General features: G+C 72.1%; 110 protein-coding genes, 2 tRNA genes, 3 rRNA genes and 1 pseudogene (1 of these 116 only partly in view). 58 read left to right on the forward strand and 58 right to left on the reverse strand.

Features of this window, described 5'->3' with window-relative positions; all coding sequences use genetic code 11:
• Both folP and QMG39_RS12005 read left to right on the forward strand, forming a co-directional pair.
• On the forward strand, positions 1-314 hold the final stretch of the coding sequence (gene folP, locus QMG39_RS12000) for a dihydropteroate synthase (protein WP_281887271.1). The gene continues 517 nt to the left of window position 1, outside the view; only the last 314 of its 831 coding nucleotides appear in the window; the start codon falls outside the window, past its left edge; its stop codon occupies positions 312-314.
• Positions 311-1,009: a pyrimidine reductase family protein gene (locus QMG39_RS12005; protein WP_281885284.1), complete on the forward strand. Its 699-nt coding sequence runs from the start codon at positions 311-313 to the stop codon at positions 1,007-1,009. Before folP ends, QMG39_RS12005 begins: the two co-directional genes overlap by 4 nt.
• Before the next feature lie 13 nt (positions 1,010-1,022).
• Here QMG39_RS12005 and QMG39_RS12010 read toward each other — a convergent pair whose 3' ends face one another.
• The 3 genes from QMG39_RS12010 to QMG39_RS12020 form a co-directional block, all read right to left on the reverse strand.
• Complete coding sequence (locus QMG39_RS12010; protein WP_281885286.1) at positions 1,023-2,663, reverse strand: DNA repair helicase XPB; 1,641 nt, start codon at positions 2,661-2,663, stop codon at positions 1,023-1,025.
• Positions 2,664-2,739: 76 nt separating this feature from the next.
• Entirely contained in the window at positions 2,740-4,572 is a 1,833-nt protein-coding gene (locus tag QMG39_RS12015) for a helicase-associated domain-containing protein (RefSeq protein WP_281885288.1), read from the reverse strand.
• Positions 4,573-4,612: 40 nt separating this feature from the next.
• Positions 4,613-4,888 (reverse strand): hypothetical protein, encoded by a 276-nt coding sequence (locus tag QMG39_RS12020; protein WP_281885290.1) that lies wholly within the window; start codon positions 4,886-4,888, stop codon positions 4,613-4,615.
• 104 nt (positions 4,889-4,992) lie between these two features.
• Here QMG39_RS12020 and QMG39_RS12025 point away from each other — a divergent pair, with 104 nt between their 5' ends.
• Complete coding sequence (locus tag QMG39_RS12025) at positions 4,993-5,373, forward strand: cold-shock protein (RefSeq protein WP_281885292.1); 381 nt, start codon at positions 4,993-4,995, stop codon at positions 5,371-5,373.
• Between the two features lie 4 nt (positions 5,374-5,377).
• Positions 5,378-6,502, forward strand: coding sequence for a DUF3027 domain-containing protein (locus QMG39_RS12030; RefSeq protein ID WP_281885294.1), 1,125 nt, complete (start codon positions 5,378-5,380; stop codon positions 6,500-6,502).
• Positions 6,503-6,521: 19 nt separating this feature from the next.
• Here the strand turns inward: QMG39_RS12030 and QMG39_RS12035 are convergent, their stop codons facing one another.
• On the reverse strand, positions 6,522-6,764 hold the full coding sequence (locus QMG39_RS12035) for a DUF2530 domain-containing protein (protein WP_281885296.1): 243 nt from the start codon (positions 6,762-6,764) through the stop codon (positions 6,522-6,524).
• A gap of 8 nt (positions 6,765-6,772) precedes the next feature.
• Entirely contained in the window at positions 6,773-7,888 is a 1,116-nt protein-coding gene (gene serC / locus QMG39_RS12040; RefSeq protein ID WP_281885298.1) for a phosphoserine transaminase, read from the reverse strand.
• A 75-nt stretch (positions 7,889-7,963) separates the two neighbouring features.
• On the opposite strand from serC, the gene QMG39_RS12045 reads away from it, so the two are divergent.
• From QMG39_RS12045 to QMG39_RS12060, 4 genes are all read left to right on the forward strand, one after another.
• Positions 7,964-8,656, forward strand: coding sequence for an iron-dependent transcriptional repressor DtxR (locus tag QMG39_RS12045; protein ID WP_281885300.1), 693 nt, complete (start codon positions 7,964-7,966; stop codon positions 8,654-8,656).
• 280 nt (positions 8,657-8,936) lie between these two features.
• The gene (locus QMG39_RS12050; protein WP_281885301.1) at positions 8,937-9,785 is read left to right on the forward strand and encodes a C40 family peptidase; all 849 of its coding nucleotides are present in this window, start codon (positions 8,937-8,939) and stop codon (positions 9,783-9,785) included.
• Positions 9,786-10,145: 360 nt separating this feature from the next.
• On the forward strand, positions 10,146-10,640 hold the full coding sequence (locus QMG39_RS12055) for an HNH endonuclease (protein ID WP_281885303.1): 495 nt from the start codon (positions 10,146-10,148) through the stop codon (positions 10,638-10,640).
• A 184-nt stretch (positions 10,641-10,824) separates the two neighbouring features.
• Positions 10,825-11,901, forward strand: a complete 1,077-nt coding sequence (locus QMG39_RS12060) for a CHAP domain-containing protein (protein ID WP_281885305.1) — start codon at positions 10,825-10,827, stop codon at positions 11,899-11,901.
• A 49-nt stretch (positions 11,902-11,950) separates the two neighbouring features.
• On the opposite strand, the gene QMG39_RS12065 is transcribed toward QMG39_RS12060, so the two are convergent.
• A complete protein-coding gene (locus QMG39_RS12065; protein ID WP_281885307.1) occupies positions 11,951-12,994 on the reverse strand; it encodes a lactonase family protein in 1,044 nt (347 codons plus the stop codon).
• A 39-nt stretch (positions 12,995-13,033) separates the two neighbouring features.
• The gene (locus tag QMG39_RS12070; protein WP_281885309.1) at positions 13,034-13,567 is read right to left on the reverse strand and encodes a hypothetical protein; all 534 of its coding nucleotides are present in this window, start codon (positions 13,565-13,567) and stop codon (positions 13,034-13,036) included.
• A gap of 136 nt (positions 13,568-13,703) precedes the next feature.
• On the opposite strand from QMG39_RS12070, the gene QMG39_RS12075 reads away from it, so the two are divergent.
• Positions 13,704-13,775: transfer RNA gene (locus QMG39_RS12075), tRNA-Arg, on the forward strand.
• 272 nt (positions 13,776-14,047) lie between these two features.
• Here the strand turns inward: QMG39_RS12075 and QMG39_RS17145 are convergent.
• The 3 genes and pseudogenes from QMG39_RS17145 to QMG39_RS12085 all read right to left on the reverse strand — a co-directional run.
• Positions 14,048-14,476: pseudogene (locus QMG39_RS17145) on the reverse strand (DUF2071 domain-containing protein); the annotation flags it as partial.
• Entirely contained in the window at positions 14,473-15,150 is a 678-nt protein-coding gene (locus tag QMG39_RS12080; protein ID WP_281885311.1) for a TetR/AcrR family transcriptional regulator, read from the reverse strand. The pseudogene QMG39_RS17145 and the gene QMG39_RS12080, both read right to left, overlap by 4 nt.
• Positions 15,140-16,168: an epimerase gene (locus QMG39_RS12085; protein ID WP_281885313.1), complete on the reverse strand. Its 1,029-nt coding sequence runs from the start codon at positions 16,166-16,168 to the stop codon at positions 15,140-15,142. The genes QMG39_RS12080 and QMG39_RS12085 overlap by 11 nt, the downstream gene beginning before the upstream one ends.
• 26 nt (positions 16,169-16,194) lie before the next feature.
• Between QMG39_RS12085 and QMG39_RS12090 the strand changes: the two genes are divergently transcribed.
• Positions 16,195-16,878, forward strand: a complete 684-nt coding sequence (locus tag QMG39_RS12090) for a DUF4166 domain-containing protein (protein WP_281885314.1) — start codon at positions 16,195-16,197, stop codon at positions 16,876-16,878.
• Positions 16,879-16,887: 9 nt separating this feature from the next.
• Positions 16,888-17,154, forward strand: a complete 267-nt coding sequence (locus QMG39_RS12095; RefSeq protein WP_281885316.1) for a DUF4190 domain-containing protein — start codon at positions 16,888-16,890, stop codon at positions 17,152-17,154.
• Between the two features lie 25 nt (positions 17,155-17,179).
• Here the strand turns inward: QMG39_RS12095 and QMG39_RS12100 are convergent, their stop codons facing one another.
• Positions 17,180-17,563 carry a DUF4190 domain-containing protein gene (locus tag QMG39_RS12100; RefSeq protein WP_281885318.1) on the reverse strand — a complete coding sequence of 128 codons (384 nt, stop codon included), beginning with the start codon at positions 17,561-17,563 and terminating at the stop codon, positions 17,180-17,182.
• 181 nt (positions 17,564-17,744) lie between these two features.
• On the opposite strand from QMG39_RS12100, the gene QMG39_RS12105 reads away from it, so the two are divergent.
• The 4 genes from QMG39_RS12105 to QMG39_RS12120 all read left to right on the forward strand — a co-directional run bounded on the left by QMG39_RS12105 (position 17,745) and on the right by QMG39_RS12120 (position 21,114).
• Entirely contained in the window at positions 17,745-18,905 is a 1,161-nt protein-coding gene (locus QMG39_RS12105) for a hypothetical protein (RefSeq protein ID WP_281885320.1), read from the forward strand.
• Positions 18,906-18,907: 2 nt separating this feature from the next.
• Positions 18,908-19,867: a hypothetical protein gene (locus QMG39_RS12110; RefSeq protein ID WP_281885322.1), complete on the forward strand. Its 960-nt coding sequence runs from the start codon at positions 18,908-18,910 to the stop codon at positions 19,865-19,867.
• A gap of 120 nt (positions 19,868-19,987) precedes the next feature.
• Positions 19,988-20,428 carry a hypothetical protein gene (locus tag QMG39_RS12115; RefSeq protein WP_281885324.1) on the forward strand — a complete coding sequence of 147 codons (441 nt, stop codon included), beginning with the start codon at positions 19,988-19,990 and terminating at the stop codon, positions 20,426-20,428.
• Positions 20,429-20,505: 77 nt separating this feature from the next.
• Positions 20,506-21,114 carry a cation efflux transmembrane domain-containing protein gene (locus QMG39_RS12120; protein WP_281885326.1) on the forward strand — a complete coding sequence of 203 codons (609 nt, stop codon included), beginning with the start codon at positions 20,506-20,508 and terminating at the stop codon, positions 21,112-21,114.
• A 15-nt stretch (positions 21,115-21,129) separates the two neighbouring features.
• Here the strand turns inward: QMG39_RS12120 and QMG39_RS12125 are convergent, their stop codons facing one another.
• The 3 genes from QMG39_RS12125 to QMG39_RS12135 form a co-directional block, all read right to left on the reverse strand.
• Complete coding sequence (locus QMG39_RS12125) at positions 21,130-21,396, reverse strand: hypothetical protein (RefSeq protein ID WP_281885328.1); 267 nt, start codon at positions 21,394-21,396, stop codon at positions 21,130-21,132.
• Between the two features lie 88 nt (positions 21,397-21,484).
• A complete protein-coding gene (locus QMG39_RS12130) occupies positions 21,485-21,745 on the reverse strand; it encodes a hypothetical protein (protein ID WP_281885330.1) in 261 nt (86 codons plus the stop codon).
• A gap of 64 nt (positions 21,746-21,809) precedes the next feature.
• A complete protein-coding gene (locus tag QMG39_RS12135; protein ID WP_281885332.1) occupies positions 21,810-22,313 on the reverse strand; it encodes an Lrp/AsnC family transcriptional regulator in 504 nt (167 codons plus the stop codon).
• A 129-nt stretch (positions 22,314-22,442) separates the two neighbouring features.
• On the opposite strand from QMG39_RS12135, the gene ald reads away from it, so the two are divergent.
• On the forward strand, positions 22,443-23,540 hold the full coding sequence (gene ald / locus QMG39_RS12140; protein WP_281885334.1) for an alanine dehydrogenase: 1,098 nt from the start codon (positions 22,443-22,445) through the stop codon (positions 23,538-23,540).
• 37 nt (positions 23,541-23,577) lie between these two features.
• Here the strand turns inward: ald and QMG39_RS12145 are convergent, their stop codons facing one another.
• Together QMG39_RS12145 and QMG39_RS12150 are read right to left on the reverse strand one after the other, a co-directional pair.
• Complete coding sequence (locus QMG39_RS12145; RefSeq protein ID WP_281885336.1) at positions 23,578-23,886, reverse strand: metal-sensitive transcriptional regulator; 309 nt, start codon at positions 23,884-23,886, stop codon at positions 23,578-23,580.
• Positions 23,887-23,921: 35 nt separating this feature from the next.
• Positions 23,922-24,230, reverse strand: a complete 309-nt coding sequence (locus tag QMG39_RS12150; RefSeq protein ID WP_281885338.1) for a rhodanese-like domain-containing protein — start codon at positions 24,228-24,230, stop codon at positions 23,922-23,924.
• Positions 24,231-24,365: 135 nt separating this feature from the next.
• Between QMG39_RS12150 and QMG39_RS12155 the strand changes: the two genes are divergently transcribed.
• Complete coding sequence (locus tag QMG39_RS12155) at positions 24,366-28,157, forward strand: AAA family ATPase (protein ID WP_281885340.1); 3,792 nt, start codon at positions 24,366-24,368, stop codon at positions 28,155-28,157.
• Complete coding sequence (locus tag QMG39_RS12160) at positions 28,154-28,405, forward strand: hypothetical protein (protein WP_281885342.1); 252 nt, start codon at positions 28,154-28,156, stop codon at positions 28,403-28,405. The genes QMG39_RS12155 and QMG39_RS12160 overlap by 4 nt, the downstream gene beginning before the upstream one ends.
• 21 nt (positions 28,406-28,426) lie before the next feature.
• Here the strand turns inward: QMG39_RS12160 and mscL are convergent, their stop codons facing one another.
• From mscL to QMG39_RS12175, 3 genes are read right to left on the reverse strand one after another with little or no spacing between them, the layout of a single operon-like run.
• Entirely contained in the window at positions 28,427-28,870 is a 444-nt protein-coding gene (mscL, locus tag QMG39_RS12165) for a large conductance mechanosensitive channel protein MscL (protein WP_281885344.1), read from the reverse strand.
• 44 nt (positions 28,871-28,914) lie between these two features.
• Positions 28,915-29,247 carry an FmdB family zinc ribbon protein gene (locus QMG39_RS12170; protein ID WP_281885346.1) on the reverse strand — a complete coding sequence of 111 codons (333 nt, stop codon included), beginning with the start codon at positions 29,245-29,247 and terminating at the stop codon, positions 28,915-28,917.
• Between the two features lie 31 nt (positions 29,248-29,278).
• The gene (locus tag QMG39_RS12175; RefSeq protein ID WP_281885348.1) at positions 29,279-29,857 is read right to left on the reverse strand and encodes a 5-formyltetrahydrofolate cyclo-ligase; all 579 of its coding nucleotides are present in this window, start codon (positions 29,855-29,857) and stop codon (positions 29,279-29,281) included.
• 74 nt (positions 29,858-29,931) lie between these two features.
• On the opposite strand from QMG39_RS12175, the gene galU reads away from it, so the two are divergent.
• From galU to QMG39_RS12195, 4 genes are all read left to right on the forward strand, one after another.
• Positions 29,932-30,831: a UTP--glucose-1-phosphate uridylyltransferase GalU gene (galU, locus tag QMG39_RS12180; RefSeq protein ID WP_281885350.1), complete on the forward strand. Its 900-nt coding sequence runs from the start codon at positions 29,932-29,934 to the stop codon at positions 30,829-30,831.
• A 6-nt stretch (positions 30,832-30,837) separates the two neighbouring features.
• Entirely contained in the window at positions 30,838-31,497 is a 660-nt protein-coding gene (locus QMG39_RS12185; protein ID WP_281885352.1) for a GNAT family N-acetyltransferase, read from the forward strand.
• A 119-nt stretch (positions 31,498-31,616) separates the two neighbouring features.
• Positions 31,617-32,663 carry a hypothetical protein gene (locus tag QMG39_RS12190; protein WP_281885354.1) on the forward strand — a complete coding sequence of 349 codons (1,047 nt, stop codon included), beginning with the start codon at positions 31,617-31,619 and terminating at the stop codon, positions 32,661-32,663.
• An 81-nt stretch (positions 32,664-32,744) separates the two neighbouring features.
• Positions 32,745-32,817, forward strand: a tRNA-Ala gene (locus QMG39_RS12195).
• Between the two features lie 77 nt (positions 32,818-32,894).
• On the opposite strand, the gene QMG39_RS12200 is transcribed toward QMG39_RS12195, so the two are convergent.
• A complete protein-coding gene (locus tag QMG39_RS12200) occupies positions 32,895-33,275 on the reverse strand; it encodes a hypothetical protein (protein WP_281885356.1) in 381 nt (126 codons plus the stop codon).
• Between the two features lie 108 nt (positions 33,276-33,383).
• Here QMG39_RS12200 and QMG39_RS12205 point away from each other — a divergent pair, with 108 nt between their 5' ends.
• Together QMG39_RS12205 and QMG39_RS12210 are read left to right on the forward strand one after the other, a co-directional pair.
• A complete protein-coding gene (locus QMG39_RS12205; RefSeq protein ID WP_281885358.1) occupies positions 33,384-34,010 on the forward strand; it encodes a TetR/AcrR family transcriptional regulator in 627 nt (208 codons plus the stop codon).
• A 40-nt stretch (positions 34,011-34,050) separates the two neighbouring features.
• Positions 34,051-35,682: an MFS transporter gene (locus tag QMG39_RS12210; RefSeq protein WP_281885360.1), complete on the forward strand. Its 1,632-nt coding sequence runs from the start codon at positions 34,051-34,053 to the stop codon at positions 35,680-35,682.
• Between the two features lie 73 nt (positions 35,683-35,755).
• Here QMG39_RS12210 and QMG39_RS12215 read toward each other — a convergent pair whose 3' ends face one another.
• From QMG39_RS12215 to QMG39_RS12230, 4 genes are all read right to left on the reverse strand, one after another.
• Positions 35,756-37,342 (reverse strand): hypothetical protein, encoded by a 1,587-nt coding sequence (locus QMG39_RS12215; RefSeq protein ID WP_281885361.1) that lies wholly within the window; start codon positions 37,340-37,342, stop codon positions 35,756-35,758.
• A 35-nt stretch (positions 37,343-37,377) separates the two neighbouring features.
• Positions 37,378-37,593 (reverse strand): hypothetical protein, encoded by a 216-nt coding sequence (locus QMG39_RS12220; RefSeq protein ID WP_281885363.1) that lies wholly within the window; start codon positions 37,591-37,593, stop codon positions 37,378-37,380.
• Between the two features lie 149 nt (positions 37,594-37,742).
• Entirely contained in the window at positions 37,743-38,099 is a 357-nt protein-coding gene (locus QMG39_RS12225; RefSeq protein WP_281885365.1) for a TraR/DksA family transcriptional regulator, read from the reverse strand.
• A gap of 13 nt (positions 38,100-38,112) precedes the next feature.
• Positions 38,113-38,445 (reverse strand): histone-like nucleoid-structuring protein Lsr2, encoded by a 333-nt coding sequence (locus tag QMG39_RS12230; RefSeq protein WP_281885367.1) that lies wholly within the window; start codon positions 38,443-38,445, stop codon positions 38,113-38,115.
• Positions 38,446-38,605: 160 nt separating this feature from the next.
• Between QMG39_RS12230 and QMG39_RS12235 the strand changes: the two genes are divergently transcribed.
• Together QMG39_RS12235 and QMG39_RS12240 are read left to right on the forward strand one after the other, a co-directional pair.
• Positions 38,606-40,513 (forward strand): glycoside hydrolase family 15 protein, encoded by a 1,908-nt coding sequence (locus tag QMG39_RS12235; RefSeq protein ID WP_281885369.1) that lies wholly within the window; start codon positions 38,606-38,608, stop codon positions 40,511-40,513.
• A gap of 91 nt (positions 40,514-40,604) precedes the next feature.
• Positions 40,605-40,799, forward strand: a complete 195-nt coding sequence (locus QMG39_RS12240; protein WP_281885371.1) for a hypothetical protein — start codon at positions 40,605-40,607, stop codon at positions 40,797-40,799.
• 19 nt (positions 40,800-40,818) lie between these two features.
• Here the strand turns inward: QMG39_RS12240 and QMG39_RS12245 are convergent, their stop codons facing one another.
• Genes QMG39_RS12245 through QMG39_RS12255 form a run of 3 tightly spaced genes read right to left on the reverse strand, consistent with a single transcriptional unit; the run spans position 40,819 to position 44,198 of the window.
• Positions 40,819-42,237, reverse strand: a complete 1,419-nt coding sequence (locus QMG39_RS12245) for an MFS transporter (RefSeq protein WP_281885373.1) — start codon at positions 42,235-42,237, stop codon at positions 40,819-40,821.
• Between the two features lie 57 nt (positions 42,238-42,294).
• Complete coding sequence (locus QMG39_RS12250; RefSeq protein WP_281887274.1) at positions 42,295-43,359, reverse strand: NAD-dependent epimerase/dehydratase family protein; 1,065 nt, start codon at positions 43,357-43,359, stop codon at positions 42,295-42,297.
• Positions 43,356-44,198, reverse strand: coding sequence for an MTAP family purine nucleoside phosphorylase (locus QMG39_RS12255; protein WP_281885375.1), 843 nt, complete (start codon positions 44,196-44,198; stop codon positions 43,356-43,358). Before QMG39_RS12255 ends, QMG39_RS12250 begins: the two co-directional genes overlap by 4 nt.
• Positions 44,199-44,353: 155 nt before the next feature.
• Here QMG39_RS12255 and QMG39_RS12260 point away from each other — a divergent pair, with 155 nt between their 5' ends.
• The 3 genes from QMG39_RS12260 to QMG39_RS12270 are packed head-to-tail and all read left to right on the forward strand — an operon-like array spanning position 44,354 to position 46,003.
• Positions 44,354-44,965, forward strand: a complete 612-nt coding sequence (locus QMG39_RS12260) for a hypothetical protein (protein WP_281885377.1) — start codon at positions 44,354-44,356, stop codon at positions 44,963-44,965.
• A complete protein-coding gene (locus QMG39_RS12265) occupies positions 44,958-45,566 on the forward strand; it encodes a molybdopterin-dependent oxidoreductase (protein ID WP_281885379.1) in 609 nt (202 codons plus the stop codon). The genes QMG39_RS12260 and QMG39_RS12265 overlap by 8 nt, the downstream gene beginning before the upstream one ends.
• A complete protein-coding gene (locus tag QMG39_RS12270) occupies positions 45,563-46,003 on the forward strand; it encodes a hypothetical protein (RefSeq protein ID WP_281885381.1) in 441 nt (146 codons plus the stop codon). Before QMG39_RS12265 ends, QMG39_RS12270 begins: the two co-directional genes overlap by 4 nt.
• A 167-nt stretch (positions 46,004-46,170) precedes the next feature.
• Here QMG39_RS12270 and QMG39_RS12275 read toward each other — a convergent pair whose 3' ends face one another.
• The 3 genes from QMG39_RS12275 to QMG39_RS12285 are packed head-to-tail and all read right to left on the reverse strand — an operon-like array spanning position 46,171 to position 48,151.
• Positions 46,171-46,863 carry a class I SAM-dependent methyltransferase gene (locus QMG39_RS12275; RefSeq protein ID WP_281885383.1) on the reverse strand — a complete coding sequence of 231 codons (693 nt, stop codon included), beginning with the start codon at positions 46,861-46,863 and terminating at the stop codon, positions 46,171-46,173.
• On the reverse strand, positions 46,860-47,489 hold the full coding sequence (locus tag QMG39_RS12280) for a TIGR04282 family arsenosugar biosynthesis glycosyltransferase (RefSeq protein WP_281885384.1): 630 nt from the start codon (positions 47,487-47,489) through the stop codon (positions 46,860-46,862). The genes QMG39_RS12275 and QMG39_RS12280 overlap by 4 nt, the downstream gene beginning before the upstream one ends.
• Complete coding sequence (locus QMG39_RS12285; RefSeq protein ID WP_281885387.1) at positions 47,486-48,151, reverse strand: glycosyltransferase family 2 protein; 666 nt, start codon at positions 48,149-48,151, stop codon at positions 47,486-47,488. Before QMG39_RS12285 ends, QMG39_RS12280 begins: the two co-directional genes overlap by 4 nt.
• Positions 48,152-48,275: 124 nt before the next feature.
• On the opposite strand from QMG39_RS12285, the gene QMG39_RS12290 reads away from it, so the two are divergent.
• The 4 genes from QMG39_RS12290 (at position 48,276) to QMG39_RS12305 (ending at position 52,236) form a co-directional block, all read left to right on the forward strand.
• On the forward strand, positions 48,276-49,001 hold the full coding sequence (locus tag QMG39_RS12290; protein ID WP_281885389.1) for a response regulator transcription factor: 726 nt from the start codon (positions 48,276-48,278) through the stop codon (positions 48,999-49,001).
• Positions 48,998-50,149 carry a sensor histidine kinase gene (locus QMG39_RS12295; protein WP_281885391.1) on the forward strand — a complete coding sequence of 384 codons (1,152 nt, stop codon included), beginning with the start codon at positions 48,998-49,000 and terminating at the stop codon, positions 50,147-50,149. Before QMG39_RS12290 ends, QMG39_RS12295 begins: the two co-directional genes overlap by 4 nt.
• Before the next feature lie 133 nt (positions 50,150-50,282).
• Positions 50,283-50,591 carry an iron-sulfur cluster assembly accessory protein gene (locus QMG39_RS12300; protein WP_281885393.1) on the forward strand — a complete coding sequence of 103 codons (309 nt, stop codon included), beginning with the start codon at positions 50,283-50,285 and terminating at the stop codon, positions 50,589-50,591.
• 112 nt (positions 50,592-50,703) lie between these two features.
• Positions 50,704-52,236, forward strand: a complete 1,533-nt coding sequence (locus QMG39_RS12305; protein WP_281885395.1) for an MFS transporter — start codon at positions 50,704-50,706, stop codon at positions 52,234-52,236.
• A gap of 46 nt (positions 52,237-52,282) precedes the next feature.
• Here the strand turns inward: QMG39_RS12305 and QMG39_RS12310 are convergent, their stop codons facing one another.
• The 5 genes from QMG39_RS12310 to QMG39_RS12330 form a co-directional block, all read right to left on the reverse strand.
• On the reverse strand, positions 52,283-53,722 hold the full coding sequence (locus QMG39_RS12310) for an MFS transporter (protein ID WP_281885397.1): 1,440 nt from the start codon (positions 53,720-53,722) through the stop codon (positions 52,283-52,285).
• An 80-nt stretch (positions 53,723-53,802) separates the two neighbouring features.
• Positions 53,803-55,146: a M20/M25/M40 family metallo-hydrolase gene (locus QMG39_RS12315; RefSeq protein WP_281885399.1), complete on the reverse strand. Its 1,344-nt coding sequence runs from the start codon at positions 55,144-55,146 to the stop codon at positions 53,803-53,805.
• A 9-nt stretch (positions 55,147-55,155) separates the two neighbouring features.
• Complete coding sequence (locus QMG39_RS12320; RefSeq protein ID WP_281885400.1) at positions 55,156-55,836, reverse strand: NADPH-dependent F420 reductase; 681 nt, start codon at positions 55,834-55,836, stop codon at positions 55,156-55,158.
• Positions 55,837-55,874: 38 nt separating this feature from the next.
• Complete coding sequence (gene surE, locus QMG39_RS12325; protein WP_281885402.1) at positions 55,875-56,639, reverse strand: 5'/3'-nucleotidase SurE; 765 nt, start codon at positions 56,637-56,639, stop codon at positions 55,875-55,877.
• Positions 56,636-57,634 (reverse strand): PfkB family carbohydrate kinase, encoded by a 999-nt coding sequence (locus tag QMG39_RS12330; protein WP_281885404.1) that lies wholly within the window; start codon positions 57,632-57,634, stop codon positions 56,636-56,638. The genes surE and QMG39_RS12330 overlap by 4 nt, the downstream gene beginning before the upstream one ends.
• 118 nt (positions 57,635-57,752) lie before the next feature.
• Here QMG39_RS12330 and QMG39_RS12335 point away from each other — a divergent pair, with 118 nt between their 5' ends.
• Positions 57,753-58,808 (forward strand): LLM class flavin-dependent oxidoreductase, encoded by a 1,056-nt coding sequence (locus tag QMG39_RS12335; RefSeq protein ID WP_281885406.1) that lies wholly within the window; start codon positions 57,753-57,755, stop codon positions 58,806-58,808.
• A gap of 9 nt (positions 58,809-58,817) precedes the next feature.
• Here QMG39_RS12335 and QMG39_RS12340 read toward each other — a convergent pair whose 3' ends face one another.
• The 6 genes from QMG39_RS12340 to QMG39_RS12365 form a co-directional block, all read right to left on the reverse strand.
• Positions 58,818-59,999, reverse strand: coding sequence for a cation:proton antiporter (locus QMG39_RS12340; protein WP_281885408.1), 1,182 nt, complete (start codon positions 59,997-59,999; stop codon positions 58,818-58,820).
• Between the two features lie 16 nt (positions 60,000-60,015).
• Positions 60,016-60,510: a cation:proton antiporter regulatory subunit gene (locus QMG39_RS12345; protein WP_281885409.1), complete on the reverse strand. Its 495-nt coding sequence runs from the start codon at positions 60,508-60,510 to the stop codon at positions 60,016-60,018.
• A gap of 56 nt (positions 60,511-60,566) precedes the next feature.
• Positions 60,567-60,743 carry a hypothetical protein gene (locus QMG39_RS12350; RefSeq protein ID WP_281885411.1) on the reverse strand — a complete coding sequence of 59 codons (177 nt, stop codon included), beginning with the start codon at positions 60,741-60,743 and terminating at the stop codon, positions 60,567-60,569.
• A 68-nt stretch (positions 60,744-60,811) separates the two neighbouring features.
• Positions 60,812-61,972: an acyl-CoA dehydrogenase family protein gene (locus QMG39_RS12355; RefSeq protein WP_281885413.1), complete on the reverse strand. Its 1,161-nt coding sequence runs from the start codon at positions 61,970-61,972 to the stop codon at positions 60,812-60,814.
• A 9-nt stretch (positions 61,973-61,981) separates the two neighbouring features.
• Positions 61,982-62,941 carry a DUF4349 domain-containing protein gene (locus QMG39_RS12360; protein WP_281885415.1) on the reverse strand — a complete coding sequence of 320 codons (960 nt, stop codon included), beginning with the start codon at positions 62,939-62,941 and terminating at the stop codon, positions 61,982-61,984.
• 144 nt (positions 62,942-63,085) lie between these two features.
• Positions 63,086-64,294 carry an MFS transporter gene (locus QMG39_RS12365; protein WP_281885417.1) on the reverse strand — a complete coding sequence of 403 codons (1,209 nt, stop codon included), beginning with the start codon at positions 64,292-64,294 and terminating at the stop codon, positions 63,086-63,088.
• Between the two features lie 82 nt (positions 64,295-64,376).
• Here QMG39_RS12365 and QMG39_RS12370 point away from each other — a divergent pair, with 82 nt between their 5' ends.
• Both QMG39_RS12370 and QMG39_RS12375 read left to right on the forward strand, forming a co-directional pair.
• Positions 64,377-64,769, forward strand: coding sequence for an ArsR/SmtB family transcription factor (locus tag QMG39_RS12370; protein ID WP_281885419.1), 393 nt, complete (start codon positions 64,377-64,379; stop codon positions 64,767-64,769).
• A complete protein-coding gene (locus QMG39_RS12375; protein ID WP_281885421.1) occupies positions 64,766-65,269 on the forward strand; it encodes an SRPBCC family protein in 504 nt (167 codons plus the stop codon). Before QMG39_RS12370 ends, QMG39_RS12375 begins: the two co-directional genes overlap by 4 nt.
• Positions 65,270-65,318: 49 nt before the next feature.
• Here QMG39_RS12375 and QMG39_RS12380 read toward each other — a convergent pair whose 3' ends face one another.
• Together QMG39_RS12380 and hrpA are read right to left on the reverse strand one after the other, a co-directional pair.
• Positions 65,319-66,557, reverse strand: a complete 1,239-nt coding sequence (locus QMG39_RS12380; protein ID WP_281885423.1) for an amidohydrolase — start codon at positions 66,555-66,557, stop codon at positions 65,319-65,321.
• Positions 66,558-66,574: 17 nt separating this feature from the next.
• Positions 66,575-70,510 (reverse strand): ATP-dependent RNA helicase HrpA, encoded by a 3,936-nt coding sequence (gene hrpA / locus QMG39_RS12385; RefSeq protein ID WP_281885425.1) that lies wholly within the window; start codon positions 70,508-70,510, stop codon positions 66,575-66,577.
• Between the two features lie 129 nt (positions 70,511-70,639).
• Here hrpA and QMG39_RS12390 point away from each other — a divergent pair, with 129 nt between their 5' ends.
• From QMG39_RS12390 to QMG39_RS12420, 7 genes are all read left to right on the forward strand, one after another.
• Positions 70,640-71,131, forward strand: a complete 492-nt coding sequence (locus QMG39_RS12390) for a DUF4188 domain-containing protein (RefSeq protein ID WP_281887276.1) — start codon at positions 70,640-70,642, stop codon at positions 71,129-71,131.
• A 25-nt stretch (positions 71,132-71,156) separates the two neighbouring features.
• The gene (locus QMG39_RS12395) at positions 71,157-71,993 is read left to right on the forward strand and encodes an aldo/keto reductase (protein ID WP_281885427.1); all 837 of its coding nucleotides are present in this window, start codon (positions 71,157-71,159) and stop codon (positions 71,991-71,993) included.
• Positions 71,994-72,541: 548 nt separating this feature from the next.
• A 16S ribosomal RNA gene (locus QMG39_RS12400) occupies positions 72,542-74,067 on the forward strand.
• A gap of 447 nt (positions 74,068-74,514) precedes the next feature.
• Positions 74,515-77,619 (forward strand): 23S ribosomal RNA (locus tag QMG39_RS12405).
• A 171-nt stretch (positions 77,620-77,790) separates the two neighbouring features.
• Positions 77,791-77,907 (forward strand): 5S ribosomal RNA (gene rrf / locus QMG39_RS12410).
• Together the 16S, 23S and 5S rRNA genes form the textbook arrangement of a ribosomal RNA operon.
• Positions 77,908-77,982: 75 nt before the next feature.
• Positions 77,983-79,356, forward strand: a complete 1,374-nt coding sequence (locus QMG39_RS12415; protein WP_281885428.1) for a glucose-6-phosphate dehydrogenase — start codon at positions 77,983-77,985, stop codon at positions 79,354-79,356.
• Positions 79,357-79,358: 2 nt separating this feature from the next.
• On the forward strand, positions 79,359-81,227 hold the full coding sequence (locus QMG39_RS12420; RefSeq protein WP_281885430.1) for a thioredoxin domain-containing protein: 1,869 nt from the start codon (positions 79,359-79,361) through the stop codon (positions 81,225-81,227).
• A 19-nt stretch (positions 81,228-81,246) separates the two neighbouring features.
• On the opposite strand, the gene QMG39_RS12425 is transcribed toward QMG39_RS12420, so the two are convergent.
• Positions 81,247-81,582, reverse strand: a complete 336-nt coding sequence (locus QMG39_RS12425) for a hypothetical protein (protein ID WP_281885432.1) — start codon at positions 81,580-81,582, stop codon at positions 81,247-81,249.
• A 151-nt stretch (positions 81,583-81,733) separates the two neighbouring features.
• On the opposite strand from QMG39_RS12425, the gene QMG39_RS12430 reads away from it, so the two are divergent.
• Both QMG39_RS12430 and QMG39_RS12435 read left to right on the forward strand, forming a co-directional pair.
• Positions 81,734-83,302, forward strand: a complete 1,569-nt coding sequence (locus QMG39_RS12430) for a DUF7059 domain-containing protein (protein ID WP_373878328.1) — start codon at positions 81,734-81,736, stop codon at positions 83,300-83,302.
• A complete protein-coding gene (locus tag QMG39_RS12435) occupies positions 83,299-84,726 on the forward strand; it encodes a flavin monoamine oxidase family protein (protein WP_281885434.1) in 1,428 nt (475 codons plus the stop codon). The genes QMG39_RS12430 and QMG39_RS12435 overlap by 4 nt, the downstream gene beginning before the upstream one ends.
• 35 nt (positions 84,727-84,761) lie before the next feature.
• Here QMG39_RS12435 and QMG39_RS12440 read toward each other — a convergent pair whose 3' ends face one another.
• Together QMG39_RS12440 and QMG39_RS12445 are read right to left on the reverse strand one after the other, a co-directional pair.
• Positions 84,762-85,505 carry a Pr6Pr family membrane protein gene (locus QMG39_RS12440; protein WP_281885436.1) on the reverse strand — a complete coding sequence of 248 codons (744 nt, stop codon included), beginning with the start codon at positions 85,503-85,505 and terminating at the stop codon, positions 84,762-84,764.
• A 59-nt stretch (positions 85,506-85,564) separates the two neighbouring features.
• Entirely contained in the window at positions 85,565-85,990 is a 426-nt protein-coding gene (locus QMG39_RS12445) for a DUF1761 domain-containing protein (RefSeq protein WP_281885438.1), read from the reverse strand.
• A 109-nt stretch (positions 85,991-86,099) separates the two neighbouring features.
• Between QMG39_RS12445 and QMG39_RS12450 the strand changes: the two genes are divergently transcribed.
• Complete coding sequence (locus QMG39_RS12450) at positions 86,100-87,041, forward strand: J domain-containing protein (protein ID WP_281885439.1); 942 nt, start codon at positions 86,100-86,102, stop codon at positions 87,039-87,041.
• 25 nt (positions 87,042-87,066) lie between these two features.
• Complete coding sequence (locus QMG39_RS12455; RefSeq protein ID WP_281885441.1) at positions 87,067-88,347, forward strand: M18 family aminopeptidase; 1,281 nt, start codon at positions 87,067-87,069, stop codon at positions 88,345-88,347.
• Between the two features lie 28 nt (positions 88,348-88,375).
• On the opposite strand, the gene QMG39_RS12460 is transcribed toward QMG39_RS12455, so the two are convergent.
• Positions 88,376-88,645, reverse strand: coding sequence for an acylphosphatase (locus QMG39_RS12460; protein ID WP_281885443.1), 270 nt, complete (start codon positions 88,643-88,645; stop codon positions 88,376-88,378).
• 92 nt (positions 88,646-88,737) lie between these two features.
• Here QMG39_RS12460 and QMG39_RS12465 point away from each other — a divergent pair, with 92 nt between their 5' ends.
• Positions 88,738-89,256, forward strand: coding sequence for a rhodanese-like domain-containing protein (locus tag QMG39_RS12465; protein ID WP_281885445.1), 519 nt, complete (start codon positions 88,738-88,740; stop codon positions 89,254-89,256).
• A 40-nt stretch (positions 89,257-89,296) separates the two neighbouring features.
• On the opposite strand, the gene QMG39_RS12470 is transcribed toward QMG39_RS12465, so the two are convergent.
• From QMG39_RS12470 to QMG39_RS12495, 6 genes are all read right to left on the reverse strand, one after another.
• Positions 89,297-90,163 (reverse strand): sulfurtransferase, encoded by an 867-nt coding sequence (locus QMG39_RS12470; protein ID WP_281885447.1) that lies wholly within the window; start codon positions 90,161-90,163, stop codon positions 89,297-89,299.
• Positions 90,164-90,228: 65 nt separating this feature from the next.
• Entirely contained in the window at positions 90,229-91,317 is a 1,089-nt protein-coding gene (locus QMG39_RS12475; protein ID WP_281885449.1) for a branched-chain amino acid ABC transporter permease, read from the reverse strand.
• Positions 91,314-92,198, reverse strand: coding sequence for a branched-chain amino acid ABC transporter permease (locus QMG39_RS12480; protein ID WP_281885451.1), 885 nt, complete (start codon positions 92,196-92,198; stop codon positions 91,314-91,316). The genes QMG39_RS12475 and QMG39_RS12480 overlap by 4 nt, the downstream gene beginning before the upstream one ends.
• Positions 92,199-92,201: 3 nt before the next feature.
• Complete coding sequence (locus QMG39_RS12485; RefSeq protein ID WP_281885453.1) at positions 92,202-92,909, reverse strand: ABC transporter ATP-binding protein; 708 nt, start codon at positions 92,907-92,909, stop codon at positions 92,202-92,204.
• Positions 92,906-93,718: an ABC transporter ATP-binding protein gene (locus tag QMG39_RS12490; protein WP_281885455.1), complete on the reverse strand. Its 813-nt coding sequence runs from the start codon at positions 93,716-93,718 to the stop codon at positions 92,906-92,908. The genes QMG39_RS12485 and QMG39_RS12490 overlap by 4 nt, the downstream gene beginning before the upstream one ends.
• Positions 93,719-93,775: 57 nt before the next feature.
• The gene (locus QMG39_RS12495; protein ID WP_281885457.1) at positions 93,776-95,050 is read right to left on the reverse strand and encodes an ABC transporter substrate-binding protein; all 1,275 of its coding nucleotides are present in this window, start codon (positions 95,048-95,050) and stop codon (positions 93,776-93,778) included.
• 256 nt (positions 95,051-95,306) lie between these two features.
• Between QMG39_RS12495 and QMG39_RS12500 the strand changes: the two genes are divergently transcribed.
• The gene (locus tag QMG39_RS12500) at positions 95,307-96,308 is read left to right on the forward strand and encodes a calcium/sodium antiporter (protein ID WP_281885459.1); all 1,002 of its coding nucleotides are present in this window, start codon (positions 95,307-95,309) and stop codon (positions 96,306-96,308) included.
• Between the two features lie 54 nt (positions 96,309-96,362).
• Here the strand turns inward: QMG39_RS12500 and QMG39_RS12505 are convergent, their stop codons facing one another.
• The 3 genes from QMG39_RS12505 to QMG39_RS12515 form a co-directional block, all read right to left on the reverse strand.
• Positions 96,363-96,989, reverse strand: a complete 627-nt coding sequence (locus QMG39_RS12505; RefSeq protein WP_373878329.1) for a CoA-binding protein — start codon at positions 96,987-96,989, stop codon at positions 96,363-96,365.
• The gene (locus tag QMG39_RS12510) at positions 96,989-98,281 is read right to left on the reverse strand and encodes an O-acetylhomoserine aminocarboxypropyltransferase/cysteine synthase family protein (protein WP_281885461.1); all 1,293 of its coding nucleotides are present in this window, start codon (positions 98,279-98,281) and stop codon (positions 96,989-96,991) included. The genes QMG39_RS12505 and QMG39_RS12510 overlap by 1 nt, the downstream gene beginning before the upstream one ends.
• Before the next feature lie 210 nt (positions 98,282-98,491).
• Positions 98,492-99,043 (reverse strand): cysteine hydrolase family protein, encoded by a 552-nt coding sequence (locus QMG39_RS12515; protein ID WP_281885463.1) that lies wholly within the window; start codon positions 99,041-99,043, stop codon positions 98,492-98,494.
• A 183-nt stretch (positions 99,044-99,226) separates the two neighbouring features.
• On the opposite strand from QMG39_RS12515, the gene QMG39_RS12520 reads away from it, so the two are divergent.
• Positions 99,227-99,568, forward strand: a complete 342-nt coding sequence (locus QMG39_RS12520) for a hypothetical protein (RefSeq protein ID WP_281885465.1) — start codon at positions 99,227-99,229, stop codon at positions 99,566-99,568.
• On the opposite strand, the gene QMG39_RS12525 is transcribed toward QMG39_RS12520, so the two are convergent.
• Positions 99,565-101,298: a dolichyl-phosphate-mannose--protein mannosyltransferase gene (locus tag QMG39_RS12525; RefSeq protein WP_281885468.1), complete on the reverse strand. Its 1,734-nt coding sequence runs from the start codon at positions 101,296-101,298 to the stop codon at positions 99,565-99,567. The two genes, QMG39_RS12520 and QMG39_RS12525, sit on opposite strands and share 4 nt — an antisense overlap.
• A gap of 120 nt (positions 101,299-101,418) precedes the next feature.
• On the opposite strand from QMG39_RS12525, the gene rsmI reads away from it, so the two are divergent.
• The 7 genes from rsmI (at position 101,419) to QMG39_RS12560 (ending at position 108,361) form a co-directional block, all read left to right on the forward strand.
• Positions 101,419-102,243, forward strand: a complete 825-nt coding sequence (rsmI, locus tag QMG39_RS12530) for a 16S rRNA (cytidine(1402)-2'-O)-methyltransferase (RefSeq protein WP_281885470.1) — start codon at positions 101,419-101,421, stop codon at positions 102,241-102,243.
• 99 nt (positions 102,244-102,342) lie between these two features.
• Positions 102,343-103,440, forward strand: coding sequence for an NADP-dependent oxidoreductase (locus tag QMG39_RS12535; RefSeq protein ID WP_281885472.1), 1,098 nt, complete (start codon positions 102,343-102,345; stop codon positions 103,438-103,440).
• A gap of 42 nt (positions 103,441-103,482) precedes the next feature.
• Entirely contained in the window at positions 103,483-105,042 is a 1,560-nt protein-coding gene (gene metG / locus QMG39_RS12540; RefSeq protein ID WP_281885474.1) for a methionine--tRNA ligase, read from the forward strand.
• The gene (locus tag QMG39_RS12545) at positions 105,039-105,971 is read left to right on the forward strand and encodes a TatD family hydrolase (RefSeq protein ID WP_281885476.1); all 933 of its coding nucleotides are present in this window, start codon (positions 105,039-105,041) and stop codon (positions 105,969-105,971) included. The genes metG and QMG39_RS12545 overlap by 4 nt, the downstream gene beginning before the upstream one ends.
• Positions 105,972-105,993: 22 nt before the next feature.
• Entirely contained in the window at positions 105,994-106,881 is an 888-nt protein-coding gene (rsmA, locus tag QMG39_RS12550; protein WP_281885478.1) for a 16S rRNA (adenine(1518)-N(6)/adenine(1519)-N(6))-dimethyltransferase RsmA, read from the forward strand.
• Positions 106,882-106,891: 10 nt separating this feature from the next.
• Positions 106,892-107,425, forward strand: a complete 534-nt coding sequence (locus QMG39_RS12555; RefSeq protein ID WP_281885480.1) for a hypothetical protein — start codon at positions 106,892-106,894, stop codon at positions 107,423-107,425.
• Between the two features lie 9 nt (positions 107,426-107,434).
• On the forward strand, positions 107,435-108,361 hold the full coding sequence (locus tag QMG39_RS12560) for a 4-(cytidine 5'-diphospho)-2-C-methyl-D-erythritol kinase (protein ID WP_281885482.1): 927 nt from the start codon (positions 107,435-107,437) through the stop codon (positions 108,359-108,361).
• 117 nt (positions 108,362-108,478) lie between these two features.
• On the opposite strand, the gene QMG39_RS12565 is transcribed toward QMG39_RS12560, so the two are convergent.
• On the reverse strand, positions 108,479-109,402 hold the full coding sequence (locus QMG39_RS12565; protein ID WP_281885484.1) for an endonuclease domain-containing protein: 924 nt from the start codon (positions 109,400-109,402) through the stop codon (positions 108,479-108,481).
• 168 nt (positions 109,403-109,570) lie between these two features.
• On the opposite strand from QMG39_RS12565, the gene QMG39_RS12570 reads away from it, so the two are divergent.
• Positions 109,571-111,397, forward strand: coding sequence for an ABC-F family ATP-binding cassette domain-containing protein (locus tag QMG39_RS12570; RefSeq protein ID WP_281885486.1), 1,827 nt, complete (start codon positions 109,571-109,573; stop codon positions 111,395-111,397).

Consider the following 111,397-nt stretch of genomic DNA (forward strand, 5'->3'; position numbering starts at 1 on the left):
CCACCGCGCACTCGCTCGAGCTGACGCGGCGGCTCGGGGAGATCGTCGCCCTGGGGCATCCGACGCTCGTCGCCCTGTCGAACAAGGACTTCATCGGCGAGACCCTCGCACGCGAGCGCGGCGAGCGCGTCGCCGGGTCGCTCGCGGCGGCGGTCTGGAGCGTGACGCAGGGCGCCCGGCTCGTGCGCGTGCACAACGTGCGCGAGACGGTCGACGCGATGCGCATGACCGAGGCGATCCTCGGCTGGCGGGAGCCGACGGGCCCGCTCGTGCACAACATGCCCGCGCAGGCCGGTGGGGAGGAGGCGGAATGATCGACCGCGAGGCGATGCGCGCGGCCTACGCCTACCCCGACGACGGCGCCCTGCGACTGAACATGATCACGAGCCTCGACGGCGCGGCCGCGATCGACGGCCGCTCGGGCGGGCTCGGCGGGGAGGACGACCAGCAGCTCATGGGCGTGCTGCGCTCGCTCGCCGACGTGGTGCTCGTGGCGGGCGGGACGCTCCGCCACGAGGGCTACGGCGCGCTGCGGCTCGGGCCCGAGAACGCGGCGTGGCGACGGTCGGTCGGGAAGCCGTCGCACCCGCGACTCGCGATCGTGTCGTCGAGCCTCGACTTCGCGGCATCCGACCCGGTCTTCGCGGACGCCCCGGAGCGGCCCATCGTCGTCACCCACGCGGCGGCGCCCGAGGACCGCCACGCCGCGCTCGCCGAGGTCGCCGACGTGCTGGTGGCGGGCGACGACGCGGTCGACCTGCCGGCCGCGGTCGAGGCGATCCGCCACCTCGGCCACGGCAACGTGCTCTGCGAGGGCGGGCCCAGCCTGTGCGGCGCCCTGCTCGACGCCGGTCTGGTCGACGAGCTCTGCCTCACGCTCGGCCCGGTGCTCGTGGGCGGCGAGGAGTCGCGCATCGTCACCGACGCCTCGGAGCGGGCCAGGCGGATGCGGCTGGTGCACGCCCTGCCGTCGGGCGACCTGGTGTTCCTGCGCTATCGCTCCGCGTAGCCGCGGCCGCCGCCTACGCGGCCAGCGCGTGCGCGTCGAGGATCGTGTAGCTGTAGCCCTGCTCGGCGAGGAAGCGCTGGCGGTTCTGCGCGAAGTCCTGGTCGACCGTGTCGCGCGAGACCAGCGTGTAGAAGTTCGCCGACAGGCCCGACTCCTTCGGGCGCAGCAGCCGGCCGAGGCGCTGCGCCTCCTCCTGGCGCGAGCCGAACGAACCCGACACCTGGATCGCCACGGTCGCCTCGGGCAGGTCGACCGAGAAGTTCGCGACCTTCGAGACCACGAGCACCGGCGTGGTGCCCTCGCGGAACTCCTGGAACAGCCGCTCGCGCTCGTCGACCGGCGTCGAGCCGGTCAGCTGCGGGGCGCCCAGGGCGTCGGCGAGCTCCTCGATCTGGTCGAGGTACTGGCCGATCACGAGGATGCGCTCGCCGGCGTGCTTCGCGACGAGCTCGCGCACGACCCGGAGCTTCGCGGGCGCGGTGGCCGCGAGCCGGTAGCGCTCGTCGTCGGCGGACGCGGCGTAGGCGAGCCGCTCCGACTGCGGGAGGTCGATGCGCACCTCGTAGCAGGCGGCGGGGGAGATGAAGCCCTGCGCCTCGATCTCCTTCCACGGCGCGTCGAAGCGCTTGGGGCCGATCAGCGAGAAGACGTCGCCCTCGCGGCCGTCCTCGCGCACGAGCGTGGCGGTGAGGCCGAGGCGGCGGCGCGCCTGCAGTTCTGCGGTGAGCTTGAACACCGGCGCGGGCAGCAGGTGCACCTCGTCGTAGACCACGAGGCCCCAGTCGAGCGCGTCGAGCAGCGCGAGGTGCGCGTACTCGCCCTTCCGCTTCGCGGTGAGGATCTGGTAGGTCGCGATCGTGACCGGCTTGACCTCCTTCACCTGCCCGGAGTACTCGCCGATCTCCTCGGGCGTGAGCGACGTGCGGCGCAGCAGCTCGTCGCGCCACTGGCGGGCGCTCACGGTGTTGGTGACGAGGATGAGCGTGGTCGTCTTCGCGGTCGCCATGGCCCCGGCGCCCACGAGCGTCTTGCCCGCGCCGCAGGGGAGCACCACGACGCCCGAGCCGCCGTCGAAGAAGTTGTCGACGGCCTTCTTCTGGTAGTCGCGCAGGTGCCAGCCGTCCTCGGCGAGGTCGATCTCGTGCGGCGTGCCGGGGGTGTAGCCCGCGAGGTCCTCCGCGGGCCAGCCGAGCTTCACGAGCTCCTGCTTGAGCTGTCCGCGCGCCCACGCGGCGACCAGGAACCCGGTGTCGTCGATGCGCTCGACGAGGAGGGGCGCGATGCGCTTCGCGCCGGTCACCTCGGTGAGCACGGCCAGGTCGTCGCTGCGCAGCCGCAGGTCGCCGTCGTCGGTGCGGTCGATCACGAGGCGCCCGTAGCGGCCCACGGTCTCGCGGATGTCGACCGCGACCGTCGTCGGCACGGGGAACTTCGAGTAGCGCTCGAGCGTGCCGAGCATGTCGTCCGCGTCGTGCCCGGCGGCGCGCGCGTTCCAGAGCCCCAGCCGCGTGATGCGGTACGTGTGGATGTGCTCGGGCGCGCGCTCGAGCTCGGCGAAGACCGCGAGATCGTGGCGTGCGTCCTCCGCGAGCGGGTTCGCGACTTCGAGCAGGACCGTGCGATCGCTCTGGACGATGAGGGGGCCGTCGGACATAGCGGTCCAGTCTACCCGCAGCAGGGGGAGCGGGGGCGGATGCCCCGGGGTGCAGACCGTCGGCGCGCCGGCGCGCTCAGTCCGCCGGCGCGTCGGCCACGCCCGCGATCGCCGAGATCGGCAGCGTGCGCTCGATGTCGGTGGCCCGATCGCGAGCCCGCATCCGCCCGTTCGCCACGCTCGTGGGCTCCAGCACGAAGTCGACGACGTCACCGCCGGGCATCCGCACGCTCACGGTGACGGCCGACCGGTCGCGCGCGGCCGTCTCGAGACGGCGGGAGAGCCACGCCTGCTCGGTGCTGTGGTCGTCGGCGCCGTCGAACACGCGCGCGACGAGCTCGCCGACGAGGTCGCGCGGCTGCGCCTGGTCGGCGACCCGCGCGACCCGGTGCCGTCGGAGCACGACGATCTCGCCCGTCTCGTCCTCGGCCGCGACCGGGTACCGCGCGTCGCTCAGCGCCCAGAACACGACGTCGGCCGAGAACCTGCTCGTCAGGCGGTTCGGGCCCGTGCGCACCAGCCCCAGGGACTGCAGCGACTGGTCGACGGCGATGGTGCCGAGCAGCGCGTCGTCGTCGCTGCGCACGTAGCTGCGCGCGGGCATCTCGCTCGGGCCGAGCGACCCCACGCGCACGCGGCCGTAGCGCGACGCGGTCTCGGTGACGAGGTACTCCAGCGGCTGCGGCACGCCGGTCAGGGAGATGCCGCGGAGGAACTCGAGCAGCGATGCCGAGGTCTCGCCGGCGGCCAGGGCGCGGTTGACGGATGCGGCGGAGACCCGGTAGCTCGACGCGAGCTCGCGCGCCTCGACGTCGGCGAGCACCCGCAGGCGCGCGTCGAGGGGAGGGGCCAGCGGGCCGGGCGCGACGATCGACAGGTCGTGCTGCACGTAGACCTGCGACACGTGCCCGGGCAGCAGCGCGCTGGTCGCGGCGACCGCGGCGTCGAGATCGCCCTCGACGACCGAGCGGCCGGCCGGCACGGGCACGCCCGACACGGTGAGGCCGAGCGCGTCGGCCTCGCTGGAGACCACCCTGGCGCGCTCGTCGAGCCACTCGCCGCCGGCGGGGTAGAACCAGCGCGCCTCCTCGATGAGGGGGGCGGGCCCGCCGATCAGCGACCGGCCCGCGATGAGGGCGAGCAGCTCATCGGGCAGGCGGTCGCGCCACGCGGTCGCGAGCTGCCGCCAGCGCTCGGGGGTCTCGGCCTCGAGCCAGGACTCGCCGCGCGGGGTCTCGAGCCAGTGGCCGCCGTCGCGCGTGATGAGCTGGCTGCGCGACGCGAGGTCCATGAGCGCCGGCAGGTCGTCGAGCTCGATGCCGGCCGCCGCGGCGAGGCGCTTCGCGTCGGGCAGCGCGATGCCGCCGCGCACGAGCTCGCGCGCGGGCTCCAGGCTCACGGCGGCGACGATCTCGGCGAGTGCGGCGATCGTGCGGAACGCGCGCTCTGCCGCGAGCCGGGCGACCAGCCCGGTGTCGACGTCGCCCTCCCGCACCAGTCCGGGCGGCGGGGGCGCCGCGAGGGCCGCCGCGGCGGGGAGGCCGGCCCGCATGCGGGCGCGCAGCCGTTCGGCGACCTCGGGCTGCACGAGCATCCCGTCGTCGTCGCGCAGCACGAGCAGGCGCTCGTCGAGCGCGTCGAGGCGGAGGTCCGCGTCCTCGGCGTCCGGGGCGTCCGGCGCCAGGGAGGGCCAGCCGTCGAGCACGCGCGCGAGGCTCGTCAGGCCGTCGGCGGGCGCCAGCTCCACGGCGACCGCGAGGAACGCGAGCAGCCGCCGGTCGAGCCGGGCGATCGCCCGGTCGAGCGAGTCGTCGGTGAGGAGCGCCTCGGCGAGGTCGAAGACGTCGTCGATGCCCGTGGGGTCGATGCGCCGGGAGCGGATCGCGGCCGCGACCGACTCGCGCTCCATCGCGCGCAGTCGTGTGGCCAGTGGGAGCATCTGTACGGGATCAGGCCGAACCCCGGCGGGACTCACGCGCCCGTCGAACGCCGTTGACGATGAGCAGCGCGACCAGCAGCAGGAAGCCGATCGGCAGGCCGATCAGCGGCAGCACGATGATGAACGGCCAGATGCCCTGGCTGAAGCCATCGTTGTCTCCCACCCCCGACAGCGTCGCGATCATGACCGCGAAGAAGGCCAGGATGGAGAAGCCGACGGTCCCGGCGACCATGTAGGCCAGGACGCGCTCGGCGCGATGGTCGCTCGGTGGGGTGCTCGTCGTCACATGGACAAGGATAGGGCAGGGGCGCGGGCCGCTCGCACTAGACTGGGAGGTCGGGGCGGCGGCGTTGCCGTGCGCCTGCAACACGTGAGTGAGTGAGGGTCAGCATGCCAACCGGCAAGGTCAAGTTCTTCGACGAGGACAAGGGCTTCGGGTTCATCTCCGGCGACGACGGCCAGCAGGTGCACCTGCCCGCGTCGGCACTGCCGGCGGGCGCGACCGTGCGCTCCGGCTCCCGCGTCGAATACGGCGTGGCCGAGGGCAAGCGCGGCGCGCAGGCGCTGTCGGTGCGCGTGCTCGACGCAGGCCCGAGCATGACGAAGATCCAGCGTCGACCCGCCGATGAGATGGCGATCATCGTGGAAGACCTGGTGAAGTGGCTCGACATCACCGGCGGCAAGCTCCGCAAGGGCCGGTACCCCGACCGCGCCGAGGGGCGCAAGATCGCTGCCGTGCTGCGCAAGGTCGCAGACGATCTCGATGCCTGACCCGATGCCTGACGAGATGGAGCAGCCGGAGGTCGAGGCGACCGGTGCCGCGGCCGAGTCGGAGGCGACCGAGGCCGAAGCGGCGGATGCCCCTGAAGCGGCGGATGCCCCTGAAGCGGCGGATGCCCCTGAAGCGGCGGATGCCCCTGAATCCGAGCCCGAGGCGGAGGCGGCGGACGCTGCCGAGCCCGAGCCCGAGCCCGAGCCCGAGCCCGAGCCCGAGCCCGAGCCGGAGCCCGTGGTCGCCGACGAGGTGCTCCTCGCTGCCGTGGACCTCGCGCGGAGCGCGCTCCTCGAGGTGGCCCCCGCCGAGACCGTGGGATCGCACACCGGTCACGTGCTCGACGGCGCGCGCGTGCACTCCCTGCTCTTCGACGCACGCGTGACCGGGTACCCCGGCTGGAAGTGGAGCGTGACCGTCGCCCGCGCCGATGCCGAGAGCGAGCCGCAGGTGCTCGAGAGCCAGCTCGTGCCCGGCACGGGCGCACTGCTCGCGCCCGAGTGGGTGCCGTGGGCCGACCGCCTCGCCGAGTACCGGGCCGCGCAGGCACGGGCGGAGGCCGAGGCGGCGGAGCAGGCCGAGGCGGAGCGCCGCGAGCGCGCATCCGACGAGGATGCGACGGACGACGCGGAGGAGCGGGTCGCCGACGCGAACGGCGATGGCGCGCTCGACACCGATGATCTCGACGATCCGGAGGATCTCGACGACCACGCCGAGGACGGCGACGACGTCTTCGACGGCGTCGACATCGACGGCCTCGCCGATCAGGACTCGGACGACGAGGACGACGAGGACTCGGACGACGAGGATGACGACGACGACTCGGACGACGAGGACGACGACGAGGACTCGGACGACGACGACGAGGACGACGACGACGACGAGGACGACGACGACGACTTCGACGACGAGGACGACGACGCCTACGACGAGGACGACGAGTTCGACGACTCGGACGACGACTCCGACGAGGACGACTCGGACGACGACTCCGACGAGGACGACTCCGACGAGGACGACTCCGACGAGGACGACCTCGATGAGGACGACGAGGTCTCCGAGGACGACGACTCCGACGCGGACGGGTTCGACGAGACCGACGACGCGGCCGGCTCCGAGGAGGAGTGAGCGACGGCGTCGGCCGGGCTCAGCGAGCTCGGCGGCGCCGGAGCTGCACGACCACGAGTGCGATGACGCCCAGGGCCACGCCGACGATCGCGGCCTGCAGCAGCCAGCCGAGACCGGCCTCGTCGAGCGGCTCGCGCCAGACGACGACGGCCGCGAGCGCGACGAGCCAGCAGGCGGTTCCCGCGAGCACGGCCTTGCGCGCGTCGGTCCGAACCGGCTCCGGATCGGGTCGGCGCTCGTCCTCGCTCAGCCAGAAGCGCATCGCCAGGCTCAGCCGAGGTGCTCGAGCACGTGGTCGAGGCAGGCGGTCAGGGCGCGCACGTCGTCCGGCTCGATCGCGGTGAAGGTCGCCACCCGGAGCTGATTGCGGCCGAGCTTGCGGTACGGCTCGGTGTCGACCACGCCGTTCTCGCGCAGGGTGCGGGCGATGGCCGCGGCATCCGTCGACTCGTCGAAGTCGATCGTCACGACCACCTGCGAGCGGTGCGCCGGGTCGGCGACGAACGGCTGCGCGACCGGCGTCGCCGCCGCCCAGTCGTAGAGGATGCCGCTCGACTCGCGCGTGCGCGCGTCGGCCCAGGCGAGCCCGCCGTTGCCGTTGATCCAGTCGAGCTGGCTCTCCATGAGCAGCAGGGTCGAGATCGCGGGGGTGTTCAGCGTCTGCTCGAGCCGGGAGTTCGACAGCGCGTTGGCGAGGCTGAGGAACTCGGGGATGTATCGGCCCGACGCGGCGATCCGCTCGATGCGCTCGATCGCGGCCGGGGAGACGAGCGCGAACCACAGGCCGCCGTCCGAGGCGAGGTTCTTCTGCGGTGCGAAGTAGTAGACGTCGCACTCCAGGGGGTCGAAGGCGACGCCGGCGGCGGCGCTCGTGGCGTCGATCACGGTGAGCGCGCCCTCGTCGCCGTGCACCCGGGCGACCGGGGCCATGACCCCGGTGGAGGTCTCGTTGTGCGGCCAGGCGTAGACATCGACGCCCGCGACCGCCTCGGCCTCGCTGCGCGAGCCCCCGGCCGCGGTGCGCACGTCGGGCGCCTCCAGCCACGGCGCGGCGGCCGCCTTGGCGAACTTGCCGCCGAACTCGCCGAAGGAGAGGTGCTGGCTGCGGCGCTCGATGAGCCCGAACGCGGCCGCATCCCAGAACGCGGTGGAGCCGCCGTTGCCGACGAGCACCTCGTAGCCGTCGGGAGCCTGGAACAGCTCGGCGAGGTGCGAGCGCACCCGCCCGACGAGCTGCTTGACGGGCGCCTGGCGGTGGCTCGTGCCGATCACGCCCGCTCCCGCCCGCATCAGGTGGTCGAGCTGCTCGGGCCGCACCTTCGACGGGCCGCAGCCGAAGCGTCCGTCGGCGGGCAGCAGCGACTCTGGGATCACGAGGTTCGGCATGCCCCGAGTCTAGCCAGCGGCCCGCCGCCGGTAGGCTGTGTGACGGCACGCTGGGCGGCGGGAGCAGGAGGACCGGTGACCGATCTGATCGACACGACGGAGATGTACCTCCGTACCATCCTCGACCTCGAGGAGGAGGGGATCGTGCCGCTGCGCGCGCGCATCTCCGAGCGGCTCGGGCACTCCGGGCCGACCGTGTCGCAGACGGTGGCGCGCATGGAGCGCGACGGCCTCGTGGTGGTCTCCGGCGACCGTCACCTCGAGCTCACCACCGACGGCCGCGAGAAGGCCGTGCACGTCATGCGCAAGCACCGCCTCGCCGAGCGCCTGCTCGCCGACGTGATCGGCCTGGACTGGGAGTACGTCCACGACGAGGCATGCCGGTGGGAGCATGTCATGAGCGAGCACGTCGAGCGCCGGCTGATCGAGATCCTCGGGCATCCGACCGAATCGCCCTACGGCAACCCCATTCCGGGCCTCTCGGAGCTCGGTGTCGCGCCGGCGGCGCCGTTCATGGAGGGCGTCGTGAACGTGGTGCGCGCGCTCGAGGCCGGTGCGGAGTCGGTCTCCGGCCGCATCCGCCGGATGGCCGAGCCGGTGCAGTTCGACCCGGTGCTGCTCGGCCAGCTGAAGCGCGCCGGCGTCGTGCCAGGGGCATCCGCACGCTTCTCGATGAGCGACGGCTACGTCGCGGTCGACGTCGACGGCATGGACGAGGGTCTGGAGCTTCCGGTCGAGGTCGCGGGGCACATTTTCATCGCGACCTGACCCGAGCGGTCTCCGACCGCGGAATCATGCGGATCCGGGCAGGATTTGCCCCCCGGACTGGGGACACGTTTTCGTTACCTAATCGTGAGAAATTCCGGCGCGGGATATGACATACGCGCGCGAATGACGTAGCGTCACCTCTCAGTCGCCGCCACGAAGCCAGACGGCGCACACGAGTCAAGACGTCCCCCTGTCTGTCTCTTGTCTCGTGAAACGTACGCGCAAGCGCACTCGGACGGGGTGGTTGCCACAAGCACCGCGGGGGCGCCGGAGGTACGACTTGGCTCGGAAGACTCGCAGCGGTTCCACGAAGAACCCCACGACAACGTCCAACCAGATCGCCCGCTCGGGCAACGAGATCGCCACCCCTGACGCACCCTTCGCCTCGACGAAGGGGTTCCGCCGCGGCGTCGCCGCGAACGTCATCGTGATGTCGGTCGCCGCAGGCATCGTCGGCACGCTCGCGCTGCCCGCCTACGCGTTCGCACCCGGCTCGCAGGACCCGCAGTTCGGTTCCAGCGAGGCCGCGCTGATCACCAAGGCCGAGGCGCAGAGCGTCGAGGTCGACGAGGACGCCGTGGCCGCGGAGATCACCACCGACAGCTACGAGGCCGTCACCAAGGAGGAGATCGACCGGCAGCGCCGCGAGAAGGAGGCACGCGAGGCCGCAGAGGCCGCGCGCCGTGCCGCCGAGGCCGCCGCGGAGCGCGCCGCCGCGAACGCCGCGATGACCTCCTACGGCCAGACCGCCGCCGCATCCACGGCGACGTACGCCGCGCCGTCGACCAGCTACAGCCCCGCTGCCGTGTTCGCGACCGCGTCGCAGTACATCGGCGTGCCGTACGTCTACGGCGGCGCGACGCCCGCGGGCTTCGACTGCTCGGGCTTCGTGATGTACGTCTTCGCCCAGTACGGCATCTCCCTGCCGCACTCGTCGGCCGGCCAGGCCGCGGCGGGCACGCCGATCCCGCTGTCGCAGGCGCAGCCGGGCGATCTCGTGATCATGTCGGGCCACGACGGCTTCTACGCGGGCAACGGCAACATCCTGCACGCGCCGTACCCCGGCACGTCGGTGCGGATCCAGCCGATCTGGACCACGAGCTACTCGATCGTCCGCATCAACGGCTGAGCCGTGCGGGCGCGCGCCCGCATTGTGAACACCTCGTGACGAGACGCCGAATCGGCGCGCCTCGGGGCCCCCGCCTCGCGCGCGTGGGTTAGCCTGAAGCCCTGACGAATCGAGTGAGACGTCGGGAGGTGCCAATGATCGACGTACGCAGCATCCATTCCGCGGATGACCGCGTGCAATTCGACCTGCGGCACAGCAGTACGCAGCACAGCGTGGGCTCGCTGAGCCATGCGCGCGAGAACCAGGGCATCGTCATGCAGACGGTGCCCTTTTTCTTTGCCTGCGAACGACTCCCGCACCCGGTGCGTCGGAACCGTTCACGCGGCTGGGAGCCATCCAGCCCCGATCGAAAGGCACGACATGCGCACCCTGGTGCTCAACGCCGGCTATGAGCCGCTGGCGGTCGTCTCGTTCAAGCGGGCGCTCATGCTCGTCATGAACGAGAAGGCCACCGTCATCCGCAGCGACGAGGAGCACCCGGTCCTCGCGACGAGCGGGTCGTGGGACCGCCCGTCGGTCATCATCCTGACCAGGTACGTGCGGACCCCGTACTCCCGCCCGATCCCGGTGAGCCGGCGCGGGGTGCTGCGCCGCGACGAGCACCGCTGCGCGTACTGCGACCGGTCGGCGACGACCATCGACCACGTGCTGCCGCGTTCGCGCGGCGGCCGCGACACCTGGGAGAACCTGGTCGCGTGCTGCCTGCGCTGCAACAACGTCAAGGGCGACCACACCCCGGCGGAGATGGGCTGGGAGCTGCGCTTCACCCCCCGTATGCCGAACGGCCGGAGCTGGCTCGTGCGCGGGTTCGAGCGGCCGCTGCCGCAGTGGGACGAGTACCTCGAGGCGGCCTGATCCCTCCACGCCTCGATTCTCCACAGGGGTGGGGCGCGCCCGTGGCGCAATCGTGACATTCGGGGGGACGGTGCCGTACAGTGGGAATCCGTCGCGTCACCCCCAGACCGCGCGATGACAACCTGAGTTCCCCCGCTCCGCGTGCACACCCGCGTGGTCGAGGGTGCGCATCGGAGGACTGAGCGTGGGCGAACCCGAATCGAGTGGCGAGGACTTCTGGCCCTTCGCGTCGATCGAGCCCGAGCCGCACGTCCCCGACCACAACGCGGGCTTCGCCACGCGCCGCGAGGCGCGCACCGCCGAGCGTCGCGGGCCGCGTCGCGGTCGCGGGAGCCGCGCGTCGGCGAGCACCCCGGAGGTCACCACGACGCCGGCGAGTGCCGCGCAGGCCGATCCCACCGTGCCGAGCGCCCCGTTGCCCCCCGCACCGTCCGTCGCGGAGGAGCTGCCGCCCTACGCCGGCCCGTCGCGCACCGCACCGCGGAAGCCGGTGACGGCACCGCCCGCCCGCCCCGCATCGTCGACGAAGCCCGCACGGCGCTCCCGCGGCGCCGGTCGCACCGTCGCGACCATGCTCGTCGTGCCCGCCCTCGTCGGCACGCTCGCGCTGCCGGCCTACGCCCTCGTCCCGGGCGACTCCGGGTTCGCGACCTCCGACAGGTTCAACCAGTCGCAGGCCGAGGCGCAGGACGTGATCGTCTCCGACCTCGCCGCCGCGGCATCGGTCTCCCGCGACGGGTACGCCGCGGTGACCGCCGGTGAGCTCGAGCAGGTGCGCCTCGCCGAGCAGCGGGCCGCCTGGGAGGCGCAGGCCGCCGCCGCGCGTGCCGCCGGCGGCTACTCGGTCGTCGCCGAGCAGGCCGAGGGCGACGACTACCCGTGGTGGAACCAGACGCCCAACGACTACGGCGGCGGGCTCTCGCCGCTCGGCTACTACTACCGCGAGTGCGTCGACTTCGTGGCCTGGCGCATGAACCGCGACGCCGGCTCGACCGCGGCGCCGTGGCGCTGGGTCTGGGCGAACCTCGCCTCGGGCAGCGCGTACCGCTGGGAGAGCGAGTGGCGCAACCACGGCTGGGTCGTGAGCAGCGAGCCCGTCACGGGCGCCGTCGCGTGGTTCCCGTACAACCACGTCGCGTACGTGCAGTCGGTCGGCGACGGCACGGTCGTGCTCGAGGAGTACAACTGGAACAGCGACCACTCGTACCACACGCGCACCATCGCCTGGGGTGACGCGATCTACCTCTACCCGCCGAAGTAGCGGCGGAGGCACCGCCGCCGGCGGGCGTGACCGTCGGATGCCCCGGGCGTCAGTCCATGCGCAGCAGGCACGCGGGCGCAGGCGTGGCGACCGGCACGCCGACCGGCGAGAGGCGCCCGGTCTCGTGATCGACCGCGAGCACGGTGAGCGAGTCCGACGCCATGTTCGCGATGACGAGGAACCGCCCGTCGGTCGTGAACTCGATGTCGCGCGGGTGGTCGCCCGCGACGGGGAACTCGTCGAGCAGCTCGAGCGTGCCCGCCTCGTCGTCGGCGAGGATCGTGCTCACCGTGTTCGGCGTGCGGTTCGCCACCGCGAGCAGCCCGGTCGGCGACCGGCGCAGCGCCGACGACGCGGACGCGCTGCCGGCCATCGTCGACACGATCGCGGTGATCTCGCCGCGCTCGGGCGCCTCCAGGTCGACCATGCCGAGCGTGCCGTCGAGCTCGTTCGCGATGACCGCGTGGCGACCCAGCACGACGAGGTGGCGCGGGCCGGAGCCCGGACGCAGGTGCACGTCGGCGTGCGTGTCCTCGCCCGCGGCCAGCGCAGCGAGGTCGTGCACGCGCAGGCGGTCGGCGCCGAGGTCGGCGACGACGAGCTGCGACCGGGCGGCGTCGACCACGGCCTGGTGCGCATGCGGGGACTCCTGCCGCGAGGCATCCGGCCCGCTGCCCTCGTACGCGACGCGGAGATGCTGCGGTCCGACGCCGTCGGGGCCGAGCGGATGCACCGACAGGCTGCCGCTCGTGTAGTCGGCCGAGAACGCCCAGCGCCCGTCGGGGCTGATCGAGACGTGGCATGAGTCGGCGCCGCCGGTCGGCTGCTGCGCGCCGAGCGGCTCTGGCCCCTCGTCGTCGAGTCGCCAGGCGGAGACCGCGCCGGCGTCGAGGTGGTGGGCGACGACGAGCGTGTCGCCGTGGCGGGCGAGGTACATCGGGTCGGCGCCGACGTCGACCGGGTCGCCCAGCCACACCGCGCCGGTCTCGTCGACCTCGACGGGGCGGATGCCTGCGGCGGGCGTGCCGAGGAAGCCGGTGGTCGACGCCCCGAGGACGAACGCGGTGGTCGAGGGCGCGGGCGACGAGCTCATCCCCCGATCCTCCCATCACCGCGGGAGGCGTGCGTGCGCTCAGTCGCCGAGGCCCACCCGGTCGGGCACCGCGGTCACGACGCCCGGCAGCCAGGTCGACGGGTCGGGCCACGGCCGCCCGGTCGGCAGGTGCCGGAGCAGGCCGGCCAGGGAGGCATCCGCTTCGCTGCCCCAGGGGATGACGCGCATGGGCGACGCCGAGGCGATGACGCCGAGCCACCAGTGGCGCACCGTCGGCGCGAGGGCGTACGGGTCGAGCACGACGTAGTAGTCCGGGATCGCGATGGCGCTGGCCTCGAGTGCGTCGACCGTGCGCTCGATCTCGAGCTCGAGCACGCCGAGGGTCGCGAGGTCGTCGTAGAACTCCGCCCACGCGCTCGCGACGTGCTGCAGCGGATCGTGGTCGTGGAGGACGTACGGCGTGGACGACGAGGCGGTCCACGCGGTGACCTCCTCGTCGCTGCGGCCCGCGAGGCTGGCGCTGCGCACGTTGGCGAACCCGTCGAGCTCGCCGAGCGCCGCGCCCGCATCATCGCCGACCAGGACGACGGTGGTTGCGGTGGGGTGCTCCATTTTCGGAGTCTACGTCTGCCTCGCGGGGGTTCGTGTCACGATCGTGTGAACGTTCGAGGCGTGTCGTCGGATGCCCCTGGCTGGGCCGTGTGCGTGTCCTGCTGCCCGTGCGGCCGCGGGTAGACTCGTCCAGCCAGCCTCTGTAGCTCAATGGAAGAGCAGTTGCGTCCTAAGCAAACGGTTGGGGGTTCGAGTCCCTCCAGGGGCACCGTGGCGGGGTGCCGTCCACCGCACCGGCACGTCGCGCATCACCAGGACGTCGTCCAGCACCGCGGCGCCGCGTGGGAGCGCGTCGAAGACGCTCGACGACACGTGGATCGCACGGCCGGCGGTGACCGACCAGTCGCGGGTGCCCAGTCGTACGCCCTCGAGTGCCCCGCCCGTGCGGTCGGGCGACCAGCCCACGTCGTCCTTTCGGAAGAACGCGGACGCGTCGTCGAGCGTGGGGAACAGGGTGCTGCTCCACTCGTCGGTGAGCTCGATGTCCGCGCCGACGCTCGCGTCGGCGGCGGTCATGCGCACCGAGCACTGCGCTCCGCGGTCGGACACGTCGAATCGTGCAGGGCGGTGGACGCCGGGGAAGAGCCGGCCGCCCACCGCGACGGGCAGCCGCGACGCGGAGTGGCGCTCCGGGATGTACACGCCGGTGCGGATGCCGCCATCGCCGTCCCACTCGACGGCGATGCGGTGGGCGGCGTTCTCGGATCGGAGTCCGACGCGGGCGGTGAGCCCGGCCGGGCGGAGGGCGCCCAGCCGGATGAGGCACACCCCGGCGACGGCTGAGCCGTCGACGAGCTGCGGGCGCAGCGGGCGCGGCAGCAGCGCTCGCGCGACGTCGGGATCCAGCCGGTAGTTGATCAGGAGCCTGCGCTCGATGGTGCCGTCCAGGGGGACCGTCCACGGGATCATGCGCGCACCTCGCCCACGAGCGCGAGCAGGTCGCGAAGCGCGCCCCGCGCGAGCGGCAGGCGCGCGAGCGGGAGCACCGCCCCCAGCAGCTTCAGGCCGCGGTCGAGCAGCGCGCGCGTCCGGCGCCGATCCTCCGACGAGTCGTACACCCAGAACAGCGCGAGGAGGAGGTGTGCGAGGACGAGTGCGCGGGGGAGCACCGATCGGATGTCTTCGGGCAGCCCGGATGCCTCGGCGCCGGCCACTGCCTCGGCGAACACGCCCTCGACGACGCCGAGGGCATCGGCAGACTCGGTCGACAACGGGTTGATCGGCGATCGGGGCGACACCGCCGCGGAGAGGAACTCGCCGGCGTGCGCGTGGTACGGCTCGAGCTGGTCGAGCCCGGTCGAATAGACGATGCGCAACCGATCGATCAGGCGCGGCTCGGTCGCCAGGAGCGGTTCGGCGGCGTCGCGATGCGCCTCCTGCACGTCGAGGTACAGCTCCTGCACCAGGTGGTTCTTGGAGGGGAAGTGGTAGTTCGTCGCGCCCACCGAGAGCCCGAGTTCGTCCGCGATCCTCCGGATCGTCGTGGCGTCGTAGCCGTGCTCGCGGAACGACGCGAGCGCGGCGTCGCGGATGCGCTGCCGGGTGCGCTCGCCCTTGGTGGCGGGCTCGCTGTCAGGGGACACGGTGCGGGCTCCGTTCGGTCGAGGTCGTCATCGACCCGGCGCGGGCATGGACGTCTCGGAGCGCCGCCTCCAGGTCGGGATGGGCGAAGGAGAAGCCGGCGTCCGCGAGCGTCTCCGGGAGGACCCAGCGGCTCTTCAGGACCAGCTCCGACTCCGTGCGCAGTGCCCACGTCCCGAGCTCGAGCATCCATCGGGTCGTCGGCAGGCCGATCGGTCGTCCGGTGATCCGACGCAGCGTGCGCATGAGCGTGCGGTTGTCCGACGGGTTCGGCGAGGCGACGTTGATCGGGCCGGCGAGCCGCTCGTCGTCCCGGATGAACCGGATGGCGGCGACGACGTCGTCGAGGTGCACCCAGCTGAACCGCTGGCGACCGCGCGTGCGGTACCACGGTGCGCGCTCGCTGCCCGTGGGGCGTTCGCCGATGCCGCGGTAGCGGCGATGCGGCGGGCACCAGCCGTCGTGCTGCGTGCCGCCGAGCCCGGAGCGTGCGAGCGCGAACAGCATGCGGGTCGCGGGCCCGTCGCCGATCACGATCGCCATGCGCAGCGCCACGCGTCGCGTCGCGGGCAGCGTTCCCGCGAAGAGCTCGCGCTCCCAGGAGGTCGCGACGTCGACCGAGAATCCCGAGCCGAGCTCGCCGCCGGTCTCGGTGTTCGGGTGATCGGTCGAGTGGCGGTAGATCGTCGCCGTGGACGCGTTCAGCCACGTGTGCGGAGGACGATCCGCCCGCGCGATCGCGTCCCGCAGCGCCCGCGTGGTGCGCACGCGCGAGGCGAGGATCTCGTCGCGATTCCGGTCGGTGTAGCGGCAGTCCACGGACTTGCCCGCGAGGTTCACGACGACGTCGGCGCCGTCGACCGCGCGGCGGAGGACGTCCGGATCGTCCCAGCGGATGGGCGAGCTCCGGCCGACCGCCCGCACCTCGTAGCCGTCCTCGACGAACGAGGCGGCGACGGCGCGCCCGATGAATCCGGATCCGCCGGCGATCACCGCGACCGGCTGCTGACTCGCGCTCATGCGGCGACCCTACTACATTTCTGAACATGTTCAGTTCTGATCGGCGCCCACCCGTCCGACCTGACGAGCGCTCCGTCTACGAGCGGGTGCTCGGAGAGGACTTCGCGCGACTGCATCCGCAGCTTCGCCGCTACTTCGGTGCGATCCCGCGCGGGTTCGAAGGGGTGGGGTCCGGCAGCTTCCGCGAGGCGGGGCTGCGCGTTCGCGTCCTCCGGCCGATGTTCGCGGTGCTGGGGCGCCGTCGCATCGCGTTCGCCGAGCGCGGCACCGAGGTTCCCTTCCGCGTGCGGAACCGGTCCGGACCCGACGGGATGCGCGTCGCCGCCCGGACCTTCCACTTCTCCGGCGCGACGCGCGAGATGAGCGACGTGATCCGCGTCGAGCGGGGTCGGCTCGTGGACCGCATCGGCACGGATGGGGAGATCGAAGTCGAGCTCGCGCTGCGGGTGACGAACGGTCGACTGCTGATGAGGTCGCGGCGGCTCGCGCTCCGGGTCCTCGGGCTCCGGCTTCCGCTCCCGCCATTCGTGACGGTCACGCTCGAGGAGTCAGCGGGCGAGCGCGGTGTCCAGCAGGTGGTGCTGCGCATCGTCGCCCCGCTCGTCGGCGAGATCTACGGATACGCCGGCACCTTCACGTATGCGCATCGACCGGTGGCGACCGAAGTTCCTGTGCACAGCCGCGCCGGGGATTCCGGCGAGCGTCGCTAGCATCGCGGCATGTCGACGACCGATGCTGCGCCCAAGACGAACACCCTCGCCCTGGTCGCGTTCATCACGGCGTTCGTGATCCCGGTCGCGGGCCTCGCGATCGGCATCGCGGCGAGGAAGCAGCTCGATGCGCCGGGGAACACCGAGACCGGCTGGGGTTTCGCGGGGTGGGCGACGCTCATCGGTGCGCTGGGGACGCTGTTCCAGGGCGTGTTCGTCATCATCTGGCTGACGGTGTTCGCTCGCATCCTGGGGAGCGCGCCCGGCCTCGGGTAGTCGCGACCCGGCGGGGCCGAAGCACCTAGCGATTCCAGTACACGTTGGCCGATGTGGGGGTGCACTCGTAGGTGCGCGAACCGACCTCGTGGACGCCGGTGCCGAGCTCGGCACACGTGCGGAACAGGTCGATGAAGATCGGGGAGACTGCGATGACGACTCCGATCGTCGCCAGGACGCCGAGCCCCGCGATCACCGTGCCCGCGATCGCGAATCCGTTCCGGAACCCGGCGCGCTTGGACCGCACCAGCGCGATGATGCTGACGACGAGGCCCGGGATGTTGAGGAAGGCGACGAATGAGAGGATGAAGCCGACCACGCCGAGCACCTGGAACGGGTCCTTGGCCGGGGTCTCGGTCGCGCGGGGCTCCGGGGTGACGATTGCTGCTTCGACCTGCTCGTTCGACATGCCTGCACGGTACCCAGCGCGTCGCCGCCCGACTGCGCTCTCCACAGGCGCCCCTCGGCATGCAGTTCGGCGACGGGCCGCTCTGACGCGCTCGGTCTGTGGATACGGCACGCCTCGCGGCATCCGCTGCCTAGGCTGACCGGGCGGCCGTCGACCCCTGGCGCCGCGGGACGGAGCGAGGATGCCGGACGAGTCGACCACCGAGCCGATGAGCCTGGGCGGGTTCCTCCGCTTCTACCTGCGCGGCGGGTACGTGATCCCGGTGCTGATCTCGCCGTTCGCCGGTCTCTTCTACGAGGCCGAGCCTGTCGGGATCGCGCTCATCGCCGCGGGCTTCCTCGTCGTCACGCTCGGGCTCGCGTTCGCGTCGTACCGCCGGCACCATGCCGCGCGGCACTACGAGGCGCCGACCGTGCAGGCGGCGGGCGAGCTGCCGGCGTCGGCGCTGACGCCGCCCGACCGGCTCGAGCGCCGGCGAGGACTCGCGATCGTCTGGTGGGCGCTGGTGCTCGGCAGCGGCGCCGCGATCGTCTGGGGCTACGCCCTGCTCATCGGGGCGGGCGGATTCTCCGTCTCATCGACGCTGCTGCCGTACGAGCTCCTCGCAGTCGTCGTCGCCGTCGGCTGGTTCATGGTCGCGGCGCAGTTCGTGTGGATGCGACCGGTGCTCGCGCGGAACGCGCGGCTCGCCGCGAGGCATCCGGACGCCCTCGTGCTCACCGCGTACCAGGGCTACTCCGACGGCATCTCGTCGGGCGGGGTGCTCGACCAGGTCACCGACGCCGGCCGGGCGTGGTGGCGGGTCGGCCTGCCCATGATCTTCACGCTGGTCGTCGACGCCGACGGCATCGGGTTCTGGCGCGGCGGCCTGCGGCCCAGACGGCAGTACCACGTGCCGTGGCGTCTCGTCGCCCGCAGTGCACCGTCGTTCGTCACGACCGGCGACTCCCGGTCGACCGGACCGCGCCCGGGCGTCGAATTGACCTTCCGCGAGTACGACGGCGAGCTGTTCCTCGGGCTGCACGTCGTCGAGTTCCGCCCGGCCCGCGCAAACCTCTGGGTGGGCAACCCGTACGGTTCGCGCGACGTCGTCGAGGCGGTCGCCGCCGCGATCGACGCCCGGCACCCCGAGGGCGACCGCCGGTTCCGCGGGTACACGATCGACGAACTGCGAGAGGTGATCGCGGAGCTGGAGTCCGACGGCGAGGACGAGATCGTCGCCGAGACGCTCGCCGAGGCGCGCGAGTGGATCGCGGCGCGCGGGGGCACGGCACCGCCCGGTGGGGACTGGCTGCTGGAGCGTCTCGCCGCGGACGACTCGACCGCGCGCTCGCTCCCGTGAGGATGGTCCGGTTCCTGCGGTTCTGGGTGCGGCAACTCTTCTGGGTGCCGGTGCTGGTGGCGTCGCTGCTGGCGCCGGTCCTGGTGTTCGCATACGGCGTCGAGCCGGTGCAGGTCGTGCTGCTGGCGGTGGGGTTCCTCGTCGTCACGCTCGTGCTCGCGGCGGTGCCGTACCGCCGGAACCGCGCAGCCGGGCGATACTCGGGGCCTACCGCACAGGTCGCGGGCGAGCTGCCGGCGTCGGCGGTCACGCCTCCGGACCGGCTCGAGCGACGGCGGGGACTCGGCATCGTCTGGTGGACCCTGCTGCTCGGCAGCGGGGCGGCGATCGCGTGGTGGATCGTGGCGCTCGCCGGTGCCGGCGGATTCGTGACCGACGACGTGCTGCCGTACGACGTGGTCGCGCTCGTCGCCGCGCTCGCCTGGGCCGCGATCGCGGTGCTGTTCGCGTGGCTGCGACCGGTGGCCGTGCGGAACGCGCGGCTCGCCGCGAGGCATCCGGATGCCCTGGTGCTCACCGCGTACCAGGGGTACACGAACACGCTCGCGACGGGTACGACCCTCGCGGAGGTGACCGGTGACCGGCCTTCGAACTGGTGGTCGAGCCTGCCGATGGTCTTCACGCTGGTGGTCGACGCCGAGGGCATCGGATTCTGGCGCGGCATCCTGCGACCGCGACGGCAGTACCAGGTGCCGTGGGAGCTCGTCGCGCGCATCGACCCCGCGTACGTGAACGCCGGCGACCCCGCGGCAGGCCCGAAGCTCGGCGTGGAGCTCACCCTGCGCGAGCGCATCGACGAGGAGTTCGACGCCCTGCGCTACCTGGGGTTCCGGCCCGCGCGCGCGAACCTCTGGGTCGGCAGTCCGTACCGCTCGCGCGAGGTCGTCGAGTCGGTGGCCGCCGCGATCCAGGCGAGGCATCCCGAGGGGCCGGCCGCGGGCGGCGTGGGGGAGCGAGGCTGACCCGGCGGCGCGATCGAGACCGGGCAGGATTCGAGAAGTCCGTCGAGCGGCGCGCGCGTAGCCTGAATCCGTCACGCCGGGCAGCGCCCGGGCACGCACGAACGGAAGGGACGACGGCGCATGGCCGAGGAACAGGGCGGGTTCTCCGCCGACGAGAAGGCGGCGATGAAGCAGCGCGCCGAGGAGCTCCGCTCGACGAAGGGGCTGAAGGGCGCCGCGAAGCTCGCCCGGGAGCTCGAGGCGTGCATGGACGCGATCGACGCGCTGACCGGCATCGACAGCGCAGTGGCGACGACCTTCCACCGGATCGTCTCCGAGGAGGCGCCGGACCTCAACCCGAAGACGTTCTACGGCTTCCCCGCGTGGGCCGACGCCGACGGCAAGGTCGTGATGTTCGTGCAGCCCAAGTCGAAGTTCGACACGCGCTACCCGACCGTGAACTTCGACGAGCACGCCAAGCTCGACGACGGCGCCATGTGGCCGACGTCGTTCGCGGTCGTCGAGGTGAACGACGACGTGGAGCGGGCGCTGCGCGAGCTGGTGGCGCGGGCGGTCGGCTGAGGCCTGATCGCGCACGGCCCGGTTCGCGCACCCACAGGTTGCCGAGCGCGTCGGGGTCGAACCGCGATACTGGCGGGATGACCCCGACCGACGCGCCCGACCGGGGCCTGCGACGCGCGGTGCTCATCGTCGCGATCCTGAACGGGGCCTACTTCGGCGTCGAGTTCGCGGTCGCCGTCGCGATCGGCTCGGTCTCGCTGCTCGCCGACAGCGTCGACTTCCTCGAGGACGCGAGCGTCAACCTGCTCATCTTCTTCGCCGTGGCGTGGGCGGCGCGCACCCGCTCGCTCGTCGGCCGTGGTCTCGCCGTGCTCATCCTCGTGCCGGCCATCGCGACGATCTGGATCGCGGTCGCGAAGATCCTCGACCCCCAGCCGCCCGAGGTCGGCGCGCTCAGCCTGGCCGCCGCCGGCGCGCTCGCGATCAACCTGCTGAGCGCGGTGCTGCTGGTGCGGCACCGTCACCACGCGGGCTCGCTGCCGAAGGCGGCCTGGCTGTCGGCCCGCAACGACGCGCTCGCGAACGTGGCGATCATCGCGGCGGCCCTCGTCACCCTCGTCTGGTCGTCGGGTTGGCCCGACATCGTCGTGGGCATCGGCATCGGTCTGCTGAACGCGGATGCGGCGCGCGCGGTGTGGCTCGCGGCGCGCGCCGAGCGGCCCGATGCCGAGGGTGCGGAGGCCTGACTCACGGGCATCCGCTCAGGTGTGCCAGGGGAGCGGCGCGAAACCGCCGGGGCCGTGGGCATCGAGGAACGCCCGGTGCACGGCCTCGCACGAGCGGCGCAGTGTCGTGAAGGAGCCGACGGATGCCTCGCCGAACCAGGCGCGGTACCCGACCTCGTCACCGCGGCGCACGATCGTGACCCGGCCGTACTCGCGGCCGAGCGAGTCGATCAGCACCCAGTGGCCGGCTGCCGGCTCGGATGCTGCGAGGATGGGATGCCATCGCGAAGGGGCCTCGGGCACGCATGCTCCTCGTCGTCTCGACCGTCTCGGAGCGCGCCGGCCCGCGCGAGTCGATTCTACGTCGGCACCCCCGACGCCGCCCCGGGCGTCAGCTCCAGCCGATCGCGTGCGACCAGCCCGCGATGTAGGCCTGATCGTGCTCACGCAGCCGCACGCCCCGCAGCGCGCGCGGGTCGCCGTCGACCTCGCACAGCTCGAGAATGCGGCGCACGAGTCCCTCGCGCAGCGGCGCATCGAGGTCCTCGAGCACCTCGCGCCGGAGCTCGCTCTCGAGCATTGGCCACCAGAGGCCCACCGGTGGCAGTGCCGCGGCGTCGTGCGAGCGGTGGCTGCCCAGTGTGTCTGTCATCGGTTCGACGCTACGTGGTGCCCACCCCCGGGGATAGGGACTTGACTTCGTGTGACGCCCGCGATCACAGGGGGGTGCGCAGCCCCGCCGACAGCGCGCTGTGGTGTTCGAACACCAGGTGGGTCTCGGTCAGCGCGACCGCGGGGTTCGCCGACAGGTTGTTGAGCACGAACTCCCGCACGTGCTCGCTGTCGCGCACCCGCACGTGGATGAGGAAGTCCTCCGCGCCGCCCAGGAAGAACAGCTGGGCGACCTCGGGCTGGCGCCGCAGTTCGTCGGAGATCTGCCCCATGAGGTGCCGGGCGCCCGCGCGGATGCGCACGCTCACGAGCGCCTGCAGCGTGTAGCCGAGCGCCCTCGGGTCGATCTCGGCGGTGTAGCGCACGATGACGCCGCGGTCGCGGAGCGCCTTCACGCGGGCCAGGCAGGTCGACGGCGAGACGCCGACCGCGCGCGCGAGGTCGACGTTCGAGACGCGCGCGTTGTCGTGCAGGTGGGCGATGATCTCGCGGTCGACGTCGTCGAGCACGACCGCCTGGTCGCTGCGGATCTGCGGTGCGTCCGGCACTCGGGCCTCCGATTTCGCACGGATGCCCGGTGCATCCGTTCTCTACCGAATGATATGCGGATATGGTTCCCATTTGACGAACATCAGGGGATGATGAACCCACATTCCCCCATGAGATTCGGAGTAGGCATGCACGTCGGCGTCCCGGCTGAGGTCAAGAACAACGAGTTCCGCGTCGCGGTCACGCCCGCGGGCGCGCACGCGCTCGGCGAGCGCGGCCACCGCGTCAGCGTGCAGGCCGGCGCCGGCGTGGGCGCCGGCTACAGCGACGACGAGTACCGCACGGCCGGGGCCGAGATCGTCGAGACCGCCGAGGAGGCGTGGGCCGCCGAGCTCGTGCTGAAGGTCAAGGAGCCGGTCGCCTCGGAGTACGGGTTCCTCCGCCCCGACCTCGTGCTGTTCACCTACCTGCACCTCGCCGCCGACCGTCCGCTGACCGAGGCGCTCATCGCCGCCGGTACGACCGCGATCGCGTACGAGACCGTGCAGCTGCCCGACCGCAGCCTGCCGCTGCTGACCCCGATGAGCGAGGTCGCCGGCCGGCTCGCTCCGCAGGAGGGCGCCGCCCACCTGCACGCGTCGAAGGGCGGCCGCGGCGTGCTGCTCGCGGGGGTGCCCGGCACGGCCAAGGCAAAGGTCGTCGTCGTCGGCGGCGGCGTCGCCGGCGAGCAGGCGGCGATGACCGCGCTCGGCCTCGGCGCCGACGTGACGGTGCTCGACGTGTCGCTCCCGCGCCTGCGCGACCTCGACGCCCGCTACCACGGCCAGATCCGCACGCTCGCCTCCTCGCCGTACGAGGTGGCGCGCCAGGTGCGCGACGCCGACCTCGTGATCGGCGCGGTGCTGGTGCCCGGCGCGGCCGCGCCGAAGGTCGTCACCGACGACATGGTGAAGACGATGAAGCCGGGCGCGGTGCTCGTCGACATCGCGATCGACCAGGGCGGATGCTTCGAGGGGTCGCGCCCCACGACCCACGCCGAGCCGACCTACCGGGTGCACGACGCGGTGTTCTACTGCGTCGCGAACATGCCGGGCGCGGTGCCCGCCACCTCGACGCCGGCGCTCACGAACGCGACGCTGCCGTACGCGCTGGCGATCGCCGAGCACGGCGCGGAGGTCGCGATGGCGCACGACGCGGCGCTCGCGAAGGGGCTCAGCACGACCGCGGGTCGCCTCGTCAACGAGTCGGTCGCGCGGTCGCACGGCATCGACCTCGCGACGGCCTGAATGCATCGACCCGAGCGTTGCGACCCGGGAGTGGGCGTCAGGCGAGGGAGAGGAAGAGCTTCTCGACCTCGTCGGGCGTGAGGCGGTGCGGCTCGGCGGCCTCGCCCGAGGCATCCGCGTCGTCGATGAGCACGCAGTCGCGCATGGCCTGCGAGATGATCGCGAAGCCCGCCTTGTCGAGCGCGCTCGAGACCGCCGCGAGCTGGGTGACGACCGTGCGGCAGTCGCCGCCCGACTCCACCGCGTCGATGACCGCGTTGAGCTGCCCGCGGGCGCGCTTCAGCCGGTTCGCGATGCGCCGCTGCGCGTCGGACCCCGGGGTCGTCGCGGAGTACTGCGTGGTCATGCTCGCTCCTGCCGTCGCACTGTTGCCGGACATGGTCACTTCGCCGATCCGAGCTCGACCGGCAGGCCGTCACGGTACCACTCGGTGATGCCGCCGGCGACGTTGATCACGTCGTAGCCCTGCTGCTCGAGGTACTCGGTCACGCGCGATGAGCGTCCGCCCGACGCGCACATGATGTAGACGGTGCCCTCACGGGGGACCTCGCCGATGCGCTGGGCGAGCACGCTCATGGGGATGTTCGTCGCGCCGCGCACGCTGGCGGCCTCGACCTCCTCGACCTCGCGGACGTCGATGATCGTGGCACCGTCGATCGTGGCGAGGGCGGTGGGGGTGATGGATCGCATGTGGGATTCCTTCCGCGTGAGGAGGGCGGCTGTATACCCCTAGGGTATCCGAATACGGCATGGGTATTCAAATCCATGATACGGAGTGCGGCGATGCTCCCGGGAATCCGTCCCGGGCGAACGTATGGTGTCGGTGTGCGCCGCCTCGACATGCATCACGACGACGAGGGACTCGTCGGCGCGTCGGGCGACGGCGCGTCCGCCTTCGCGCCCCCTGCGGCGGTGCCCGACGCGGACGAGGGCCACACGGGCGACAGGGGCGGGGCGGATGCCGCCGGCACGACGGCCGACCCCGAGTGGCGCAACTGGCGCGAGGAGCTCGGGCGGGCCGGCGGGCGCTCGCCGCTGTTGCGCTTCGTCGACACGCCGCGCACCCGCATCGAGCTCTCCACGACGCACCCGGGAGGCCTGCCCCAGTTCATCACCGGCAAGTCGACGCTGCTCTCGAGCCTCATCCGCGACGAGCTCGCGCTGCGCAACGCCCGGCTGGCCGCGGCCGAGATCACCCAGAAGGGCATCGAGCTGCGGAGCGTCCGCGGCATCGAGGGCGTGCACCTCGCGATCGGGCTCGCGAAGTGGCGCTTCGACGGCACCGAGCACCTCGCGCCCGTGCTGCTGCGGCCGCTGGCCATCCGCCGCTACGGCCGCGACTTCGAGCTGAAGCTCAAGGGGCAGCCGTTCCTGAACCCGGCGCTCGCCCGCGCCCTGCGCGACCAGTTCCAGATCTCGCTCGACGCCGAGTCGTTCGTTTCCCTCGCGATCAGCAACGGCGCGTTCAAGCCCCAGCCCGTGATCGACCGGCTGCGCGGGCTCACCTCCCACCTCCCATGGTTCAGCGTGTCGCCCCGACTGGTCGTGTCGACGTTCGCCGAGGTCGGCCCGGCGATGGTGGCGGATGCCGCGGAGCTCGACCACCCCGTGATCGACGCCGTGGCGGGCAACGCCTCGGCACGGGCATCCGTCGAGGCCGCCTACGAGCCCGTCGTCTCGGTCGGCCAGGACCACCGCTCGCCCGCGACCGACACCCTCGTGCACGACGCGGACCCCGAGCAGGAGCACGTGATCGCCCAGATCGAGGCGGGCTCGTCGATCGTCGTCGAGACGCTGCCGGGCACCGGCGGGTCGCAGACCATCGTGAACGCCATCGGCGCGCTCGTGCAGCGACACCGGCGCGTGCTCGTAGTCGGTGCGCGACGCGCCAGCCTCGACGGCATCGCGCACCGGCTCGGCGAGGTCGGGCTCGGCGGCGCGGCCGTCACGACGACCACGCTGCGCCGCGACCTGGTGAAGTCGATCTCGCGCAACGAGAAGGCCGTGAAGCCGCGCGTGGCCGACGTCGACGACGCGCTCGTGCGCCTGCGCAAGGTGCTGCTCGACTACCGTGGCGCGCTCACCCGGCGCGACCCCGGCTTCCGGGTCTCGGTGCTCGAGGCGCTCGGCGAGCTCGCGCGGCTCTCGCTGCTGCCCGACCCGCCGTCGACGACCGCGCGCCTGGATCGCGCCTCGCTCGAGCGCCTCGCCGGCGACCGCGGCCAGGTCGCGGCCGACCTCGTGCGCGCTGCCGAGCTCGGCGAGTTCAGGTACGGCCCGGGCGACTCGCCCTGGTACGGGGCGTCGTTCACGTCGTCGGAGGAGGCCGCGTCGGCCCACGAGCTGGCCAAGCGGCTGCAGTCGAGCGACCTGCCGCGACTGCTCGAGCGCGCGAGTGCGGTGATCTCGACCACGAGCCTCAGGCCGTTCGAGTCGGTCGCCGAGCTCGGGGTGTTCCTCCGGCTCCTGCTCGACATCCGCGAGACGCTCGACCGCTTCCAGCCCTCGGTGTACGACCGCCCGCTCGGCGAGCTCATCGCGGCCACCTCGGCCCGGCGCGACTCGCGCGGCATGTCGGGGGCGAACCGTCGTCGGCTGCGTCGTCACGCGATGGAGTTCGTCCGGCCCGGCGTGCACGTCGGCGACCTGAACGGCGCGCTCCGCCGCATCCAGCAGCAGCGCACGCTCTGGAACCGCTACTCGACCGCCGGCTCGATCCCCGGGGTGCCCGTCGGCGTCGCCGACCTGCACGTGCTCTTCCAGCACGTCTCCTCCGACCTCGCGACCCTCGACACGCCCCTCGGCACGGTCGGCACGGACCGCGAGCTGGCGCAGCGGCCGATCCGCGAGCTCGTCGCGACCATGTCGGGGCTCGCCGCGGAGTCCGAGGTGCTCGCGAACCTGCAGGAGCGCACCGCGCTGCTCGGAACGCTGCGCGAGCTGGAGCTCGACCCGCTGCTGGTCGACCTCTCGCGGCGGCACGTGCCGCAGGAGCGGGTCGCTGCCGAGCTCGAGCTGGCCTGGTGGCAGTCGGTGCTCGAATCGCTGCTCGCCGGCGACGCCGCGCTGCTCGGCGCCAACACGGCGGTGCTCGACCGCCTCGAGGCGGACTTCCGGCTGGTCGACGACGCCCACGCGGGCAGCGCCGGGGCGCAGCTCGCGTGGCAGCTCGCAGAGTCGTGGAAGGTCGGCATCGTCGACTGGCCCGAGGAGGCGGAACAGCTCCGCGCGCTGCTGCGCGCCGACCGGGCGACCGCGAGCCGGCTGCACGAGGCCGCGCCGCACCTGTTCCGGGCGCTCGCGCCCGTCTGGCTCGCCTCGCCGTACGACGTGGGCGCCATCGACGACCGCATCGCGTTCGACACCGTGATCCTCGTCGACGCGGCCGCGACGACCTTCGCCGAGAACCTCGGCGCGATCCGCCGCGCCAAGCAGGTCGTCGCGTTCGGCGACCCCGTCACGCAGACGCCGACGCCGTTCGAGACCGGCATCCCCGACCCCGACGTCGAGGACGGCGGGCAGCCCGCGGCGCAGGGCGACCCCGACGCGCGGCAGGCCGAGTCCGCGCTCGCCCGCCTGGGCGAGCTGCTGCCGACGCTCACCCTCACGCGCAGCTACCGCGCCGGCGGCGAGGACCTCGCGGAGCTCGTCAACCACCGCTACTACGACGGGCGCATCGACTCGCTGCCGTGGGCCGGCAGCTTCCTCGGCCACGGCAGCCTGAACCTGCACTTCCTCGACGGCTCGGGCCTGCCCGACCCGCGCACGGGCACCGTCGAGAGCGTCGACATGGAGGTCGCGAAGGTCGTCGAGCTCGTCATGGAGCACGCCGTCAAGCGGCCGCGCGAGTCGCTCATGGTCATCACCGCGAGCACCCGGCACGCCGCGCGTGTGCACCAGGCGGTGCTCGCCGCGTTCGCCAAGCGCACCGACCTCTCCGACTTCATCCTCACCGACCGCGCCGAGCCGTTCACGGTGCTCACGCTCGAGCAGGCGGTGGCGCAGAGTCGCGACCGCGTCATCTTCTCGGTGGGCTACGCACGCACGCCGCACGGGCGGCTGCTGTCGAACTTCGGCCCGCTCGGCGAGCCGGGCGGCGATCGACTGCTGGCGGTCGGGATGACCCGTGCACGGCGATCGATCGACATCGTCGCGTGCTTCCGGCCCGACGAGATCGACGACGAGCGCCAGGGGCACGGGGTGCTCGCGCTCGCCGAGGTGCTGGAGCAGGCCGAGGAGCGCATCGCCGCACCGCCCGTGGCCGAGTCGACCGACCCGATGCTCATCGACCTCGCCGAGCGGCTGCGGAAGCTCGACATCCGGGTCGAGCTCGGGCACCGGGGCAAGCTCGCACTGGCCGCCTCGCGTGCGGGACGCGCCGTCGTCGTCGAGACCGACCCCGCGCTCGTGGACTCGAGCCTGCGCGAGTCGCTGCGGCTGCGGCCCGCCGTGCTGCGCCAGCTCGGCTGGCACGTGCTGCGCGTCCACAGCTTCGAGCTGTTCGGCAACCCCGACGCGGTCGCGCGGCGCGTCGCGACGCTGCTCGGCGCCGTGCCGAAGGAGCCGGTCGTGCCCGCCGACACCCAGCCGATCGACGTGGGCGACCTGCCGTCGTGAGCCCGGGCGAGTCCGACGAGGGCGGGCCCGAGCGAGCGGATGCCGCCGACGGCGAGGCGTCGCGGAAGCGGCCGCGTCAGCGGGTCGAACGCGCGACCGGTGCCCGGCGCGCGCGTCTCACGCCCGCACCCGGCAGCGACCCGGCGCCGGAGGCGCCCGAGCGCGACGCCGAGCCGACGAGGAAGCCGAAGCCCGGGGCATCCGCCGACGACGACCGCATCACCAGGGAGCGGCCGCCGCACTGGTGACCGGGCCGCGCCGCGAGCGGCCTACGACCCGGCGTGCTTCCCGCCGGTCTGGGCCGAACCCGCCTGCTCGGCGAGCAGGTCGCGGATCTGCCCGAGCAGTTCGACCTCGGTCGGGGTCGGCGGGTCGCCCGCGGCCGGCGGCTGCCCGGAGCGGATGCGCTCCTCCGCGCGCTGCTTCACGTGGTTCATCGGCATCACGAACACGAAGTAGACGACCGCGGCGACGACGAGGAAGTTGATGATCGCGCCGAGGATGAGGCCGAACGAGAGCACCGAACCGCCGAAGAGCTCCACCTGCATGGCCTCGTTCAGCGAGTCCGCCTCGAAGAACATGCTGATCACGGGGTTGATGAGCCCGGTGACGACGGCGTTGACGACCGCGGTGAACGCAGCGCCGATGACGACGGCGACCGCCAGGTCGATGACGTTCCCCCGCGTGATGAAATCGCGGAAACCCTTGAGCATGCACCCTCCCCGTACGAGAACGGGCCGCGCGCTCGCGCGGTCCGTCAGGACACGCTAGCCGACGAGGATGTCGAACTCGTTGCGGCGGGCTTCGACGCCGCCGAGGAGGTGTCGGACTTCGCTGCGGACGAGCCCGAGCCGGAGGACGAGTCCGACTTCGCGGCATCCGCCTTCGACCCGCCGACCGACGACGAGCCGCCCGACCGCGAGTCGGTGCGGTAGAAGCCCGAGCCGTTGAACGTGACGCCGATCGAGCCGAACACCTTCCGCAGGCGGCCGCCGCACGCGGGGCACTCGGTGAGCGAGGCGTCCGAGAAGGACTGCTGGATGTCGAAGGCGTTGTCGCACTCGGTGCAACGGTAGGCGTAGGTGGGCACGGGCGTTCTCTCGTTCGGGGGAGTCTCGCCGTCAGAAGGAGACGATGCGCGTGGGCGTCACGACGCCGTCGACCGGCTGGTCGTGCCGCTCGCGCGGCACGTCGTCGACGAACTCGGTGTCGTAGACGACGGCGTAGACCGGAGGACATTGTCCCATCGATCCGAGGGTCTTGTCGAAATAGCCCCGGCCCCAGCCGAGCCGGGTGCCCGTCGGGTCGACCGCGGCGGCCGGCACGATGATGAGGTCGACGTCGTTGATCGCGATCGGGCCGAGCAGCTCGCCCATCGCCTCGGGGATGCCGTGGAGCCCGGTGACCTCGGAGCGGTCCTCGCCGACGGTCCAGTCGAGCAGGCCGTCCTCACGGCTGATCGGGAAGAGCACGCGGATGCCGGCGTCCTCCGCCCACCGCACGAAGGGGCGCGTGTCGGGCTCGTCGGGCATCGACAGGTAGCACGCGATCGACCCGGCGCCGTGGCGCTCGACCAGCTCGGTCAGGCGCGCGGTGAACCCGTCGGACGCGGCGGTGCGCTCGGTGGCGGTGAGGGTGCGGCGCCGCTCGCGCAACTCGGCACGGAGGGTGCGCTTCCGATGCTCGGGGTCGGCCGACATGGCCCCATCCTACGGGCGCGCCGGAACCGGCATCCGCCGCTTGTGCAGGCCGCGGAACGGATACGCTGGTCGGCATGTCCCAGCGCATCACGAAGGCCGTCATCCCTGCCGCTGGCCTCGGCACCCGGTTCCTGCCCGCGACGAAGGCGATGCCGAAGGAGATGCTGCCCGTCGTCGACAAGCCCGCCATCCAGTACGTGGTCGAGGAGGCGGTCGAGGCCGGACTCGACGACGTGCTCATGATCATCGGCCGCAACAAGAACGCCCTCGCCAACCACTTCGACCGCGTCACCGAGCTCGAGCACACCCTGCAGACCAAGGGCGACGAGTCCAAGCTGTCGCGCGTGATGGAGTCGAGCGCACTCGCCGACGTGCACTTCGTGCGCCAGGGCGACCCGAAGGGCCTCGGCCACGCGGTGCTGCGTGCGCAGAAGCACGTGGGCCGCGAGCCGTTCGCCGTGCTGCTCGGCGACGACCTCATCGACGAGCGCGACCCGCTGCTCAGCCGCATGCTCGAGGAGCACGACAAGCGCGACGCGACGATCATCGCGCTGCTCGAGGTCGACCCCGACTCGATCCACATGTACGGCGCGGCCGAGGTCGAGGAGACCGACGATCCCGACGTGGTGAAGGTGACCGGGCTGGTCGAGAAGCCCGCCCGCGAGGTCGCCCCGTCGAACCTCGCCATCATCGGGCGCTACGTGCTGAAGCCCGAGATCTTCGACGTGCTCGAGCACACCGAGCCGGGCAAGGGCGGCGAGATCCAGCTCACCGACGCGCTGCTCGAGCTCGCCGACGACGCCGAGACGACCGGCGGCGTGTACGGGGTCGTGTTCCGCGGCCGCCGCTACGACACGGGCGACAAGCTCGACTACATCAAGGCCGTCATCCAGCTCGCGGCGGACCGCGACGACCTCGGCCCCGACCTCCGCCCGTGGCTGCGCGAGTACGCCGCGGGCCTCGCCGAGGGGTAGCGCCGGATGGCCGGTCCCGCGCTTCCCACGCTGCGTGACGGCGCGGTGACCCTGCGCCCCATCCGCGTGCGCGATGCGCGGGCCCTCGAGCGTGAGCTGCTCGACAACCGCGCCTGGCTGCGGCGCTGGGAGGCGACGCACCCGGCCGGGTCGAGCACCCTCGACACCCGGGCGAGCATCCGCAACCTCCTGGCCCACGCCCGCGCGGGGTCCGCGATCCCGTTCCTCATCGAGGAGTCGGGCGAGCTCGTCGGGCAGCTGAACGTCTCGTCGATCACGTACGGCTCCGTGTCGTCGGCGACCATCGGCTACTGGGTGGTGCAGCGCGCGGCCGGGCGGGGCATCACGCCCACGGCGGTCGCGCTCGCGACCGACCACTGCTTCTTCGAGCTCGGCCTGCACCGCATGGAGATCTGCATCCGGCCGGAGAACGCCGCCTCGCTGCGCGTCGTCGAGAAGCTCGGCTTCCGCTACGAGGGGCTGCGCCGGCGCTACATCCACATCGACGGCGACTGGCGCGACCACTTCTGCTTCGCGCTCGTGGTCGAGGAGGTGCGCGGCGGCGTGCTGCGCCGGTGGCGCGAGGGGCGGGTGCCGGCGGAGGCCGCCCGCATCAGCCCCGACGACCGGGCCGCGGCCGCGTACCCGCTGCAGCCCGGCCGCTGACGCCGGGGCCCTGGGGAGCGGCGTCGGGCGAGCGCGGATACCCGATCGTCGGGTGTCGATCGGGCTGACACGCCGGGGGGCTGTGGACGGCCGGTTCCGCGCGGCCGTACCGTTGGCGCATGGACGTGCTCGGCGGGGGGATCCTTCTGGCCGTCGCCGCCGTGCTCTGGATCGCGTACCTGCTCCCGAGCTGGGTGCGGCGAGGCCAGTACCTCGCGACCGAGCGCAACACCGTCCGCCTGCAGCAGACCCTCCGCATCCTCGCCGAGACGTCGGAGACGCCGGAGCCGGTGACGGTCGAGGCGAACGCCCGCGCGATCGCCGAGCAGGAGCGACTGCTGCGGCGGCAGGAACGTGCCGCCGAGCACGAGGCCGACGCGCGACGCGCGCTCGCCGAGGCCGAGGAGAAGGCCGCGCGGCTGCGCGCCGCCGAGGCGAGGCGCGTCGCCGCGGCCACGGTGCGCGAGGCGAGCGGGGCCGCGAGGCGCCGGCTGCGTCGCCGGCGCGCCATGTGCTCGCTGGGGCTGCTGCTCTCGCTCGTCACGGTCGTGGTGGGCCTCGTCGGGCTCGCGTTCGGCATGAGCGAATTCGTCGCGCTCGCGGGCGGCGCGGGCATGGTCGCGTCGCTCGGCGGGATCGTGGCGCTCGCGCGTCGCGGGGTCGCCCCTGCGGCGACGGTGCAGCCCGCGGCATCCGATGCGCCCGCGCACCCGCAGGCGGCGTTCGAGCCGATCGAGTTCGCGCAGGAGGCGGTGGAGGGCGGATGGACCCCTCAGCCGCTGCCGAAGCCGCTCGTGCTCTCGCGCGGCACCATCGCCGCGACCGCGATGGCGTCGATCGAGGCGGCCGAGCAGCTCCGTCGCGCCGCGAGCGAGGCCGAGCTCGAGCAGCGGGCGGCCGCGATGCGCCCCGATGTGACCTCGATCGCCGCGCGCGTGACGGGCGGCTACGGCTCGCGCATCGCGGGCCGCGAGGCCGCGGCACCGGCGCGGAGCGACGGCCACGCGGCACCCGTGCGTCCGCCGCAGCCGCACGGCGGGGCATCCGCCGTGGAGGAGGCCGCGGCCCCGCCGAGCCGCTACGCGTCGATGGGCGTGGTGGGCGATACCGAGCCCGGGCTCACCGACCTCGACGCCGTGCTGCGCCGCCGTCGCGTGGCGGGCTGATCCGCCCTCCGAGCGCTCGCGCCGGAACGTCGGCGCTCGATTCGGAGTGCGCCCGCGCGGGTGATATGGTGAATGTCGCTCGGGCCCATGGCGCAGTTGGTAGCGCGTCTCGTTCGCAATGAGAAGGTCGGGGGTTCGAATCCCCCTGGGTCCACCGAAGCAGTGCGAAACCCCCGGCAGGTGCCGGGGGTTTCGTCGTTTCCGGGCTCCTGCGCGGGCTCGGATGCGGCGTCACAGGCCGACGAATGCGAGGAACTCCGCGCAGTTCGTCCACGGCACGACCTGGCCGGGTGCGGGCTCGAACGGAGCGGTCGGCACGAGCACGTTGCCGGTGCGCTCGCCGAACCACCCGGCGCTGAAGCCGGGCGCGTGTCGCGGGTCGTCGTGCGCGGCGGTGCCGACCGGCTGGCCGCCGGCGATCTCGACGCACTTGCCGACCGAGACGATCGTCGGCGGCGTGCCCGGAGCACCCGGCACGGAGACGACGTCGAGCAGGAGGAGATGGCCGTGGTCGGCCTTCTCGGGCGGATCGGCGTACGCCGGCGCCGCCGTGAACCCCGTGAGTGCGAGCGCGGCGACTGCGCCGAGCCCGATCAGATTCCTGGTGTGCATGGGAGACCCCCTCGTCCCGGGAGCGGATGACCGCTCCGCTGTGAGTGATACTACAATCAAATGAGCCACACTTCAAGAAGATGAGGGACGACTAGGATCGGGCTGTCGATGCCCGCCGAAGGGAGCCCGCCGTACATGTCACTCCGGGAGCGCAAGCAGCAGGCAGCCCGCGAGCACGTCGCGGACGCGGCGTCGCCGCTCTTCCTCCGCGACGGGTACGTCGCGACCACCACGCGCGCGGTCGCGAAGGCCGCCGGGGTCGCCGAGGGCACGGTCTTCAACCTGTTCGGGTCCAAGGCCGAACTGCTGCTCGCGTCGCTCCAGCGGTCGGTGCCCGACCTGGTCGACTCCGCCGTGTGGACCGAGCAGGCGCGCGCGATGCCGGACGCCGCAGCGGTGATCGAGCACTTCTCCGTGACCGGCAAGCAGGTCTCCGACGCCGCCCTCCCGCTCGTGCGGGTGTTCCTGGAGGCGGCCAACGTCGACGAGTCGGTCGCCGAGGCGTGGCGGCGGCAGGAGCGCTTCCGGCTCGACGGCCAGAAATGGGTGCTCGAGGTGCTCGCCGAGCGTGGGTGGCTCCGCTCCGACCGCGGATTCGACGAGCTGGCGCTCGACCTCTGGCTGCTGGCCGCGCCGGAGCTGCATCTCAAGTGGCTCGACGCGGGCATGGGTGAGGACGAGTTCCAGCGCTGGCGGCGCGGGCTGCTCGCGACCCTGCTCCTCGACCCGGCGTGACTCCTGCGCGACGCCGCCCCGCGCCGCTAGGGTCGGAGCTGTGAAGCACGGGTTCGTGATCGCAATCCTCGCGGTGGCGCAGTTCGTGATGGTGCTCGACAGCACCGTCATGAACGTGTCGATCTCGCAGGTCGCCGCCGACCTCGGCACGTCGATCACGGGCATGCAGGCCGCGATCACGTTCTACACGCTGACCATGGCGGCGTTCATGCTCACCGGCGGCAAGCTCGGCGACAAGTGGGGGCGCTCGCGCGCGTTCCGCATCGGCGCGGTGGTCTACGGCGCCGGGTCGCTCGTGACCGCGCTGAGCCCCAACCTCACGGTGCTCCTGCTCGGCTGGTCGGTCGTCGAGGGCCTCGGCGCGGTGCTCGTGATCCCGGCGATCGCCTCGCTCGCCGCGATCAACTACGAGGGTCGCGCGCGTGTGGTGGCGTTCTCGATCCTCGGCGCAGTCACCGGCCTCGCGGCGGCGGCCGGCCCCCTGATCGGCGGGCTCGTGACGACCTACGCGTCGTGGCGGTACGTGTTCGTCGGCGAGACGATCGTGATGATCGGAATCCTGCTCGTCTCCGGGCGCATCCGGGACGTCGCCGCCGACCGGGGCCTGCGCATCGACCTGCCCAGCGTGCTGCTCTCCGCGGGCGGCATGGCCATGCTCGTCCTCGGCGTGCTGCAGTCGAAGACCTGGGGCTGGTTCGTCCCGATCGCGCCGCCAGAGGTCGGCGGCGTCGAGATCGCACCGCTCGGCATCTCCCCGGTCACCTACCTCATCCTCGCGGGCATCGCGGTGCTCTGGTGGTTCCTGCTCCGCCAGCGCACGCTGGCCGACAGCGGGCGGATGCCCCTGCTGCAGGTCCGCCTCTTCCGCATCCCCGCGCTGCGCAGCGGGCTCTCCGGGTTCCTCGTGCAGTACTTCGCGGTCGCCGCCATGTTCTTCGTCATCCCGGTCTACCTGCAGACGATGCAGGGGTACGACGCACTCGGCACCGGTCTGCGCATCCTGCCGCTCTCGCTGGGGCTCGTCGTGTTCTCCGCGGTCGGCTCGTGGCTCACGGCCCGCCGCTCCGCCCGCCGCATCGCGCAACTCGGGCAGGTCACGATGGCCGTGGGCCTGCTGTTCGTCCTCGTGGCGATCCAGCCGGAGCTCGTCGGGTGGCCGTTCGCGATCGGGATGTTCATCTCGGGTGCCGGGTTCGGCCTGCTCGCCTCGCAGCTCGGCAACGTCAACATGTCCGCAGTCGAGCAGCGCGACACGTCGGAGGTCGGCGGGCTGCAGGGCACGTTCCAGAACCTGGGCTCCTCGTTCGGCACGGCGATCGTCGGGTCGGTCTTCATCACGCTGCTCGGCACCGGCCTCGTCTCGGCGGTCGACGGGAACGCGGACCTCCCGCGCGAGGCACGCGACCAGGTGATCGAGCGGGTCGAGTCGGGGGTGCCGATCGTCTCGGAGGAGCAGGCCGTGCAGCTCGTGCTCGACGGCGGTGGCTCGCAGGAGATGGCGGTCTCGATCGCGTCGGACTACGCCGACTCGCAGCTCGAGGCGCTCCGGCAGGCGATCTTCATCGTCTTCGCGCTGCTGGTGCTGTCGCTGTTCCTCTCGCGCAACCTGCCGGCCGAGGTGTCGGCGCGGCGAGAACCCGAGGCCGAACCCGAGGTCGCCGGCGACGACTGACGGCCGGGGCTGCCCAGCGCCGGTCCTTTGCGCCGGTCGCACCGCGGCCGCGGCCGCGAGGCGGTGAGGCGTGCTAGGTCGGCTTCGACACCACTGGCGGGCCCACGCTCACGTGGAAGTCTGCGAGGTACATGCCGCCCCAGCGGTCGGGCTCGTTCATGTGCACATGAACGCGGAGTTTCCTGCGGCCGTCGGTCGGGTCGGTGAAGATGTCGTGGTCATCCGATACCACGCCGTATCGCTCGTAGGTCGCGGCGGTGGGGCGTGATGCGTCAAGGCCGCCGACACCGGTGCTGCCGTTGGTGAGTCCCGGGAATGTGCGTCCGACGGAGACCTGCGCTGACGCGGAGAGTCGACCGAAGCCGCCTTGGCGGCCGAATCGCGGCCGACCCGGCTTCTCTGCGGGTGTCGCGTCGCTGGGCAAGTCGAGCAGCCAGGTCGTGACGCGGTCCTGCTTCAGGTAGTCGGCGCCGTTGATGCGGTGGAACGACGAGTTGGTGAAGACGGCGACCCGCCAGGTGAGCACCTTCGTCGGCCAGCTGGGATGTTCCGGCCCGCCCGGGAGCGGCTCGCCGTTGGCGTCGAGGGGAAATGCGATCGAGTCGAGCGGATGGATCTCGGGGTGGAACCCGTGATTGACATCGTTGACGAACGGTCCCTGCAGGCGCACGTGTGCGTTCGTCCTCGTCAGTTGCGACTCATGGGTGAGGTCTTGCCCCGTCCCCTGGTTTCCACCCGCCTGTTCGCTGTACTCCCACGCAGGGTGCTGCAGCAGTAGCCCTCGGCGGATGTCCGCCGAATGGAAGAACTCATCGAAGGTCTCGTTCGTCCAGCCGTCCAAGACCATGAGTTCGAAGTACAGCCGATCGAACTTCCGGTCGGTGGCCTTGTCGTACGTATGCAACTGCGTGTGACGTGCCAGTACGTGTCGCGTGAAGGGATCTGGTGCGATGTACAGATGCCAGTCGAGCTCATCGTCGATCCGCCCGTGGAAGAGCGTCGTGATCCGCGCGACGCCGGAAACCTCGATCTGAGCGGTTTCGCGTGCGCTGCCGCGGAGACCGTTCGGGATCGGCAGCGGGACGTACTCGGCGAACACGCTGCGCATTGCGCGGCGAAGTGCGACAGCATCGTCCAGGTCCTCGCCCGTTGGGAAGACGCCGATCGCCTTCTCGTTCCGGTCCTCCGGAACGTCGTCGGAAGGCACGCTGCCGAGCCAAAGGTTCGAGTACCAGCGAAGGTTGATGCCCTTCGGGCGTGTGCTGTTGACGAGGTGGTCCCCGTGCTGCGTGTTGAGCAATCCGACCGACTCGCCGAAGCGAACCGTCTTGTGCTGTCTCCCGCCGGTCAACTCCCACTGGTGGTCCGGCTCGTCCGACCAGTCGAGACCGATCCCGGTCTGCCGCCGCTGGTACCGGAGGAAACCACCCCCGTCGATCGCGATGGCCACCGGTGTGGCGTAGGTGACTGCGGCGCCCGGAACCCGGGTTCGTATCGTGGCGTTCGGTGCCGCACCCGTGCTCCACACGAGGTTGATGCCGTGACTTTGTTCGCCGAAGCGAATGCTCTTGTCGGCGCGGGAGTTGTGGATGCGGACGCGCGCGCCGTCACGGAGCTCGCCGCTGCCCCCGCGGAGCACCCACTGCACCGGGGTCGACATGTCGGTCCCGCTCCGGCCCGCGCCTCAGCGAGCCGTCACGCCGTCCGTCGGCGGAGCGCGATCGCATCTCGGGTGCCGAGCGCCGCCGCCGCGGCGGCGAGGACTCCCGCGACCGCGACGATCGCCCACTCGAGCGCACCGCTCCCGCCGTCCGGATCGATGCGGAACACCGCCTCGATCCACTGCGGCGTGACCCAAGTGGCGATCGCCAGCGCCAGGAAGACTCCCGACAGGACGTAGAACACGGACATCCGAATCACATCTGCTCCCAGCTTCGGTGGTGCGTGAGCGATGGCGTGGTGCGTCTGACCGGAAGCGTAGTGGCCGAACCGTGTGGTTGTGAAGGCCTCGGGATCGCGCCGAGGGGCCGTCCCCGGGGAATCCCGCCACCGATGACGCGTCAGTTGCGCTCCGCGCGCGCCGCGTCCTCGACGCAGCGCGCGGCCTCGGGTCGCACGCGCAGGCGGCCGACGGGGATGCGCCGGCCGCAGTCGACGCACGTGCCGTAGGTGCCGGCGTCGAGGCGCGCGAACGCCGCGTCGATCTCGTCGAGCTCACGTCGCTCGGCCTCGCGGAGCCCGGCGAGCTGCGACCACTCCTCCGAGATCGTCACGCCCTCGGGGTCGTGCTCGTCGTCGGTCGTCGCGTCGCCGCGCGCCGTGGCCAGCTCGCGCTCGGTGGCCTCGTGGGCGCCGCCGGCCGCGACGAACTCCGCCCGGCGCGCCGTCAGCAGCGCGCGGAACTCCTCCGTCTGCACGAGGGCGCCGCGCTCAGCTCTCGGCGCCGTAGGCGTCGATCACGCTCTTGGGCAGGCGGCCGCGGGACGGTACGTCGATGCCCTTCGCACGGGCCCACTCGCGGATCGCGGCGGTGTCCGTGCCGCTGCCGCTCGAGCGGCGCCGTCGCGGAGGCCCGGCCAGGCTCGCCTTGCGGGCGGCGCTGACGTACTTCTCGAAGTCGGAGCGGAGCGCGGAGGCGTTCTTCGGCGAGAGGTCGATCTCGTACGAGGTGCCGTCGAGTGCGAAGCGCACGGTCTCGGCGTCGCCGTCGAGCACGGAACCGTCGAGATCGTCGACGAATTGTTCAATGACGCGTTTTGCCATATTCGCAGTGTATTCCCGCGAATAGCGATTCGCAGGGAATTGCGCGAGCAAATCCATTTCCGATATTCTCTCGCTCCTCATCGATTTCGCCCGTCCGGGAGGGCAGCGCCCTTGACGGTCGCTGCGCGGGGTGCGAGCCTGCTGCCCGGGGGAGCCGTCCGTGCGCCCCGGGACGGGGACCACGGTGGCGGGCGACTACCCGGACATCAGCGACCACGGCATCATCGGCGACCTGCAGACCGCCGCGCTCATCGACCGCGACGGCACGATCGACTGGTTCTGCTGCCCGCGGTTCGACTCGCCGACCGTGTTCGGGTCGCTCGTCGACGCCGAGCGGGGCGGATTCTGCCGGATCAGCCCGGACGCCGACGACTTCGTCACCAAGCAGCTGTACCTGCCCGACACCGCGATGCTCGTCACGCGATTCCTCACCGAGGCGGGCGTGGGCGAGGTGATCGACTTCATGCCCGTCACCGGTGGTGAGGCGACCGACGTGCACCAGCTCGTGCGCATGGTGCGGGTCGTGCGCGGCACCATGACGTTCGTCGGCGAGATCCAGCCACGCTTCGACTTCGGGCGTGCGCCCCACACGGTCGACATCGTGAACGGGGCGGCGATCACCTTCAGCTCCGACGTCGGCAGGCTCACGCTGCACCGGATCGGCGACCCCGTGCTCCACGACGGGCAGCGGGCAGGGCACATCACGCCGTCGGGCGACGGCGTGCGCATCACGATCACGCTGGACGCCGGCGAGACCACGGGGGTCGTGCTGACCTCGGGCGATGTCGAGCCCCGCCAGATGCCCCAGGAGGAGCTCGAGGAGCTCTACCACCGGACCCGCCGGTACTGGCGCGAGTGGACCGACGCGTCGACCTACACCGGGCGCTGGCGCGAGTACGTCTCGCGCTCGGCGATCACGCTGAAGCTCATGACGTACGCGCCGACGGGCGCGCTCGTCGCGGCCCCGACCGCGGCGCTTCCCGAGCAGGTGGGCGGCGAGCGGAACTGGGACTACCGCTACACCTGGATCCGCGACGCGTCGTTCTCGGTCTACGCGCTGCTCTGCCTCGGCCACGTGGAGGAGGCGGAGGCGTTCGTGAAGTGGCTCATGGACCGCATCCACGAGAGCGTGGGCGACGACTCGGGGCCGCTGAAGATCATGTACCGCATCGACGGGTCGTCCGACCTCGTCGAGGAGACGATCGGCGACCTCGAGGGGTACCGGGGGTCACGACCGGTGCGCATCGGCAACGGCGCCGCCGACCAGCTGCAGCTCGACATCTACGGCGAGGCGATGTCGGCGATCCACCTCGCCGACACGCACGGCCTCGAGCTCCCGCACCGCGGGTGGGACCAGGTGCGCGACATGCTCGACTGGGTCTGCGATCACTGGGGCGAGCCGGAGGAGGGCATCTGGGAGACCCGTGGCGGGAAGCAGCACTTCACCTACGGGCGGTTCATGTGCTGGGTGGCGCTCGACCGGGGCATCCGCCTCGCCCAGCGTCGTGGGCGCCCCGCATCGATCGAGCGCTGGACCGCCGAGCGCGACCGCATCTACGAGGAGATCATGTCGACCGGGTGGAATCCCGAACGGGGCGCCTTCGTGCAGCACCTCGACACCGATGTGCTCGATGCCTCGCTGCTGCTGATGCCGCTGATGGGGTTCGTCGCGCCGCGCGACCCGATGTGGCTGTCGACGATGGCGGCGATGGAGGAGACGCTCGTCTCCGACAGCCTCGTCTACCGCTACGACCCGAGCGCGTCGCCCGACGGCCTGCGCGGCTCCGAGGGCACCTTCACGCTCTGCTCGTTCTGGTACGTCGACGCGCTCGCGCGGTCGGGGCACACCGGCCGGGCGCGGTACACGTTCGAGAAGATGCTGACCTACGCCAACCACCTCGGCCTGTTCTCCGAGGAGATCGGCCTGACCGGCGAGCAGCTCGGCAACTTCCCGCAGGCGTTCAGCCACCTCGCGCTCATCAACGCGGCCGTGAACCTCGACTACCAGCTCGACCACGGGTCGGGCGACGTCGAGCCCGTGCTCTGGCGGGGGCGCCGCGACGCCTGAGGTCGCGCAGGCGGCATTGCGCACCGGAATCCCGCGGCAATACGCTGGCGGCGACGGGTCGACACCCTGACCGGCCCCTCGGGAGGACGCCATGAGCGATCGCAGCCGGAACTACGGATCGGCCGGGCAGTGGGGGTTCTTCTTCCTGCTCGCCTACATCGGTGCGGCGATCTACTTCATCGACCGCTCCGACGGCAGCTTCTGGGCGGTCATCCTCGGGCTGCTGCAGGCCATCGTGTGGCCCGTGTACGCCGTGTACTACGGGCTCATCGCGCTGGTCGGCTGAGCCGCGGGGCTCAGCGGGGTCAGCGGGCAGGCGCGGTCGCCGAGAACCCCTGCCGCCGCAGCGTGCTCGCGATCGTCGCGACCGCGGTGAGCGCGAGCAGCACCGCGAGCCCGAGCAGCAGCGCGGTGAGCGACCAGGCCTTCGGCGTGCCCGACAGCGCCTCGATCACCGCGCCCGCGATGACCGTGCCGACGCCGCCGAGCGCGATCATCGACGTGAGCGCGAGCGCGCTGCCCTCGCCGGCGAGCTTCGCGGGCAGGATGTCGGCCGCGCCGATCTGCGAGACCGAGAAGCCCATGCCGCAGCTCAGCCCGCAGAACGCCAGCGCGATCGTGTAGACGACGAGGTTCTGCGCGAGCGCGATGCCCGTGACCGCGGCCGTCGCGAGCACGCACGCGGCGCTCAGCACCCAGCCGGCGCCGAACCGGTCGGTGAGGAACCCCGCGGTCGGCCCGCACGCGGCCACGCCGACGGCCGCCAGCATGAACACGAAGCCCGACTCCGCCGGTGAGAGCCCGCGCACGTCCTGCAGCTGCAGGGTCGCGGCGAACACGAAGATGATGAAGGCGATGTTCAGCGCGGTGCCCGCCAGCAGCACGAACACGAAGCCGCGTTCGCGGAACAGTCGCAGGTTGATGAGCGGATGCTCCCTGCGGGCCACGTGCCGGAAGAACCACACGAGCAGCACCGCGCCGATCGCCGCCGGTGCCCAGGTGAGCACCGATTCGATGCCGAGATTCGTGGTGTTGTCGATGCCGACGCACGCGAGCGCCAGACCGGCGGTGACGAGCACCACGCCGAGCCAGTCCATGCTCCGCACGCTCGTGTGGCCCTCGGCGGTCGACTCGGGCAGTCGGGCGGCGGCGATCGCCGAGACGATCGCGACCGGCACGTTGATGAGGAAGACCCAGCGCCATCCGGCGACCGACGCCAGCCCGCCGCCGATGACGGGGCCGAGCGCCGTGCCCGAGCCGGAGAGCCCGAGCATGATGCCCATGATCCGCGCGCGCTGCTCGGGGCGCGCGGTGGCGGCGATGAGCGCGAACGCGTTCGGCATGATGAGCGCCGACCCGATGCCCTGCAGCACGCGGAACGCGATGAGCACGGGGGCGGCGGATGCCAGTGCGCAGACCAGGCTCGTGCCGCCGAACACGATCATGCCGATGATGAGCACCCTGCGGCGCCCGATCGTGTCGCCGAGCTTGCCGGCCGGCACGAAGCACGAGCCGAGGCTCAGCAGGTAGCCGCTCAGCATCCACTGCAGGTCGGTGACTGGGACTCCGAGGTCCTTCGCGATGGTCGGCAGCGCGAGGTTCAGCGCGAAGAAGTCGAGCTGCACCGCGAACAGCGCGAGCCCCACCGGTACGTAGCGCATCGTGGCGCGCCAGAGGCCCTCGGGCTGGTCGGTGCGTGCGTTCGGTCCGTCTGGCTTCGGCATGACTGCCGCCCCTCGTCGACGATCGCCCTCGACGGGGCGCCGGACATGAGGATCACTCTAGTCGCGGGGTGCAGCGGCGCGCAGGGGAGCGGTCGCGAACTCGCGGACGGCGTCGTCGAACGGCTCGGTCGCGCGCCAGCCGAGCTCCTCGGCGATGCGCGCCGACGATGCGGTGATGTGGCGCACGTCGCCCAGCCGGTACTCGCCGGTCACGACCGGTGCGGGGCCGCCGAACGCGTCGGCCAGCGCGGTCGCGAACTCGAGCACCGTGCGCGGGGTGCCGCTGCCGACGTTGTACGCGCGCGCCGCGCCCGAGGGCAGCGCCGCCAGTCCGTCGAGCGCCGCGAGGTTCGCCCGTGCGACGTCGCGCACGTGCACGAAGTCGCGGCGCTGCCCGCCGTCCTCGAACACCCGGGGCGCCTCGCCGCGCTCGAGCGCGCTGCGGAAGATCGACGCGACGCCCGCGTAGGGCGTGTCACGCGGCATCCGCGGCCCGAACACATTGTGGTACCGCAGCATCGCCGCGTGGCCGCCGGTCGCCCGGGTCCACGACGACGCCAGGTGCTCCTGCGCGAGCTTCGTGTCGGCGTAGACGTTGCGCGGGTCGAGCGTCTCCTCTTCGCCGACCAGCACCGGCTCGAGCGGCCGGCCGTCGGCGCCGAGCGGGTCGAACACGCCCCGCTCGAGGTCGCCGACCGCGCGCGGCGGCGGCAGCACGATGCGGTCGCCGTCGCGGTAGCGCCCCTCGCCGTAGACGACCATCGACGACGCGAGCACGAGCCGGTCGACGCCCGCGGCCGTCATCGCCGCGAGCAGCACGGCGGTGCCGGTCACGTTGGTCTCGGCGTAGTCGGGCGCATCGGCGAAGTCCACGCCGAGCCCGACCTTCGCGGCCTGGTGGCACACCGCCGACACCCCGTCGAGGGCGGCGCGCACCTCCGAGGCATCCGTCACCGACCCACGCACCAGCTCGACCCCGTCGGGCAGCGCCGGCCGGGCGCCGCCGTGCACCTCGGGCCGCAGCGCGTCGAGCACCCGCACGCGCTCGCCGCGGGCGACCGCCGCCTCGACCACGTGCGAGCCGATGAAGCCGGCGCCCCCGGTGACGAGCAGCACGGTCAGGCCACCACGGGCGCCTGCGCCAGCACCGCGGCGACCGCGGCCGGGTCGACGAACTGCCGGGCGGTGTAGTCGTCGGGCACCGCGCCGACCATCGCGGTGATCGCGGCGCGGATGCGCGGCTCTGCGGCCGCCATGCGGTCGAGCACCAGCTGCGGGTCGACCGCGTCGGCCTCGCCCGCGGCGTCGCCGGCGTCGGTGTCGGTCACGAACGACAGGTTCACGAGGCCCACGCCGAGCTCGGCGGCGAGCACGACCTCGGGGTACTGGGTCATGTTCACCAGGTGCGCGCCCCACGAGCGGAACAGCCGCGACTCTGCGCGGGTCGAGAACCGCGGGCCCTGGATCACGACGGTGGTCGCCTCGGTCATGAGGTCCTCGCCGAGGGCGGCGACGGCGGATGCCGCGTGCCGGCGCAGCTCGGGGTCGAACGGGTCGGCCGCCGCGAGGTGCTGCACCGACGGGCCGTCGAAGAACGTGTCGTGGCGGCCCCAGGTGCGGTCGATGAACTGGTCGGGCAGCGCGAAGCGGCCCGGGCGCGCCTCGGGCACGAGCCCGCCGACCGCGGCCGACGTGACGATCGCGCGCACGCCGAGGCTCGCGAGCGCCCAGACGTTCGCGCGGAAGTTGAGGCGATGCGGCGGAATGACGTGCCCGGCGCCGTGCCGGCTGAGGAACGCGACCCGGCGGCCGGCGAGCTCGCCGATCGTGAGCGGACCCGACGGCGGGCCGTACGGGGTCGCGATGTCGACGACCTGCGCCTCGTCGTGGTCGAGCAGGGCGTACAGCCCCGACCCGCCGATCACGCCGATCTCGACGCCGTGCGCTGCGGTTGCGGTCAAGGTGGGCGTCCTCTCGTCGGTGCCGGGGAGTCGTGCCGGGGTGCTTCGATGGTGCCGTGCGGGGGCGTGCGCCCGCGACGCGTCGCGGAGCGGCGTTCGCGGACCGTAAGGAATGACGCTCGGCCGCAGCGCCGCTCGTCACGAGAATGGCACGCATGAGCAGCGTGACGGATCGACTCGCCGTCGTCGCGGAACGACGGTTCGCCGGGGTGCGGGACGAGCTCGGCCACCCGGCCAAGCACCCGCGCACCGCGGTCGTGCTGGGCCGGCTGCTCGGGGCCGCGTTCCTCATCTGCTTCGCCACCGGCCTGTACAGCCACCTCCTGCAGGACCCGCTGCCCGGCATGGTGTTCCCGACCCGCCCGGTCTGGCTCTACCAGGCCAGCCAGGGCGTGCACGTCACGGTCGGCGTCGCGCTGCTGCCGCTGCTGTTCGCGAAGCTCTGGACCGTCTACCCGAAGCTCTTCGAGTGGCCGCCAGTGCGCTCGATCCCGCACGCGATCGAGCGCGCGTCGATCGCGGTGCTCGTGGCCGTCGCGGTCATGGAGCCGCTGATCGGCCTCATCAACACGTACCAGTGGTATCCGTGGGAGTTCTCGTTCCGCCGCACGCACTTCGCGCTCGCCTGGGTGCTCGTCGGCGCGCTCGCCGTGCACGTCGCGGTGAAGCTGCCCGACATCGTGCGGTACTGGCGCCGGGGGTCGGATGCCCCTGAGCCCGACGAGCCCTCCAGCCCGGCGCCTCGGGAGGAGGACCCGCATGCCTGACTCCGGCATCAGCCGCCGCGCCCTGCTCGCGACCGTCGCGACGGCGTCGGTGGCCCTCGTCGCGACCACCGCGGGCCAGACCTGGGCGTGGCTCGAACCGTTCAACGTCTTCGCGCCGCGCCGCCGCGGCGACGGACCGCAGGGCCTGCCCGTGAACCGCACGGCCGCGCAGGCGGGCGTCGCCGACCTCGCGCGCGACCCGGACTGGCGGCTCACCGTCGCCCACGACGGCACCGAGCAGGCGTTCACGCGCGACGAGCTCGCCGCGATGCCCCAGGCCGAGGCCGTGCTGCCGATCGCGTGCGTCGAGGGGTGGAGCACGACCGCGCACTGGCGGGGCGTGCGCATGGCCGAACTGCTCGAGGCGGTCGGGGCGCCTTCAGGGGCATCCGTGCACATCACCAGCCTCGAGCCGCGCGGGGCGTTCCGCACCTCCGAGATGGGGCCCGAGTTCGCCCGCGACCCGCTCACGCTCGTCGCGCTCGAGCTGAACGGCGAGGTGCTCGACCTCGAGCACGGGTACCCCGCGCGCATCATCGCGCCGGCCCGCCCGGGCGTCGTGCAGACCAAGTGGATCGACCGGATCGAGGTGCAGGCATGAGGGCCGCGCGCGCGGCCCTCGTCGTGATCGGGGTCGGTCTCGCGGCCTACGGCGGGTTCCTCCTGTTCACCGAGCAGCGGCTCGACCAGGTGCTCGCCGTGGTGATCTGGCTGGCGGGGGCGATCGTGCTGCACGACGCGATCCTCGCGCCCGCGTCGGCGGTGGTCGGCGGCGGGCTGCGCCGGGCGGGCGGGCGGATGCCCCGGGGCGCCGCGTCCCTCATCGGCGCGGGTCTCGCGATCGGCGCGCTCCTCACGATTCTCGTGGTGCCGCTGCTGATCGCGCAGGCGCGCGGCGCGCGCAACCCCACCGTGCTCGCGGGCGAGTACGCGCTCGGGCTCGCCGTGGCGTGGCTCGCGATCGCCGTGCTCGTGGCCGCGGGCGTCGCCGCCCTCCGCGTGCGCGACCGCCGCCGCCCCGCCCGCCCGCACTCCTGACCGGCCCACGCCGAGACCCGTCAATTTCCTGCGCTCCCATGCGCGAGAACGCAGGTTCTTGACGGGTCTCGTGTACCGATCGCTCGGTTTGGGTTGAGACCCGTCAACAAACTGCGGAATGGGGGCTGAGAGCGCAGGAAATTGACGGGTCTGGAAACGAGCGGGGGTCAGGCGGGCTCGAGGGCGGCGAAGGAGCGGTCGCCGACGGTCCAGGCGTCGCGCACGGCGAGGCCGGCGGATGCCGCGGGGGCTGGCAGCGCGCGCACGCCGAGGTGCGCCCACGGGAACGGGAGGCTGCGCCCGCCGGCCCGGTCGTGCACGACGCCCTCGAACGCGTGGTCGGCGTCGTGGTCGACGTGGGTCTCGACGACGACCCGTCCGCGCGACTCGAGCAGCGCCGCGCAGCGCGCGAGCAGTGCGGCGGGGCTGCCGCCGATGCCGACGTTGCCGTCGAGCAGCAGCACCGCGCCCCAGGCGCCCTCGGAGGGGAGCCGGTCGAAGATCGAGCGACGCAGCACCGGCAGCCCACGGGCGCGCGCGACCGCGACGGCGGTCTCGGACACGTCGACGCCGAGCGCGAGGTGACCGGCGAGGATCGCCGCGAGCACCATGCGCCCCGGGCCGCACCCCGCGTCGAGCACCGCGCCGCACACGCCGTCGAGCGTCGAGCGGTCGGCTTCGTCGGCCGGCGCCGCGAAGCGGGCCACGTCGATCGGGCTCGTGGCCGGGCGGCCGGACGCGTCCACGTGCGCAAGCTCGAGCGTGGCGCTGCCGTCGCGCAGTGCGCGATCGTAGGGGTCGTGCCCGCCGGCGCCGAAGCGCGCCTCGGTCGCTCCGGTCGGCAGCGCGGCGGTGCTCACGAGTCCGCCTCCTCCGGCACGAGCTCCGCGACGACCCGGGCCAGCCGGCCATCGGGCGCGGCCGCGACGGCGGGCGCGAGATCGGCGGCGGTGTCGATGTCGGATGCCTCGGGCAGCATCCGCACGGTCAGCCCCGCCTCGCGAAGCCGGCCGAGCTGCAGCGCCCCGGTGTCGCCCTGCGACATGGGCACCCCGCGCAGCAGCGCGCCGTCGGGGGAGTGCATCGCGAGCGCCCAGAACCCGCCGTCGGTCGCGGGGCCGAGCCAGGCATCGACCCCGGGTGCCTCGGAGAACGCCGGCAGCACCGCCGCAGCGGGCACGTGCGGCGTGTCCATGCCGATGAGCACGAGCGGCTCGTCGACCGCGTCGAACAGGAACCCGAGCCGGGCGTCGAGCCCGCCCGGGGGCTGGTCGAGCACCTCGAAGCCCGTGGCATCCGTCGCCCCCGGCTCGCCGTCGTGGAAGAGGATTCGCCGCGTCGCCGGCAGCGCGCGGGCGAGGTCGAGCGTGTCGTCGACGCAGGCCTGGGCGATCTGCGCCGCCTGCGCGAGCGAGTACGGCGGGTGCAGTCGGGTCTTCGCGCGCCCGGGCAGGCACGCCTTCGCGATCACCGCGACCGCCGTCACCGGGCCGCCTCCCGCAGCCGGGCGGACATGTCGCGCACCGCGGTGATGGTGCCGCGCACGGTGCCGGTCACCTTCGAGACGCCGATGCGGCGCCGGTAGGTCACGTCGACCTCGGCGATGCGCAGGCCCTCGGCGGCGGCGCGCAGCACGAGCTCGAGCGGGTAGCCGCTGCGCCGGTCGTCGAGCCCGAGCGCGAGGAGCGCCTCGCGCCGGCCCGCCCGCATCGGACCGATGTCGCGCAGCCGCACCCCGGTGATCGCGCGCACGCGCCTCGCGATCACGGCGTTGCCGGCCCGCGCGTGCAGCGGCATCGCGCCGCGCTCGACCGGCACCCGGCGCCCGAGCACCAGGTCCGCGCCGCCCTCGACCAGCGCGACGAGCGCGGGCAGCTCGCCGAGGTCGAGCGACCCGTCGGCGTCGGCGAACCCGACGATGTCGGTGACGGATGCCTCGAGCCCGGCGTGCACCGCCGCCCCGTAGCCGCGCACGGGGTGGGCGATCACGGTCGCCCCGGCCGCGCGCGCGACCTCGGCGGAACGGTCGGTCGACCCGTTGTCGACGACGAGCGCGCGGTAGCCGTCGGGCAGCCCGGCCAGCACGCGGGTGAGCGCCCCCTCCTCGTCGAGGCACGGGAGGACGACGTCGACGGCCGATACGGTCACGAGTCCGACACTAGGGATGGGGCGGACGGAGCGCAGCAGGCCAAGTCTTACGATTCCGAGACGAGCGGGCGTCGCACCGCCGCATCCGCCGCCCTGCACCATGCCTGCGTCCTATTCTGGGCACGTGGCCGAACCGAACCCCGAGGGCGGGCCCGCGATCGACGAGGCGCTCGTCGACCGCCGCGTGCTCGTGATCGAGGACGACCCCACCGTGCTGGAGGTCGTCTGCCGGTACCTGCGCGCCGCCGGGTTCATCGTCGACGCCGAGCGCGACGGCATCGCGGGCCTCCGCCAGGCCGACCGCGTGCCGCCCGACCTGGTCGTGGCCGATCGGATGCTGCCGGGCATCGACGGCGTCGAGGTGTGCCGCCGCATCCGGGCCCAGCGCCCGGTGCCGGTCATCATGCTCACCGCGCTCGGCTCGACCGAGGATCGCATCGAGGGTCTCGAGGCGGGTGCCGACGACTACATCGCGAAGCCGTTCTCGCCGCGCGAGCTCGTGCTGCGCGTGCAGTCGGTGCTGCGCCGGAGCCTGCCGGACTTCGCGCCCGAGGCGCCGTTCGACCTCGGCGCGTTCCACCTCGAGACCGCGGACCGGGTCGTGACCAAGCACGGCGAGGAGCTCTCGCTCAGCGTGCGCGAGTTCGAGCTGCTCGCGTTCCTGCTGAAGCATCCGCACCAGGTGTTCAGCCGCGAGCAGCTGCTCAAGGCCGTCTGGAAGTGGGACTTCGGCGATCTCTCGACCGTGACGGTGCACGTGCGGCGCCTGCGCGAGAAGATCGAGGACGACCCCACCGAGCCGCAGCACCTCACCACCGTGTGGGGCGTCGGATACCGGTTCGCCGCATGATCCCGCTGCCCGACCTCCTCGCCATCGTCGGCATCGCCGGCGTGGCCGCGCTGCTCGTGGGGGCGATCGGCCTGCTCGTGCTGATCGCGGCCCGGCGCGCGTCGATCATGCTGCAGGTCGTCATCGTCGTGCTGTCGACCGTGCTCGCGGTCGGGGCGGGGACGATCGCCGTCGCGAACGCCATGTACCTCTCCGAGCACGACCTGCTCGTCACCGGCTGGGTCGTGGTGGTGGCCGGCGTGGTCGCCCTGGGCGTGGGCGCCGTGCTCGGCCGCATCCTCGTCGGCAACACCCGTCGCCTGCGCGAGATCGCGCGCGCGGTCGGCGACGGGCAGACCGTTCAGCCTGACGGGCGCGAGGGCACCGAGTTCGCCGCGCTCGCCGACGAGCTGGCCGACGCCAGCCGTCGCCTCGCCGACTCCCGCGCCGAGGTCGCGCGCATCGACCAGTCCAGGCGCGAGCTCATCTCCTGGATCTCGCACGACCTGCGCACGCCCCTCGCCGGGCTCCGGGCCATGGCCGAGGCGCTCGAGGACGGCATGGTCGACGACCCCGCCCGGTACCACGCGCAGATGCGGGTGCAGGTCGACCGGGTCTCGAGCATGGTCGACGACCTGTTCGAGCTCTCGCGCATCCAGTCGGGTGCGCTCGCGCTCGAGATGGAGCAGGTGTCGCTGTTCGACCTCGTGTCCGACGCGGTCGCCGAGCTGCTGCCGCTCGCCCGCGCGCGCGACGTGACCATCGTCGAGTCGCGCGCCGGCGACCTCACGGTCACGGGCGACGCGCGCGAGCTCTCGCGGGTCGTCGGCAATCTGCTGATGAACGCCATCCAGCACTCGCCGCCGGGCAGCCGTATCGAGGTGACCGCGCGCGAGACCGGCGACGCGCACGTGGCGCTGAGCGTCACCGACGCGGGCGGCGGCATCCCCGAGGAGGACCTCGCCAAGGTCTTCCGCGCGGGCTGGCGCGGCACGCCCTCGCGCTCGCCGAGCGAGGCTCCCGCCGACCCGATCGCCGCCGGCGCGGGCCTCGGCCTCGCGATCGTGCAGGGCATCGTCGATGCGCACGCGGGCGGCGTGAGCGTGCGGAACGTGCCGGGCGGATGCCGCTTCGACGTGACGCTCCCGCGAGTCGGCGCGCCCGCCTGACGACGCCGAGAGCCGCCGCCGATCCCGCGCGACGCGCCGGGCGCCCGCGGGTTCGCCCGTCGCGGAATGTTCGCGATTCGTCCCGTGTCGGGTTGACCGTGCCGCGCAGATGCTGAATCGTGGGGGACTCCGCTTGCCAGCCAAGGAAGGGAGCCTCGTGCTCACGCTCACCGAAACTGCCAGCACCGTCGTGAAGACCATCGTCGCCCAGACCCCGGAGCTCGACGACGGCGGGCTCCGCATCAACACCGACCAGCCCGGCGGCACCGAGTTCGCCGTGTCGGTCGCGCCCGCGCCCGAGGCGGGCGACGCCGTCGTGGAGGCGGAGGGAGCCAAGGTCTTCCTCGGCCAGTTCGCCGCGCTCGCCCTCGACGACAAGGTGCTCGACGCCCAGGTCGGCGAGGACGGCACCGTGCGCTTCGCCATCGGCGACCAGGCCTGAGACCGGCCGAGATTCGTCGCGTTCGGCGCGCCGCCCCATCGCGGGGCGGCGCGCCGAACGTCGTCCGCGGGGGTGATCGGCGAGCGGATGCCCCGGGCGTAGGCTCGACCCGATGACCGAGCTCCCCCGCACGCGAGACATCCCCCTGCCCGACTCGCACCGGTGGCGCGCCTACTGGGTCTGCGTCGCGGTCGCCGGGCTCACGATCCTCGACCTCTCCAAGGTCAACGTCGCGCTGCCCTCGATCGAGGAGGCGATGGGGGCCGCCTCGACCGAGCTGCAGCTCATCGTCTCGGGCTACGTGCTCGCGTTCGGCCTCACGCTCGTGCCCGCGGGCCGCCTCGGCGACCAGCGCTCGCGCACGGTGCTGTTCGTGGTGGGCCTCAGCCTGTTCACGCTCACGAGCCTCGCCTGCGCGCTCGCCCCGACGGCGACCTGGCTGATGGTGTTCCGAATGCTCCAGGGCGTCGCCGCGGGCATCCAGATGCCCCAGGTGCTCGGCCTCATCCAGCAGCTCTTCCACGGCGCCGAGCGCGGCCGCGCGTTCGGCCTGTTCGGCGCGATGATCGGCGTGACCACCGCGATCGGCCCGACGCTCGGCGGCCTGCTCATCGCGATCGGCGGGCCGGAGGACGGCTGGCGCGGCATCTTCTGGATGAACGTGCCGCTCGGCGTGATCGCGATCGCCCTCGCCCTCTGGGTGCTGCCCGAGACGCGCACGAGGTCGCACCGGAGGGTGCAGCTCGACCCCGTGGGCCTCGTCATCTTCGGCGTGAGCGTGCTCGCGCTCATGTGGCCGTTCCTGTTCACGACCGGATCGCCCGACGACGACCCGGCCCGCTGGTGGCTGCTCGTCGTGTTCGTGCTCGGCGCGAGCGCGTTCGTGGCGTGGGAGCGCCGCTACGAGGCATCCGGCCGGCAGCCCCTCGTGCCGCTCGGGCTGTTCCGCATCGGGTCGTTCCGCAACGGCGCCCTGCTGCAGTCGGTGTTCTTCGCGGCGATCCCGTCGATGTTCCTGCTCACGACCCTGTACCTGCAGGACGGCCTCGACGTGGCGCCGGTGTTCGCGGGCATGGTGACGATGGGGTACGCCCTGACGAGCGCGTTCTCGTCGTGGCGCGGTGGGCTGCTCGTCGAGCGGTGGGGGCGCAGCCTGGTGCTGTTCGGCCTCGGCGTGCTCATCGTGGGCGTCGGCGTGCTCGTGCTGCTGGCGCTGACGACCCCGTCGGCGGCGACGCCGTGGGCGATGGCCGGCGCGCTGATCGTCGCGGGCCTCGGCGGCGGGCTCGTCGTGTCGCCGAACCAGACGCTCACGCTCGCCGACGTGCCCGTGCGCAGCGGTGGGCTCGCCGGGTCGGTCGGCCAGCTCGGCCAGCGCATCGGCACCGCGGTGGGCACGGCCGTGGCGCTCTCGCTGTTCTACGCCACGCTGTACCGCGAGGAGGGCAGCGTCGCCGAGCTGGAGGTGTTCCACCACGCGTACGGCACCGGCATGCTCGCGGTCGCGGTGCTGCTCGCGCTCGCATTCGCGGTGGGCGTCGCCGACCTGGGCGCGCGGGTGCGTGCCCGGCGCAAGCGGCCCGTGTCCGACGAGCCGGGGCCGGACGAGCCCGACGACGAGGACCTCGCGAGCGGCCACGCCTGACGGGCGGGCGGATGCCGCGGGCCGACGGGCGCCGGGCCCGATCGGGTCAGCGCAGGGCGGGCTCGGTTCCCTCCGCGGCATCCGAGAACGCGTGCTTCGGCACGAAGTACAGGCTCACCGCCGCGACGACGGCCGTGAGGCCGCAGACCAGCCACACGGTGACGTAGCCCGAGAAGCTGCCCGCGGTGCCGCCGCCCGTGCCGCCGCCGATGTGCTGGATCAGCGCGATCGCGAACACGGCGGATGCCACGGCGCCGCCGACCGTCTTCACCGAGTTGGTGAGCCCCGTGGCGACGCCGGTCTGGTGCACGGGGGCCGCCGCTGCCGCGGCCGCGGGCAGGGCGGCGACGAGCGCACCCGAGCCGATGCCCGCGATGATCATGTTGGAGAGCACCTGCACGTAGCCCTCGTGGAACGGCAGGAACAGCAGGTACCCGGCGGCCACCATGAGGCTCGCGCCGATGAGCGCCATCCGCGGGGCGATCCAGCGGGTCACGAGCGGGAAGAGCAGCGCGCCGACGACGAGCGAGAGCACGTACGCGCCGATGAGGATCGAGGTCTCGCCCGTGGTCGCGCCGAGCCCGTAGCCGACCTCGGACGGGTCGGTGCGCGCGAACGTCGACAGCGGCGCCTGGGCGCCGAGCACGCTGACGCCGAAGAGGCCCGCGGTGAGGAACACCGGCCAGAGCGCGGGGGAGCGGAACAGGCGCACGTCGATGAGCGGGTCGGCCTGGCGCAGCTCGTAGCGCACGAACGGCACGATGAGCAGGAGGCCGAGCAGCACGACGCCCCACGAGAGCAGGTCTGCCGGGCCGTTGATGCGCAGCAGGCTGAGCCCGCCGGTGAAGGCCAGCAGCGCGAGCGTGATGAGCACGAGGCCGCCGGTGTCGAAACGGCCGCCGGTGAGGTCGGGCGACTCCTTCACCCCGAACAGGATCACGAAGAAGCACGCGCTCACGGCGATCGCCGGGATGAGCAGCAGCACCTGGATCGGGATGCCGCTGTCGGCGAGCGCACCGGCCGACAGCGCGCCGGCGATGGCGCCGAGCTCGAGCGCCGCGACGAGGAAGCCCGCCGCGCGCCGGGTGAGCGCCGCAGGCGACTCGCGGTCGCGGCTGCGCGAGTAGATCAGGGCGATCTCGAGGGGCAGCCACACCACGTAGAAGCCCTGCAGGGCCCATGCCACGAGGAACACGCCGAACTGGTCGGTGAACGCGAGCGCGATGCTGGCCGCGGCGGTCACGGCCGTCGAGACGAGCAGGATGCGCTTGTGCCCGAACATGTCGCCGAGCTTCGCGAGCGCGGGCACGACGAGGGCCGAGAGCATGAGCTGCGAGCCCTCGAGCCAGTTCACGTCGGCGTCGTGGATGTCGAGGTGCCGCGCGATGTCGGTGAGCAGCGGGGTGTAGTAGCCCTGGATGATGCCGCTGGTGAACTCGACGAAGGCGAGGAATCCGACGACGGCCGCGACGGGTCCGAACTTCACGGCGCGTGACAAAGGATGCTCCTGTGGTGCGGGGACGGTACCGGGTGAACCGGGTGCGAACACCCTAGCCCGGTTCCGGTTCAGTCCTGCAACGCTGTGAGCAGCGCCCGGTGGAACCGCTCGCCGCGCTCGAGGCTGTCGATCGACACCCACTCGTCGACGCCGTGGATCGCGGCGCGCTGGCCGGCGTCCATCGCGAGCGGCGCGAACCGGTAGGTGGCGGGCGAGTACCGGTGGAACCAGCGCGAGTCGGTCGCCTGCATCATGACGTAGGGCACGGTCGCGGCCTCGGGATACGCGGCCCCGACGGCGCTGCGGATCGCGTCGAACTGGCGTCCATCGGTCGGCGACTCGGGCGAGGGGTCGCTCGCCTCGGGCACCTCGATGCGCACGTCGCGGTCGCGGATGACCCGGCGGAGCCGTCGCTGCACCTGCTCGGTCGTGGTGCCGGGGGCGAGCCGGAGGTTGAGCGTCGCGGACGCCCCGGCGGGCAGGACGTTCGGGGCGCTGCCGCCCGACAGCATCGTGACCGCGAGCGTCGTGCGCACCATGGCCGCGGGCTCGCCGCCCAGGCGCGCGAACACCCGCGCGGTGAGCCACGGCACCGCCGCGAGGACGCGCAGCGCGAACCGGGCCGGACCCTCGGCATGGGTCGCGAACGTACCGAGCATGTCGCGCGCGGAGCGCGGCAGCCGCGGCCGGAACGGGTTGCGCTCGAGCCGGCGCACGGCGCGCGCGATGCGCGCGGTCGCGGTCGTGCCGCGCGGCGCCGACGCGTGCCCGCCGACCCCGTCGGCGCGCAGCACCACGGTCATGATGCCCTTCTCGGCGACCCCCACCATCGCCGAGCGCACGTGCACCCACGGCATCGGGTCGTCGATGACCGCGCCGCCCTCGTCGAGCACGAGCCAGGGGCGGATGCCCCGCTGGTGCAGCAGGTCCGAGGCGATGGGCGCCGCGTCGCCGTACGACTCCTCGTTGCCGCCGAAGGAGAGGTACACGTCGTGCGCGGGCGTGAAGCCGGCCGCGAGCAGGTTCTCGACCGCCTCGAGGATGACCAGCAGCGGCCCCTTGTCGTCGAGCGCACCGCGGCCGTGCACGGCGCCGCCCTCGACCACGCCCGCGAACGGGTCGTGCGTCCAGCCGTCCTCCGCGCGCGCGGGCACCACGTCGTAGTGCGCCATGAGCACCACGGGGCGCTCGTCGCTGCGACCCGGCCAGCGGAAGAGCATGCCGAACTCGCTCGGCTGCTCGCGCTCGAGGTGCGCGTGCACCAGCGGGTACTCCTCCGCGAGGAGGCGTTCGAAGGCCCGGAACGGCTCGCGCCCCACGGCCTCCAGCTCGGCCGAGACGGTCGGCAGGGCGATCATGCGTGCGAGGCGCTCGGGCGCCCCGGGTCGGGGGGTGACGGATGCTGCGGGCACCAGCACACCCTAGACCAGCCGCGCGGACTCCTCCGACGCGAGGGCCTGACGCAGTTCGTCGCGGTCGAGCTCGCGGCCGAAGACGAGGTGGCCGGGCTCGAGCAGGCGACCGGATGCCAGCGGGCCGGCGTCGACCGGGTCGAAGCCGATCGCGTCGACGAAGTCGGCGACCACGCGCTTCGCCTCCGCGTCGTCGCCCGCGACCGCGATCGCGCGCCGCAGCGGGTCGCCCGCCGGGCGCTCGTCCTCCTCCATGTCGTGGTAGCCGAGGTGGTTCAGCGACTTGACCACGCGGGCGGCCGGGTTCAGGTCGGCGTGCTGCTCCGCGGTCGACCGGCCGTCGGCCTCGACGTCGGCGAGCACGCCGTCGATCGGCGGCCAGTAGTTCGTCGCGTCGACCACGACCGCCCCGTCGAGCAGGCCCCAGTCGACCGAGGCGACCTTGCCGAAGGGCACCGCCACGATCACGAGGTCGGCCCGGTGCGCCAGCTCCGCGGCATCCGTCACCCTCGCCCCCGGCGCGACCGTGTCGACGACGAGCTCGAGCGCGAGCTGGCGGGGCGACCCGGCGACCAGCACCTCGTACCCGGCCGCGAGCGCGAGGCGCGCCAGTGCGGTGCCGACCTTGCCGACGCCGATGATGCCGACGACGCGGCGGCCGAACGCGGAGCGGGGGGAGGTGTGCTGCACACCACCTCCAACCGGGTCGGGCGGCTCGCGATTCCCGCTCATCCCAGCAGCCGTGCGGCGACGCCCGAGTCGCCGACGGCGGTCACCCCGGTCAGCGTCGAGTACCCCTCGGCGAGGAGCGCGACGTCCGACCCGGGGTCCGGCGACGTCGGGAGCTCGGCGACGGTGAGCTCCACCTCGTGCTCCCCGCGCTCGGTCATGGTCGTGTGCACGATGCCGAAGGGCGCGAGCGTCGCCGCGCGCACCGTGGGGCGCTCGCCCGGCCGGTTCGCCACGTTGAGGTTCAGCACCGTGCCCGGGGCCTCGGCGAGCAGGGCCGGGACGAGCGCGACGGTCGCCCCGGCCGCCTCGTCCCAGGCGTACTCGGTCGGGCGCAAGCCCACGTCGAGCGAGGACGCGATCGCGCGGGCGCCGCTCGCGCCGCCCGTGAGCGCCGCCCCCACCGTGCCCGAGTGCAGGATCGCGTGGCCGACGTTGGCTCCGCGGTTGACGCCCGAGAGCACGACGTCCGGCCGCCGGTCGAAGGCGCCGTGGGCGGCGATCAGCGCGATGAGCGCGGGGGCGGCGTGCACGGCGTAGGCCGGCGCATCGAGCCCGTCGAGGGCGACCCGCTCGACCCGCACGGCGCCGGACTGCGCGGCGCCCGGCATGAGGGCGGCGGTGATGGCCGCGCTGGTGCCGCTCGCGTCGCCGGCGGGCGCGGCCACGATGACGTCGAGGCCGGTGGCCTGCGCCCGGCGCGCGAGCGCGAGCAGGCCCGGAGAGGCGATGCCGTCGTCGTTCGTGACGAGTGCGGTCGTCATGTGCCGTCCCGCACGCCGGCGGCCAGCTCGTCGGGGGTGGTGGCCACGTCGTGCGGGTCCGCGTCGGCGACCTCCGCGATGCGCACGCGGGCCCGCATGGCCCGCACCGCCTCCGCGTCGGCCGTGCCGAGGCCGTGGCGTGTCACGTTCATCGCCCCCGCGGCCGCGCCGAGCGCGACCGCCTCGTCGAACTCCTCGCCCCGGGCGAGCGCGGCGACCGTCGCCGCGACGAAGGAGTCGCCGGATCCCGCGGCGTCGACGACCTCCATCCGGGGCACCTCCACCTCGGCGACGACGCCGTCGCGCAGGATCAGCGCCGCGCGCTCCGCGCAGGTCACGATGACGCGCTCCGCGCCCGCGGCGTGCAGGTCGCGCATGGCGCCGATGATGGTGTCGCGATCGGTGCCGGGGATGCGGTCGTCGCGCAGCAGCTCCTGCTCGCTCACCTTCGCGACGTCGACCCCGCCGGCGATCGCGGCGTCGAGGCGGCCTCCCGCGAGGTCCGCCACGACCGTCCCGCCGGTCGCGCGCACGTCGGCGGCGAGGCGCCGGTAGACGTCGTCGGGCACGACGTCGTCCCCGTGCGGTCCGCTCAGCAGGGTCACGCGGGAGTCGATGGCGGCGGTGAGGGTCCGTCCGTAGAGCTCGTCAAGCTCGTGGCGGTCGATGGCGTCGCCGCCCGTCTCGGCGACGACGGTGCGCGTGCCCTGCCGCCGGTCGTGCACGTACGCCGCGCCGCTGCCCTCGCGGAGCACGGCGTCGACCTCGATCCCCTCGTCGGCGAGCAGGTGGCCGAGCGCGCGTCCCACCTCGCCGGTGAGCACGGCGCACACCAGCACGGAGCAGCCGAGCTCCTGCAGCATCCGCGCCTGCCAGATCCCCTGCCCGCCCGCGTGCAGGTGGATGTCGGTGCCCTCGTCCTCCTCGACCGTGACGGTGAGCAGCGGCGAGGGCGCGAAGATGGCGATGTCGCGCACGTTTCCCCCCGGTTCCACGGTAGGCGATCCGGGTCGGAGATGGCACTCGCGCGACGGCGGGATGCGTGGAATAGTGCGTCCCGCGGGCCGGTTCGCCCAGGAGGGCGCGTGCGGGGGCATCGCCCGGGAGGAGCACATGGACACGCAGGTCGAGTTCGGGGTCGACACGTTCGGCGACATCACGACGGATGCCTCGGGCGAGCGACTCAGCCAGGCGCAGGTGCTGCGCAACGTCGTCGAGCAGGGCGAGCTGGCCGAGCGCGTCGGACTCGACTTCTTCGGGGTCGGCGAGCACCACCGGGAGGACTTCGCGGTCTCGGCGCCCGAGGTCGTGCTCGCGGCGATCGGCGCGCGCACCGAGCGCATCCGGCTGGGCAGCGCGGTGACCGTGCTGAGCTCGGACGACCCGGTGCGGGTGTTCCAGCGCTTCGCCACGCTCGACGGGCTGACCGGCGGGCGTGCGGAGGTGATCCTCGGGCGCGGCTCGTTCACCGAGTCGTTCCCGCTCTTCGGCTACGACCTGGCGCAGTACGAGGCGCTGTTCGAGGAGAAGCTCGAGCTGTTCGTGCGGCTGCTCGACCAGGAGCCCGTGACCTGGGAGGGCCGGCTCCGCCCGTCGATCCGGGGGCTGCCGGTGTACCCGCACGTCGAGGGCCGCCTGCGGGCGTGGATCGGCGTGGGCGGCAGCCCCGAGTCGGTCGTCCGGGCGGCCCACCACGGCCTGCCGCTCGTGCTCGCCATCATCGGCGGCTCGCCCGCGCGCTTCGCGCCGCTCGCCGAGCTGTACCGCAAGGCGCTCGGCCAGTTCGGCCGCGACGAGCTGCCGGTCGCGGTGCACTCGCCCGGGCACGTCGCCGACACCGACGAGCAGGCGCGTGACGAGCTCTGGCCGCACTACGCCGACATCATGGGGCGCATCGGTCGCGAGCGGGGCTGGGGGCCGATCACGCGCGGCCACTTCGAGCAGGAGGCGGGGCCGCACGGCGCGCTCTACGTGGGCTCGACCGAGACGGTCGCGCAGAAGATCGCCGCCGCGGTGCGCGCGATCGGCGTCTCGCGGTTCGACCTGAAGTACTCCAACGGCACGCTGGGGCACGAGCTCATGCTCGGCTCGATCGAGCGCTACGGCACCGAGGTCGTGCCGCGCGTGCGCGAGCTGCTCGCAGATCCTCCCCGGCCCGCCGCCGGCTGACCCGCCCGCCTACTTCGTCGAGCGCGACGCGCCTGCCACGACCAGCGTGCGGAACCAGTTGGCGTCGGGCAGGCGCGTGAGCATCGAGCCGCCGATGATCGTGATGAGCACGTACGCGGTGGCGAGCGGCGCGATGTCGGGTGCGACGCCCGAGCCGAGCGCGAGCCCGGCGATGACGATCGAGAACTCGCCGCGGGGGGTGAGCGAGAGTCCCGCGCGCCAGCGGCCGAGCGGACCGATGCCCGCGCGCCGGGCGGCGAGGTAGCCGGTGAGCGTCTTGGTGGCGATCGTCGCGATGGCGAGCAGCGTCGCGGGCAGGAGCATCCGCAGCAGCTCGCTCGAATCGGTGGCGAGGCCGAAGAACACGAAGAAGATCGCCGCGAACAGGTCGCGCAGCGGGGTCAGCAGCTGTCCGGCCGAGTGCGCCACGCGGCCCGACAGCGCGATGCCGACGAGGAACGCGCCGACCGCCGCCGAGACGTTGACCTGCGCGGCGAGGCCCGCGACGAGCATCGTGAGCCCCAGCACGCCGAGCAGCAGCGGCTCCGCGTGCTCGACCGAGAAGAACCGCGACACGACATGCCCGTGGCGGAACGCGATGTACAGGATCGTCGAGACCACGGCGACGGCGACCGCGACGGCGATGGCGCCCTGGAGCAGGCTCACGCCGACCACGAGGGCCGAGAGCACGGGCAGGTAGAAGGCCATCGCGAGGTCCTCGATCACGAGGATGGCGAGGATCGTCGGCGTCTCGCGGTTGCTCAGGCGCCCGAGGTCGCGCAGCAGCTTCGCGATCACGCCGGAGGACGAGATCCAGGTGACACCCGCGAGCGCGACGGCGGCCACCGGGCTCCAGCCCAGCATCAGCGCGCACACGGCGCCGGGGGTCGCGTTCAGCAGTGCGTCCATGAGCCCCGCGTACTTCGACTGGCGCAGGTTCGTGAACAGCTCCTGGGCGGTGTACTCGAGGCCCAGCAGCGCGAGCAGCAGGATGACGCCGATCTCGGCGCCCACCTCGAAGAACTCCTCGCTCGCGTCGAGCGGCAGCACGCCGCCCTCGCCGAACAGCAGCCCCACGAGCAGGTACAGCGGGATCGGCGAGATGCCGATGCGGATCGCGAATCGCCCGAGCAGGCTCATGCCGAGCAGGAGGGCGCCGACCTCGATGAGGATCAGCGTCGTCTCATGCATCGGCGGCGCCCCCGTCTCAGCCGGGACCGTGGGCGATCAGGCGGGACGCGGCGTCGAGGCCCTCGCGCGTGCCGACGGCGACGATGACGTCGCGCGCGCGCAGCACCTCGGCGGGCGTCGGCGAGGGCACCACGGTGCCGTCGCGCACGATCGCCACGATCGACACGCCCGTGCGGGTGCGCATGCCGGTCTCGCCGAGCCGCTCGTTCAGGTACGGCGAATCGGTCGGCAGCTCGAGCTGCTCGGTGAAGACGCCCGTGGAGCCGTCGGCGAAGCTGGTCAGCCGCGACATCATCACCGATGCCCCGAGCAGGTCGGCCAGGGCCGACGCCTCATCGTCGCTCAGTGCGACCGTCTCACGGCAGGTGTCCGGGTCGTCCCGGTCGAAGACGCCGAGGTCGTGCTCGCCGTCGCGCAGGGAGACGACGCTGATGCGCCGACCCGCCTCGGTCACGAGGTCGTGCCGCGTGCCGATGCCCGGCAGGTCGACCTTCTCGATTCTCACGCCCACGGTATGACTCTAGCCTCGCCGCAGCGCTCGGAGGCCGCTTCGCGGCGACCTGTTGGTCACGCGCCGTCGGCGCGGCCCAGCAGGTTGAACGGGATGGCGAGCGAGACCGCGATCAGCAGGATGCCGCCGAAGAAGACGAGGGTCTCGAAGCCCGTGGCGAGCGTGGCCATGCCGAACGCGAGCATGCCCAGCAGGAACAGCAGCATGGCGACGACGAATGCGAACACGTTCATGTGGGGGGCGCCTCTCACCTTCGATTCCGCGGCCCGCGCGGCTTGCCTCCGAGTGTAGCGAGCGGCGCTCAGTCCGGAACCGGGCCGAGCCACGCGTTCGCGACGGTCGCGTGCGCGGATTCGTCGTCGGACGGGTGGAAGATGCCGGCGAGCACGTCGCGGTACAACCGGCCGAGCTCGCTCGCGGCGAAGAAGCTCGAGCCGCCGGCCACGCGGATCGCCTCGTCGACCGTGGCTCGCGCGGTCTCGGTCGCGCGCACCTTCATGCCCGACAGCTTCGGGAACCACCTCGGGCCATGGTCGACGAGGGCGTCGACGTCGTGGGCGAGTGCGGCGAGCTGCGGTGCGAGCGCGTCCTGGGCGATGGCGGCGGATGCGACGCGGTGGCGGATGTCCGGGTCGTGGGCGAGCTTCCGGCCGTCGAACTTCATCGAGGTGCGGGCGTGCGCGGCCTCGACCGCGAGCTCGAGCGCGCGGTCGCCGATGCCCGTGTAGACGGCCGCGAGCAGGAGTTCGAACGCCGCGAAGATGCCGAAGATGAAGGGATCGGCGTTCGGACCGGGATCGAGCCGCCGCACCACCCGGTCGGCCGGGGCGTAGGCGCCGTCGAGCACGGTCGTGCGGCTCTGGCTCGCACGCATGCCGATGGTGTCCCAGTCGTCCAGGCTCGACACGTCGGGGTCGTCGCGGTCGATGAAGGCGTAGACGATCTTCGGTGCATCCGCCGACTCCGTGTCGAGGGCCATGGTGCCGAGCCGCGTCCACGCCGGCGACATCGAGGTGAAGACCTTCCGGCCGTGGAAGCGGTAGCCGCCCTCGGGCTGCGGGCGGGCCTCGGAGCGGGACCCGAACAGCATGAGGTCGTTGCCGGCCTCGCTGATACCGAAGGCGAACACCTCGTCGGCCGCAGCCTCGCGCTGCAGGAACGCCAGTGCGTCGTCGCCGCGGTCGGCGAGGATCTTCGCGACCCCGGTCCAGACCAGGTGCATGTTCACGCCGAGCGCGGTCGCCGGCGCCGCGCCCGCGAGGCGTGCCTGCGCCCGCAGCGCGTCGGCGAGGTCCCAGCCGAGGCCGCCGAGCTCCGCCGGCACCAGGGCGCGGAGGTACCCGGCGGCCCGCAGGTCGGCGAGGTCCTCGTCGAAGAACCGGTTCTCGCGGTCGTACGCGGCGGCGCGGCCGCGGATGCGGGTGAGGAGCTCGTCGGTCAGGACGTCGTCGACGGTGGTCACGCCGCCAGACTACGCCCGGCCGTCACCCGCCCCGCCGTCGGTCGGCGCCGGCCCCGGGGCATCCGTCGCCGCCTGCTGCTGCCGGTTCGACCGCCGGCTGCCGCGCACCGCGAGCAGCACGATGCCGGTCGCGACGGCCGCGATGATCGCGAGGAAGAGCAGCCACGGGGCGAGCACGCCGAGCGCGACCATCAGCCCGCCGAGGAAGCCCCAGAGGGCGTTCCAGCCGGCGACCACGCCGTCCCAGAACGTGTCCGGCTCGGCCGGTGCCACGATGCCGGGCGCGTAGAGCTCGAGGTACACCGTGGCGTACGCGACGCGGTCGCCGAGTGCCGCGCGCTGGCTGACGAGCGAGTCGAGCTGCGCCTGGCGGTTCGTGAGCTCGGACTCGATCGTGATCAGGTCGGCGATGTCCTCGGCCTCCGCGAGCAGCTGCGTCAGGCGGTTCACCGAGGTCTGCAGGGCGCCGATCCGCGCGTCGAGGTCGTTCACCTGCATGTCGACGTCGGTCGAGCCGATCGAGACGGTGTTCACCGTGCCGAGTTCCTTCAGCTCGGTGAGCACGGCGTCGACGCGCTCGGACGGGATGCGCAGCACGAGCGACGCGCTCGCCGCGCGGTCGTCGGCCTCGGGGTACTCGTTGCGGCTGTCGACGCGGCCGCCCGCGGCGGTCACGATGCCGGTGGCCCGCTGCGCCGCGGCGATCGGGTCGTCCGCGGTGATCGAGAGCGAGCCGTGGGTGATCTGGGCCCGGTCGGGCTCGACCACGTCGGCGCCGGCGGACGACTCCTCGGCGAACTCGCCCGCGGCCATGTCGCCGTCGCGCGCCGCCATCTCGTCGTCCATCGCCTCGGGCATGGCGACGCCCGGTTCGGACACGGCGGACGTGTCGCTCGCCGAGAAGGAGCATCCGGTGAGGACCAGTGCGGTGAGCAGGATTCCGGCTGCGGCGGCTGCGATGCGTCTCATGCCACACACGGTATCGACGTCTGAGAGCGCCGTGCCTTGGAGCGGTCTGGGAGTCCGGTCACGGTTGCGTTGCACTTTCGGCGGGTTTCCCGGCGGGCACAACGTCACCCGCTTCCCGGTCGTCTGGCCGCGGAGTCGCGGGCGTCAGTGCGGGGTGATCAGCACGGGTTCCGTGTCGGGAATGGGACTCGCGTCGCGTCCGCGCAGGTCGGGGTGCCAGCGCCGGCCGATCGCCGGCACGAGGAAGCCGACGAGCGCGAGCACCGCCGCCGCGACGAACGCGCCGACCGGGCCATACCCGTCGATCAGGAAGCCGGCGAGCGCCGAGCCGAGCGCCGCGCCGATCAGCTGGCCGGTGCCGATCCAGCCGTAGGCCTCCGCGGTGTCGGAGAACTTCACGCTCGCCGAGACGATCGCGAAGATCACCGCGAGGGCGGGGGCGATGCCGATGCCCGCGACGAAGAGCGTGACCGACAGCCACCAGAACTCCATGGCCGCCGCGGCGACCGCGATGCCGACGAAGACGATGAGCATGCGCCGCGCGAGCGCCCACGGCCCGATCGGCATGTGGCCGAACAGCAGGCCGCCGGCGAGGCTGCCGATGGCGAAGATCGCGAGCACGATGCCTGCCTCGGCGCCGTCGTGGCCGAACACCGCGACGACGCCCGCCTCGACCGCGGCGCAGGCGCCGATCAGGAGGAACCCGACGATCGTGCCGAGCAGCACCGCGGGGCGCCCGAGCACCACGCCGAACCGCCGCTTCGACATGGGGATGCGCACGCGCCCGAGCTCGGGTGACGAGATGAACCAGACCCCGCCGCCGACGAGCAGGGCGGCCGCGGCGAGGATGCCCCAGACCGTGCCGATCTGGGTGGAGATGAACGTGGTGACGACCGGGCCGACGACCCAGATGATCTCCTGCGCCGACGCGTCGAGCGAGAACAGCGGCGTGAGCTGGCGGGAGTTCACCATCTTCGGGTAGATCGTGCGCACCGCGGGCTGCACGGGCGGGGTGGAGAGGCCGCAGACGAGGCCGATCGCCATGTAGAGGGGAACCGTGAGCGGCAGCACGCCGATGGCGACGACGGATGCGGCGCAGATGACGAGCGTGGTGATGAGCACCGGTCGCATGCCCCAGCGCCCCATGAAGCGGCTCGTCAGCGGCCCCGCGACGGCCTGGCCGATCGACGTGGCGGCGAGCACCAGGCCGGCCGCGCCGTACGACCCGGTCTCGCGCTCGACGTGCAGGAGGAAGGCGAGCGACAGCATGCCCGACGGGAACCGCGCGGTGAGCTGCGCCGCGATGATCCGAGCGACTCCCGGGGTGCGGAGCAGGTCGGCGTAGCGGTTCACAGGAGAACTCTACGTTCCGCCGGGGCATCCGCACGGCACATCAGTCTTGACTGATATAACATGCGACTGATAGAAATGCACCGTGCACGCATTCGACGTCCTGGGCGATCCGGTCCGCCGGCGCATCCTCGAGCTCCTCGCCGACGGCGAGCGGCCCGCGGGCGCCGTGGTCGAGGTGATCTCGGGCGAGTTCGGCATCACGCAGCCCGCGGTCTCGCGGCACCTGCGGGTGCTGCGCGAGTCGGGGTTCGCGACCGTGCGGGCCGAGGGTGCGAGGCGCCTCTACGCCGTCGATCGCACCGGCATCGACGACGCGGAGCGGCAGCTCGCGCGCTATCGGGCGCACTGGTCGCAGCGGCTCGACGCGCTGCACACCGAGGTCGCGCGCGGGGCGCGAGCGCGGCGCGGCGCCCCGGCCGACGACACCACCGACGACGCCACCGAGGGCACCACCGACGAGACGGAGACGACATGAGCATGGACGGCGCGATCAGCCGGGCGGGCGAGGGATTCCTCCTCGAGTTCGACGAGGTGTACCCGACCGATCCCGACGACCTCTGGGAGGCGGTCACGACCGCCGACCGGCTCGGGCGCTGGATGGCGCCGTACCGCGGCGACCTCCGGCTCGGCGGCCGCTGGGAGGCGATCGGCTCCGACGGCGAGCCGTGGTGCGTCGGCGAGGTGACCGCGTGCGATCCGCCCCGCTCGTTCGAGACGACCTGGCACGCGCGCGAGGAGCAGCCGACGCTGCTGCGCGTCGAACTCCATCCCGAGGGCGACGGCACGCGGCTCCGCCTCCGCCACGAGGGCGTCCGGTCCATCTACTACGGCGCCGGTTGGCACACCTACCTCGAGCTGCTCGTGCGGCACCTGGGCGACCCGGCGCCGTCGATCGTCGACGGCGAGGCGTGGGACCGCCGGTTCGCCGAGCTGTCGGGCGCGTACGAGGAGCGGTTCCGGGCACTGCGCGCCTGAGCGGTCGGGCAGGGCGAGCGGATGCCCCGGGCGGACGACCGCCCGCTCGTCAGCCGGCGAACCGCTCCCGGCGCTCGGTCACGCGGCCGGCGCCGCGGCCCTGGTTCGCCGCGGCGTCCCATCGGTAGGCCTCGGTGCCCGTGATGAACACGTGCTCGGCGCGCGAGGTGACGTCGAGCGGGTCGCCCGACCAGATCACCACGTCGCCGTCGAGGCCGGGCGCGAGCGCGCCGATGCGGTCGTCGAGACCGAGGAAGGCGGCGGGGTGCACGGTGAGGGCGCGGAGCGCGGTCTCCCGGTCGAGCCCCTCCTTCACCGCGAACGAGGCCTGGTGCACGAGGAAGTTGATCGGGACCACGGGGTGGTCGGTCGTGATCGCGACGCGCACGCCGGCGCGCGCGAGCGCGCCGAGGTTCGCGATGTCGCGGTCGCGCAGCTCGACCTTGGATCGCGAGGTGAGCATCGGCCCGAAGATCACCGGCACGTCGCGCTCGGCGAGCACGTCGGCGACCGCGGCGCCGTCGGTGCCGTGGTTGATCACGAGGCGGTAGCCGAACTCGTCGGCCAGTCGCAGGGCGGTCGCGATGTCGTCGGCGCGGTGCACGTGCTGGTCCCACGCGAGCTCGCCCGCGAGCACACGGCCGAGTGTCTCGAGCCCGAGGTCGCGGTCGAACGGCTCGCCCTTCTCAGCGGCAGCGTCGCGGCGCGCGACGTAGTTCTGCGCGTCGACGAACGCGGTGCGGATGACGTTCGCGACGCCGAGGCGGGTCGACGGCAGCTGCTTCTTGTCGCCGTACACGCGCTTCGGGTTCTCGCCGAGCGCCGACTTCACCGAGACGGCCTCGCGGATCACCTGCTCGTCGACCGTGCGACCGCCCCAGGTCTTGATCGCGACGGTCTGCCCGCCGATCGGGTTGCCGGAGCCGGGCTTCACGACCGCGCTGGTGACGCCGCCGACGAGCGCGTCGCGGAAGCCCTCGTCCTCGGGGTTGATGGCGTCGATCGCCCGCAGCGCGGCGCCGTTCGGGTCGGTCATCTCGTTGGTGTCCTCGCCGGCCCAGCCCTGCGCCTCCTCGGACACCCCCATGTGCGCGTGCGCCTCGATGAAGCCGGGCAGCACCCAGCGGCCCGCGGCGTCGACCACGGGCACGTCGGGCGGCACCTCGACGTCGGTGCCGACCGCGGCGATCCGGCCGTCGATCACGAGCACGGTGGCGTCCTCGAGGGGCGCGGAGGCGACGGGCACGACGGTGCCGTGGACGATGGCGACGGAGGAGCGAGTGGTCATCGCTCCATCCTCGCCCATCAGCCCGCGAGCGCCTTGGCGATGCGCTGCACCGAGACGGGCTCGGCGGTACGCAGCTCCTGCGCGAACAGGCTGACGCGCAGCTCCTCGAGCAGCCAGCGGGCGCGCACGAGGTCGGCGGGGGAGTCCTCGGCGAGCGGGATCGCCCCGCCGGCGGACTCGTAGGCGGCGGTCGCCTTCTCGAGCTCGTTCATCCACTGCCGGTCGCGGCCGGGCTGCTCCTGCAGCTTCCGCACGCGCACGACGACGCCCTCGACGTACCGGGGCAGGTGCACGAGCCGCTCGAGCCCGGTCGCGAGCACGAACCCGGGCCGCACGAGCGCGTCGAGCTGCGCGCGGGCGTCGCCGAGCGCGTGCATGAGCGGCAGGCTCGTCGCCCCGCGGATCGCCTTGTCGGCCTCGCGCCAGCGCTGCAGCACGCGCGTGACCAGCGCGACCGTCTCGTCGAGCCGCTGCATGACGCTCGCCGAGACCGCGTCGCGCACGGCCCCGAACTCCGCGCGGGTCCAGAGCAGCCCGTCGGGGTGCCGTTCGCGCAGCACCGCGTCGACGCACGCGGCGAGGCTGTCGTCGAGCAGCGCCCGCGTGCCGGAATACGGGCTCGCCGCGAGCAGCAGCTTCTCCTGGTTCGAGAGGTGCTCCTGCACGTAGGAGACGGGCGAGGGCGTGGCCAGCACGAGCAGGCGACGGATGCCGCGCCGCGACGCCCGGTCGCGCTCGGCCGCGGTCGCGACCAGCCGCACCGACACGGCGTCCCCGTCGTCGACGAGCGCCGGGTACGCGCGGATCACGTTGCCGGCCTGCCGCGTGTCGACGTGCCGAGGCAGCTCGTCCCACTCCCACGCGGTCACGCCCGAGCGTTCGGCGATCGAGGGCCCAGCGCTCGTCGGACTCGACGCGTCCGTTGCGCGCGGCTCGGGCGCACGCCCCTTCCCGCGCGAGCGGCCGGGCTTCGAGACGGCGTCGGCCACGGCCTGGCGCGTGCGGTCGGCGAGTCGGCGCTGCAGTTCGGTGAGGTCGGTGCCCGAGCCGACGGCGAGGCCGCGCTCGTCGACCACGCGGAACGTCATGCGCAGGTGCGCCGGCACGCGCTCCAGGTCGAAGTCCTCGGCCGTCACCGGCGTGAACGTGAGTCGCTTGATCGTCGCCGCGACGACCTCGGCGAGCGGCTCGCGTTCGGCGCCGTCCTCCGGGCCCGCGGGCAGCTCCTCGCCGATGCGCGCGGCCCACTCGGCCGCCGGCACGACCGACCGGCGGATCGACTTCGGGAGCGTGCGCAGCATCGACTGCACGAGCTCGTCGCGCAGTCCGGGCACCTGCCAGTCGAAGCCGACCGGCGACAGCCGCGGCAGCAGCACGAGCGGCACGGTCGCGGTCACGCCGTCGTCGTCGGCGCCGGGCTCGAACCGGTACGCGAGGCGGATCGTCTGGTCGCCCTGGCGCCACTGGTCGGGGAAGCCGTCGCCGCGACCGTCGGCCTCGTCGCCGACGAGGTCCTCGCGCCGCATGGTGAACAGGTCGGGCCGCGTGCGGTGCTCGGTGCGCCACCACTTCTCGAACCCCCGGGTGGTCGACACGTCGGCCGGCACGCGCGCCTCGTAGAACGCGACCACCGCCTCGTCGCCCGCGAGGATGTCTCGGCGGCGCGTGCGCGCCTCGAGGTCGCCGAGCTCCGCCCGCAGCGCCCGGTTCGCGCGCACCCACGCGAACACGCGGCGATCGAGCCGCGACGTGTCCCACTCCTCGTCGACGAGCGCGTGGCGGATGAAGAGCTCGCGCGCCAGCGGGGCATCCGCTCGTGCCAGCTGCATCCGTCGCTTCGGCACGATCGGCACGCCGAACAGCAGCACCTTCTCGTCGGCGATGGCCGAGCCCTGCTTCGGGTCCCAGCGCGGCTCGCCGTAGCTGCGCTTCACGAGCGACCCCGCGAGCGGTTCCGCCCAGGCCGGGTCGATCGCGGCGGCCATGCGCGCGAACAGGCGGCTGGTCTCGACGAGTTCGGCGGTCATGAGCGCCGCCGGCGGCTTCTTCGCGAGCGCCGAGCCCGGGAAGACCTGGAAGCGCGTGTTGCGTGCCCCGACGAACTCGCGGCTGGGGCGGCGGCCGGATGCCTCGGGGCGACCCTTCCCGCGTCCCCGCGCGGCATCCGTCGCCGTGTCGTCGCGCAGCCCGATGTGCGAGAGCAGCCCCGACAGCAGCGCGCGGTGGATGCCGTCGGCGTTGATGCGCGGCTCGCCGACGTGCAGGCCGAGCGGCTTCGCGAGGCGCACGAGCTGGCGATAGAGGTCCTGCCACTCGCGCACGCGCAGGTAGTTGAGGAACTGGGTGCGGCACATGCGGCGGAACGCGCTCGAGCCGAGCTGCCGCTGCTGCTCCTCGAGGTGGTTCCAGAGGTTCAGCAGGGTGAGGAAGTCGCTCGTCGGGTCGACGAAGCGGGCGTGCATCGCGTTCGCCTGCTCGCGCTTCTCGAGCGGCCGCTCGCGCGGGTCCTGGATGGTCATGCCGGCGACGATCGCGAGCACCTCGCGCGAGACGCCCTGCGCCTTCGACTCGATGACCATGCGCGCGTAGCGCGGCTCGATCGGCAGGCGCGAGAGCTGGCGCCCGACGCGCGTGAGGCGCGGGCCGTCCCGCGAGTCGCGGTCCTCGAGCGCGCCGAGCTCGCGCAGCAGGTCGAGGCCGTCGCGGATGCCGCGGACATCGGGCGGCGTGAGGAACGGGAAGTCCTCCACCGCGCCGAGGCCGAGCGACGCCATCTGGAGGATGACGGCCGCGAGGTTCGTGCGCAGCACCTCGGGGTCGGTGAACTCGGGCCGCTTCTCGTAGTCGTCCTCGGCGTAGAGGCGGATCGCGATGCCGTCGCTCGTGCGGCCCGAGCGGCCCGACCGCTGGTTCGCCGACGCCTGCGAGATCGGCTCGATCGGCAGGCGCTGCACCTTCGCGCGGGTCGAGTACCGGCTGATGCGCGCGGTGCCGGCGTCGACGACGTAGCGGATGCCGGGCACGGTGAGGCTCGTCTCGGCGACGTTCGTCGCGAGGATCACCCGGCGCCGGAGGCCGGCGACCTTCGACGGCTCGAAGACGCGGTGCTGATCGGCGGCCGAGAGCCGGCCGTACAGGGGGAGCACCTCGGTCGCGCCCGCGCCGCCGCGCCGGGCGGCGTGCCCGCGCACGGCCTCCTCGGCGTCGCGGATCTCGTTCTCGCCCGAGAGGAAGACCAGCACGTCGCCCGGCGCCTCGCGGTCGAGCTCGTCGAGCGCGTCGAGGATGCCCTGCTGCACGTCCTTGTCGTCGGCCGCGGCGCCCTCGTCCGCCTCGTCGTCGCCGGCCTCGCCGACGAGCGGGCGGTAGCGGATCTCGACCGGGTAGGTGCGGCCGGACACCTCGATGACTGGTGCGGGTTCGCCCGAGGCATCCGCGAAGTGCCGGGCGAAGCTCTCGGGGTCGATCGTCGCGCTCGTGACGATGACCTTGAGGTCGGGCCGCTTCGGCAGCAGCTGCTTCAGGTAGCCGAGCAGGAAGTCGATGTTGAGGCTGCGCTCGTGGGCCTCGTCGATGATGATCGTGTCGTACCGGCGCAGCATCCGGTCGCGGTGGATCTCGTTGAGCAGGATCCCGTCGGTCATGACCTTGATGCGCGTGGACTCGCTCACGCGGTCGGTGAAGCGCACCTGGTAGCCGACGAGGTCGCCGACCTCCGACCCGAGCTCCTCGCCGATGCGCTCGGCGATCGTGCGGGCGGCGATGCGGCGCGGCTGGGTGTGCGCGATCGACTCGCGGCCGAGCTCGAGGCAGATCTTCGGCAACTGCGTGGTCTTGCCCGAGCCGGTCGCGCCGGCGACGATCACGACCTGGTGCTCGCGCACGGCGCGCGCGATCTCGTCGCGCATGCCGGAGACCGGCAGCTCGGCGGGGTAGGTGATCGTGGGAAGCACAGCCCTCCATCGTACGGCGCGCGGGGGCGGGCGGTGCGCGGGCCCGGGGCATCCGCTCGCCCTTGCATTGGATAGTCCAAGTATCTAGTATTGGATACCGCAACTCTCCAAACGATGAACGGGGGCATCATGGCGAAGGTGAACACGGGTCGGATGACCCATCGGCACGACGGCGAGCTCGTCGTCTTCCTCATCGGCATGCGGGTGAACCGCTGGTGGCGACCCGACCTGTGGCTGCCGGCGTTCCTGGCCATGCCGCGCATGCTGCGCGAGCTCGCGACCACCCCCGACTCGGGGTTCCTCGGCTACCGGCTGCTCACGGGGGCGAACGGTCCCTACGTCGTGCAGTACTGGGACAGCCACGAGCGGCTCTACGACTACGCATCGGATGCCTCGGGGGAGCACCGTCCCGCATGGGCGGCGTTCAACCGTGCCGCGCGGCGGGCGCCCGGGGCGGTCGGCATCTGGCACGAGACCTACCAGGTCGCGCGCGCCGAGACGCTGTACGTGAGCATGCCGTCGTTCGGACTGGCCGACGCGACCGAGCTCGTGCCCGTCACCTCGCGGTCGGACCGCGCCCGCCAGCGCTACGCGCAGGGTGAGGTGACGGCGCCCGCGTGAGGTGCCCGCGTGATGGGATGGACGCATGACTGATTCACTCGTCCCGAGTGTCCGCCTCAACGACGGGCACGACATCCCCCAGCTGGGTTTCGGCGTCTTCAAGGTCGACCCGGTGGAGACCGAGCGCATCGTGACCGACGCGCTGGAGGCCGGGTACCGGCACATCGACACGGCCCGCATCTACGGCAACGAGGAGGGGGTCGGCCGCGCGATCGCGGCGTCGGGCATCCCCCGCGAGGAGCTGTACGTCACGACGAAGCTCTGGAACGACGACCAGGGCGGCGACTCGGCGCGCGCGGCGTTCGACGCGAGCCTCGAGCGACTGGGGCTCGACTACGTCGACCTGTACCTCGTGCACTGGCCCGTTCCGACGAAGGACCGCTACGTGGAGGCGTGGAACGCGCTCGCCGGAATCCGCGAGACCGGGCGCTCGCGCTCGATCGGCGTCTCGAACCACCTCGTGCCGCACCTCGAGCGGCTCGCGGCCGAGACCGGCGTCACGCCGGCGGTCAACCAGATCGAGCTGAGCCCGTACCACCAGCAGCGCGACGTCGTCGCCTACTGCGCCGAGCACGGCATCGCCGTCGAGGCGTGGGGACCGCTCGGCCAGGGCAAGACCGACCTGCTCGGCGATCCGGCCGTGGTGGGCATCGCCGAGCGTCACGGGGTGTCGCCGGCGCAGGCGCTGCTGCGCTGGCACCTGCAGCGCGGATTCATCGTGTTCCCGAAGACCACCTCGCGGGCGCGCATGGAGGAGAACCTCGACGTGTTCGGGTTCGAGCTGGATGCCACCGAGGTCGCGCAGCTCGACGCGCTGCCGCCGACCGGCGAGCACGCCGATCCGATGGTCATCGGCGCCTGATTCCGGGCCTGAACGGCCTCTTCGGGGTGCGGGCCGGGCGGCGTGCGAAGCGCGACACGCCCGGCCTGCGCGCTCGTTTTGGCGAAGCGGCGAGCGGCACGTAATGTTCTTACTCGTCACCCCAAAGGTGCGGGAGAGCGGCAGAGCCTCCCGGCCTCAAGCGGGACCATCCAGCGCAACGAAGACCGGCACTTGTCGGGGCCTCGAAGTGCGCCTAGGATGTCTATTCGTCACTTCGATCGTCGCGATCGCACACTGAACGCGACTCGTCAGGCTGTGCCTGGCGGAGGCGGCAGGCCGGTTTGGTCCTGATGCCCGGGGGTGATACAGTAGAGAGGTTGCCCTGAGTGGAAGCCGGAAGGCGGAAACTTCGGAGCGTCCGTTTCTTGAGAACTCAATAGCGTGCACTATGTTCAATGCCATTTTTTGAACCCCGATCCGGTCTTTGGACTGGTTGGGATTCCTTTGGATTGATGGACAGCCAGTTTTGGTTGTTCTTTGGTCAGAGATCAGATTTGTCGGCCCTGTTGTGGGGTTGGCGCCATTTTTTTTTGGAGAGTTTGATCCTGGCTCAGGACGAACGCTGGCGGCGTGCTTAACACATGCAAGTCGAACGATGAACCGGTGCTTGCACCGGGGATTAGTGGCGAACGGGTGAGTAACACGTGAGTAACCTGCCCTGGACTCTGGGATAACCCCGAGAAATCGGAGCTAATACCGGATAGGACTTCGCACCGCATGGTGTGGGGTGGAAAGTTTTTTCGGTTTGGGATGGACTCGCGGCCTATCAGCTTGTTGGTGAGGTAATGGCTCACCAAGGCGTCGACGGGTAGCCGGCCTGAGAGGGTGACCGGCCACACTGGGACTGAGACACGGCCCAGACTCCTACGGGAGGCAGCAGTGGGGAATATTGCACAATGGGCGCAAGCCTGATGCAGCAACGCCGCGTGAGGGATGACGGCCTTCGGGTTGTAAACCTCTTTTAGTAGGGAAGAAGGGCTTCGGCTTGACGGTACCTGCAGAAAAAGCACCGGCTAACTACGTGCCAGCAGCCGCGGTAATACGTAGGGTGCAAGCGTTGTCCGGAATTATTGGGCGTAAAGAGCTCGTAGGCGGTTTGTCGCGTCTGCTGTGAAAACGCGAGGCTCAACCTCGCGCCTGCAGTGGGTACGGGCAGACTCGAGTGCGGTAGGGGAGACTGGAATTCCTGGTGTAGCGGTGGAATGCGCAGATATCAGGAGGAACACCGATGGCGAAGGCAGGTCTCTGGGCCGTAACTGACGCTGAGGAGCGAAAGCGTGGGGAGCGAACAGGATTAGATACCCTGGTAGTCCACGCCGTAAACGTTGGGCGCTAGATGTGGGGACCTTTCCACGGTTTCCGTGTCGTAGCTAACGCATTAAGCGCCCCGCCTGGGGAGTACGGCCGCAAGGCTAAAACTCAAAGGAATTGACGAGGGCCCGCACAAGCGGCGGAGCATGCGGATTAATTCGATGCAACGCGAAGAACCTTACCAAGGCTTGACATATACGAGAACGCCTCAGAAATGAGGAACTCTTTGGACACTCGTATACAGGTGGTGCATGGTTGTCGTCAGCTCGTGTCGTGAGATGTTGGGTTAAGTCCCGCAACGAGCGCAACCCTCGTCCTCTGTTGCCAGCACGTCATGGTGGGAACTCAGGGGAAACTGCCGGGGTCAACTCGGAGGAAGGTGGGGATGACGTCAAATCATCATGCCCCTTATGTCTTGGGCTTCACGCATGCTACAATGGCCGGTACAAAGGGCTGCGATGTCGTAAGGCGGAGCGAATCCCAAAAAGCCGGTCTCAGTTCGGATTGAGGTCTGCAACTCGACCTCATGAAGTCGGAGTCGCTAGTAATCGCAGATCAGCAACGCTGCGGTGAATACGTTCCCGGGCCTTGTACACACCGCCCGTCAAGTCATGAAAGTCGGTAACACCCGAAGCCGGTGGCCCAACCCTTGTGGAGGGAGCTGTCGAAGGTGGGATCGGTGATTAGGACTAAGTCGTAACAAGGTAGCCGTACCGGAAGGTGCGGCTGGATCACCTCCTTTCTAAGGAGCATCTGGAGACCTCTTGGGGTCTTCCAGGCACACCAGATCAGGACCGAATGTGTTCTGCTGGTTGCTCATGGGTGGAACGTTGACATAGGTGCCGGTCCGAGTCTGGTCGGCCTCAGTACGCTTCGCTTCGGCGGGGTGGGAACGGGTTGGTCGGGTGGTGGCCGGCACATGCACGCTATTGGGTCCTGAGGGACCGGGCCTTTCGGGGCTTCGAACCTTGCACGGACCCGCATTCGGCATCAGCTATGGGCTGGTGGTGGTGTGGGTACCGTTCGTGTGTTGAGAACTACATAGTGGACGCGAGCATCTTAGATCGACCCGCCTTGCGGGTCGTTCACAAGATCAAGTAAGGCATGCCCCTTTTGGGGGTGTGTCCGACTGATCATTGGTCAATCTCGCACGCCTTCGGGTGTGTGCGATCGATTCATACTCATGTGATTTCAAGTTTCTAAGAGCAAACGGTGGATGCCTTGGCATCTGGAGCCGAAGAAGGACGTCGTAATCTGCGATAAGCCTCGGGGAGTTGATAAACGAGCTGTGATCCGAGGATTTCCGAATGGGGAAACCCCGCCAGGCCCTTCGGGTGACCTGGTGACTCCCGCCTGAATGTATAGGGCGGGTAGAGGGAACGTGGGGAAGTGAAACATCTCAGTACCCACAGGAAGAGAAAACAACAGTGATTCCGTCAGTAGTGGCGAGCGAACGCGGATGAGGCTAAACCGAGCCATGTGTGATACCCGGCAGGGGTTGCATGGTCGGGGTTGTGGGACTTTTCGGACTGTTCTGCCGGGCAGTCACGGTGACGCGTCGGGTATAGACGAACCGCATTGAAAGGCGGACCGGAGTGGGTGTGAGTCCCGTAGTCGAAATGCCTGGCCGGCCGGAAGAGTATCCCAAGTAGCACGGGGCCCGAGAAATCCCGTGTGAATCTGTCAGGACCACCTGATAAGCCTAAATACTCCCAGATGACCGATAGCGGACAAGTACCGTGAGGGAAAGGTGAAAAGTACCCCGGGAGGGGAGTGAAATAGTACCTGAAACCGTTTGCTTACAAACCGTTGGAGCCTCCTTGTTGGGGTGACAGCGTGCCTTTTGAAGAATGAGCCTGCGAGTTAGTGATATGTGGCGAGGTTAACCCGTGTGGGGTAGCCGTAGCGAAAGCGAGTCTGAATAGGGCGATTCAGTCGCATGTCCTAGACCCGAAGCGAAGTGATCTATCCATGGCCAGGTTGAAGCGACGGTAAGACGTCGTGGAGGACCGAACCCACTTCAGTTGAAAATGGAGGGGATGAGCTGTGGATAGGGGTGAAAGGCCAATCAAACTTCGTGATAGCTGGTTCTCTCCGAAATGCATTTAGGTGCAGCGTTGCGTGTTTCTTGCCGGAGGTAGAGCTACTGGATGGCCGATGGGCCCCAACAGGTTACTGACGTCAGCCAAACTCCGAATGCCGGTAAGTGAGAGCGCAGCAGTGAGACGGTGGGGGATAAGCTTCATCGTCGAGAGGGAAACAACCCAGACCACCGACTAAGGTCCCTAAGCGCGTGCTAAGTGGGAAAGGATGTGGAGTTGCACAGACAACCAGGAGGTTGGCTTAGAAGCAGCCACCCTTGAAAGAGTGCGTAATAGCTCACTGGTCAAGTGATTCCGCGCCGACAATGTAACGGGGCTCAAGCACGTCACCGAAGTCGTGGGATTCGCATATTAGACAGGCCTTCGTGGTCCAGTCGTGCGGATCGGTAGGAGAGCGTCGTGTGCCGGGTGAAGCGGCGGAGTGATCCAGCCGTGGATGGCACACGAGTGAGAATGCAGGCATGAGTAGCGAAAGACGGGTGAGAAACCCGTCCTCCGGAAGACCAAGGGTTCCAGGGTCAAGCTAATCTTCCCTGGGTAAGTCGGGACCTAAGGCGAGGCCGACAGGCGTAGTCGATGGACAACGGGTTGATATTCCCGTACCGGCGAAGAACCGCCCACACTAATCCAGCAATGCTAACCATCCGAACCATCCCATCGTCCCTTCGGGGGCACCGGGGTGGGGAGCGTGGGACCCGAGTCTGGTGCGGTGAGCGTATTAACAGGTGTGACGCAGGAAGGTAGCCGAGCCGGGCGATGGTTGTCCCGGTCCAAGCGTGTAGGCCGAATGGTAGGTAAATCCGCCGTTCATGAAGGCTGAGACGCGATGGGGATGAAAAGTCGGTGATCCTATGCTGCCGAGAAAAGCATCGACGCGAGGTTCCAGCCGCCCGTACCCCAAACCGACTCAGGTGGTCAGGTAGAGAATACCGAGGAGATCGAGAGAATCGTGGTTAAGGAACTCGGCAAAATGCCCCCGTAACTTCGGGAGAAGGGGGGCCGGATTCGTGAAGGGACTTGCTCCTGGAGCGTTGAAGGCCGCAGAGACCAGTGGGAAGCGACTGTTTACTAAAAACACAGGTCCGTGCCAAGTCGCAAGACGATGTATACGGACTGACGCCTGCCCGGTGCTGGAAGGTTAAGCGGAACGGTTAGCTCTTCGGAGCGAAGCTGAGAAGTTAAGCCCCAGTAAACGGCGGTGGTAACTATAACCATCCTAAGGTAGCGAAATTCCTTGTCGGGTAAGTTCCGACCTGCACGAATGGCGTAACGACTTCCCAGCTGTCTCAACCGCGAACTCGGCGAAATTGCATTACGAGTAAAGATGCTCGTTACGCGCAGCAGGACGGAAAGACCCCGTGACCTTTACTACAGCTTGGTATTGGTGTTCGGTGTGGCTTGTGTAGGATAGGTGGGAGACTTTGAAGCGGGCACGCCAGTGTTCGTGGAGTCATTGTTGAAATACCACTCTGGTCACTCTGGATATCTAACTTCGGACCGTAATCCGGTTCAGGGACAGTGCCTGGTGGGTAGTTTAACTGGGGCGGTTGCCTCCCAAAGAGTAACGGAGGCGCCCAAAGGTTCCCTCAACCTGGTTGGCAATCAGGTGGCGAGTGTAAGTGCACAAGGGAGCTTGACTGCGAGACTGACAGGTCGAGCAGGGACGAAAGTCGGGACTAGTGATCCGGCAGTGGCTTGTGGAAGCGCTGTCGCTCAACGGATAAAAGGTACCTCGGGGATAACAGGCTGATCTTGCCCAAGAGTCCATATCGACGGCATGGTTTGGCACCTCGATGTCGGCTCGTCGCATCCTGGGGCTGGAGTAGGTCCCAAGGGTTGGGCTGTTCGCCCATTAAAGCGGTACGCGAGCTGGGTTTAGAACGTCGTGAGACAGTTCGGTCCCTATCCGCTGCGCGCGCAGGAAATTTGAGAGGATCTGACCCTAGTACGAGAGGACCGGGTTGGACGAACCTCTGGTGTGTCAGTTGTTCCGCCAGGAGCACCGCTGATTAGCTACGTTCGGGATGGATAACCGCTGAAAGCATCTAAGCGGGAAGCCGGCCTCGAGATGAGATTTCCATCCCACTTTGTGGGGAGAGGCGCCCAGCCAGACGACTGGGTTGATAGGCCAGATGTGGAAGCCCGGCAACGGGTGCAGCTGACTGGTACTAATACGCCGATAACTTGAAACTTCACTACACACACCCTCGTTGAAAAGGCATGGTGTGTGGCCTGTAGATGACTCGCGTCCACTCTGTGGTTCCCACCACACGAACTTCATAACTCAACACCCACCCACACGCACCTGGTGCGTGGCGGGGTGGGACCCGAGACCACACACCCCAGGCGGGTGTGGCTAGAGTTTCGGCGGCCATAGCGCGAGGGAAACGCCCGGACCCATTCCGAACCCGGAAGCTAAGACTCGCAGCGCCGATGGTACTGCAGGGGCCACCCTGTGGGAGAGTAGGACACCGCCGGACATACCTTGAACGAAACCCCCCAGCATCGCTGCTGGGGGGTTTCGTGCATTCCGGGCCCGCTCTAGCATGGGCCGCATGGCGACACGGCGAACGTTCGTGATCCTCGGAGCAGACGGTGACCTCGCGGCCCGTCTCCTGCTGCCCGGCCTCGGGCAGCTCCTCATGCACGACCGCCGCTCGCGACTGACGCTCATGGGCGTGGGGCGCTCCGCGCTCAGCGACGACGAGTGGCGGAGACGGCTCCGTGCGGCGATGCGTGCCGACGAGGAGGATCCCCTCGTCGCGTCGCTCGAGGCATCCGCTCACTACCGTCAGGCCGATGCCACCAGTCGCGACGACCTGCAGGCGCTCTTCGACGACCTGCCGGGCCCCGTGGCGATCTACTTCGCGTTGCCGCCGTCGGTGGCGCATGCGGCGTGCGAGACGCTCGCCGGAATGGACGTGCCGCCGGGCACGGTGCTCGCGCTCGAGAAGCCGTTCGGCACAGACCTCGAGAGTGCGCGTGAGTTCAACGCGCTGCTCGCGCGCCTCCCCGACGGGGTGCGGGTCGTGCGCGTCGACCACTTCCTCGGGAAGACGACCGTGCTGGCGCTGACGGGCCTGCGCTTCGCCAACCACATGTTCGAGTCGGTGTGGCATCGCGACCACATCGAACGCGTGGAGGTCGTGTTCGACGAGTCGCTCGCGCTGGAGGGACGCGCGGGGTACTACGACCGGGCCGGCGCACTGCGCGACATGATCCAGAGCCACTTGCTCCAGGTGCTCGCGCTCATCGCCATGGAACCGCCGGAGTCGGTCGGGTCGGAGGACATGCACCGGGCCATGGCAGAGGTGCTCGAGCGCACTCGGGTGTGGGGCAGCGATGCCTCCGAGGCGAGCCGCCGCGCCCGGTACACCGCCGGAAGCGTCGGCTCGCGGGTCTTCCCCGACTACGCCGCCGAGGACGGCGTCGATCCGGCGCGCGAGACCGAGACGCTCACCGAGGTGACGCTGCAGGTGAACGCCGATCGGTGGCACGGCGTGCCGTTCGTGCTGCGATCCGGGAAGGCCATCGGACGCGACCGCGAGGAGATCTCGATCACGCTCCGCGAGCCGAGCGCGCTGCCGAGGGGCTTCAGCGGTGAGGTGCGTCGCGGGCTGCGCATCGGCATGAAGCCCGAGCGCATCGTGCTCGACGTCGCCGTCAATCGGGCCGACGACCTGCTCGCGCTCCGGACGGTCGAACTCGCATCCCGGTCGACCGAGGGGCGCCTCGGGGCGTACGCCGAGGTGCTCGGCGGCATCCTCGACGGAGACGAGCTGCTGTCGGTGAGCGGGCCGATGGCCGAGGCGTGCTGGCGCATCGTGACGCCGATCCTCGAAGCGTGGGCTGAGGACCGCGTGCCGCTCGAGGAGTACCCCGCCGGGTCGCGCGGGCCCTCGTCCTGGCCGACCACCCAGCACGACTGACGATGGCGGACCGGCTTCGCGGGGCGCTGAGCCCCTACCTGCGCGCGCACGCCGACAACCCGGTGGACTGGTGGCCGTGGGGCGAGGACGCGTTCGCCGAGGCGCGCCGCCGGGACGTGCCGGTGCTCGTGTCGATCGGGTACGCGACCTGCCACTGGTGCCACGTCATGGCGCGGGAGAGCTTCAGCGACCCGCTCATCGCCGCGCAGCTGCGCGACGGGTTCGTCGCCGTGAAGGTCGATCGTGAGGAGCATCCGGACGTCGACGCCGGCTACCTCGCCGCGGCGAGCGCCTTCACGCGCAACCTCGGCTGGCCGCTGACCGTGTTCGCGACCCCGGAGGGGCGGGCGTTCTACGCCGGCACGTACTTCCCGCCGCGTCCCGCGGGCGGGGTGCCGGCCTTCGGCGAACTGCTCGACGCGGTCTCCCAGGCCTGGATGGGGCGGCGCGACGAGGTCGACGCGACGGCGACGTCGCTGGCGGGCGCGCTGGCGGAGGCATCCGTGCTGCGGCCCTCGGAGGGCGGCCCGCCGGACGCCGCGCGGCTCGACGCCGCCGCGGCCTCCCTCGTGGCGCTCGAGGATCGCGCGCACGGCGGGTACGGCGGCGCCCCGAAGTTCCCGGTGGCACCCGTGCTCGGGTTCCTGCTCGCGCACGGGGGCGGTGCCGCGGCGTCCGCGCGGCGCAGCCTCGCGGCCATGTCGGCGTCGCCGCTGCGGGACGCGGTCGACGGGGGGTTCTTCCGGTACGGCACCCGCGTCGACTGGAGCGAGCCGCACTACGAGCGGATGCTGTACGACAACGCGCAACTGCTCGAGGTCGCCGCCCGCGCCGCGGTGCAGGGCGACGGGCTCGCGATCGGCACCGCGCGCGGCATTGCGCGGTACCTGCTGCGGGTGCTCCGCCGGCCCGAGGGCGGGTTCGCGAGCGCGCAGGACTCCGAGAGCGACATCGACGGCGTGCGCACCGAGGGCGGGTACTACGCCCTCGATGCCGCCGCGCGCTCGGACCAGCCCGCGCCCGCCCTCGACGAGAAGGTGCTGACCGGGTGGAACGGGCTGGCGATCGAGGGCCTCGCGACCGCGGGCGCACTGCTCGACGAGCCCGACTGGACCGAGGCCGCGCGGGAGACCGCGACCGTGCTGCTCGAGCGGCACCGGGGTCCCGACGGGCGGCTCATCCGCATGTCGCTGCACGGGGAGCCCTCGTCGGCCCGCGCGGCGCTGGAGGACTACGGCATGCTCGCGAACGGGCTGCTCGCCGTGGCGATCGCGGACGGGGATCCGGCGCTCGCGGTCGAGGCGCGCGCGCTGGTGGACGCCACCCTGGACGCCGCGGGCGATGCGGCAGAGAACAGCGGACGCGTGTTCGCGGTGCCCGGCGGCGCGGACCCGGTGCTCGAGGCGCACGGGCTCGTCGTGGAGGCCGACCCGTCGGAGGGTGCGACGCCGTCGGGAGCGAGCGCCCTCGCCGGAGCATGCACGACGCTCTTCGCGCTGACCGGCGACGCCCGGTACGTCGACGCCGCCCGCGTGACGATCGCGCGGGTCGCCGAGCCGATGGTCCGCCAGCCGCTCGCGTTCGGCGCGGCGCTGCGCGTGGCCGACGTGCTCGACCGCGGACCGACCCAGCTCGTGACGGTGACGGCGTCGGCGGGGGCGGACGACGAGCTCGTGCGGGCGACGCGCCGCCACGGGGCATCCGTCGCCGTCGTGGTCGCCGAGGATCGCGTGGCGGCCTGGGTCGACGCCGGGTTCGAGCTGTTCGCGGGGCGCGGCGTCCGTGACGGCCTGACGACGGCCTACCTGTGCCGCGACTTCACCTGCCGGCTGCCCGTGACCTCGGCGAGCGCGCTCGCCGACGAGCCCTGACCCGCTGCTGGCCGGACGCTCACCAGACGGTCGGGACCCGGCCGATCATGCCCCAGACGGCGACGCTCAGGTCGGGGTGCTCGACCGCGATGTCGCGGAGCACGTCGTACTCGAAGCGCTCGCGGTCGCCGGCGCGCGCCGTCGGGTGGTACGCCCGGGCGCGGGCCGTGCTCCAGGGGTCGACGTGGATGCGCTCCTCGCGCAGCGTCGCGACCACCTGCTCGTCGACGGTGGGGAGGTCGGGGAGGAACGCCCACGGGTCCTCGCCGAGCCGGCAGCGCAGGTCGATGAGGGCGGCGAGCTCGTCGCGCGCGTCCTGACGCAGCCGCTCGATGGTCGGCGCCTCCTGCGACATGTGTTCCCCCTCCGGTCGGACACGGCAAGGCTAACCCCGGAGTGTGACATCTGCGTTTCGCGAAGCTTGCCGATGCGTGATGCGGGTCCGAACCGGCTCGTGACGGCCGCGCACGGCGATCCGGCCCCCCGCGGCGGTCGGCTGCGGTTGAATGAGAGTCGTGGTGACGGCGACGGAGATGCGGATCGCGGCCGCGCTGGCGGCAGACCTGTCCGCGGCGCGCTACACCGTCGCGGGCCTCGACGGGCTCTGGGGCGACGAGGCGGAGGCGGCGCTGCACCGCGGCGACGCCGTGCCGGCCGCGCGCCTGCTGGAGCGGATGCCCGCTGGCGCCGACCCGCGGGTGACGCTCGCCCTGTGCTTCGTGCTCGGCCTCGGCGCCGACCGCGACGACCTCGCGCGCGCGCTGCCGACCGCGGGGCTGGACGGCGCCGTCGCGCTCGGGCTGGTCGACGTCGACGGTGCGCGCGTCAGGGCGCGGGTCGACCTGCGCCCCTACGCGTTCGCGGACCGCGTCGGCGAGGCGAACTGGTGGATCGCGTCGGACCCGGGCGAGGTCGCGACCGGAGCCCCCCTCGCCGAGGACCACGTGCTCGGGGTCGGCGGCGCGTCGAGCACCCTCGCTGCGCTGCAGTGGCAGGAGCCGGTGGACAGCGTGCTCGACCTCGGCACCGGATGCGGCATCCAGGCCATGCACGCGTCGCGGCACGCCGACCGCGTCGTCGCGACCGACATCAGCGCCCGGGCGCTGCGCTTCGCCGAGCTGAACGCCGCGCTGAACGGCGTGACGGGCATCGAGTTCCGGCTCGGCAGCCTGTTCGACCCTGTCGCGGGCGAGCGCTTCGACCGCATCGTGTCGAACCCGCCGTTCGTCATCACGCCGCGGCGCGATGACGTGCCCGCGTACGAGTACCGCGACGGCGGCATGGTCGGCGACGCGCTCGTGGCGCAGGTGCTCGCCGGACTCGCCGACCACCTCGAGCCCGGCGGCTCCGCGCAGCTGCTCGCCGACTGGGAGTACCGCGGCGCGGACGGCGACGGGCTCGAGCGGGCGAGCGACTGGTTCGGCCCCGACCTGGAGTACTGGCTGATCGAGCGCGACCGGGTCGATCCGATCGAGTACGCCGAGACCTGGGTGCGCGACGGCGGCACCCGGCCGGGCACGCCCGAGTACGGCGCGATGGTGCGGGCCTGGCTCGACGACTTCGAGGCGCGCGGCGTCGACGCGGTCGGGTTCGGGTACGTCGTCGCCCGGCGCCCGGCCGACGGCGTGGTGCGGCTGCGCCGCACCGAGCAGCAGCACGGCCCGCTCGGGTCGGGGGCACCCGGCCCGCACCTCGAGGCCTGCGTCGGCGCGTTCGACCGCATCGTCGACGACGTGGCCGCGGCCCGCCCGGTCGTCGCGGGCGACGTGACCGAGCAGCGCCACCACTGGCCGGGATCGGCCGACCCGACCGCCATCACGCTCAGCCAGGGCGGGGGATTCGCCCGCACGGTCGACGCGGGCACGGCCCTCGCCGCGCTCGTGGGCGCCTGCGATGGCACGCTGACGGTCGCCGCGATCGCGGGCGCCATCGCCGGACTGCTTGACGCCGACGAGGCGGCGCTCACGGAGGAGCTGGAGGACGACGTCGTCGAGCTCGCGCTCTGCGGCATGCTCGCGCCCGCGACGGACGCCGCGGACGACGAGCCGGGCCCGGACCCGGGTGGCGCACGATGAGACGGCGCACGTTCCTGGTCGGTTCCGCGGCGGGCCTCGTCGCGGTGCTGGCCGGATGCGTGCCCGAGCCGCCCGCCCCGACGGCCTCGCCGACGCCGACGACCCCCGCGCCGACCCCGACCGGCACGCCGATCGCCTCGCCCGTGCCCGCACCCGCGGCCATGCGCCGCTCGGCCTGGGGCAGCGACCCGTTCGCGCGCGGCGCATTCAGCTACCAGGCGGTCGGATCGACGCCCCAGCACCGGCGCGACCTCGCCGTGCCGTTGGGCGACCGGGTGTTCCTCGCGGGTGAGGCGACCTCGACCGCCTACCCCGGCACGGTCCGCGGCGCGGCCGAGCAGGGGGCCCGCGTCGCCGCCGAGGTCGCGGACCTCGCCGCTCCGGGCGAGCGCATCGCGATCGTGGGCGCCGGGCTGGCCGGGGTCACCGCGGCGCGGGCGCTGACCGACGCCGGCTACACGGTCGTCGTGCTCGAGGCGCGCGACCGCATCGGCGGTCGCATCGACACGGTCGAGGACGACGCCTGGCCGCTCCCGGTCGAGCTCGGTGCGGGGTTCGTCCCGGCCGACGCGGTCGGGCTGCAGGCGCGCCTCGCCCGTGCCGGCGCCACGACCGCCCAGTTCGTCACGACCCCGTGGGTGCACACGCCGTCGGGCGAGACGGTCGCGGCGTCCGACGCCGGGGCGGACGCGGTGGCGGCCGCCCGCGAGTGGGCGATGGCCCAGCCGCACGACGTGACCCTCGCGAACGCGCTGCTGCGCTCCGGCGCGATCGACCGGCTCTCCGAGGAGCCCGACGAGACCGGGGTGTCGGGGGCCGACTGGCTCGCGTACGAGCTCGACACGGTGCTCGGCGTCCGCACGGGGGCCGACGCCCGGCAGCTGTCGGCGCGCGACGGCGGGCTCGACCCCGAGGAGCCGGTCGTGCAGGAACGGGTCGAGACCCCCTACGTGCAGTTCCTGCGCGACGAGGCGGCCGACCTCGGCGTGCTGCTCGGCGGGGCGGTCCTCAGCATCGACCACTCGGGCGACCTGGTCTCGCTGCGCCTCGAGTCGGGCGAGTCGTTCGCGGCCGACCGGGCGATCGTGACCGTGCCGCTCGGCGTGCTGCGCGCCAACCTGATCGCGTTCACGCCGTCGCTCCCGCTGCGGCACGCACGGGCGATCTCGGTGCTCGGCAACGGGCGGCTCGACCAGGTCTGGCTGCGCTTCGACGAGCCGTTCCTGCCGGCCGGCCCGCCGGTCCGCACCGTGGTCGGCGCCGACGACGACCCGTTCGCGGGCTGGCTCGACCTGAGCCCGTCGCCGGAGCAGCCGGTGCTCGTGGGACTGCTCGCGGCCGAGCGGGCGGACGCGCTCGCGGAGGCATCCGACGACGAGGTGATCGCCCTCGCGCGCACGAGTCTCGAGCCGTTCGCCGGCTGAGCACGGCGGGGCGCGGCCGGGCAGGTCGAGCGCGCTCAGCGGGGGGCCGCGGCGAGCTCGGGGGCATCCGACCGCTCCACCGGAACGGGGTCGAGGGTGCCCGCCCCCTCGCGGCGCACGATGCGGGTGGCCGCGACCAGCAGCGCGGCAACGGCGAGCAGCACGGCGAGCACGATCGCGCACGCGATCGCGATGCCCACGGGCCCGCCCACCTGCAGCGGGTCGAGGAAGAAGTACGGGTACCAGCCGACCGCGGGGCTGCGCACCAGCGTGTACGCGAGCCAGCCGACCGGGAACAGCGGCACCCACCAGAGCGTGCGCCAGCCGACGGGCACGTGCCGCACGCCCAGCACGGTCTCGAGCAGCCAGTCGACGACGAGCACGACCGGCACGACGAAGTGCAGCACCTGGTCGGACGGCGGCACGTCGATGCGGTAGCCCGTCGCGCGCGCCTGGTAGACGATCAGCCCGAACACGACGCCCGACACAGCGACGTAGGTGATGACGAGGCAGCGGATGCCCGTGAGCCAGCCGGGCTCCCGCCGGCCCAGCACCGCGATCACGCCGCTGGCGCCGACCACCGCGACGGCGAGGAACGCGCTCTGCACCGTGAAGTACGAGAAGAAGTTCTCGGTGGCGAAGCTCGTGAAGCCGAGCACGTACCGGAAGTTCTCGACGAGCGCCATCACCTCGACCACGGCGACCGCGATGCGGGCGAGGCCGAGCGTGCGCAGCGCGCGACGGCGGCGCGGGTCGGGAGGGGCCTCGCGCGCCGGCATGCGTCCACGCTACGCCGGGCGTGCCGGGACGACCGCCCGACGCGGCCGGGCGGAAGGGCTCAGACGGTGCCGGCGGGCGGCCAGACGCCGATGATCAGGGCCATCACCAGGAACGTCACGAGCTCGTGCGCGATGTTCAGCGTGGTGAGCCCGGCCGGGCGGCCCTCGAACGCGTCGTGCGTGATGAAGCGCGCCGCGGTGAACCCCGCCCAGAGGATGAGCGCCGTGACCAGCGCGTTGACCAGGAAGCTGCCGCCGTAGAAGTGCCACGCGATGACGGTCGCGCCCGCGAGCACCCACGCCGACACGAAGCTCACGAGCACCGTCGCGGTGATCGCGCCGACCGCGCTCTTCCCGTCGGGCTCGACCTTGGCGAGTCGCATCCAGTAGTTCCCGAAGACCTTGGGGGTGTACCAGACGGTGCCGACGATCATCGTGGAGAGCGTGGCCAGCAGCACCGCCCAGTAGTTGATCTCGGGAATCATGCGAGTCCTTCCTCGGCGGCTTGGAATCTGCTCGGAGTCTAGTGGGCCGGCCGCGGTAGGGTCGGGATTCGATCCCACGTTCCGCTCGATACCGGAGGCGCTGCACGCGATGCCCGACAGCCCGCTCCAGGCGACGCCGTACGAGGTGCTCGGCGTCGCGGCGGACGCGTCGACCTCGGAACTGCGCGCGGCCTACCGGCGGAAGCTGCGGGAGACGCACCCCGACACGGGCGGCGACCCCGACCGGTTCCACGAGGTGCAGGCGGCCTGGGAGCGCGTCGGCACCGCCGAGGCGCGCGCGGCCTACGACCGCGGGGGCACCGCGCGCACGACGGCCGCCGACGACGGCGCCGGCTCGTGGTCGATGCCGCGCACGCAGGGGGAGCGGCGCGACACCCGGCCGGGCACGCGCAGCCACGGGCATCCCGGCGGCGTCTCGCGCGTGCGGTACCTCGAGCTGATCCGCGAGTGGGCGGGGCGCGGCGTCGAGCTGCCCGACCCGTTCGACGCCGATCTCGTGCGCCGCGCGCCGCGCGAGATCCGCCACGTGCTGGCCGACGCGCTCGCCGAGGAGGCGACCGCGCGCACCGTCTCGACGCTCGGCATCGCCTGGACGGCCTGGCACGATGTCGCGACGGATGCCGCGGGGCCGGGCCTGCCCGCGAAGCTCGACCACGTCGTGCTGGGGCCCACCGGGCTGTTCGCCATCCAATCGGAGGACTGGGGCGCACCGGTGCGAATCCGCCGCGGCGAGCTGATCGGTGAGGCGCTCGCGGGGGAGAAGCCGATGCGCGCGCTCGGGCTGCGGGCGAAGGCCGTCGGCCGCGCCGCGCACGTGAAGTTCACCTGCCTGCTGATCGTCGTGCCCGACGGCGACTCCGACGAGGACCTGCAGGTGCTCGGTTCGATCCGGGGCGCGGTGACCGCGATCGTGCAGCGCTCGCGGCTCGCGGGCGTGCTGCGCTCGGGGCTGCCCGGTTCGGCGCTGATCGGCGGCGCCGAGGTCATGGAGGTACGCACCCGGCTGCAGCAGTCGGTGCGCTTCGCCTGACCGCTCGGGGTGGTTGGATGGGGGCATGCCCCCTTCGCACGAAGCCGACTCGATCGTCGACGACTTCGCCCGGTTCGTCCAGGCGTCACCGAGTTCCTACCACGCCGCCGTCGAGGTGGCCGAGCGCGCCGTCGAGGCGGGATTCACGTGGCTCGAGGAGTCGGAGGACTGGCCCGGCGGACCCGGCAAGTACGTCGTCGTGCGCGACGGTGCCGTCATCGCGTGGGTGCAGCCCGAGGCATCCGGCGCCCTGCCCGTGCGCGTGCTGGGCGCCCACACCGACTCGCCCGGCTTCAAGCTCAAGCCCACCCCCGACGTGCGGGGCAACGGGTGGAAGCAGGCGTCGGTCGAGGTCTACGGCGGCCCGCTGCTGAACTCCTGGCTCGACCGCGAGCTCGAGCTCGCCGGCCGGGTCGCGACGCGCGACGGACGCGTGCGGCTCGTGCGCACCGGCCCGATGCTGCGCATCCCGCAGCTCGCCATCCACCTCGACCGCGGGGTCAACAACGACGGGGTCGCGCTCGACAAGCAGCGCCAGACGCAGCCGATCTGGGGCGTCGAGGCGGCCGAGGGAGACCTGGCCGAGCTCATCGCCGCTCGCGCCGGCATCGATGTCGCCGACATCGCGGGGCACGACATCCTCACGGTCGACACGCAGCCGCCGGCCCGCTTCGGCGACGGCGCCGTGTTCCTCGCGAGCCCGCGCATGGACAACCTGACCTCGGTGCACGCGGGGCTGCGCGCCCTGCTCGACGCGCCGAGCGATGCGGGCCACATCAGCATGCTCGCGGCGTTCGACCACGAGGAGCTCGGCTCCAACTCGCGCTCCGGTGCGTCGGGGCCGTTCCTCGAGGACGTCCTCGTGCGAATCAACGAGGGCATGGGGGCGACGGATGCCTCGCGCAGGCGCGCGCTCGCCGCCTCGTGGTGCCTCTCGGCCGACGCCGGCCATGCCGTGCACCCGAACTATCCCGAGCGCCACGACCCGACCCACCGCCCCGCGCCGGGCGGCGGCGTGCTGCTCAAGGTCAACGCCAACCAGCGCTACGCGAGCGACGCGGTCGGTGCGGCCATGTGGGCGCGCGCGTGCGAGGCGGCCGACGTGGCGACGCAGCCGTTCGTGTCGAACAACACGATCCCGTGCGGGTCGACGATCGGGCCGCTCACCGCGACCCGGCTCGGCATGCGCACGGTCGACGTGGGCGTTCCGCTGCTGTCGATGCACTCGGCGCGCGAACTCGTGCACGTCGACGACCTCGTGGGACTTGGCCTGGCGGTGGGCGCGTTCTTCGCGATGCACGACTGACGCACCGGTCGCGGCGCGCGCCGTCGTCTCAGACGGAGATGCGGAAGCCCGTCTCTCCGGTGGGCGGCACCTCGGCGGTCTCGATCGCGGTCACGGTCGCCGACGGCGGCCCGCCGCGCATCCAGTCGACGAGCGCGGCGACGGCCTGCTCGTCGCCCTCGGCCTCGGCCTCGACCCGGCCGTCGAGGCGGTTCTTCACCCAGCCCGAGACGCCGAGGCGCTGCGCTTCGGCCCGCGTCCACCAGCGGTAGCCGACGCCCTGGACCATGCCCGTCACGGTGATGCGCAGCCTCGTCATGCCCCCAGTGTGGCCGAGAGATGGCCGGAAATCGACGGTCGGCGTCGCGCGATCGCGCGACGCCGGCCCGCGAGATCGTGCAGGATGCGGGAATGAGCGCAGAGACCCCCGCCGCATCCGTCGCCCCCGTCCCACCGGCCCTGTTCGCGGGTGCCGCGAGCCCCGAGGAGGCCGTCGCCCACCATCGGGCGCGCCTCGCGTTCGAGACCGACGCGTCGGACGTCGCCGACGCCATGGCCACGGAGGACCCGGGGTTCGTCGTGGTCGACGTGCGCAGCGACGCCGCCTGGGCGCAGGGGCACGTCGAGGGCGCGCTGCACCTCCCGCACGCGCGCGTCACGGCCGAGGCGCACGGGCTCATCGCGCCGGGTACGCCAGTGGTGGTCTACTGCTGGAGCCCCGGATGCAACGGCGGGGCCAAGGGCGCGCTCGCGTTCGCCGCGCTCGGCCACCCGGTGAAGGAGATGCTCGGCGGGTTCGAGTACTGGGCGCGCGAGGGCTACCCGATCGCGGGCGACTCGGGCTCGGGCGCGCGGGCGGTCGACCCGCTCACGGGCGTGTCGGATGCCGCGCCGGGACCGCTCGGCGAGCCGGTCGCCTGCGGCTGCTGACGCGCGCGCTCGACCGGATGGAGCGCGAGACGGGCCGGGCTCAGCCGACCGGCGACGCGTCGAGCTTCGCGAGCGGCGCCTCCGGGTCTGCCGCCCACTCGTTGAGCGAACCGTCGTAGACCGCCACGTCGTCGGCGCCGCTCGCGACGAGCGCGAGCGCGAGCCCGGCGGCGGCCACGGCGGCGTGGCAGTAGACGATCACGCGACCCTGCTCGCCCGCGCGGCGCTCGAGCGCGTCGTGCGTGGCGAACCGCTTCGTCTCGCGGTCGACCACGCTGCCGAACGGCAGGTTGGCGCTGCCCGGGATGTGGCCGATGGCACCGCCGGCACCGGCGAAGTCGCGGGGCGACAGCGCGCAGACGAGCGTCGCCTGGACCGTGCCCTCCACAACCGCGGCGACCTCGTCGCGATCGGCCCACGCACCGGGGCGCTCGGCGAGGGTGAGCGGCTCCGTGGTCGCCGCGCCCTCGAGCCCGGTCTGCAGGGGGCGCTCCTCGGCGCGCCAGGCCGTCAGCCCGCCGTCGAGCACCGCGACGCGCTCCACGCCGGCCGCGCGCAGCACCCACCAGAGGCGTGCGGCCCACTGGCCGAGCGCCGTGTCGTAGACCACGACGGTCGATCCGTCGTGGATGCCGAGCTCCTGAGCGGCGCGCGACACGGCCTCGAGGGACGGGCGGGCATAGCCGTGCCGGCCGTCGGGGTCGGAGAACGTCTCGAGCAGGTCGGCGAACACCGCCCCCGGCACGTGCCCGTCGACGAGGTACGCGTCGAGGCCGCTGACGGGCCCCGAACCCTGCGGCGTCGAGACGTACACGACGGTCGCGTCCACCACGACGAGGTCGTCGTCGCCGAGCCGGTCGGCGAGCCACTGGGTGCTGACGAAGGGTGCGTCGAGGGTGAGGGCCATGGGGTCACGCTATGCGGCGGGCCGCGGATGCACGAGGGCACGCGACACGCGCCGTCACAATCGCCTCACCTCAGCCGGCGCGGCCGGAGCCACGGCACCCGGTCGACGAGAGGCGCGAGCGCACCCCTGATCACCCCGATCAGGCCGAACGGCACGAAGAACACGAACAGCAGCAGCACGACGCCGTAGGTGAAGCCCGCCGCGGCCGGGTCGATCTCGCCGGCGATCGCCGGCACCGCCTGCACGAACGCCGCGCCGAGCACCGCGCCGGGCACTGTCGCGATGCCGCCGACCACGATCATCGTGATGAACGAGATCGAGAGGGTGAGGCCGAAGTTCTCCGGGCCGATGAACTCGAGCAGCATCGCGTAGAGCCCGCCGCCGACGCCCGCGTACGCGGCCGAGGTCGCGAACAGGCGCACCTTCGTGCGCTGCACGGCGACGCCGAGGGTCTCGGCGACGAGTTCCGCGTCGCGGATCGCCACGAACGCGCGCCCGATGCGCCCGCGGGCCATCCGTGCCGTGACGACCCACGCGAGCACGAACACGAGCAGCGCGAGCAGGTACACCCACTGGTCCTGGTCGAGCGGCACCCCGGCGGGCGGGTCGCCGTCGATGCCGATGCCGCGGCTGCCGCGGGTGATCTCGTCGAGCTGGCGGATCGCGGGCGGGGTCACGAGGGCGAGCGCGAGCGTCACCAGGCCGAGCTGCAGCCCCTGCAGGCGCAGCGCCGGGATGCCGAACAGCCACCCGATCGCGAACGCGACGGCGCCCGCCAGTGGCAGCGTCGCCACCGCGGGCACGCCCGCCGCCCCGACGACCGCGGTCGTGTAGGCGCCGACCGCGAAGAACGCCGCGTGGCCGAGCGAGACCTGCCCGCCCATGCCGACGAGCAGGTTCAACCCCATCGCCACGATCGCGAAGATGAGCACGAGTGCGACGTGCAGATTGATCCAGCTCGGGTTGACGAACGGCACGATCGCAAGCGCGACCACGCCCGCGGCACCGAGCGCGAGCGAGACCGGCCTGGAGAGCCGGAGCGGCGGCCTCGGCGTGCGCAGCCACTCCACCGGCGTGATGCGCGGCGCGCGCGGGGGAGCGGCCGGCTCCGGGGCATCCGCCCGCTCGGTCTGCTCGTCGAGCTGCGTCGTCATACGCGTACCACCTTCCGGGAGCCGAACAGCCCCGCGGGCCGCAGCAGCAGCACGACGAGGATGATCGCGAGCGCGAGGCCCTGCTTGAACTCACTGCCGATCCACGGCACGTAGGTGCCCGCGATGTTCTCGGCGAGGCCGACGATGATGCCGCCGACGATCGCGCCGAGCGGCGAGTCGAGACCGCCGAGCGTCGCGGCCGCGAAGGCGTAGATGAGCACCGGCGCCATCATGCCCGGCTGCAGGAACAGTTCCGGGGCGATGAGGGTGCCCGCGATCGCGCCGATGCCGCCCGCGAGGCCCCATCCGACCGAGAGCATGCGCCCGGTGCGCACGCCCGACAGGCGGGCCGACTCGGTGTCGCCGACCGTGGCGCGCATGAACAGGCCCGTGCGGGTGAAGCGGAAGAACGCGGCGAGCGCGATCGCGCCGCCGAGCACCGTGGCGATGATCACGAGGTCCTGGCGGGAGAGGGCCGCGCCCGCGACCTCGACGGCGCCCTGCCCGAGCACGGGCGGCACCTCGCGGGTCTGGTGGCCCCACACCCACGCGATGACCGCGTTCAGGGCGATCATGAGGCCGAGGGTCGTGATGATCATCGGCAGGTGCTGGTTGCGCTTCGCGAGCGGGCGGATCAGCACGCGCTCGATGCCCATGCCGAGCACCGCGCACGCGAGCACCGAGACCGCGAGCGCGGCGAGCAGCGGCAGGCCGAACGCGACGAACTGCCAGGAGAGGTACGCGCCGAGCAGCGCCATCTCGCCCTGGGCGAAGTTGATGGTGTGCGACGCGCGGTAGACGAGCACGAGGGCGAGCGCGAGCGCGCCGTAGATCGCGCCGGCGGCGACGCCGTCGACGAGTTGCTGGAGCAGGAGGTCCACGGGTCACACCCCCAGGTAGGCGCGACGGATGTCGTCGCTGGATCGGAACTCGTCCGCCGTGCCGCGCTGCACGATGCGACCGTGCTCGAGCAGCAGGGCGCGCTCGCCGATGCGGAGCGCGAGCTCGGCGTTCTGCTCGACGATGAGCATGGCCGCGCCCGACTCCTCGTGCAGCTCGGCGAGGGTGCCGAACAGCTCGGTCGTGATGGCGGGTGCGAGGCCGAGCGAGGGCTCGTCGAGCAGCACGAGTCGAGGGCGCGACATGAAGCCGCGCGCGATCGCGAGCATCTGCTGCTCGCCGCCGCTGAGGCCCGCCGCGTGGCGATGGCGTCGCTCGCCGAGACGGGGGAAGCGCGCGTACCAGCGGTCGAGGTCGGTGCGCGCCTCGCGCCGGGGCCTGGTGGCCGCGCCGACGAGCAGGTTCTCCTCGACCGTGAGGTCGCCGAAGGTGCCGCGGCCCTGCGGCACGTGCGCCATGCCGAGGGCGGCGAGGCGGTGGGTGCCGGTGCCGATCACCGACGTGCCGTCGACCTCCAGCTCGCCGCGTACGTGGATGAGGCCCGAGAGCGCGCGCAGCAGCGTGGTCTTGCCCGCGCCGTTCGAGCCCAGCACGACCACGATCTCGCCGGGGTCGACCCGGAGCGAGACGTCGTGCAGCACCGTGATCTGGCCGTATCCCGCGCTCAGGCCGCGGGCCTCGAGGAGGCTCATGCGGCCGTCCCCAGGTACGCCTCGACGACCCGCGGGTCGTTCGCGACCTCGCGCGGCCTGCCCTCGGCGAGCAGCTTGCCGAAGTCGAGCACCACGACGCGGTCGCAGATCGACCGGACGAGTCCCATGTGGTGCTCGACCACGAGCACGGCCATGTTCCGCTCGCCCGCGAGCCTGCGGATCGTGTCGGCGAGCTCCATCACCTCCGAGTGCACGAGCCCGTTCGCCGGCTCGTCCACGAGCAGCAGTCGCGGCTCGCCGATCAGGGCACGGGCGAGCTCGACCCGTTTCTGGGTGCCGAACGGCAGGGTGCCGACGGGCTCGAGCGCCACGTCGAGGAGGTCGAGCGAGTGCAGCAGCTTCAGCGCGTCGCTCGTCGCGCGCTCCTCGTCGCGTGCGACCTGCGGCAGCGCGAGCGCGGTCGCCCAGAAGCCGCCGCGGGTCGTGCGGTAGGTACCGGCGAGCACGTTGTGCAACACGGGCAGCCGCGGGATCAGCCCGAGGTTCTGGAAGGTGCGGCCGATGCCGAGCCGCGCGATGCGGTGCCTGGGCATGCCGACGAGCTCCTCGCCGGCGAATCGGATGCTGCCGGAGTCGGGCGCGTACAGGCCGCTGATGCAGTTGAACAGGCTGGTCTTGCCCGCGCCGTTCGGGCCGATCAGCCCGACGATCTCGCCAGGCGCGACCGTGAGGCCCGGGCCGTCGAGCGCGCGGACGCCGCCGAACGACAGGTGGATGTCGTCCACCTCGAGCAGGGGCCGGAGGACGAGGGGGGAGCCGGGTTCGGTCTCGAGTCGGATGATGCGCATGTTGCTCCTCGGGTGCGGTCGAGGGGCGGGCGGGCGCCCGCCCCTCGACCGGGCTGGTCACTGCTGGGTGAAGACCTCGTCCTGCAGCTCCCAGTTCGCGCCGTTGAAGACCTGCACCTTCAGCTCCGAGAACACGTAGGGGTACTCGGGCGACGTCGAGATGGTGACGTCGTTCGGCAGCAGGTCGATCGTCTCGCCGTCGAAGGAGGTCGCCGACTCGAGCAGCGCGTCGCGCGTGCAGCCGTCCATGTTCGCCAGCGAGATCTCGAGCAGCTGCGCCGTCGAGTAGCCCGCCGCGGCCGGCACCGAGCGCGGGTCGAACGCGTCGCTGTGGGCCTCGGCGAACGCGGCGTACGCGTCCCAGCCGGCGTCGCCCGCGAGCGAGGCGTCGGTGATGTCCTTCGCGTAGGCGATGGAGACGACGCCGTCCGAGGCGCCCTCACCCGCCGGGATGAGGAAGAACGTGGCGTCGGCGGCGGGCGCGTTGATGACGGTCGTCGCGTCCCAGCCGAGCTCGGCCTTCTTCTTCAGCGACTGCGTCGCGAAGGTGCCGACGGCCCAGTCGAGGAACCAGTCGGCGCCCGAGTCGGCGAGGTTCGTGACCTGGCTGTCGACGGTGCCCGATGCCACCTCGTAGGACTCCTCGGCGACGATCTCGACGCCGGTGCCCTCGAAGCGCGCCTCGAAGTTCGCGCGGATCGACTCGCCGAACTCGTCGTTCTGGTACAGGATCGCCACCGTGGCATCCGGGTCGTTCGCGAGGATGTACTCGGAGAGGGTCTTGACCTCGAAGTCGTACTGGGGCATGAACCCGGTCGTGTACGGCGAGGTCGCGCTCAGGGCGAGGATCGCGTCGCTGCCGGTGCCGGCGTAGAGGTAGGGCACGCCCTCCTCGGTCACGTACTCGCTGGTCGCGATCGCGGCGCCCGTGCCGAGCACGCCCGCGAGCGCGAACACCTCGTCCTGCTCGACGAGCTGGCGCACGTTGACGGCGGTCTTCGCGGGGTCGTAGCCGTCGTCCATCACGGTGACGACGACGTCGCGGGTGACGCCGTCGGAGAATTCGAGGCCGCCGGCCTCGTTGACGTCGTCGAAGTAGGCCTCGATCGCGGTGCCGATCGGGCCGTAGGCGGCTGCCGGGCCGGACATCGGCACGCTGACGCCGATGCGGACCTCGGTCTCGGTGAAGCCCGGGTCGCAGTCGGCTGCGTCGGTGGTGGTGCCCCCCGACTCGCGTCCGGCGCAGCCGGAGAGCACGAGGGCGGTGACCGCGAGCCCGGCCCCCAGGCCGAGGAGCGCCGGTCGGCGGAATGCGGAACTGGTGACGGCCATGTGATTCCTCCTTGAACGTGGACCGTGGTGCGCGGTCGAGTATGACACTCAGAGGGGCGGATGTCACGACTTTTGTGAATCACGATTCACACACGATCGTACGGAGAGATACCGTGCAGTATCGCTTTCAGTGCTCCGAAGTGAGCCGAGAGTCACGTCGCCGGGACCGGTGACGCCTCGAGCCGGGAACGGCTGTGCCTAGGCTGGGCGCATGCCGATGCGTCGCGACCCCGCCCCTCCGGGCCGCTGACGCGCCATGCCTCCCGTCGTCGCGTTCCTCGCCGGTCTGGTCGCCCTCGTCGTGGGCGCCGAACTGCTGGTGCGCGGCGGATCGCGCCTCGCCGAGCGGCTCGGCGTCTCGCCCATGGTCGTCGGCGTCACCGTCGTCGCGTTCGGCACGAGCGTGCCCGAGCTCGCGATCGGCATCGACGCCGCTGTGCAGGGCAGCGGCGCGCTCGTGGTCGGCAACATCGCCGGCACGAACATCCTCAACATCCTGCTGATCCTCGGCCTCGTCGCGCTCGTGCGGCCGGTGAAGGTGACGGCGGCCACGCTCCGCGTCGACCTGCCCACGATGGTGGGCGTGAGCGTGCTCGCGCTGCTGCTCGCGCTCGACGGGACGTACGGGCGCATCGATGGCGGCGTGCTGCTGCTCGTCGGCGTCGCCTACGCGACGGTCATCGTGCGCGGGGCTCGCCACCAGGCGGCATCCGCCCGTCGTGCCCGCCGGGAGGCGATGACCACCCGCACCGAGACCGGGAGCATCATCTTCGTGCACCCGCCGCGGCCGTCACCGTGGAAGGCGGTGCGCGACGCGGCGTACGTGGTCGGCGGGCTCGCGGTGATCCTGGTCGGCGCCGACTGGCTGGTGTCGGGCGCCGTCGACATCGCGACCGCGCTCGGCGTCTCCGAGGCCGTCATCGGCCTCACGATCGTCGCGCTCGGCACGTCGGCGCCCGAGCTCGCCACGGCGGTCGTGGCGCTCATCCGCGGCGTGCGCGACCTCGCGATCGGCAACCTGCTCGGCAGCAGCATCTACAACCTCGCGCTCGTGCTCGGACTCACCGTGGTGGTCTCGCCCGCGCCGATCGGCATCGAGCCCGAGATCATCCGGGTCGACCTGCCCGTCATGGTCGCGACGGCCGTCGCGTGCATCCCGGTCTTCGTCAGCGGCAACCGCATCCGCCGGCTCGAGGGCGCGGCGTTCGTGACGGCGTACTTCGTCTACCTCGCGTACCTGCTGATCGCGCGCACCTAGGGCGAGGCGAGCGGATGCCCCGCCGCCGGCGTCCGCCCGGCGCTCAGCGTGCCGTCAGCGCACCGTCTTGCGGCTCGTGATCTGGCCGGTGTCGAAGCCGAGCAGGTGCAGGCCGCCGTTGAAGCGGGCGTGCTCGACCTTGAGGCAGCGGTCCATGACCACGGTCAGTCCCTGCTCCTCGCCGTAGTACGCGGCGTCCTGGTTCCAGATGCCGAGCTGCACCCAGATGGTCTTCGCGCCTGCCGCGACGACGTCGTCGATCACGCTGGGGATGTCGCTGCCGCGGCGGAACACGTCGACGATGTCGGGCACCTCGGGCAGCGATGCCAGGTCGGGGTAGACCGGCTGGCCGAGGATCTCGGTCGCGTTCGGGTTCACGAAGTAGACGCGGTAGTCGGTCGACTGCAGCAGGTAGGTCGCCACGAAGTAGCTCGACCGGGCCGGGTTCGACGAGGCGCCGACGATCGCGACCGACTTCGCCTTCCGGAGGATGCCGAGGCGTTCCTTCGCGTCGGGACCCTCCCACGTGCGCTGCGAGCGCAGCAGCTTCGCCAGCGGCGAGTTCGCCGGCATCTCGCAGCTCAGGCCGTTGACCAGGCGCACCGTCTCCAGGTCGTCGTTCGAGGCCGCGGTCGTGCCCGTGGCATCCGTCGCCGTCGTGGCATCCGTCACCGTGCTCATCATTCGCCTCCGGTCGCGGCCGCGAGGGCCTGGTCGAGATCGTCGATGATGTCCTCAACGTCTTCGATGCCCACGCTAATCCGCACGACGCCCGGGAGCACGCCGGCGTCCACGAGCTGCTGCTCGGTGAGCTGCGCGTGCGTGGTCGACGCGGGGTGGATGATGAGCGTCTTCGCGTCGCCGATGTTGGCGAGGTGGCTCGCCAGGTTCACCGACTCGATGAGCTTCTGGCCGACCGCGCGACCGCCCTTCACCTCGAAGCTGAACACCGAGCCCGGGCCCTTCGGCAGGTACTTCTGCGCGCGGTCGTGGTGCGGGTGGTTCGGCAGGCCGGCCCACCAGACCTGCGAGACGCGGTCGTCCTGCTCGAGCCACTCGGCGACGGCGCGGGCGTTGTCGACGTGCGCCTGGATGCGGTACGGCAGGGTCTCGACGCCCTGCGCGAGCAGGAACGCGCTGTGCGGGCTGAGCGCCGGGCCGATGTCGCGCAGCTGCTCGGCGCGGAGCCGGGTGAGGAAGGCGTACTCGCCGAAGTTGCCGTTCCACTGCAGCCCGCCGTAGCTCGGCACGGGCTGGTTGAACAGCGGGAACTTGTCGGAGTGCCAGTCGAACCGGCCCGACTCGACGACCACGCCGCCGAGGGTCGTGCCGTGGCCGCCGATGAACTTCGTGGCCGAGTGGGTGACGATGTCGGCGCCCCACTCGATCGGGCGGTTGAGGTACGGGGTCGCGATGGTCGAGTCGACGATGAACGGCACGCCGGCAGCGCGGGCGACGTCGGCGAGGCCCTCGAGGTCGGCGATCTCGCCCGACGGGTTCGCGACGGTCTCGACGAACAGCGCCTTGGTCTGGTCGGTGATCGCGGCGGCGTAGTCGGCCGGGTCGGAGGACTGCACGAAGGTGGTCTCGATGCCGAAGCGGCGCAGCGTCACGTCGAGCTGGGTGATCGAGCCGCCGTAGAGGTTGGCGGATGCCACGATGTGGTCGCCCGCCCCGGCGAGGCTCGCGAAGGTGATGTACTGCGCGCTCAGGCCGCTCGCCGTGGCGACCGCGCCGAGGCCGCCTTCGAGGCTCGCGACGCGCTCCTCGAAGCTCGCCACCGTGGGGTTCGCGAGGCGCGAGTAGATGTTGCCGTACTTCTGCAGCGCGAATCGGGCGGCCGCATCCGCGGTGTCGTCGAAGACGAACGCCGTCGACTGGTGGATGGGCAGCGCCCTGCTGCCGTGCACCGCGTCGGGGATGTTCCCGGCGTGGATCGCACGCGTCTTGAAGCCGTATTCGCGGTCTGCCATGCGGACCAACCTAGCGGCGGGCGCGGGCGGCGCCGGACGCCCGCGTAATCGGGCGAAACGCGAGGGCCGCTCGGGCCCGTGGCGACCGCGCGGCCCGGCCGTGTGCGCGGATGCGGAGATGCCGCGCGACACGCCGATGGCGCCGTGTCTGTGGCGGCGTGTCACCGCGGATCTCCGCATCCGCGCACAGGAGGTGCTGCCCGTTCGGGGTCAGACGAGGTCGTCGGTGGCGGCGATGCGGGCGAAGCCGCCGCCCTGGAGGTTCACGGCCGTGGCCGTGGCGAGCTCGTCGGCCGTCAGGCGCATGCCCGCGGGGCCCTCGAGGTCGAACGTGTGGGTCGCGTCGAGCGCGACGGTCACGTCGAAGCCGAGGTTGCCGCCGACGCGCGCGGTCGTCTCGACGCACTGGTTCGTCTGCACGCCGCAGAGCACGATGCGCCGGATGCCCCGGGCCCGCAGCCACCCCTCGAGGTCGGGCTCGCCGTGGAAGGCCGAGTTCACGTGCTTCGTGACGAGCAGCTCGTGCGCCGCACCGGCCACGAACGGGCGCAGGTCGTTGCCCGGCTGCCCCGGACGCAGCGGCGACGCGTTCTCGACCGAGTCGTGGCGCACGAGCACGACCGGCCGCGAGGCATCCGCCCATGCAGTCAGCAGCCGCTCGATGTTCGCCTCGGCGCCGGGCGCGTTGCGCGGTCCCCACCGCGGGTCGTCGAACCCCTGCTGCACATCGATCACGATCAGGGCCGTCTCGTCCTCCGCCATGCCCCCATCCTCTGCGGTATGGGGCACTTTTCAGGAGGTGCGGCTGGCGCCGCGCAAGAATTGGCTGGAAGTCGGGGCAGGACGGCCGGAATCGGCCTGATGCGGCCGGGATACCGGTGGGATGCGCGGCGGGCCGTTCAGGCTTCCTGAATTGTGCAACCCGGTCTCTGCCAAGCTTGCCCAGTGCAGATCGTCAGGAGTGGGCACTGGCTCTACGCCAACGCGGTGATGCAGCCGGTCGACATCGTCGGCCTGCCCTTCGATTTCTGGTTCGAGCTCGCGAAGGCTGATGGGCAGTTGGAGGCCGACGAAGAATCGAGTCCACTCGGCGAGGGCGGCCTGCTGTACTACGTGCGCTTCCGCCACGCCGGTGACTCGACTGAGCCGACGTGGCCGGACTCCGTGGGTTACTCGACGATCGAAGCCGCGATGCGCGCCGCCCGGAACTCCGTGGCTGCAGTCATCCACTGGGATCAGCATGGTGCACAGGCGAGCGACCGGGCTGCTGCGTCGAACGAGACCTAGCTCCAGCCGGGGAGCCAGAGGTGGAGCCGCCAGAACGTCTCGAGCATGGGGATGCCGGTCCACATCGGGTAGAAGAACGCCGAGACGAGCACGACGAACACCGTGTAGACCGCGATCACGCCGATGCCGCGGTCGCGCTTCCACCACGGGTCGTCGCGGCTGCCGAGGATGCAGTGCGCCGCGTAGCCGAGCGCGAGGAACGTGAACGGCTGGAACGCGATCGAGTAGAACTGGAACACCGTGCGGTCGAGGTACGCCAGCCACGGCAGGTACCCGGCGCCCGCGCCCACCAGGATCGCCGCGACCTGCCACTCGCGGTACCGCACGAGGCGGTACAGCAGGTACCCGACCGCGAGCAGCGCGCCCCACCAGAGCAGCGGGTTGCCGAGGCCCGTGATGACCTCCCGGCAGTCGTCGGCCTCACAGGCATCCGACGCGAAGGACAGGTACATCGCGACGGGGCGGATCATCAGCAGCCAGGTCAACGGGCTCGACTGCCACGGATGCTCCGAGGCCAGCCCCACGTGGTAGCCGTACGCCGACTCGTGGTAGTGCCAGAGCGACTGGATCGCCGGTGGTATCCACTCGAGCTGCGCACCGATCGCGTTGGCGGGGTCGTCGGCCCAGTCGCGGTAGTAGCCGCCGTCGGTCAGGAGCCATCCGGTCCAGCTCGCGAGGTAGACGACGAAGGCGACCGGCACGAGCAGCAGGAACGTGATAGGGCCCTGCTTCAGGATGCCGCCGCTCAGCCAGAACGGCACGCCGAGGCGTCGCCGGGCCAGCGAGTCGACGAGCACGAGGTACAGGCCGAACGCCGCGAGGAACCAGACGCCGGACCACTTCACCGCACAGGCCGCACCGAACGCGGCCCCGGCGGCGATCACCCAGGGCCGGTTCCACATCGCGGGGCCGACCGCCGACTCGCGGCTGCCCGAGCGCGCCGCGACGACCCGGTGCGAGAGGCGCTGCCAGGTCCAGTCGCGATCGAGCACGACGAACCAGAACCCGAGCAGCGCGAACAGCATGAGCCAGCCGTCGAGCAGCGCGACGCGCGACATCACGATCGCGTTGCCGTCGATCGCCAGGAACAGCCCGGTCAACACCGCCGCCACGGTCGAGCCCGTGAGCCGGCGCGCGACCATCATCACGACGAACACCGCGATGGTGCCGGCGAGCGCCGTCGTCGCCCGCCACCAGAAGGCGGCCTCGGCGCCGAACGCGGCCATGCCGAGCCCGATCAGCCACTTCCCGAGCGGCGGGTGCACGACGTACGACCCCTCCTCGAGGTAGGTGTCGTTCTCCCCGTTCGCGAACCCCTCGTCGGCCCCCTCGGGCCAGCGCGCCTCGTAGCCGAGGTTCCAGAGCGTCCACGCGTCCTTCACGTAGTACGTCTCGTCGAAGATGATCTGCTGCGGGTGCCCGAGGTTCCAGAACCGCAGCACCGCGGCGACGAGCGTCACGGCGATCGGCGCGCCCCAGTACCAGAGCCACCGGCGGGCCGGGGTCGAGACCACGCGCTCCCACCAGGCGTCGAGCGCGCTGCCGCGCAGGTCGTCGTCATCGTCGGATGCCCCGGAGCCGGCCGCGCCCTCGGCGGCGCGGGCGTCGCGGGTGACCAGCATCGACTCGGGCAGCGCGAGTCCGGGAACCGGGGGCTCCCGCCGTGCCGGGCCGTCGGGGCGCGCCTCGGCCGCGCCCGTGTCCGGGCCGTCGGCGTCCTCGGCTGCCATCGGGCATCATGCTAGGCCACGCGTGTTGCGGCGCGGTCACGCACCGCGGGGGCTCGGCGGGCACGGCGCTCGCCGGAGGCATCCGCTCGCCAGCGCCCCGCGGTCGGGCAGACTGGGGGCGTGATCATCCTCGCCGCCACACCGATCGGCAACCTCGGCGACGCCTCGCCCAGGCTGCGCGACGCGCTCGCACAGGCGACCGTGGTGGCGTCCGAGGACACCCGCGTCACGCAGCGGCTGCTCGCGGCGCTCGGCATCGCGAACCGGCCGCGCCTCATCCCGCTGCACGAGCACAACGAGCGCGCCCGCGCCGCCGAGATCGTCGACCACGCGCGCGATTCCGACGTGCTGGTGCTGACCGACGCGGGCATGCCCACGGTCTCCGACCCGGGCTTCCCGCTCGTGGAGGCGGCCATCGCGGCGGACGTCCAGGTCACCTGCATCCCCGGACCGAGCGCCGTGGTGACCGCCCTCGCGCTCTCGGGCCTGCCGACCGACCGGTTCGCGTTCGAGGGGTTCCTGCCGCGCAAGCACGGCGACCGCGCACGTCGGCTCGCCGACCTCGCCGACGACCCGCGCACGCTCGTCTTCTTCGAGGCGCCGAGCCGAATCCACGCCGGGCTCGCCGACCTCGCCGAGGCGTTCGGCGGCGACCGTCGCGCCGCGGTCGCCCGCGAGCTCACCAAGCTGCACGAGGAGGTGCGCCGCGGCCCGCTCGACGAGCTCGCGGAGTGGGCCGGGCACGGCGTGCGCGGCGAGATCTGCATCGTCGTCGCCGGGGCCGAGCCGAAGCAGGCGGATGCCGCGGAGGCCCTTGCCCGCGTGCAGGCGCTCGTCGCCGGCGGGGAACGCCTGAAGCACGCGGCCGCCGAGGTCGCGGCCGACACGGGGCTCGGCAAGCGCGAGCTGTACGAGGCCGCGCTCGCCGCGCGCGACGGTCGCTGAGCGTCCCTCGCGAATCTCCACCGATTCCCAGCCCGATGGCCCTCGAAAGGGGGACAATAGGGGGTGGAGGCACCGGACAACGCAAGTTGGAGGTGCGTGATGGCACAGGCAGTTCAGTTCAACAGGTTCGGCGGCCCGGAAGTGCTCGAGGTCGTCGACATCGATGCGCCCAGGCCCGGCCCGGGTGAAGTGCTCGTCGAGGTGGTCGCATCCGGGGTGAACCCGGTCGAGACCGCTCGTCGCCGCGGCGTGCACCCCGATCGATCGCCGGTCAGCTTCCCGGCGGGCGAGGGGCGCGACCTCGCGGGCATCGTCGCCGCGGTCGGCCCGGGGGTGACGCGCTTCCAGCCGAACGACTCGGTCATGGGATGGGCCGAGGGCGCCCAGGCGACGTTCGTCGTCGCGCCCGAGTCGCAGCTCATGCGCAAGCCCCCGCACGTCGAGTGGGAGGTCGCGGGCTCGCTGTACGTGGCCGGCACCACGGCGTGGGGCGCGCTGCGCCAGACCGGCGTGGGCGAGGGCGACACGGTCGTGATCACGGCCGCTGCGGGCGGGCTCGGCTGCATCGCCGCGCAGCTCGCCGTGCTGCGGGGCGCGACCGTGTTCGGCACGTCCATTCCCGAGCGGTTCGACTTCCTGCGGCAGCTCGGCGTGCGCCCGCTCGCCTACGGCGACGACCTCGCCGCCCGCGTGCGGGCCGAGGCGCCGGGCGGCGTCGACGCGTTCATCGACTTCCTCGGCACCGGCGACGTGGCCGCCGCCGAGGAGCTCGGCGTGCCGCCGCAGCGCATCACCACGCTCACCGACTGGGACGCGGTCGACGAGCGCGGCGTGGGGCGGGCGGCCGCGGGCGACATGGTCACGCTCGAACGGGTCGCGAGGCTCGTCGAGCAGCGGCAGATCCGCCTGCCCGTCGCCGACATCTTCCCGCTCGAGCGCGTGCAGGACGCCTACCGGGCGATGGAGAAGCGCGATGCGCCGGGCAAGATCGTGATCGGCATGCAGCTCGTGGAATACGCCGGGCAGAAGGTGCGCGGGCCGGCGATCAAGGAGCAGGAGTCGACGCTCGACGTGCCGACCGAGCACGAGCACATGGTGGTGCAGGAGCAGCTGCCGCCGGTGGTCGCGAGCCCGAAGTCGCACGCCGATCGCGTGGCCGGAGCCGGCGGCGGGGGAGGGCGCTCCGCCGCGAGGTAACACGGGTCTGGGGGCATCCGTCGCCCCAATAGAATCGAGGGCATGGCCGACGGCTCCTCGTTCTACATCACCACGCCCATCTTCTACGTCAACGACGTGCCCCACATCGGGCACGCGTACACGGAGGTCGCGGCGGACGTGCTGGCGCGCTGGCACCGGCAGCGGGGCGATGACACCTGGATGCTCACCGGCACCGACGAGCACGGCCAGAAGATCCTGCGCACCGCGACCGCCAACGGCGTGACGCCGCAGGAGTGGGCCGACAAGCTCGTCTCCGAGTCGTGGTTCCCGCTGCTCGGCACGATCGACGTCGCCAACGACGACTTCATCCGCACGACCGATGAGCGCCACGAGGAGGGCGTGCGGAAGTTCATCCAGAAGCTCTACGACGAGGGGCACATCTACACCGGCGAGTACGAGGGGTACTACTGCGTCGGCTGCGAGGAGTACAAGCAGCCGTCCGACCTCATCGCCGGCACGGGCGAGTACGAGGGCCAGCAGGTCTGCGCCATCCACTCCAAGCCGGTCGAGCTGCTGAACGAGAAGAACTACTTCTTCCGCATGTCCGCGTTCGCCGACAAGCTGCTCGCGCTCTACGAGGAGCGGCCCGACTTCGTGCAGCCCGAGTCGGCGCGCAACGAGGTCGTCTCGTTCGTGAAGCAGGGGCTCAGCGACCTGTCGATCTCGCGCTCGACGTTCGACTGGGGCGTGAAGGTGCCGTGGGACGAGTCGCACGTCGTCTACGTCTGGTTCGACGCGCTGCTGAACTACATCACCGCGGTCGGGTACGGCGCCGACGACGCCGAGCTCGCGCGCCGCTGGCCGGCCCACCACATCGTGGGCAAGGACATCCTGCGCTTCCACGCCGTCATCTGGCCGGCCATGCTCATGGCCGCAGGGCTCGACGTGCCGAAGGGCGTCTTCGGCCACGGCTGGCTGCTCGTCGGCGGCGAGAAGATGTCGAAGTCGAAGCTCACCGGCATCGCGCCCGAGGAAATCACGTCGACGTTCGGGTCCGACGCATTCCGCTACTACTTCATGCGCGCGATCGCGTTCGGCCAGGACGGCTCGTTCTCGTGGGAGGACCTCGCGGCGCGCTACCAGGCCGAGCTCGCGAACGGCTTCGGCAACCTCGGCTCGCGCGTGATCGCGATGATCACGCGGTACTTCGACGGTTCGGTGCCGGCCGCCGGCGAGCTGACCGAGGCCGACGAGCGCGTGCTCGACACGGCACGGCGGGTGACGGATGCCGCCCAGGCGGCGATCGACCGCTTCGCGCCGCACGAGGCGCTGGCCAGCGTGTGGGAGCTCGTCGACGTGCTGAACGGGTACATCACCGAGCAGGAGCCGTGGGCGCTGGCGAAGGACCCGGAGCAGCGCGAGCGGCTCGGCACCGTGCTGCACACCGCGTACCGCGGCCTCGGCACGCTCGCCGTGCTGCTCGCGCCCGTGCTGCCGGTCGCGACCGCGAAGCTGTGGTCGGCGCTCGGCGGCTCGGGCGAGGTCTCGGCACAGCGCATCGACCGCGCGGCCGACTGGGCCGGCGCGTCCTCGGTGGGCGCGCTCGAGCCGCTGTTCCCGCGCATCGAGAGCGCGGCGTGACGGACGGTCACCTGCGTTCGCGGGCTGCTCGCGACGGCGGGTCGCCCGCGTACCCGGCGGCCCCCGAGCCGCTCGCGGTGCCCGTCTACGACAACCACACGCACCTCGAGGTGGCCGACGGCGCGATGCCGATCACGCCGGCCGAACATCTCGACCGGGCCGGCGCGGTCGGCATCGCGGGCGTCGTGCAGGTCGGCACCGACGTCGCGACGTCGGAGTGGTCGGCCGCGCTCGCTGCGCGCGACGCGCGCGTGCTCGCGGCGGTGGCGATCCACCCGAACGATGCACCGGAGCTCGCCGCCGCCGGGGCGCTCGACGAGGCGCTGGCCACGATCGACGCGCTTGCTGGGCGGCCGCGGGTCGTCGCCGTGGGGGAGACCGGGCTCGACTGGTACCGCACCGGTGACGACGGGCGCGACGCGCAGTTCCACTCCTTCGAGGCGCACATCGACATCGCCAAGCGCCACGGGCTCGCGCTGCAGATCCACGACCGCGACGCGCACGACGACGTGGTCGCGACCCTGCTGCGGGTCGGCGCGCCCGAGCGCACGGTGTTCCACTGCTTCTCGGGCGACGCGGCGCTCGCCGCCGTGTGCGCCGAGCACGGCTGGTTCATGTCGTTCGCCGGCAACGTCACGTTCAAGAACGCCGAGAACCTGCGCGAGGGGCTGCGCGCTGCTCCCCGCGAACTCGTCATGGTCGAGACGGATGCCCCCTACCTCACGCCCGCCCCGAACCGCGGGCGCCCGAACGCGCCCTACCTCGTGCCGCACACCGTGCGGTTCATGGCCGAGGTGCTCGGCGCTCCGGTCGACGAGTTGTCGGCGGAGATCGCGGCGAACACCGAGCGGGCCTACGGGCGGTGGGACGCCGAGCCGGTTTCGGCGCCGGACGGCGCGCCCCCGGCATCGCCCTCGCGGAATACGTGAGCATCATGGTCGTGGGGGGACGATGAACGCGCATCGGCACGAGGCATCCGACGGCGGCGCGCCCGCGCCCGCGCCGCGGCTGCTCGGCCCCGCCGAGATCCGCGAGCTCGCCGGCTACCTCGGCGTGAGCCCCACCAAGAAGCTCGGCCAGAACTTCGTGCACGACGCCAACACGGTGCGCCGCATCGTGCAGCTCGCCGAGGTGGAGCGCGACGACGTCGTGCTCGAGGTCGGCCCGGGGCTCGGCTCGCTCACGCTCGGCCTGCTCGAGGCCGGCGCCCACGTGGTCGCCGTCGAGATCGACGGCCGCCTCGCCGAGCAGCTCCCGCACACCGTGCAGCTCATGCAGCCGGGCACGCGCATCGACGTCGTGCACGCCGACGCGCTGCGCGTCACCGAGCTGCCCGCCCCGCCGCAGCGCCTCGTCGCGAACCTGCCGTACAACGTCTCCGTGCCCGTGCTGCTGCACCTGCTCGAGCACTTCCCGTCGCTCACGAGCGGCATCGTCATGGTGCAGGCCGAGGTCGGCTACCGGCTCGCCGCGACGCCCGGTTCGAAGGTCTACGGCGCGCCCAGCGCGAAGGCCGCCTGGTACGGCGGCTGGCGCATCGCAGGCCAGGTCTCGCGGCTCGTGTTCTGGCCCGTGCCGAACGTCGACTCGGTGCTCGTGGGGTTCGCGCGCGGCGCGGAGGAGCCCGGCACCGAGGAGGAGCGGCGGCGGACGTTCGCGATCATCGACGCGGCCTTCCAGCAGCGTCGCAAGATGCTCCGCCAGGCGCTCGCGGGCGTGCTGGGCGGCACCAGCTCCGAGGCATCCGCCGTGCTCGAAGCCGCAGGCGTCGACCCCCAGGCCCGTGGCGAGGAGCTCGGCATCGACCAGTTCCTCGCCGTCGCCCGCGCCGCGCGGTAGCGTGTGCCCCATGGCCGTGGGGGGCATGCAGCAGGCGATGGGCGCGGAGGCGCTGGAGGCTGCGACGGGGCGCGACTGGGAGGGCTGGTTCGCCGTGCTCGACGCGGCGGGCGCGGCGTCGTGGACGCACCCGGCGACCGTGAAGTGGCTCGTCGCCCGGCACGACGTGGACCCGTGGTGGACGCAGGGCATCGTCGTCGGGTACCAGCAGGCCCGGGGCATCCGCCAGCCCGGCCAGCGGCAGGACGGCACCTTCGAGGCATCCGTGTCGAAGACCCTGCCGTTCGAGACGGATGCGGCGCTGGACGCGGCCGTGCGGGTGGTCTCGGCCGAGCTCGGGCGTGCGCCCGATGCCGAGAACCGCACGGCGAAGCATCCGAATGCCCGCTGGAAGCTCGACGACGGCGAAAAGCTCGCCGCGCAGGCCACGCCCGGGGGTGCGAAGACGTCGATCACGCTCACCTGGAGCCGCATGGCCGACGGCGAGCGGTTCGCCGAGGTGAAGGAGCGGCTGCGGACCTGGCTCGCGCGAGCCGCGGGATAGGTTGGAGCCATGACGCTCGCCGAAGCCACCCCCGTCGTGCACGTGCGGGCGCCCGGCAAGATCAACCTCTTCATGCGGGTCGGCGGGCTGGAGCCCGACGGGTACCACGACGTCGCGACGGCGTACCAGGCGGTGTCGCTCTACGAGGACGTGCGGGCGTACCCGGCGGAGGACATCTCGGTCGCCTTCGGCGGGTCGATCGACACGTCGGGGCTGCCCGTCGACGACACCAACCTCGCCATTCGGGCGGCGCGGATGCTGGCTGCGCACGCGGGCGTCGACACCGGCGTGCACCTGGCGATCGACAAGCACGTGCCGATCGCCGGGGGCATGGGCGGCGGGTCTGCGGATGCGGCGGCCGCCCTGGTCGCCTGCGATGCGCTGTGGGAGCTGGGGCTCTCGAAGGAGGACCTGCACGGCTTCGCCGCGCGGCTCGGGGCCGACGTGCCGTTCTCGCTGGCCGGCGGCACCGCGATCGGCACCGGGCGCGGCGACCGGCTGAGCCCCGCGCTCGCGACCGGCTCGTTCCACTGGGTGCTCGCGATCGCCGAGTTCGGCATCTCGACGCCCGCGGTGTACTCGGAGCTCGACCGCCAGCGCGGCGGCGGGGCCATGCCGGGGTCGCGGCGGCCCGAGGTCGACGCGGCAGTGCTGCAGGCGCTGCGGGCGGGAGACCCGGTTCGGCTCGCCGATGCCCTGCACAACGACCTGCAGGCGGCGACGCTCGAGCTCGCGCCCGGGCTCGGCGGCATCCTGCAGCTCGGCGCCGACCACGGCGCGCTCGCGGGCCTCGTCTCCGGCTCGGGCCCCACGGTCGCGTTCCTCGCGGCCGACGCCGACGCCGCCCTCGAGCTCCAGGTCGCCCTCTCCGCCTCGCGCCTCACCGCGATCCGCGCGCACGGCCCCGTCCCCGGCGCGCGCGTCCTCCCCGCCTGACGCCCGCCCCGCCCGCCCGCCCCTTCTGCCGCCGAGCCTGCACGATTCGTCGTTCTCAGCGCTCAGAACGACGAATCGTGCAGGCTCACCGAGGGACAGCGACGGCGCAGCGGAAGGTCAGCACGGGGCGCCATGGGCTCGTAGGCGGGCGCGGATGCGGGCGACCGTTTCGGGCGTACGGCGGAACAGGTCGTCGGAGGTCAGCTGGACCACGGCCCATCCCAGGTCCTCGAGGCGCTCTCGCCGGAGGATGTCGCGCTTGAATCGCTCCCGGTCCCGGTGCACGTCGCCGTCGTACTCGACCGCGACCTTCCACCTCTCCCAGGCGAGATCGAGGATCGCGACGAGCACTGCACCCGAGTAGACACGCACGTTCAAAGCGGGCTCGGGCAGCCCGGAGCCGAGCAGCACGAGGCGGGTCTTCGTCTCCATGGGGGAGACTGCGCCGAAGCGGACATCGTCGAGTGCGCCACGCATTGCCCGGACGTGTCGCGCACCTGCGCGCTCCGCGACGGCAGTACGCAGCGCGCTCATCGTGGTCAGGCCGGGCGGGCCACCGACGGGTGCGTGGCCGGTGATCAGATGGTCGCCGACCACGACGAGATCGTTGTGGTCGAGAACCCCGGCGAGTTCGCACCACGTGTCGATCGGCGTGCTGCTGCGCAGAGAGTGCGCACCTACCCTGATCAGCGACTGATCCCGCCTGAGCTCGTGACCAACGACCCCCCGAGATCGGGGGAGGCCGGCTCCCTTCGGCGCAGACACATGGAGTGGCCCGGACGCTGCTCGGGACGGCAGCGGCAGCCCGAGGAGCGTGGCCGCCGAGGTATACGAGAACGATTGGGTCGGCGGCATCCGTGCGGCGTACGCGAGGATCCGGTCCATCGCATCGGTCGGCTCCGCCAGCGAGACCGAGCCGAAGTAGGGGCGCCGGATGTCCGATCGCCGCAGACGAGATGCGCTGACCCCGAGTTCGCCCGCCGCTCGCACGGACACAGGTGCACGTCGCATGGCATCGGGGAGTTGAGCTGGACGTCGCATCTCGGCATCCTCACCCTTCCGCGCCCCGCTGAGCCCCCATCCCCCGTTCCCGCACGAATCCCGCAGTTGTCCACAGCCACGAACCTGCATAATTCGTCGTTCTCAGCGCTCAGAGCGACGAATCCTGCAGGCTCGGCGGCTCTTGCGCGCGGGTAGGCTCGGACGGACATGGCACACCTCCTCGGCGGCGAACGGCTGCACCTCGAGTACCCCACCCGCGTCGTCTTCGACGAGGTGACGATCGGGCTCGACGAGGGCGACCGGGTCGGCATCGTCGGGCGCAACGGCGACGGCAAGTCGACGCTGCTGCGGCTGCTCGCGGGCAGGCTGGAGCCGGATGCGGGGCGGGTGACGCGGCGCAGGGGCATCCGCGTCGGCATGCTCGACCAGGCCGACACCGTCGACCCGCAGCACACGGTCGCGCACGCGGTCGTCGGCGGCATCGACGAGCACGAGTGGGCGGGCGACGCACGCACGCGCGACGTGATCGGCGGGCTGCTCGCGGACGTCCCGTGGCAGGCGCGCGTCGGCGACCTGAGCGGCGGGCAGCGGCGCCGCGTCGCGCTCGCCGCGCTGCTCGTCGGCGACTGGGACGTGCTCTTCCTCGACGAGCCGACGAACCACCTCGACGTCGAGGGCATCGCCTGGCTCGCCCAGCACATCAAGACGAGATGGCCCGCCGGCCAGGGCGCGTTCGTCGTCGTCACGCACGACCGCTGGTTCCTCGACGAGGTGTGCACGGCGACGTGGGAGGTGCACGACCGCATCCTCGAGCCGTTCGAGGGCGGGTACGCGGCGTACATCCTGCAGCGCGTCGAGCGCGATCGCATGGCGGCGGCATCCGAGGCCAAGCGCCGCAACCTCGCCCGCAAGGAACTCGCGTGGCTGCGCCGCGGCGCCCCGGCCCGCACGAGCAAGCCGAAGTTCCGCATCGAGGCGGCGAACCAGCTCATCGAGGGCGAGCCACCGGTGCGCGACAGCGTCGAGCTGTCGAGCCTCGCGGTCGCGCGCCTCGGCAAGGACGTCGTCGACCTGATCGACGCCGGGGTCGAGGTGACAGATGCCACGAGCGGCACGCCGCGCCAGATCCTGCGCGACATCGAATGGCGCATCGCCCCGGGCGAGCGCACCGGCATCCTCGGCGTGAACGGTGCGGGCAAGTCCACGCTGCTGGGCCTCGTCACGGGCGCGGTCGAGCCGACGAGCGGACGCGTGAAGCGCGGCAAGACGGTGCGCATCGCGAGCCTCACGCAGCAGCTCGACGAGCTGGAGGGCCTCGGCGACGAGCGCGTCAGCGCGATCATCGGCCGCCAGAAGTCGAGCTACGTCGCCGGCGGCACCGAGCTCACGCCCGGCCAGCTGCTCGAGCGCCTCGGCTTCACAAGCGCGCAGCTCTCGACCCCGGTGAAGGACCTCTCGGGCGGCCAGAAGCGGCGCCTGCAGCTGCTGCTCATCCTGCTCGAGGAGCCGAACGTGCTGATCCTCGACGAGCCCACCAACGACCTCGACACCGACATGCTCGCCGCCATCGAGGACCTCCTCGACACCTGGCCCGGCACGCTCCTCGTCGTCAGCCACGACCGCTACCTCGTCGAGCGCGTCACCGACCAGCAGTACGCCGTCATGGAGGGCCACCTCCGCCACCTGCCCGGTGGCGTCGAGCAGTACCTCGAACTGCGCAGGCGGTCGACGGATGCGGGTGCCGGCGCGTCCGCCGTCGCCGCGGCGACCACCACGCAGGCGCCCGCCACGCCGGTCGCATCGGCGCTCACCGGCGCCGCGCGCCGCGCTGCCGAGAAGGAGCTCGCGTCGATCGACCGCCGGCTCGAGAAGCTGCAGCGCGAGATCGCCGACGCGCACGAGCGCCTGGCCGCGCACGACCAGACGGACTTCACCGGGCTCGGCGTGCTCACTGTGGAGCTCGGTGAGCTCGAGGCATCCGTCGCCGACCTCGAGACCCGGTGGCTGGAGCTGAGCGAGCAGCTCGAGGCGTAG

It is taken from the genome of Agromyces rhizosphaerae (genome assembly GCF_027925245.1).
In the GTDB taxonomy this organism is placed as follows: domain Bacteria; phylum Actinomycetota; class Actinomycetes; order Actinomycetales; family Microbacteriaceae; genus Agromyces; species Agromyces rhizosphaerae.

Bases quoted from the DNA above. Each gene is read 5' to 3' on its own strand.
- QMG39_RS12005 (WP_281885284.1), top strand. From the start codon at position 311: ATGATCGACCGCGAGGCGATGCGCGCGGCCTACGCCTACCCCGACGAC.
- QMG39_RS12010 (WP_281885286.1), bottom strand. From the start codon at position 2,663: ATGTCCGACGGCCCCCTCATCGTCCAGAGCGATCGCACGGTCCTGCTC.
- QMG39_RS12015 (WP_281885288.1), bottom strand. From the start codon at position 4,572: ATGGAGCGCGAGTCGGTCGCGGCCGCGATCCGCTCCCGGCGCATCGAC.
- QMG39_RS12025 (WP_281885292.1), top strand. From the start codon at position 4,993: ATGCCAACCGGCAAGGTCAAGTTCTTCGACGAGGACAAGGGCTTCGGG.
- QMG39_RS12030 (WP_281885294.1), top strand. From the start codon at position 5,378: ATGCCTGACGAGATGGAGCAGCCGGAGGTCGAGGCGACCGGTGCCGCG.
- QMG39_RS12035 (WP_281885296.1), bottom strand. From the start codon at position 6,764: ATGCGCTTCTGGCTGAGCGAGGACGAGCGCCGACCCGATCCGGAGCCG.
- serC (WP_281885298.1), bottom strand. From the start codon at position 7,888: ATGCCGAACCTCGTGATCCCAGAGTCGCTGCTGCCCGCCGACGGACGC.
- QMG39_RS12055 (WP_281885303.1), top strand. From the start codon at position 10,146: ATGCGCACCCTGGTGCTCAACGCCGGCTATGAGCCGCTGGCGGTCGTC.
- QMG39_RS12065 (WP_281885307.1), bottom strand. From the start codon at position 12,994: ATGAGCTCGTCGCCCGCGCCCTCGACCACCGCGTTCGTCCTCGGGGCG.
- QMG39_RS12070 (WP_281885309.1), bottom strand. From the start codon at position 13,567: ATGGAGCACCCCACCGCAACCACCGTCGTCCTGGTCGGCGATGATGCG.
- QMG39_RS12085 (WP_281885313.1), bottom strand. From the start codon at position 16,168: ATGAGCGCGAGTCAGCAGCCGGTCGCGGTGATCGCCGGCGGATCCGGA.
- QMG39_RS12090 (WP_281885314.1), top strand. From the start codon at position 16,195: ATGTTCAGTTCTGATCGGCGCCCACCCGTCCGACCTGACGAGCGCTCC.
- QMG39_RS12095 (WP_281885316.1), top strand. From the start codon at position 16,888: ATGTCGACGACCGATGCTGCGCCCAAGACGAACACCCTCGCCCTGGTC.
- QMG39_RS12100 (WP_281885318.1), bottom strand. From the start codon at position 17,563: ATGTCGAACGAGCAGGTCGAAGCAGCAATCGTCACCCCGGAGCCCCGC.
- QMG39_RS12105 (WP_281885320.1), top strand. From the start codon at position 17,745: ATGCCGGACGAGTCGACCACCGAGCCGATGAGCCTGGGCGGGTTCCTC.
- QMG39_RS12110 (WP_281885322.1), top strand. From the start codon at position 18,908: ATGGTCCGGTTCCTGCGGTTCTGGGTGCGGCAACTCTTCTGGGTGCCG.
- QMG39_RS12115 (WP_281885324.1), top strand. From the start codon at position 19,988: ATGGCCGAGGAACAGGGCGGGTTCTCCGCCGACGAGAAGGCGGCGATG.
- QMG39_RS12120 (WP_281885326.1), top strand. From the start codon at position 20,506: ATGACCCCGACCGACGCGCCCGACCGGGGCCTGCGACGCGCGGTGCTC.
- QMG39_RS12130 (WP_281885330.1), bottom strand. From the start codon at position 21,745: ATGACAGACACACTGGGCAGCCACCGCTCGCACGACGCCGCGGCACTG.
- ald (WP_281885334.1), top strand. From the start codon at position 22,443: ATGCACGTCGGCGTCCCGGCTGAGGTCAAGAACAACGAGTTCCGCGTC.
- QMG39_RS12145 (WP_281885336.1), bottom strand. From the start codon at position 23,886: ATGACCACGCAGTACTCCGCGACGACCCCGGGGTCCGACGCGCAGCGG.
- QMG39_RS12150 (WP_281885338.1), bottom strand. From the start codon at position 24,230: ATGCGATCCATCACCCCCACCGCCCTCGCCACGATCGACGGTGCCACG.
- mscL (WP_281885344.1), bottom strand. From the start codon at position 28,870: ATGCTCAAGGGTTTCCGCGATTTCATCACGCGGGGGAACGTCATCGAC.
- QMG39_RS12175 (WP_281885348.1), bottom strand. From the start codon at position 29,857: ATGTCGGCCGACCCCGAGCATCGGAAGCGCACCCTCCGTGCCGAGTTG.
- galU (WP_281885350.1), top strand. From the start codon at position 29,932: ATGTCCCAGCGCATCACGAAGGCCGTCATCCCTGCCGCTGGCCTCGGC.
- QMG39_RS12185 (WP_281885352.1), top strand. From the start codon at position 30,838: ATGGCCGGTCCCGCGCTTCCCACGCTGCGTGACGGCGCGGTGACCCTG.
- QMG39_RS12190 (WP_281885354.1), top strand. From the start codon at position 31,617: ATGGACGTGCTCGGCGGGGGGATCCTTCTGGCCGTCGCCGCCGTGCTC.
- QMG39_RS12200 (WP_281885356.1), bottom strand. From the start codon at position 33,275: ATGCACACCAGGAATCTGATCGGGCTCGGCGCAGTCGCCGCGCTCGCA.
- QMG39_RS12205 (WP_281885358.1), top strand. From the start codon at position 33,384: ATGCCCGCCGAAGGGAGCCCGCCGTACATGTCACTCCGGGAGCGCAAG.
- QMG39_RS12215 (WP_281885361.1), bottom strand. From the start codon at position 37,342: ATGTCGACCCCGGTGCAGTGGGTGCTCCGCGGGGGCAGCGGCGAGCTC.
- QMG39_RS12220 (WP_281885363.1), bottom strand. From the start codon at position 37,593: ATGTCCGTGTTCTACGTCCTGTCGGGAGTCTTCCTGGCGCTGGCGATC.
- QMG39_RS12230 (WP_281885367.1), bottom strand. From the start codon at position 38,445: ATGGCAAAACGCGTCATTGAACAATTCGTCGACGATCTCGACGGTTCC.
- QMG39_RS12240 (WP_281885371.1), top strand. From the start codon at position 40,605: ATGAGCGATCGCAGCCGGAACTACGGATCGGCCGGGCAGTGGGGGTTC.
- QMG39_RS12245 (WP_281885373.1), bottom strand. From the start codon at position 42,237: ATGCCGAAGCCAGACGGACCGAACGCACGCACCGACCAGCCCGAGGGC.
- QMG39_RS12260 (WP_281885377.1), top strand. From the start codon at position 44,354: ATGAGCAGCGTGACGGATCGACTCGCCGTCGTCGCGGAACGACGGTTC.
- QMG39_RS12265 (WP_281885379.1), top strand. From the start codon at position 44,958: ATGCCTGACTCCGGCATCAGCCGCCGCGCCCTGCTCGCGACCGTCGCG.
- QMG39_RS12270 (WP_281885381.1), top strand. From the start codon at position 45,563: ATGAGGGCCGCGCGCGCGGCCCTCGTCGTGATCGGGGTCGGTCTCGCG.
- QMG39_RS12295 (WP_281885391.1), top strand. From the start codon at position 48,998: ATGATCCCGCTGCCCGACCTCCTCGCCATCGTCGGCATCGCCGGCGTG.
- QMG39_RS12305 (WP_281885395.1), top strand. From the start codon at position 50,704: ATGACCGAGCTCCCCCGCACGCGAGACATCCCCCTGCCCGACTCGCAC.
- surE (WP_281885402.1), bottom strand. From the start codon at position 56,639: ATGACGACCGCACTCGTCACGAACGACGACGGCATCGCCTCTCCGGGC.
- QMG39_RS12335 (WP_281885406.1), top strand. From the start codon at position 57,753: ATGGACACGCAGGTCGAGTTCGGGGTCGACACGTTCGGCGACATCACG.
- QMG39_RS12340 (WP_281885408.1), bottom strand. From the start codon at position 59,999: ATGCATGAGACGACGCTGATCCTCATCGAGGTCGGCGCCCTCCTGCTC.
- QMG39_RS12350 (WP_281885411.1), bottom strand. From the start codon at position 60,743: ATGAACGTGTTCGCATTCGTCGTCGCCATGCTGCTGTTCCTGCTGGGC.
- QMG39_RS12360 (WP_281885415.1), bottom strand. From the start codon at position 62,941: ATGAGACGCATCGCAGCCGCCGCAGCCGGAATCCTGCTCACCGCACTG.
- QMG39_RS12375 (WP_281885421.1), top strand. From the start codon at position 64,766: ATGAGCATGGACGGCGCGATCAGCCGGGCGGGCGAGGGATTCCTCCTC.
- QMG39_RS12380 (WP_281885423.1), bottom strand. From the start codon at position 66,557: ATGACCACTCGCTCCTCCGTCGCCATCGTCCACGGCACCGTCGTGCCC.
- QMG39_RS12390 (WP_281887276.1), top strand. From the start codon at position 70,640: ATGGCGAAGGTGAACACGGGTCGGATGACCCATCGGCACGACGGCGAG.
- QMG39_RS12395 (WP_281885427.1), top strand. From the start codon at position 71,157: ATGACTGATTCACTCGTCCCGAGTGTCCGCCTCAACGACGGGCACGAC.
- QMG39_RS12415 (WP_281885428.1), top strand. From the start codon at position 77,983: ATGGCGACACGGCGAACGTTCGTGATCCTCGGAGCAGACGGTGACCTC.
- QMG39_RS12420 (WP_281885430.1), top strand. From the start codon at position 79,359: ATGGCGGACCGGCTTCGCGGGGCGCTGAGCCCCTACCTGCGCGCGCAC.
- QMG39_RS12425 (WP_281885432.1), bottom strand. From the start codon at position 81,582: ATGTCGCAGGAGGCGCCGACCATCGAGCGGCTGCGTCAGGACGCGCGC.
- QMG39_RS12430 (WP_373878328.1), top strand. From the start codon at position 81,734: ATGAGAGTCGTGGTGACGGCGACGGAGATGCGGATCGCGGCCGCGCTG.
- QMG39_RS12435 (WP_281885434.1), top strand. From the start codon at position 83,299: ATGAGACGGCGCACGTTCCTGGTCGGTTCCGCGGCGGGCCTCGTCGCG.
- QMG39_RS12440 (WP_281885436.1), bottom strand. From the start codon at position 85,505: ATGCCGGCGCGCGAGGCCCCTCCCGACCCGCGCCGCCGTCGCGCGCTG.
- QMG39_RS12445 (WP_281885438.1), bottom strand. From the start codon at position 85,990: ATGATTCCCGAGATCAACTACTGGGCGGTGCTGCTGGCCACGCTCTCC.
- QMG39_RS12450 (WP_281885439.1), top strand. From the start codon at position 86,100: ATGCCCGACAGCCCGCTCCAGGCGACGCCGTACGAGGTGCTCGGCGTC.
- QMG39_RS12455 (WP_281885441.1), top strand. From the start codon at position 87,067: ATGCCCCCTTCGCACGAAGCCGACTCGATCGTCGACGACTTCGCCCGG.
- QMG39_RS12460 (WP_281885443.1), bottom strand. From the start codon at position 88,645: ATGACGAGGCTGCGCATCACCGTGACGGGCATGGTCCAGGGCGTCGGC.
- QMG39_RS12465 (WP_281885445.1), top strand. From the start codon at position 88,738: ATGAGCGCAGAGACCCCCGCCGCATCCGTCGCCCCCGTCCCACCGGCC.
- QMG39_RS12470 (WP_281885447.1), bottom strand. From the start codon at position 90,163: ATGGCCCTCACCCTCGACGCACCCTTCGTCAGCACCCAGTGGCTCGCC.
- QMG39_RS12475 (WP_281885449.1), bottom strand. From the start codon at position 91,317: ATGACGACGCAGCTCGACGAGCAGACCGAGCGGGCGGATGCCCCGGAG.
- QMG39_RS12485 (WP_281885453.1), bottom strand. From the start codon at position 92,909: ATGAGCCTCCTCGAGGCCCGCGGCCTGAGCGCGGGATACGGCCAGATC.
- QMG39_RS12490 (WP_281885455.1), bottom strand. From the start codon at position 93,718: ATGCGCATCATCCGACTCGAGACCGAACCCGGCTCCCCCCTCGTCCTC.
- QMG39_RS12495 (WP_281885457.1), bottom strand. From the start codon at position 95,050: ATGGCCGTCACCAGTTCCGCATTCCGCCGACCGGCGCTCCTCGGCCTG.
- QMG39_RS12500 (WP_281885459.1), top strand. From the start codon at position 95,307: ATGCCTCCCGTCGTCGCGTTCCTCGCCGGTCTGGTCGCCCTCGTCGTG.
- QMG39_RS12505 (WP_373878329.1), bottom strand. From the start codon at position 96,989: ATGAGCACGGTGACGGATGCCACGACGGCGACGGATGCCACGGGCACG.
- QMG39_RS12510 (WP_281885461.1), bottom strand. From the start codon at position 98,281: ATGGCAGACCGCGAATACGGCTTCAAGACGCGTGCGATCCACGCCGGG.
- QMG39_RS12515 (WP_281885463.1), bottom strand. From the start codon at position 99,043: ATGGCGGAGGACGAGACGGCCCTGATCGTGATCGATGTGCAGCAGGGG.
- QMG39_RS12525 (WP_281885468.1), bottom strand. From the start codon at position 101,298: ATGGCAGCCGAGGACGCCGACGGCCCGGACACGGGCGCGGCCGAGGCG.
- QMG39_RS12535 (WP_281885472.1), top strand. From the start codon at position 102,343: ATGGCACAGGCAGTTCAGTTCAACAGGTTCGGCGGCCCGGAAGTGCTC.
- metG (WP_281885474.1), top strand. From the start codon at position 103,483: ATGGCCGACGGCTCCTCGTTCTACATCACCACGCCCATCTTCTACGTC.
- rsmA (WP_281885478.1), top strand. From the start codon at position 105,994: ATGAACGCGCATCGGCACGAGGCATCCGACGGCGGCGCGCCCGCGCCC.
- QMG39_RS12555 (WP_281885480.1), top strand. From the start codon at position 106,892: ATGGCCGTGGGGGGCATGCAGCAGGCGATGGGCGCGGAGGCGCTGGAG.
- QMG39_RS12560 (WP_281885482.1), top strand. From the start codon at position 107,435: ATGACGCTCGCCGAAGCCACCCCCGTCGTGCACGTGCGGGCGCCCGGC.
- QMG39_RS12565 (WP_281885484.1), bottom strand. From the start codon at position 109,402: ATGCGACGTCCAGCTCAACTCCCCGATGCCATGCGACGTGCACCTGTG.
- QMG39_RS12570 (WP_281885486.1), top strand. From the start codon at position 109,571: ATGGCACACCTCCTCGGCGGCGAACGGCTGCACCTCGAGTACCCCACC.